Below are 115343 nucleotides of genomic sequence, written 5' to 3'. Positions count from 1 at the left end.
TCCAAGCAGTTCAGCCGCTCGTTCGCCGGCCGAGCCGCCTGAGTGCATCCGCTCCAGTGCCGCGGGCCTGCGGAGGTTCTCAGCCCGCGCGTGCGCGCAGCGGCACTCGACCGCAGCAAGGGCTTGCCGTTCAATCCGTCCCGGTTCTTCCCTAGACCCCAAGCACCACCAGTGCCAAAGGTGCCCCACCGAGAGCCCGCCACCTGACATGCAGAAACGCCCGGGCAAGACGGGCCCTTGGCCAACGCAACGCCTCTGACATGACAGCGGTATTCGTACACTGCGTGCCCGAGACCGCCGACGTGCGAGAAGGCGCGCGAGCTAGGTCCCGGCAGTCGATCGCGGTTGGCCTCCCGGGGTTCGGCACCGTCTGAATGTCGCTGACAGAATCTCCGACACGGGTTTCCACAAGCCGCCGAGAGTGACTACCTGGCTACTGCGACAGCCGCACAGTGAGATGTTGAGCGGGGGAATGATGGCGGATTCCAGCGACCGTCGCAACGTTGCTGGCGGTCTATAGTGCCAGCGCAGCGGTGAAGACATCGGCAGAGGGTGCGCCAGCCGAGGATCCTGCGGGGCCGGTGGTTGAGGCGATCCTCCACGTAACGAAGCTCGTCGGCGCTGCGGATGGACAGATCGATGCTTTTCGGAAAGTACTGGCACACAAGGTCATTCGTGATTTCGTTCGTGCCACCGCGGACTTCCTGCTCGACACCACCCGCACCGCGATCAGCCTGATCCTCTCCGGCGCGATGAACCGCTACCCGGGCATCAAGTTCATCCTCGCCCACGCCGGCGGATTCGCGCCCTACATCTCCTACCGGATCCTGCTGACCATGCTCAACACCAAGAACAAGGCCCAGCAGGCCTGGGCGATGCTCAACCAGGACCGCCAGGCCGACAAGGAACTGGCCGTGCTGCGGCAGTTCTACTACGACATCGCCCTGTCCTCCTCCCCCGCCGCACTGCCCAGCCTGCTCGAAGTCGCCGACCCCACCCACATCACCTACGGCAGCGACTACCCCTTCGCCCCCGCCCCCGCCCCCGCAGTCACCTTCCTCAACCGCACGTACCAGAAGTACTCGCTCGACGAGGAACTGCGCGCGGCCATCGACCGAGGAAACTCCGAAACCCTCTTCCCCCGACTGCGGTCGTGAGCCCTGCGCGAGCGGGACCGGACCCGCTCCCGCACACTGTTCTCAGCCGAACAGGATCGGATACAGCGAGACCGCGCCCGGGACGACTGCGGTGAGCACGGCCGACCAGATCAGCAGGCGCCGGAACACCGATTGCTGATCGTCGTGGGGTGTGTTGCCGATGACCAAGGCGCCGGCGATGTGCAGCGGGCTCATGACCACCACGGCCGCCGACATGACCACCGCGACCATGACCGCTACGACGCTGTCCGGTGACCCGCCGGCGACGCTCAGCGCGACCGGGATCATCACGCCCAGGACGGCGAGGGTGGAGGACTCCATGTTCGAGATCAAGCCGGTGATGTAGGAGACGACCAGGATCAGCAGTGCCGGGCTTCCGATTCCGCCGAGCGCGTGCTCGATGCTCGCCAGCGTCCCGATCGTGTTCAACAGATCCAGGTAGATCACCAGACCTGCGAGCAGGAGCACGACGTTCCACGGAACGCGCTTGATCAATTCTCCTTCGGGAGGCCGGAACGCGATCTGGAGCAGGAATGCCAGCGCGATCGCGGTCAGACCGACGTCCAGTTTGAACACCACGGTGATCACGACGAACAGCAGGAGCGAGGCGAGCGAGGCCGTCCTGTACCGAGGTGAGAACCGGGTTTGGGGGTCTTCCTGATCATCGTTTCCGACCGCCGGGTCGTGCCCCGGTTTGTCGGCACCGGTGGAGTGTCCGCCGCCGGCCGCCACCGCCACCGGTGTGCGTTGCTCGCTCAGCGCCGCCACAGCGCGGGTCGACCGGACACCGCCCTGCACGAGGAAGATTCCGGCCGCGACGACGACGTGCAGCGCCATCACGATCGCGTAGAGCTTCCACGGGTCGTAGGTCAACTTGGCGTTGCGCGCGAGGGTTTCCAGCAACGCCCCGGCGGGGCTGAGCGGGGAGAGCCCGGCCGCGTTGGATCCGAGTACGCAGATGACCGCCATCATGAGGTAGTTGAGCCGGTAGGTGCGCGCGATCCGCGCCAGCATCGGCAGCAGGAGGCTGATCGGCGCGGTCGGGAACGCGCCGATCGTGGACAACGCAGCGCCGAGCCCGAATCCGAGCCATGGGATGAGCCAATGCCTTGGCCCGATCGCCCGCAAGGCACGCTCCACCATCCAATTCACGGCCCCACTTCGCTCAGCGTGGGCGAACAGGAGCGTGACACCGACGATCAGGATCACCAGACTCGCCGGGAAGGCCTCCAACGTGTCCTTGACCGAGGTGTGGGTCACCGTGGCCAGGGCCAGGGTGGCGACCAAGGCGGCGATTCCGATGTTGACCTTGCGGAGGATCGAGACGGCGAGAATGGCGGCGAGCACCACAAAGGACGCGATCTGCGTGGGTGTCATGTGAGTCTTCCTTCGGTCCCCCGGGCGAATTCGACGCACACCGGACTGCCGGTGGCGATCACGGGCCCGGACTTCGCGAGGTCGCCGGAGGCAGGATCGATGGCGAAGGGAACGATCGAATCGCTGCGCTCGTTGGCGACCAGCAGGCGGCGGCCGGACGGGTCGAGCGTCATGAACCGGGGAAAATGCCCACCGCACGGAGTCCACCCGGCCGGTTCGAGCAGGCCGGTGCGCGGCTCGATGACGAACCGCGCCACGCTGTCGTGTCCCCGGTTCGAGACGTAGAGGAACCGCCCGTCCGGTGAGATGACGATCGCGGCCCCGCTCGTAGGCGGAGTCCGCGCCGGAACCGTCGGCACGGTCTGCTGCGGCTCCAGATCCCGTCCCGTGCGGTAGGTGGTCACCGAACTCGCCAGCTCGTTGACCACGTAGGCCATCGGCAGGTCGGGGTGTTCGACGAGGTGTCGCGGTCCCGCACCGGAAGCTGTCGCGGTGGCGGCCACGACAGCCGGCGCACTCCGGTCGAGGGAGACATCGAAGATCGTGTCCAGGCCCTTGTCAGGGATGTAGAGCCGATCACGTTCGCGGCTCATGAGCACCTGGTGCGGATGCGATCCCGTCTGCTCGGCGTGCGGACCCGGTGATCCGCGCAGTTCGACGGACGCCGTCACCTCGCCCAGCGCTCCCTCCGGGGTGATGGCGAGGAACGCGACTGTGCCGCTGGCGTAGTTGGCGACGGCGAGGGTGTTCTCGTCGACGACGGTGAGGTGGACCGGGTTGGCTCCGCCGCAGTCGACGGTGTTGACCAGCCGCGGAACGCCCTGCTCGTCCAGGACGAACGAGCTGGCCGTGGAGCCGTCACCGTGCACCGCGTAGAGGTGACGGCCCGTGGGTTCCGTGGTGAGGAAGGAGGGATTGGTGAGCGTGATCGTGTCGCGGTGGCGCCACGCACCGGATCGATCGATATCCCATGTGGACAGACCCGATCCGTGGCCACCACGCTCGGCGGTGGTCCGGCAGCCGACGAAGACTGTGGCGGTCATCGCACGCACACCACCGGCCGTTCGGAGTTGGTCAGGATGTACTGCACGTAGCTGCCGAGCAGCATCTTCATGGTCGCCGACCGGCGGCGCAGCCCGAGCACGATCAGCCGGGCGGATTCCCGGTCGGCGAGGTCCAGCACGAACTGCGCGGCGTCGTCGCCGGCTGAGTGGACGGTGCTCCGCGCACCCAGCTCGCGCGCCCGTTCCGTGAACCGCTCGGTGGTGGCCGACGAGACGTACGGGGGCCGGGCTGGGATATCGGAGGCACCGATGACGATGTGGAGCTGCTCGTCTTCATCGCTGTTGAGGGCCTCGATGGCCCAGTCCAGCGCGGCACCGCTTTGAGCGGATTCGATGGCGAACACCACGATGCTCATATGCCTGCTCCTGAGGTTCGTTGTTCTTTCACCGATCGGGAGGATCAGAAGAAGGGATAGGCACCGACCGCTGCGCCGACGAGCAGCATCACGAGTCCGGTGAGGCTGGCGCGCCAGATGGCTTTGCGCTGGTGGTCGCCGAGTTCGACCTTGGCGAGCCCGACGAGCAGGAGGAAGGAGGCCACCAGCGGGCTGGAGGTGTGCAGCGGCTGGCCGATGATCGCGGCACGGGCCATCTCCTCGGCGGTGATGCCGTAGTGCGAGGCGGTCTCGGTGAGCACCGGTAGTACGCCGAAGAAGAAGGCGTCGTTGGACATGAAGAACGTCAGCGGCAGGCTGAGCACGCCAGCGATTAGCGGGAGTGCGGGCCCGAGCGCGTCGGGGATGATGCTGACCAGCCACTGGGCCATCGCCTCGACCATGCCGGTACCCGAGAGCACTCCGGTGAGCACCGTGGCGGCGAAGACCAGCGAGACCACCGAGACGGCGCTGGAGGCGTGCGCCTTTACCTGGTCAGCCTGCTCGGCGACGCGCGGGAAGTTGATGACCAGACCGATCGCCGAGGCCACCATCAAGGTGACCACCGGCTCGACGACGTCGGCGACCAGCATCGTCATCATGGCCAGGGTCAGCGCGAAGTTGACCCAGATCAGCTTCGGACGCGCGTGGGGGCGTTCGAGGTGCTCGTCGATACCACTGCTGCCGGCACCACCGGCGGCCTTGGTGGACGTGGTCGTGGGTTCACCCGAGCCGACCGCGTGGACCGCGGCGGGCTGCTTGGCCTCGGCTTCCGCATCACTGAGCCCGACCAGGCCGAGTCGCTTTCGCTCCGAGCGGCCGAGGAAGTAGGCCAAGCCGACGACCACGACGATGCCGGCGGCGATCGCCGGGATCATGGGCACGAAGATGCTGACCGGCGAGACGCCCAGGGCAGCGGCGGCACGGACGGTCGAACCGCCCCACGGAACGGTGTTGAGCACCCCGTTGGCGGTCGCGGCGACCACCGTCAGCGTCACGGGGCTCATCCCCAGACGCAAATAGATCGGCAGGAACGCCGAGGTCACGATGATGAACGTGGTCGAACCGTCGCCGTCGAGCGAGACTACGCTTGTGAGCAGGGCCGTGCCGACGACCAGCTTCATCGGATCATGCCCGGCGAAACGAAGGATGGCCCGGATCAAGGGGTCGAACAGACCCACGTCGATCATCATCCCGAAGAAGATGATCGCGAAGAACAGCAGTCCGGCGTTCGGCGCGAGTTCCTCGAACGCCTCCATGATCATGTCGCCCATGCCGAGCCCGGCTCCGGCCAGCAGGCCGAAGGCCACCGGCACCAGGATCAGGGCCACGACAGGGGTCAGCCTCTTGCTCATGATCAGGTACATGAAGACCGTGATCATGGTGAAGCCGAGTACGACGAGCATCTTTGCTCCTCTGGTCGGTCACGCAACACGCGTGGCGCGGCGCGAGGTCGAACACCGCCGACGCACAAGCCGACGTACAGTGCTGTATACAGCGATGGCAGCAGAAGCTACACCGGGCCGGTCCGCGGGGCAAGACCCCACGGCGCTGCTAGGTTCGGAGCAACACCCACAGAGCGGAGAGAGGCTGACGTGACCAAGGGCAAGACCGAGGCGGTGTACACCCAGCTCAAGGAGCAGATCCAGGCCTGGGCGCTCGCCCCGGGAGCGAAGCTCAGCGAAGTCCTCATCGCCGAGCAGGTGGGCGCCTCCCGCACCCCCGTGCGCGAAGCGATCCGGCGTCTGGCTCGCGAAGGCCTCGTGAACTTCACCCCCGGCGAGGTCGCGCAGGTCGCACCGATCTCGTTGCGCGGCGTCCGCGCACTGTTCGAGTTCCGGATGATCCTCGAGCCGGCCGCCATCCGGATGGTGGCCCTCGACGGGCTCACCCGCCCTGACATCCTGGGCCCGTTCCGCACACTCGATCGCGAATTCGCCGACATCGCAGAGGATTTCAACGCGGATGAACCCGAGTTGGACACCGTCGCCACCCGCTTCTACGACCTCGCCGAACGGTTCGACCAGGCCGTGATCACCGCCTGCCACAACGAGCCCCTGGCCACGACCATCTCCGACCGGCGCGGGCAGTCCGCGCGACTCCGGGGTATCGCGCACAACGCTCGCGACCGCATGCGCCGGTCCCATTCCGAGCACCGCCGGATGTGCGAGGCGATCCTCGCCGGCGATCCGGACGCCGCGGCGCGCGAACTCTCGCACCACCTCGCCGAAACCCTCAGGACCATCATCGACGGCCTGACCAGCTCACTCGCCGGAACCGACGGCGTGGACATCGAAATCCTGCCATCGGCCTGATCACGCGGACCTAGCTCACAATCCCGAGTCTCTGGCGTCGCGCCCTCCGCTCTGTATACTGCCCGAAATACAGTTCTGAGGAGGAAGATGATGGTCTCGTGCACGGTCGAAGCGCCGGCGTTGACCGAGTTCGGCACGCGCGTCCTCAGGACGCTGGGCGTTCCTGAACACGACGCCCGGCTGCTTGCCGACAGCCTCGTCGTCGCCGAGCTGTGGGGCCATTCCTCACATGGCCTGCTGCGACTGCCCTGGTACGTCGCCCGCCTGCGCAGCGGTGCGATGCGCGCCGCCGGGGAACCGGAGATCGTTACCGACACCGGCCCGTTGGTCGTCCTCGACGGTCAGGACAGCATCGGCCAGGTCGTCACCGACCGCGCGGCGAGTCTGGGCGTCGACCGGGCGAAGGCGCACGGGATCGCCGGTATCGCAATTCGCGACTCCAACCACTTCGGCACGGCCGCGTACTTCACCCGCCGGATCGCCGACGCCGGGTGCCTCGCCCTGCTGGCCACCAACGCCAGCCCGGCGATGGCCCCGTGGGGCGGCCGGGAGAAGTCCGTCGGCACCAACCCGTGGTCAATCGCCGCGCCCGCCGGCTCCTACGGCACCGCCGTAATGGACATCGCCAACACCGCGGTCGCGCGCGGCAAGATCTACCTCGCGAAGGAGCGCGGCGAGCCGATTCCCGAAGGCTGGGCCGCAGACGCCGACGGCGTGCCGACCACGGATCCGCGCGAAGCGGTCGACGGCCTGATCCTGCCCATGGCGGGCCACAAGGGTTACGCGATCTCGTTCATGTTCGACATCCTGGCGGGTGTCCTGACCGGCAGCTCCTTCGGCGCCGACGTTGCCGGGCCATATGACCCCGAGCGCCGGTCCGGGTGCGGGCACTTCCTCATGGTCGTCGACATCGCCGCCGTGCAACCCGTGGAGGAGTTCACCTCCCGGATGGAATTCCTGGTCGCCGAGACGAAGGCCGTCCCCACCGCCTCGGGCGTTCCGGAGATCTTCGTGCCGGGCGAGATCGAGCAGCGCAACCTCGCCCGCAACTCCGCCGCCGGCATCACGCTCCCGGCCAAGACGTGGCAGGACCTCGGCGAACTCGCCGCCTCCACGGGCGTGGCCATGCCCGAAGCTAACTGACCGATCACCCGAGAGATCAAGGAGTCACCCATGCTCGCGCTCGTCGTCTCCCTGCGGGTCAAGCCCGGCCACCGGGACGCGTTCCTGGAGGCCATCAGCAAGAACGCCCATTCCACGTTCCACGACGAACCCGGCTGCCATTACTTCGACGTCAACGTCGACACCGCCGACGATCATCACTTCGTCTTCTACGAGCTCTACACCGATCAGGCCGCGGTGGAAGCGCACCGGACGACGCCGCACTTCGCCGAGTGGCGCAAGGCCGTCGCAGAGCACGTCGTGCCCGGAAGCCAGAACAACACCCTCGCCGAAACCCTGCGCCACCACGCGTGAAACCGATCCCTCCTCGTTGAGAGGCCTCATGAGCACCACGATCACCACCATCAACCCGGCCACCGGCGCCGAGATCGCCACCTACCCAGGTCACGACGCCGAGCACGTCGAGGCGGCCCTCGCCGCCACCCACGAAGCAGCGGCGAAGTGGGCAGCCACCCCGCTTCAGGACCGGCTTGCCCTGCTCGCGAAACTCGCCGACTCCCTGCGCGCGCACTCCGCGGAGTACGCGGACCTGATCACCCGTGAGATGGGTAAGCCGCTGGCCGAGGCCGCCGGCGAGATCGAGAAGTCCGCCGTCACCGCCGACTACTACGTCGGCACAGCCCCGGAGATCCTGGCCGACGAGCCGGTCGACATCGACGGAGCCCGGGCCTGGATCGGCTACGAGCCGATCGGCGTGGTCTACGCGGTCATGCCGTGGAACTTCCCGTTCTGGCAGGTCATGCGCTTCGCGATCCCGACGCTGGCCGCCGGGAACGCGGTGCTGCTCAAGCATTCCCCCAACGTCACCGGCAGCGCGATCGCCATCGAGCAGCTGCTCGTGCGCGCGGGCTTCCGGCCCAACCTGCTCACCACGCTCGTCATCCCGGAAACCGAAGTCGCCGCCGTCAGCGAGAAGCTCATCGCCGATCCGCGGATCGCCGCCGTCACGCTGACCGGCAGCAACCGGGCCGGTGCCGCCGTGGGTGCGCTGGCGGGGCGCGCGGTCAAGAAGTCCGTTCTGGAGCTCGGTGGTTCGGACGCGTTCGTGGTCCTCGACGACGCCGACATCGAGGCTGCATCCACCGCTGCGGTCAAGGCGCGCTTCACCAACTCCGGGCAGAGCTGCGTCTGCGCCAAGCGCTTCCTGGTCGCCGACAGCATCGCCGAGAATTTCACCCGGCAGTTCGTCGACAAAACCCGCGCACTCACCGTGGGAGACCCCACCAATCCCGGCACGCAGGTCGGCCCCATGGCACGAGCCGACCTGCGCGACCAGCTGCACCTCCAGGTGGAGAAGTCCATCGGCCAAGGCGCCCAGCTGCTCACCGGCGGAGAGCCGGTCGACGGCCCCGGAAACTGGTACCAGCCCACCGTTCTCGCAGGTGCAGGCCCCGGTGTCACCGCCTTCGAGGAGGAGACCTTCGGCCCGGTAGCCGCGATCGCCACCGCCACCGATGACGACGAGCTCGTCGCGCTCGCCAACTCCAGCGACTACGGCCTGGGCCTGAGCATCTGGAGCACCGACACTGACCGCGCGATCGCGGTCGCCCGCCGAATCACTTCCGGCGCCGCGTTCGTCAACACCGTCGTGGCCTCCGACCCGCGCGTCCCGTTCGGCGGAACCAAGCACAGCGGCCACGGCCGCGAACTCGCCACCGCCGGCATCCGCGAATTCACCAACGTCCGCACCTACTGGGTCGCGCACTGACCACCCCGGAACCAGACAGGAGCACCATGTCCACCGAAACCACCCCCAACTGCGGCACCTTCCCGCCGTGCGTCCTGCACACCGCCGGCCTGGAGTCCTTCTCACGCGGCGGCGGGGCCCGAACCATCCCGTTGGTCACCAAGGCGCGCGGAGCCGAGATCTTCCTCAACGGCCAGACCCTCTTCGAAGGTGGCGCCGGTATCCCGCTGCACACCCACAACTGCCCGGAAAGCGTCGTCATCCTCGAAGGTGACGCCGTCGTCGAAATCGACGGTGAGGAGCACGAACTCACCACCTTCGACACCACCTACGTCGCCGCCGGAGTCCCCCACCGCTTCCGCAACGCCTCCGACACCGCCCCGATGCGCATCCTCTGGACCTACGCCTCGGTCGAAGCCACCCGCACCATCGTCGAAACAGGCATCACCACCCGAGTGGACACAGAACACGCCAAGCGCTGATCTGCGGCCGGGTACCGCCGGGTTGCCGCCCGTACCGGCAACCCGGCGGCTACCAGGTACGTGCGATGTGCTGGAGGCGGTCGCGGACGCGGAGCACGTCGGGGTTGACCTCGGCGCCCGGACGTTGCACGAGGAACAGGGTGTTCAGCGGTGGTTCCTCGGGCTCGTGGAACTGGACAAGGCGTCCGGTATCGAGGTGTTCCTGGCACAGCGAGCGCGGCAGCACGCTGCACCCCGCACCGGAGTTGACCGCAGAGAGAACCGCGTAGAGGTTGGGCACGGTCAGCGCGGCTCGGGTGGTGAGCTGCTTTCCAAAGATCGTGCGCCAGTACCGGCGCACGATCGGCAGGTCCTCGGCATAGGTGACCAGCGGAACTTCCCGCAACGCCGCACACAGATCCGCGCCGTCGCCGATGCGCTCGGCCCAGGTTGGGGCGGCGACCAGGACGTATTCCTCGTCGGCCAGCGGAATCAATTCCAGGGCACGCCCGCGCGGGCGGCGGGTGGTGATGACCAGGTCGTGCCGGCCGGCGCGCAGCTCCTCCAGCAGCGGCTCGGGAAGACCGTGCGTCACCCGCAGCTGCACCCCATCGGTGACCAGCGGAGCGAGCGCGGGCAGCACCCGCACGCACAGCAGCTCCGACGGCCCCGCCAGATGCACCGGCTCAGCCTGTGCCGACGCCCCGTCCAGGGCGGCCAGGGAGTCCAGCGGTCCCGCGATCTGCCCGGCCAGCTCGTGCGCGAGCGGGGTCGGCTCCACACCACGCGGCGACCTCGTGAACAACTCCCGGCCCGTGTGCTGCTCCAACGTCCGGAAACCGTGCCAGAGCCTTGTCGGCTCTGTCCAAGGTTTCGTGATCGACTGTGGCGATCCGGGCCGGCCCTGAGGTTGAGCGGGTTTGATGTGATCATCTTCGCCGTGTGATCGAGTGGCTGGACGTTACCAATTGACAGTCCCTTCCCTTGCGGATTGAAGCGGTGGTGGCAACTCGCCTGATCACGACAGGGTTGTGACCATGACGAGGTTCCCGGATCGGTCACCGGGAACGGCAGCCGGGACACATGTTGTCGCCGGTAGTGCTGTGGCGGTGCCGGTCGGCTGGTGGTGCAACGTGTCCGTGTAGGTGCCAGTCGCGACCGTCGTAGGACCAGTGCAGCAGGTCTTCCTTCCAGGGCTGGAAGAGCAAGAACATTCGTTCGTGTAGTTCGGTTTGGATGGCGTAGAACGCATGGAGGCGTATCCATGCCCGCCGCCACAGGTCGAGTACCGAGCGGCGGCGGGGCGGCGAACGCCGTTCGCGCATGGCTTGCACACCTCGTCGCGTTGCCTGCTGGTGGCACCGGGCGGCATGTGCACCGTCACGGAAAGAAGCAGGCACACCGTGCTCTCTTGCGTTCTCGTGCATGCTTCCACGATCCGTAGCACTCTCACCGGGGTCTTGTACGTTTGATGCATGCTCGATTCGGTGCGGGCGTGGCACCCGCATGTGCCGGCAGTGCAGGAGGTCCTGCACGCGACGTTCGAGCAGCACGCCTACCCAGCACACACTCACGATTCCTGGACAGTCATGATCATCGATGTCGGCGCGGTCGCCTACGAGCTGGACCGCACCGCACATCACGCGACGCCGGCGTCGGTCACGCTCCTACCACCGCATGTGCCACATGATGGGCGTTCGGCCGTCGCCGGGAGGCCCTTCCGCAAACGTGTCCTCTACCTCGAGGAGGCTTGGCTGCCGGCTCGTGCCGCCGATGCCGCCGTTGCGAGTCCCACACTTCGCGGTTCCCAGGCAGTGTCCACCGTAGTCGGCATCCATGCCGCATTGCGCTCTCCGGAAGACGGGATGGCCGCGGAGTGCGGCGTTCTCGCGCTACGCGAGATCGTGCAGACCTACCTTGGCGCGCCGCCGCCGACGACACGGGATGCGCCGCTGGCCCGCCGGCTGCGCATGATGCTCGACGACCGGCTGGTGGAGTCGTTCACCATCGCCGAGGCCGCCCAGATCCTCGGGACGCACCCGAGCCACCTGATGCGGGCGTTCTCCCAGGCATACGGAATCGCTCCCCACCGTTACGTCACAGGACGCAGGGTGGATCGCGCTCGGCGGCTGCTACTGGCAGGGCGCCCGCCCGCTGAGGTCGCTGCCGAGGTCGGATTTCATGATCAGCCACATCTCACGCGTCACTTCCGCCGGGTCCTCGGCACTACCCCGGGTGCTTTCGCAGCCCAAGCAAAACCCATGTGCGGCAGGCTGCGCCGAAACGACTCCCACTGCAACGGTCGCCGCCAGGTCGTCGAATAACGTCACTCGGGGGCTGCTCGGTGGGATCCCGCCGGTCATTCCGCACGATGCCGAGACACCCCGCTGACATGACCGGATCACGGAGAGGTGCGACTCGGTCCCGTCGGGTCAAACGGTGGCGTGCAACGGCGCCCCGCAAGAGCCGCCCGCCGATCGTACGGGCAACACTGTGGGCTGGCCGCGGCATTGGACGTGGTCGGTGAGCGGTGGGCGATGTTGATGTGGTTGCTGGGCATGCCGCATGACCGACCCGCATCCGCTTCGAACACCCCCTGGGGACATCGACTGCCCGAACGTCCAGGTCTGCGCATCTTGCAGATGTTCGACGCCGCGATCACCGGAAACCTGCGAGCCCTCTCCGTCATCGGCGAAGACATCACGCAAAGCGGTCACGTCCGCGCCGAACTCGGCGCGTGCGAATTCGTCGTCTGCCACGACATGTTCCGCTCCCGCGCCACCGAGCAGGCCGACGTCATCTTCCCCGCCGCCGCCTCCCCCTGGAGAAGGACGGCACCTTCGTCAACTCCGACCGGCGCTTCCAACGCGTCCGCCCAGCCCTGACACCACCGGTCGAGTCGATCGCCGCCGATGGCACACCTCCCTTCTGGTATTTCTCGATGCGCTGGGGAAGGGCGATGCGCGTATCCCGGGGTAGCTGGAGTGGCTGTAGCTCTGGCAGATGCGTGAACATGTGCTCGTGCAGTCAGAGCATGAACCGCGGTTCCAGCCCGGAACCAAGCGTTGAGGTGGAGCGCCCGATGGCAGCTTGTGGCCGGACTTTGCCCGGGATCGGTGGAAGTTCCTCCGGCAGGGAGATCACCTCGAGGTCGCAGGCTTCCAGGCCTGGCGAACCCCGCGGTCCGGACAGCTCCGGGGATGATCAACTGCTTCGTCCCCTTGGTCAGCGGGCCTACCGAAAATTCGGTCTCCCCTGAGTGGGAGTCCTGTTTTCTTCGCTGACCGGCTGCCATCAGAGCACGCTTCACTGCCCGGAGGTGACACCGACGAACACCCCGGTGAAAAGATCGGGAAGCATGCGACCGTATTGCGAACACAACCGACCCAAAACCGAAACCGGCGAGTTCACCTTTCGGTGAACTCGCCGGCCGCAACGGCAGGCTGACAAGACTTGCTCCTGCAGCCCCTTGACCTCAGGTGATGCCCGAAGACGTGACCGTCCGCTGGAGCGGCCCCGAAGGTCGTCGGAAATAGGCGCGTCCTCGTCCGGCGCATCGCCCCACCACGCCGCCATCGGATGGGGATGGTCAGGTGTTGCTGGGGAATCCGAGGTCGATGCCGCCGTCGCTGGGGTCTGGCCAGCGGGTCGTCGTGACTTTGCCTCGGGTGTAGAAGCGGATTCCGTCGGTGCCGTAGATGTGGTGGTCACCGAACAGCGAGTCCTTCCAGCCGCCGAATGAGTGGTAGCCCACCGGAACGGGGATGGGCACGTTGATACCGACCATGCCGGCTTGGACTTCGAGTTGAAAGCGGCGTGCTGCGCCGCCGTCGCGGGTGAAGATCGCGGTGCCGTTGCCCCAGCGGGAGGAGTTGATCAGGGCGAGCCCTTCCTCGTAGGAGGAGACTCGGACGACGGACAGGACGGGGCCGAAGATCTCGTCGCGGTAGGCGTCCATGTCGGGGGTGACCTTGTCCAGCAGGCTCACGCCGACGAAGAACCCGTCCTCGTGCCCATCGACAACGAAGTCGGTGCCGTCGACGACCACGCCGGCACCCTGCTCGCGGGACTTCGGAACGTAGGAGGCGACCCGATCCCGGTGTTCGCGGGTGATCAGCGGGCCCATCTCCGAGGCAGGGTCTGCGCCCGGCCCGATGGTGAGGTTGCGAGCGCGTTCGGCGATCTTGTCGACGAGCTCGTCGCCGATCGGGTCGACCGCGACCACCACCGAAACCGCCATGCATCGCTCCCCAGCCGAGCCGTACGCCGCGGAGACTGCCGCGTCAGCGGCCTGGTCGAGGTTGGCGTCCGGCAGCACCAGCATGTGGTTCTTCGCCCCGCCCAGCGCCTGCACCCGCTTGCCCGCCGCACCAGCGGTGTCGTGGACGTGCTTGGCGATCGGGGTCGACCCGACGAAGCTGACCGCCGCAACATCCGGGTGGGTCAGCAGGCGGTCCACTGCGGTCTTGTCGCCGTTGACCAGGTTCAGCACGCCTTCGGGCAGCCCGGCCTCGGAAGCCAACTCGACCAGCCGCAACGTGGCCGAAGGGTCCTTCTCGCTGGGCTTGAGCACGAAAGTGTTGCCGCAGGCGATGGCCAGTGGGAACATCCACAGCGGCACCATCGCCGGGAAGTTGAACGGCGTGATGCCGGCGACCACCCCGAGCGATTGGCGGATCGATTCCACGTCGACCCTGGTGGAGACCTGGGTGGAGGTTTCACCCTTGAGCAGCTGCGGGATCCCGCAGGCCAGCTCCACGATCTCCAGCCCGCGGGCGACCTCACCCAGGGCGTCGGAGTGGACCTTGCCGTGCTCGGCGGTGATCAGCGACGCGATCTCGTCGCGGTGGGAGTTCAGCAGTTCGCGGTAGTTGAACAGCACCTGCGTACGCTTGGCCAATGACGCGGTGCCCCACGAGGCGAACGCCTTCGCCGCCGACTCCACCGCAGCGTCCACTTCGGACACATCAGCGAAGGCGACCTGCGCGGTCTGTTCCCCCTTCGCCGGGTTCGTCACGACCCCGAACCGACCCGACACACCCTCCGCGGGCTTGCCGTCGATGAAATGGTTGATGGTGTTCAAAGCAGTTTCCTCACGATCTGGAGATCACAGGTGGTGACGCTGGGCACGCGCCTGGTCCTCGTAGCGCTTGCGCGCCAGTTGCGTGCTCTCGCGGGTGGAGACCTCGGCCACCGGCACGTCCCACCACGCCTCCGGCGGCAGCTGTGCCTTGGCCGGGTCGGTCTCGACGTACACCGCCGTCGGGTGCTCCGCGGCCCGGGCGGCGCGCAGGGCGTTGCGCAGCTGGTCCACAGTGGATGCTCGCAGGACGTCCATGCCGAGGCTCTCGGCGTTGGCCGCCAGGTCCACTGGTAGTGGTTCGCCGGTGAAGGCGCCGGTCTTGTCGCGGTAGCGGTAGGCGGTGCCGAAGCGCTCGCCGCCGACCTTCTCGGATAGGCCGCCGATCGAGGCGTAGCCGTGGTTCTGCACCAGCACCACGTTGATCTTGATGTCTTCCTGCACGGCGGTGACCAGCTCGGTCGGCATCATCAGGTAGGTGCCGTCGCCGACCAGCGCGAACACCTCACGCGAGGGGTCGGCCAGCCGGGCACCGATCGCCGCCGGGATCTCGTAGCCCATGCACGAGAAGCCGTACTCGACGTGGTACTGCCGCGGTTCCTTGGCGCGCCACAGCTTGTTCAGGTCCTCTGGCAGCGACCCGGCCGCGTTGATCACCACGTCGCGGTCATCGAGGACCTCGTCGAGCACGCCGAGCACCTCGGCCTGCCCCGGCCGCTCGTCCCCGGCCGCGCTTCGCGTCGTCCGCTCGATCACCTGCGCCCAGCGCTGCGCGCCGGCACGGTACTCCTGCACGTAGTCCTTGGACACGCGATGCCCGGCCAGCACCTCGGTCAGCTGTTCCAGCGTCGCGCGCGCATCTCCGATCACCGGGGTCGCCGCCTGCTTGTGGGCGTCCAGCGAGGTGATGTTGACGTTGACGAACCGGACGTCCGGGTTGGCGAACAGGGTCCGGGAAGCGGTGGTGAAGTCCGAGTAGCGGGTGCCGACGCCGATGATCAGGTCCGCGGCGCGGGCGATATCGTCGGAGACCGCCGTGCCGGTGTGCCCGATGGACCCCAGCTCGCAGGGGTGGTCGAAGCCGAGCGAGCCGCGGCCCGCCTGCGTCTCGGACACCGGAATTCCGGTGCTCTCGGCGAAAGCCCGCAACGCTTCTTCCGCACCGCTGTGGTGCACCCCGCCACCGGCGATGACCAGCGGACGCTTCGACGCCCGGATCCGCTCGGCGGCCTCGACGACCGACCGCGCGTCCGGCGCCGGGCGGTGCACCCGCCACACCCGCTCGGCGAAGAACTCCTCCGGCCAGTCGTACGCCTCGGCTTGCACGTCTTGGGGCAGCGCCAGGGTCACCGCGCCGGTCTCCACCGGGTCGGTGAGCACCCGCATCGCGTCCAGCGCGGAGGGGATCAGCGCTTCCGGCCGCCAGATCCGGTCGAAGTAGCGCGACACCGGCCGCAGGCAGTCGTTGACCGAGATGTCCCGGGCATGTGGGACCTCGAGCTGCTGCAGCACCGGGTCCGCAGGCCGGGTCGCGAAGATGTCGCCCGGCAGCAGCAGCACCGGCAGGTGGTTGATGGTGGCCAGGGCGGCACCGGTGACCAGGTTCGTCGCGCCCGGCCCGATCGAGGTCGTGCACGCATAGGTCGACATCCGGTTGCTCTGGCGGGCGAAACCCACCGCCGCGTGCACCATCGCCTGCTCGTTACGCCCCTGCAGGTAGGGCATATCGCCTTCGGTCTCCAGCAGCGCCTGCCCGATTCCGGCGACATTGCCGTGGCCGAAGATGCCCCAGCAGCCGGCGATCAGTCGGCGCCGTTCGCCGTCGCGTTCGGTGTGCTGGTTGGCGAGGAACCGCACCAGCGCCTGCGCGACGGTCAACCGCCGGGTGGTCATCGTCCCTCCACTGTGGTCTCTTCAGGTGCGGTGTAGAGCGGCAGCCGCGGGTCCACCTGCTGCTCGGCCCAGATGTCGCGCACCCACGCGTGCGCGGGGTCGTCGCAGATCAGCCAGGCCCGGTCCGGTGACGGACCGGCCATCACGTTGAGGTAGTACATGTCGTAGCCGGGCACCGCCATCGACGGCCCGTGCCAGCCGTCCGGGATCAGCACCACGTCCCCGCTGCGCACCTCGGCGAGCACGTCAGTCGTGCGGTCCGGACCCGACGGGTAGACCCGCTGGTACCCGACGCCCGGGCTGCCGTGCGAGTCGGCGATCTCGAAGTAGTAGATCTCCTCCAGCTGCGACTCGCCCTCTCGCTCCACGTCGTGCTTGTGCGGCGGGAACGACGACCAGTTCCCCGACGGCGTGAGCACCTCGACAGCGATCAACCGATCCGCCTCGAACACGTGCGCCGCACCGAAGTTGTTGACCTGCCGGCTGGCCTGCCCCGCACCGCGCAGCTCGACCGGCACCCCGGAGGCCGGGCCGTAGCGCGCGGGCAGCCGGTTCTCGCACCGAGCACCGGTCAGGGCGAACCGACCGCCGGAACCGCTGCTGATCCGCACCTGCGCATCCCTTGGTGCATAAGCGAAATCCGTGACACCGTCGAAGACGCTCTTGCGCCCGGCCAGCTCGAACGTCTCGCCGTCGCAGACCACCGTGCAGCCGCCTGCCAGCGGCAGCACGATCCATTCGCTGTCACCGGTGGCCAGATCGTGGTGCGCACCGGCTTCGAGTTCGAGCACCCGCAGCGACGAGTAGCCCCATCCCGCGGACTCCGGGTCCACGCAGGTGCCGTACTCCCCGCGCGCCGTCGTACCCGCGGGACAGTAGAAACGCTTGTCAGTCAACGCTGGTCCTCCAAGCTCGGGGGGCGGGGCGTCCCCGCAGTTGCAGTCACAGCAGCCCGACCGCGGCGTCGACGGCGCCTGCGACGTCGTCGTCGTGCGGGTACAGCAGGGTCCGGCCGACGACGAGTCCGCGCACGTTCGGCAGTTGCAGCGCCTTGTGCCAACGCTCGTGGGTCGCCGCCGGGTCGGTCGACACCTCACCACCGAGCAGGACCGTCGGCAACGTGGTCGCCTCCAGGGCGCGACCGATCTGGTCGATGTCGTCGACCACCGGCACCTTCAGCCAGGTGTGTGCCGAGGTACCGCCGAGGCCTGAGGCGATGGCGATGGAGCGAGCGACCGCCTCCACGGACAGGTCGTTGCGCACCTTGCCGTCGACTCGGCGCGAGATGAACGGCTCGACCATGGCCATCAGTCCGTGCTCGGCGAGCTCGTTGATCGCGTTCGCCGCGCCGTGCATGGTGTTCAGCGATCCCGGATCGCTCATGTCCAGGCGCAGCAGCAGCTTTCCGGCGTCGAACCGCAGCCGCTCGATGTCCGCCGCGCGGTGTCCGGTGAACCGGTCGTCGAGCTCGAAGGCCGCCCCGGCCAGGCCACCGCGGTTCATCGATCCGATGACGACCTTGTTCTCCAGCGCCCCCAGCAGCAGGAGGTCTTCGAGGATGTCGGCCGTACCCAGCACGCCATCGACACCGGGTCGCTGCAGGGCGATGCAAAGCCGCTCCAGCAGGTCGGCGCGGTTGGCCATCGCCAGCGGGTTGGCACCGGCGCCCAGCGCGCCGCGTGCCGGGTGGTCGGCGGCCACGATCATCATGCGGCCGTTGTCGCCGAGCAGGGGTCGCCGGGATCGGGCCGCAGCCGCTTCCGCGATCGCCTCGGGCCGCGTCGCGCGCACCCAGGTGAGGTCGGTGATGCTCAGATCAGACACGGTGCTCACTTTCGTTGCCGCTCAAGCGCTTTGCGCTCGGCGATTGGGATTCGGGGACAGCATGGCCTCGACCTCGTCGGCATAGGGCATCGCTGACGAGCAGGCCAGGCGAGAAGCAACCAACGCGCCGGCGGCGTTGGCGAACCGCATGGTCCGCTCCAGTTCCCAGCCCTCGATCAGACCGTGGCACAGCCCCCCGCCGAAGGCGTCCCCGGCGCCAAGCCCGTTGACCACCTCGACCGGCACCGGAGGCGCGACCACCTCCGCGTCGCGAGTGCGGGCGAGCACGCCCTTCGGGCCCTGCTTGACGACTGCGAGTTCCACGCCGGCGTCCAGCAGCAGCTCCGCCGCCTTTTCCGGATCGCGGCTGCCAACGGCGCGCTCGACCTCGTCAAGGTTGCCGACCGCCACGGTGACGTGCGGCAGCGCCGCCTGGTACCAGCTGCGGGCCTCGTCGTGGTCCGGCCAGAACATCGGCCGCCAGTCCAGGTCGAACACCGTGGCGCCGCGCTTCGCCCGGTGCCGCAACGCCGCAAGCGTCGCAGAACGGCTGGGCTCCTCGGCCAACCCGGTGCCGGTCATCCAGAAGATGCGGGCCTCGACGATCGCGTCGAAGTCCAGTTCGTCGGCGTGGATCTCCAGGTCCGGCGCCTTGGGCTGGCGGTAGAAGTACAGCGGGAAGTCATCCGGCGGAAAGACTTCGCAGAAGGTCACCGGCGTCGGGTACTGCTCGACGGCGCTCACCCAGCGGTCGTCGACGCCGAAGCCCTGGAGCGCCTGGTGGACGTACTCGCCGAACGGGTCGGCCCCGGTGCGGCTGATCACCGCGCTGCGGTGGCCGAGCCGGGCGGCCGCGACCGCGACGTTGGTCGCGGTGCCGCCCAGGTACTTGCCGAAGGACTCCACCTGCGGCAGCGGCACACCGGTCTGCAGCGGATAGATGTCCACCCCGATGCGGCCCATCGTTATGACGTCGAAGGGGCTGCTCATGCCAGAGACCTCCGGAGGGGAATCGCGGGCCGTCGAGCGGCCGGAACGCGTGGTGACTCCTGTCTACTCGGCGCTCCGAACAACTGTCAAGACTTTGTCAGTACATACTTACTTAAACACGTCCGGTGGTCTTGATATCATGTGGGGGTGACCTCGACGCGCCGCCGATCCCCGGAGTCCCCATGGGATCCAGCCACCCAGATCTCCGTGGACCACCGCAGCCCGGTGCCGCTGTACTACCAGGTGGCCAGTCAGATCGAAGAAGCGATCGACTCCGGCGCACTACCCGTGGGCGCGCGACTGGACAACGAGATCGAGCTCGCCGCCCGACTCGGCCTGTCCCGCCCGACGATCCGGCAGGCGATCGGCTCCCTGGTCGACAAGGGGCTGGTGGTGCGCAAGCGCGGCGCGGGCACCCAGGTGGTGTTCAACCGGGTCAAGCGATCGCTGGAGCTGAGCAGCCTCTTCGACGACCTCGCCCGGATCGACCAGAAACCCACCACGAAGGTCCTCACCAACGAGGTGATCACACCCTCTCCCGAGATCGCGCACATCCTCGGGATCTCCGAGCAGGACAAAGCGCTGCACCTGGAACGGGTCCGCTACGCCCGCGGCGAGCCGATCGCCCGGATGCAGAACTACCTGCCCGCGGGCCTGATCGAGCCCGAGGACGACCTACTCGAAGAGCGCGGGCTCTACCAGCTGCTGCGCGCGGCCGGGGTGCACCTGCACGCCGCCCACCAGACGATCGGCGCGCGCGTGGTCGCCGAGGCCGACGCCGAACTGCTTGACGAACCCGTGGGCGCACCGCTTCTCACGATGGAACGCACCACCTACGACCAAGCGGGCAAGGTCGTCGAATACGGCTCGCACGTCTACCGCGCCTCGCGCTACTCCTTCGACCTCTCCCTGCGCGGCGACTCCTGAGGCCGCGAGTGCGCAACCGGCATGCCGCCGGTTGCGCACCCATCGGACGTTGCTCCGTACGTAAATATGTCAGGACTTTTTCTTGACAGGGTTGTCGCGGCGGTGAAAACTACCGACTACCGGACAGCGACGGATTCCTCGCCACTCCCATCGGCAGACGATCGGGTCGAGCACGCGAGCAGATCCCGCTCCGACAACACCATCTCCCCCACCTGAACACCCGGCCGGTACAGCATCGCCGCTCGCCGGGGGAAGGGCATCGATGAGCAACGGCAGCGCCGCCGGTAACCGCCTGCGAGTCGGTTCAGCACCGGACTCCTGGGGCGTCTGGTTCCCGGAGGACGACAAGCAGACCCCGTGGCACCGCTTCCTTGACGAGGTGTCCGAAGCCGGCTACGAGTGGATCGAACTCGGCCCCTACGGATACCTGCCCACCGACCCGGAGCAGCTGCGCGACGAGCTCGGCATCCGCAACCTGACCCTGTCGGCCGGTACCTGCTTCACCGGCTTCCACCGCGGCAATGCGTCTGGCGACCTGTGGAATGCAACCTGGGAGCACGTCAAGCAGGTCGCGGAGCTGACCAGCGCGCTCGGCGCCAAGCACATCGTCGTCATCCCGGACATGTGGCGCGACCCGGCTACCGGGGAGCAGCTGGAGGACCGCACGCTGAGCAACGAGGCGTGGACGGCCCTGGGCACGGGCACCAACCGCCTGGCCCAGGCGCTGCGCGAGGAGTTCGGCGTGCAACTGCAGTTCCACCCGCACGCCGACAGCCACGTCGACACCCAGGAGCACGTCGAGCGATTCCTGGAGATCACCGACCCCGACCTGGTGACGCTCTGCCTGGACACCGGGCACATCGCCTACTGCGGCGGCGACAACCTGGCGTTGATCGAAAAGCACCCCAGCCGCATCGGCTACCTGCACCTCAAGCAGGTCGACCCGGCAGTCCTCGCCGGCGTGCAGGCCGAGGACCTGCCGTTCGGGCCCGCCGTGCAGCGCGGCGTCATGTGCGAGCCACCTGCCGGAGTGCCGGACCTGGAGCCGATCATCAAGGCCACCGAAAACCTGGACGCCGATCTGTTCGCGATCGTCGAGCAGGACCTCTACCCGGTCGACCCGGACGTCCCGCTGCCGATCGCCCGCCGCACCCGCGACTACCTGACCCGCTGCGGCGCCGGCCGTTGAAGGATTGTTGTTGTGGTCATCTTGCGTAGGTGGTCACTGAGCGGAATCTCAGAACCCGCGGGTGGTCAACCTGCATACGTGGGCTAAGCGGCTGCGCCGCTTAAGAACAGCCCCTGCTCCCCAGTCGATAAACCTTTGCGGCACAGGAGGATTTCATGAGTGACCAGGACCTGCGGGTCGGTCTCATCGGCGCCGGGAAGATGGGCGCCGATCACGCCCTTCGCATCCACGAGCGAATCAGCAACGCCCGGCTGGTCGCCGTCGGGGATCCGGACATCGACCGCGCGACGCAGGCCGCAGAAAGCATCGGTGCTCGGGCCGAGCAGGATCCCTTCGAGGTGATCGACGCGTCCGACGTGGACGCTCTGGTGATCGCCTCGCCCGGGGTGGTACACGAGCCGCTGCTGCTGGCCGCGATCGACCGGGGTGTCCCGGTGCTGTGCGAGAAGCCGCTGACCCCGGACTCGAAATCCTCGCTGCGGGTGGTCGAAGCCGAGGAGGCGCGCGGCAAGCACTTGGTGCAGGTCGGGTTCATGCGCCGCTTCGACCCCGAGTACGCCGAACTGAAGCGAATGCTGGACGCCGGAGACCTCGGCCGCGCGCTGCTGCTGCACTGCGCGCACCGCAACGCCACGACGCCGCCCGGTTTCACCAGCGAGATGATGATCTACGACTCGGTGGTGCACGAGTTCGACACCACCCGTTGGCTGCTCGGCCAGGAGATCAGCGCCGTGTCGGTGCGGTGGCCGCACTCCTCTGCCGCTGCACCGGAAGGCCTGATCGACCCGCAGGTGGTCACCATCGAAACCACCGGAGGCGTGCTGGCCGACGTGGAGATCTTCGTCAACTGCGGGTTCGGCTACCAGGTGCGCTGCGAAGCCGTCGGCGAAAAGGGCACTGCGCTGATCGGTGCCAGCGGGGGCCCGCTCATCCACCAAAGCGGCCGCTGGGGCGGCAGCGTCACCGAGGACTTCCGAGGGCGCTTCGGCACCGCCTTCGACCAGGAGTTCCAGCGCTGGGCACGGGCCGCTCGCCAGGGCGGCGTCGACCCCGCCGCCGCGAGCGCATGGGACGGCTATGCCGCCGCAGCGGCGTGCGAGGCCGGAGTGCAGGCCCAGGCCACCGGCGAACGCGCCGCGGTCGAGCTCGTCGACCGCCCCAACTTCTACTCCTGACCCGTCATTCGAGGAGTCACCGTGAAAATCGCACTCGACCCGCACATGTTCCGGTTCACCCCGCTGCTCGAACTCCCCCGCCTGGTGGCCGAACTCGGCTACGAGTGGATCGAACTGTCCCCCCGCGAGGACTTCCTGCCGTTCTTCAAACACCCCCGCGTGGACGACACCACCGTCCGCAAGTTCCGCAAAGAACTCGATGCGGCCGGCGTCGGCGTCGCCTCGGTGCTGCCGCTCTACCGGTGGTCCGGCCCCGAAGACGAACAACGCGAAGCCGCCGTGCGCTACTGGAAACGCGCCATCCAGATCACCGGCGACCTCGGCGTCGACGTCATGGTCTCGGAGTTCAACGGCCGACCGGAATCACCCGACCGCAGCGAAGGGCAGTTCTGGCGCTCCATGGAAGAGCTGCTGCCGATCTTCGAACGCGAAGGCATCACCCTCAAGCTCGAACCGCACCCGGACGACTTCATCGAGGACGGCCACGTCGCCGTCGACATGGTGCGCGGCATCAACTCGCCGAACGTGCAGTTCCTCTACTGCGCCCCGCACACCTTCCACATGGGCAACGACGCTCCAGGCATCATGAAACGGGCGGGCGATCTGCTCACCCACGTGCACGTGGCGGACACCTTCGATCACACCGCCTCGTCCGGGCTGCGCTACATCGTCAACCCGCCCGGAGCCCCGGCTCGCATCCACCAGCACCTCGACATCGGGCAGGGCGAGGTCGACTGGGACGAGTTCTTCAGCTGCCTGCGCGACAACAACTTCGACGGAATCATGGTCGCCTGCGTGTTCGCCTGGGAAGACCGAGCCCGCGAATCCTCGACCTACATGCGCGAAAAGATCAACGAGTACGTCAAGGGCTGGTGACGACGCGCTGGCCGTGATTCTTCCGGGCCGCCATCGCAGCCCGGAAGAATCACGGCGGCGGGCCGGTCGTACCCCGCACGACGAGCTTGGGATCCACGACGATCTCCCGCGGATCGTCGCCCGGGTTCTCCAACCGGTGAACAGCGGCCTGCACTGCGTGCTGCGCCATCTGGTCGGCATCCTGGTGCACCGTGGTGAGATCGATGTGGGAGAGGTGCGCAAGGCGGCTGTCGTCGTAGCCCACGATGGACAGGTCGCGCGGCATCTCCACCCCGGCCCCCCGCAGCACGTGCATCAGGCCCATCGCGCAGCGGTCGTTCCCGGCGAGCAACGCGGTGGGCAGCCGACCCTGGTCGAGCAACGACCGCCCAGCCACCATGCCGGCATCTTCGTTGTGCGCACCCGCGATCACCCGGATCTCGCCCTGGAGCCCCTGGCGCCGCATAGCGTTCCGGTAACCGCGACGCCGGTCCGCGGAGCCGGGATCCTTGCCGCCGTCGACGTGCACGATGCGCCGGTGCCCGAGCTCGACCAAGTGGTCAACGGCCTGCCGCATCCCCTTGGCATCGGCAGTGTGCACGCTGTCCGCACGCGCTTCCGCGACGCGACATCCGACCGTGACGACGACGGCGCTCTCCCCCAGGTCTCGCAGGTACCGCGCATCCGCATTCGGTCCGAGCAAGATCAACGCCTCGCAGCGGTGACTGAGCAACGCGTCGACGGCCTTGCGCCCGTCGCGCGTCGGCCCGCTGGCCGACAGCAGGACGTCATAGCCGAGCCGTTCTGCCTCCGGGTACATCTCGTTGACGAGTTCGGCGTGGAACGGCTGCTCCATGTTCACCACCACGCCGATGGTCCGGCTCCGCCCCCGGGCCAACAGCCGTGCCGCGGTGTCGGGGCGGTAGCCGAGCTCGTCGGCCGCGCGCAGCACACGTTCGCGCGTCTGCGGCCCGGCACCTGGCTGGTTGCGGAAGATCAACGACACCAAGGTGCGCGACACCCCGGCCCGCACGGCGACGTCCCCCATCGTCGGGCGGCGCATCCGCGGCTCTCGATCGGCCAACGCGCTCCTCCCCCTTCCCGGAACGAAGTCCATGTAGCTATGTCTTGACAAATTCATGTGACCGGCAGCATAGTACGAGGCACTGTTGCGTAACAGTAGCGCGCGACAGGCAGGGACAGCCGAGGGCGCATCGACATCGTGACCCGAACGATGCGGCCACATCCGACACCAGGGCGTCCCGCGATCCGCTGACGCCACGCCGCGCACGAGACCGGCACCTTCCTCGCTGGGAAGCACTGCCGGCCACACCGAAGGACCTCCACATGCCTTTCACCCGAAACGAGACGACAAAGCCGTCCGTCCCACCGGATGCCAAAGGCCCGCACACGCGCCGACTGCGTACAGTCACCGTGATCGCGACCTTCGGCGGCCTCCTCTTCGGATACGACACCGGCGTCATCAACGGGGCCCTTCCGTTCATGACCGAAGACCTCAGCCTGACCCCGGCTACCGAAGGCCTGGTCACCAGTTCGCTGCTGTTCGGCGCGGCGCTGGGCGCGATCGTCGGCGGCCGCCTCTCCGACCAGCGCGGACGACGCCGCAACATCCTGATGCTGGCCGTCATCTTCCTGCTCGGCACGCTTGGCTGCACCTTCGCCCCCACCACCGCGATCATGGTCGCGTCCCGGTTCGTGCTGGGCCTGGCGGTCGGTGGCGCCTCGGTCACGGTGCCCACCTACCTTGCGGAGATCTCACCTGCCGAACGACGCGGACGGCTGGTCACGCAGAACGAGCTGATGATCGTCTTCGGGCAGCTGCTCGCGTTCACCTTCAACGCCGGGATCGCCGCCGCGCTCGGCGACAACGCGCACGTGTGGCGTTGGATGCTCGTGGTGGCAACGCTGCCAGCGGTGGTGCTGTGGTTCGGGATGCTGGTGATGCCGGAAAGCCCGCGCTGGCTGGCCTCCAAAGACCGCTTCGACGAAGCGCTCGACGTGCTCCGCCAAGTGCGCCCGGCGCAGCGGGCCGAAGCCGAGCTCGCCGAGGTTGAGCAACTGGCCATCGAGGACAGGCAGTCGCAGACCGGCGGCTGGCGGGACCTGGCCACACCGTGGATCCGGAAGCTGGTGCTCGTCGGGCTCGGCATCGCGATCGTGCAGCAGATCAGCGGCGTCAACACGATCATGTACTACGGCACGCAGATCCTGCAGAACTCCGGCTTCTCAGCCGACGGCGCGCTGCTGGCCAACATCGCCAACGGCGTGATCTCCGTGCTCGCGACCTTCGTCGGGATCTACCTACTAGGCAAGGTGAACCGGCGCCCGATGCTGCTGGCCGGCCAGATCGGCACGACCTGCGCACTGCTGCTGGTGGGCGTGGTCTCGCTGGCGCTACCAGAAGGCATCATTCGCGCGTTCATCGTCCTCGGCCTCACGGTGACCTTCCTGGCCTTCCAACAGGGCGCCACCTCTCCGGTCACCTGGCTGATGCTCTCTGAGATCTTCCCGCTGAAACTGCGCGGTTTCGGCTTCGGTGTCGCCGGATTGACCTTGTGGCTGACGAACTTCCTGGTGGGCCTCACCTTCCCGATGCTCGTCGCCGCGCTCAACATCTCGAACACGTTCTTCATCTTCGTCGGGCTCGGGATCGTCGCGATCACGTTCGTGGCCAAGTGGGTGCCCGAAACGCGCGGCCGCTCCCTCGAAGGCCTGGAAGAGGAACTGCGCACCAAGTACACCCAAACAGCCGTGCAAGGGAGTGGACGATGACTGTTCTCGTCGCGGTCACGGATTCCACCGAAGGCGACGTCGCACTGCGCACCGCCACCAACGAAGCCGCCCTGCGCGGCACCGGCCTGCTGGTGGCCAACCTCCGGCTCAACCCCATCGTCAGCCTGCCAACCGACGTCGACGTGCAGGTGGTCGACCGCGAACCCGGTGTCGACGTCGCCGACCACGTGCTCAACCTCCTGGATGAACACCACGAAGACGTGCACCTGCTCGTCATCGGCATGAAGAAGCGCTCCCCCGTCGGCAAGCTGGTCCTCGGCAGCCTCGCTCAACGACTCCTGCTGAACGCCGATGTGCCAGTGCTCGCAGTCAAAGCACCAGCCGAGCACCCCTGAACCGCGACTCCTCCCGCAAGGATCGACGCAGCGGTCAACCTCGAAACGATCTCGACCGCCCTGCAGATCATGCGCACAGCATTGTCCAGAGGTCGGTCGGGCCATCGCCGAGATGCCGACCGGACAGGGCGAGCGGCGCGGAATTTCGAAGCGCCGGCACACGAGTTGCGCAGCGAGATCGGCCTATGAGCATGGTCGCGGGGCATGTCCCCGCGACCAGCTGCCGGCGCGGGACGAACGTGGCTACCCGGAGGTTTCCCGGACAACGAGCTGGGCGGGCGTGACGATTTCGGCTGCCTCGACCGGATTTTCGGCGCGCATGATGGCGCGTTCCACGGCCGCTTCCGCCAAGCGGGCGGCGCCCTGGCTGGCCGAGGTGAGCTGGATCGTGGCCAGTGCCGCCATCCTGTGCCACCAACGTGGGCGCCGAGATGGATCCCTCGCACCTGATGTGGCAGGGCATGGACGTCGTCGCCTGCATCCGCCACCTCGGCCCGCTGGTCTTCCACGCCGCGGCCAAGGACGCGACGATCTGCCCCGGCGTCGACGTGCGCGGCGTGCTCGACACCTCCTTCGCGCGGGTGCCCGCTGACGCCCCCGGCAAGGTCCCAACCGGCTTCGGCTTCTGGTGCAACTCCTGGCCGGAGAACCCCGCTTGGAAATTCGTCGCGGTCGGCATCGGCCACGACATCGCCTACTGGACCGAATTCCTGACCGCGCTCGCGGAAGTCGACCCGGAGATGGCCGTCAACATCGAGCACGAAGACGCCGCCTACTCCCAAACCGAGGGTCTTGCCCTGGCCGCCAAGAACCTGCTCGCCGCAGCCGCGGAGCTGTGAACCCTTCCGTGGACGGGTGAAACCGATGCCCCCAAAGGGAATCCACCACGTGTCGTTGATTGTCCGGGACCTCGTCGACGCGCTGAACTTCTACGTCGGTGCTCTCGGCATGCGCCAGCGCACCGACCGGCCCGACTCGGCCGTGCGCGGCGCCTGGCTGGATGTCGGCGACCACCAACTCCACCTCATCGAGGGCGATACACCACCGGCCACCGGCCAGCACTTCGCGATGCACGTATCCGACTTGGAAGCAACGCGGAAGCTGCTCCGCAGCCGCGGAGTAGCAGTCAGTGAAGCGATTCCCATCGGAACGGCGAAACAGGCCTTCCTCCAGGACCCGTCGGGCAACGCCATCGAACTGCACGAAGCCAGCCCGGTCCCCACCAGCCGGGCCACAAAGCCAAGCACTGAAGCGCCGCAGCATCCACCCGGAGAAACATCGACCTGCGCGCGCGACAAGTCCGGCCAACAAGTCGATGAGCACTTGTAGATCCACTTTGGACAGAACCGTCGACCTCTTGCCCCACCACAGGCATATCGAAACCCCCAACGACGGAGGGTCGCCCTGATGAGCAGCACTCGAACGCATCACAGACATCCGGCACCCCAGCCGACCGCACCGGCCCGCACACCAAACGCTTGGCGATGGCGGCCGTCGTAGCCACCTTCGGGGGACTGCTGTTCGGCTACGACACGGGCGTCATCAACGGTGCTCTGGAACCGATGAAGGCCGATCTGGGACTCACACCCGTCACCGAGGGCTTCGTGGTGAGCATCCTGATCTTCGGCGCCGCGCTCGGTGCGGCGATCGGTGGGAAGTTCGCCGATCGGCAGGGTCGCCGGCACAACATACTCCTACTCGCCGGCATCTTCATCGTCGGCACTCTCGGGTGCGCCCTGGCGCCGACGTGGCAGGTGCTCGCGGTGTTCCGCTTCGTCCTCGGCTTCGCCGTCGGCGGCGCGTCCACCACCGTCCCCGTCTACCTTGCCGAGGTGTCCCCAGTGGAGCGCCGTGGCAGCCTGGTGTCCCGCAACGAGGTCGTGATCGTGTCAGGCCAGTTCGCGGCCTTCCTCGTCAACGCGTTGATCATCAACGTCTGGGGTGAGCACGCGTCGGTGTGGCGCTACATGCTGGCGGTGGCCGTACTCCCGGCGATCGCACTGCTCATCGGCATGCTGCGCCTGCCGGAAAGCCCACGCTGGCTCGCCGCCCAAGGACGCGACGCCGATGCGCTGGCAGTGCTCAAGGAGGTTCGGTCCCCGCAGCGCGCAGAGGCCGAGATGGCCGAGGTCCGCGCGCTGGCGGAGGAAGAACGGCAATCGCAGACCGGGGGCTGGTTCGACCTCGTGGATGGCAAACGCCGGTGTCACCTTCGGCTTCCCCCCAACAGTTGCCGCGCTGGGCATCGCCCCGACGTTCTTCGTCTTCGCCGGAATCGGCGTGCTGGGCATCGTCTTCGTCGCCACCCAGGTCCCCGAGACTCGCGGCAAGACCCTCTCGGAAAACCGTTGCCGGGCAACCGTAACGACTGCCGGGCGTACACCGAATCCGGTGTCGACCAGCACTGCACGGGCGCGAAAGTGATGACTGATGGCGGCTACCAAGGCTACCGTGAGGCAACCATGCCGTACCGCAAACCCGTCGACGGCACCGAACTTCCCGCATGGAAGGAAGAACTCAACACCGTTCACAAGCGCGTCCGAGCCCGCGTTGAGCATGCCCTGGCGCACATGAAGTCCTGGAACATCCGTCGCAACTGACGACGCGCGGTCGAGCCTGGTCACCTGCTGGTGGCCCGTTTGCTCGGCGCCAGCCGCAGCGAGGTGCTGACGACCGTTGTCCTCCCCGCAACCCGCGGGCACATCCTCACCGGGCTGCGAGTGACGCTCGGAGTCGCCTGGGGCGTCCTGGTGCCGGCGGAAATGCTCGGTGTGGACTCGGGCCTCGGCTACCAGGTCCTCAACGCCCGCAACCAACTCGCCTACGACCAGATGATGGCCGTGATCCTGGTCATCGGCGTGCTCGGCTACCTCCTCGACAGCGCCGCACGAGGCGCACTCGTCCCGCGGCGATGACTCCAACGGCAAGACGTCGTCGATAGCTGCCAGCCGGTTCGGCGAGGCAGGACCTTCCTGCAACCAGAATTGCGATGTACATTGTCGCAACCGCGCTTGCAGCGCGCTCCGCCTCGCATCGGAAGCAAGGGCCATGTCCACAGCACAGAACGACGAGATCCTCGGCGACGCCGACGCCCAGTGGCTGGGTGACGTCTTGCCCGACGTACCGCTTTCCAAGGCGCAGTCACGGGTGGTCGACGTGATCGCCCGCAATCCGCAACTGGCGTCCTACGCGGACATCGCCGAGATCGCGCAGCGGGCCGACGTCAACAACTCCACCGTGGTCCGCGCCGCCCAGACGCTGGGCTACCGGGGCTGGCCGGACCTGCAGCGCGAGCTGCGCTCCCGCTACCTGGTGCTGATCTCCTCCGAAGACACGCTCGTCGAGCACGGTGAGCACCGCAGCCCGCTGCACGACGCCCTGACGCACGACATCGACAACCTGCGCCAGACGCTGGACACCAACACCGCCGCCGACGCGGAGGCCGCCATCGCGGCGCTGGCCGCGGCGAAGTCGATCCTCGTGGTCGGCGTCGGCTCCTTCGCCGGGCCGGCCAGCGTCATGGCCCACCTGGGTTCCACCATGGGCTACCCGATCTCCCTGGAGAACCGGGCCGGCGTGCACCTGGCCACCGCCATCAACAGCCTTGGACCGGGCGACGTCCTGGTGGTCATCAACATGTGGCGGTCCATGAAGCAGCTCATCGCCACCACCGAGGCGGCCCGCGCCGCCGGCGCGACGATCATCGCGATCACCGACATGCGCCGAGGCCGGCTGGCCACGACCGTGGCCGACCACCTGCTGATCGTGCCATCGGAAGGCATCTCCTTCTTCCAGTCCGTCACCGCGGCGACCTCGGTCGTCTACGGGCTGCTCGCCGGGATGCAGGCGGCCCAACCGGAGCGCAGCCGCGCCGCGATCCGCCGCACCCAGCAGCTGTGGAAGGACCTGGACATCTACCTCGACTAGGACGAATCGGAACGTCCTCCGCGAAACGGAGCTCTGATGAACAAGCAAATCGCCGTCGTCGGCCTGGGGTCGATGGGCGGTGCCATGGCCTCCGCTCTGCACCAGGCGGGCTGGCAGGTGTCCGGCTTCGACCCCTCTCCCGACGCGCGTTCCGCTGCGGAAAGTGACGGCATCCGCACCGTGGACGATGTCGGATCACTGGCCGGAACGCCCTACGTCGTCCTGTCGCTGCCCTCCGCCCGGACCGTCGAGGCGACGGTCCCCCGGCTGCTGGAGAGCGCGGGCACGATCGCGATCGTCGACACGACGACGTCGGAGCCGGCCACCAGCGCCGAGCTCGCCGCCCTCGCCGCCGAACGTGGCACGGCCTTCGTCGACGCACCCGTCTCGGGCGGGCGCGACGGGGCCTCGACCGGCCGGTTGACCGCCTTCGTCGGGGCCACGGCGGAAGCCCTCGACGCGGCCCGGCCCGTACTGGAGACCCTGACCGGCGGTCAGTACCAGCACCTCGGCGGTCCCGGCTCCGGCAACGTCGTCAAGCTGCTCAACAACGTCCTGGCCGCGGCCAACCTGGTGTCCGTCGGTGAGGCCCTCGCCGTCGCGAAGGCCTACGGCGTGGATCCCGCCGTCGCGGCGGCGGGAATCAGCGGGGCCTCCGGTGGCAGCAAGGTCTCCGCCGCGATGTACCCGAACTGGGTGTTGTCCGGCAGCCACGACTCCGGTTTCTCCCTCGGGCTGATGGCCCGGGACGCCGCGCTGGCCATCGAGATCGCCGGCCAGCGCGGCGAGCAGCCAGACCTGCTGGCCGCCGCGAGCCAGCGCTGGCAGGACGCCCTCGCCCGCCTCGGCCCGAGCGCCGACTTCACCGAGATCGCGCGAACCGTCGCGCCCTCCCTCACTCCCGAAGGATCCCCTGAAGCATGAGCACCACCCCGACCACTTCTTCGGCCACCACTGCACGCCAGGCCTTGGATGCCGTCTTCCCGCAGGGCGTCGGAGCCTTCGTCGACGGCGCCATCGTCACTGGTGGCGGCGAGCGCATCACCCTCACCTCCCCCGCCACCGGCGAGGACTACGCCGACTTCGACGATCCCGGCCGGGAAGGCGCCGACGCCATCCTGACCAGCGCGGTCCGCGGGGCCGCGAAGTGGGCCGCGATGGACGCCTTCGAACGGGCCGCGATCCTGCGCGAGGTCTCCCGCACCGTCGCCGAGCACGCCGAGGAACTGGCCGTGCTGGAGTCCGCCACCACCGGAAAGCCGCTCCGGGACACCCGGGGCGAGGCGGCCAAGGTCGCCGAGATGTTCGGCTACTACGCGGGCTGGGCCGACAAGCTGATGGGCCGGACCATCCCCGTCCCCGGCAACTGGCACACCTACACCGAACGCGTCCCCTGGGGCGTCGTCGTGGCCATCACCCCGTGGAACGCGCCGCTGTTCACGGCCGGCTGGAACTCGGCAGCCCCGCTGGCCGCCGGCAACGCCGTCGTCGTCAAACCCAGCGAGTTCACCCCGGCGTCCACCCTCAGTCTGGCCCGGCTGGCGCACCAGGCCGGTCTGCCGGAAGGCGTCTTCAACGTCGCCGTCGGCCTTGGAGACACCGTCGGCGCCGCGCTCACCAGCGATCCGCGCGTCGGGAAGGTCTCGTTCATCGGCTCGGTGGCCACCGGCCGCCGGGTGGCGGTCGCGGCAGCCCAAGCCGGCATCCCGACCGTGCTCGAACTCGGCGGCAAGAGCGCCAACATCGTCTTCGCCGACGCGGACCTAGACCGCGCGGCCGACGGTGCCATCGCGGCCGTGTTCTCCGGCGCCGGGCAGTCCTGCGTGGCCGGCTCGCGGCTGCTGGTGCAGCGCAGCGTCCACGCCGAGTTCGTCGAGCGCGTTGCGGAGCGGGCGGCGCGATTGCGCCTCGGCGATCCACTCGACCCCGACACGGAGGTCGGCCCGATCATCACGGCACCGCAGTTCGCCACCGTGACCTCCCTGATCGAGGCGGGGTTGCAGGACGGCGGCCGCCGGGTCACCGGCGCGGAGCTACCCTCCGCGCTGACCGGCTCCGCGCTGGCGGCCGGCCACTGGGTCGTGCCCACTCTGCTGGACGGGGTCACCCCCGCCAACCGGCTGGAGACCAGCGAGGTGTTCGGTCCGGTGGTCGGCGCCGACGCCTTCGACACCGAGGCGGAAGCGATCGACCGGGCCAACGGCACGAACTTCGGCCTGGCGGGCGCCGTGTGGACCGGCGACGTGTCCCGCGCCCACCATGTGGCACGCTCGGTCAAGGCTGGCACCTTCTGGATCAACTCCTACAAGACGATCCACGTCGCCGTCCCCTTCGGCGGCTTCGGCGACTCCGGCCACGGCCGCTCCTCGGGCCCGGGCGTGCTCGACGAGTACACCCAGACCAAGGCCGTCTGGGTGCCCACCCGCGCCGCAGGCGCACCATTCCCGTCGCTCCGCTACTAGGAGGCGTGATGGAACCGACCCAGCAGAAAAAACGGTTCATCGCGGCGGCCCACCGCCGGAACCCCTCGCAGGAAGCAGCAGTCCGATGATCACTTCCGCCGCCCCGGCCAAGGCCGGAACGAAACAAACGCTGCCGATCGCCGCCCTGGCACTGATCATCGCGCTGTTCGTCCAGTTCGTCGGCCAACTCGAAGTCAACCTGGGCATCGGGTCCGTCATCATCTTCCCGATGGTGTGGGGGCTGGTCCTCGGCCTGCTGGTGTCAATGCAGCGGTTCAAGCCGCTCGGCCTGGACCTGCAGAAAGCGGCCTCGGCCTTGGTCGGCGTGGCGGTGATGCTGCTGGTGGCCCGGCTCGCCTTCAACATCGGCCCGAGCCTGCCGGCCCTGGTCAAAGCGGGGCCCGCCCTGCTGATGCAGGAGATCGGCCACCTGCTCGGGACGATCGCCCTCGCCCTGCCGCTGGCCGTACTGCTGCGCATGGGCAAGGCCACGGTCGGCGCCACCTTCTCCCTGGACCGCGAGCCGTCGTTCGCGATGGTCTCCGAGAAGTACGGGCCGGACTCGGACCAGTACCGCGGGGTGCTGGCGATGTACGTGTTCGGCACACTCTTCGGCGCGGTGTTCATCACGCTCCTGACGTCCCTCGTGGCGAACTGGCGGATCTTCGATCCGCTGGCGCTGGCCATGGGGGCGGGCGTCGGGTCCGGATCGATGATGGCGGCGTCCACGGCGAGCATCGTGGACGCGTATCCGGCCGAAGAAGAGGCCATCCTGGGCATGGCCGCCGTGTCGAACCTGATCACCACGATCCTGGGCGTGTACGTCGGGATCTACATCGCGCTGCCGCTGGCCGACCGGTTCTACCGGCTGCTCACCCGCAGCCGGGACACCGCCGCAGCTGAGTCGAGCGCGTCGGCGGCTTCCGCCGGTGCCGGGACGGACGAGGTCGCGGACAACCGCGCGTTCCGGGAGCAGGTCGCCGCGGCCTCCGCCCAGGTCACCCTGCCGCTGTGGCTGTCGCTCGGGTTGCTGACGGTGCTGGGCATCGGCACCGCCTCCATCGCGGCTGGCGCCTTGAGCTGGAAGGTCGTCGGCGGTTACGCGGTGCTCCTGGTCCTGGTCCTGCTCGGACTCCTCCTCGCGAAGGTGTCCCGGAAGATCTCGGCGATCGTGTGGATCACCACCGTGGGCGCCTATATCTCGAGCCCCTGGTTCCCCGGCGCCGAGGTGCTGAACCCGCTGGTAAAGTCGGTGGACTTCCTCTCGATCGCCACCATCATGCTGACCCTGGCAGGGCTGTCTCTGGGCAAGGACATCCCGCTGCTGCGGCGCATCGGCTGGAAGATCATCCCAGTCGGCCTGGTCGCGATCACGGCTTCGTTCCTCCTGTCGGCCGTGATCGCCGAGTTCGCCCTCGGCCTGTGGGGCTGAGCGATCCGCTGGGATCGATAGCCTGAACGCAGCGCGGTGGCACAGAACAGCAAGTCACCGGGTTGCGTGGCTGTGAGGATGAGGCCGTGCGGGAGAACGATCCGTTGATGGCGGGGCTGGTCCCCGAACCGGACCGGCACGTCCGGGTGCTGCTGGAATCCGGCCGCCCGAACGCCGCCGGCCTCGCCTTCGCACGGCTGATCGCCGACGGGGCGAACCACGTCGACGGCCCGTGGGACTCCGCCGTCGTGCTCGTGCACCGGGCCTACCTGGCGTGGCGGCTGGATCGGATTCCGCTCGCCCTCGACCTCGTCGCCGAGGGGTGGACCGGGCTCGACGTCGACCGGCCGCAGGGTGGCGCCGCCGCCCAAACCATGGGCATGCTCGGGGATCTGCTGCAGGCCGTCGGGCACCACGATGCCGCGTGCGAGCTCATCGCCCGGTCGGTTCAGGTCGCCCGGGGCTGCGGGGAGCCGGAGGTCCTCGCGCACTGCCTGGAACGGGATGCCAACTGCTGGCAGCTGCGGGCCATGGGGGCCAACGGCACCGCCGATAAGTGCTTCCGCACGGCGCTGGAACTCTTCGACGAGGCGCTGTCGCTGGCCTCCCCGGGACAGGTCCGCAACCGCGCGCAGGCCGGCAGCGCTCGGGCCCTGGCCGCCCTCGGGCAGGTCGCCGAAGCGGAGAGCCGCGCGGTGCAGGCTCTGACTGCGAGCGAGGAAGCGGAGGACCGCTACACCTCGGCGATCGCGAACTGGGTGCTCGCCGAGATCCGCCGGCACCAGCATCGCCTGGTCGAAGCCCGGACCTTCGCCGGCCGAGCCGTCGAAACAGCGGAATGGATCCGGGACACCAGGCTGCGGATGCGGTTCTCGCTGGCCCTGACCACGATCTGCCAAGCGCTGGACGACCCGGTCGGCGAGGCCGCCGCGTTGCGCAGCATGGTCGCCGCCAGCAGAACCGCGATGCGCGTGCTGCAGGTCGGGCTCGGTCAAGCCCTGGAGCAACGCCGCGTCGCCATCCAGGCGCAGCGCCAGGAGTCCGCTGCGCAGCAGGACGCGTGCCGGGACCCGCTGACCGGTCTGCTCAACCGGCGCGGTGTGGAGCACCGGGCCTCGACTGCCGATCAGGTCGCGGCGCGGTGGCTGGTCGTGATGGACATCGACAACTTCAAGGAGATCAACGACGCCGCGGGCCACACCGCAGGCGACGCCGTCTTGCAGGAGGTAGCCCAGCTGCTGCGGCGCGAGTGCCGATCCGACGACCTCGTCTGCCGGTGGGCGGGCGACGAGTTCGTGGTGCTGCTCGCCGACCGGGAACCGGATCCCAGCCCCGCCGGCCCCGAGCTGGCAGAGCGCATCCGCACGGCGGTGGAGACCCACGACTGGACGCCGCAGGTGGGCCCGAGAACCCGCCCACCGACCGTCAGCGTCGGCGTCGCCGCCGGGTCCACCCATTTCGATCCCCTCTTCGCCACCGCCGACCGCGCCCTCTACCGGGCGAAGCGCGCCGGCCGCAACCGGGTCGAGATCGACAGCACCCCGCCCCTTCCTCCAGCGCAGACCTGACCGCAGAACCGCGGTTCCCATGCCCTTGCCGACAGCCTCATCCGTCCTGGTGAGAAGCGGCGGGCGCGGCGTAGAGGCAGGTCGACCATAGTCGCTAGAACGGACGCTTTCGCTGCTATCGAGCGCCACGGCATGGTCATCGACTGTGATGTTTCTACTCGCCTATCTGGGTGTGACGAATGTGTTCGCCATGCTGCGCTGTTCCCGATGAGTGACCGGGACAAGGACGTCGAGATCCTCGCCCAGATCACGGTGCTAGAGCGTCAACAGCACCTGCTCCACGCGCTCTGGGAGTTCGAACGGTTCTACAACTCCCACTCCCATCAGGGCATCGCGAACGCTCGCCCGCTGCACCCATGCCCACACCCATGACCGACCCGCACACGATCACCCGCCTCGACACCCGACGACACGATCGCCTCGGCGGCATTCTCCACGAGTACGAGCACGCCGCATGACCTGCGCGGACGAGGTTTTCGACAAGGTCAGTACCGATGGCCAACAACCTGATGATCCGGCTCGCCCGGTCGATGGTCATCGCGGGCCAGACCCACATCTCCGCGTGATCAGCGCCAAGCGTCCAGCGCACACCGAAACCACCCACGCGGGTGAACAGCGGCGCCTCCCACAACGCGACCCCATTTCGCACCCGCGAAACCGGTCCTCGTCGGGTGGCCCGGGGGAATTGCACCCCCGGGCTCCCACCGAACGGAGCGTGACAGTCTCCCGTCACTCCGCTCTTCTCATCGTAATCCGGCGAACGTGCGCACCCATCGCCAGTGAGCGAACAGCTCGGGATCTCGATCGACGATCCCGAACCACCATCGCTTGAACCGCTTATAGGAGCGCAACCGCTTGTACTTCTGCCCTGCCCACCGCATCAAGTAGGTCCACTCGATCCTCCACAGTGGGCACCCCGAGCATCCTCGTGCCTCCCACTTTGGGGATCTCCACCGCCATCACCGGAGGCGGAAAGTAGCTCCCCGACGACATCCGATTCCAGATCTTGAAGAGACTATTCCTCAGATCTTCCTCGAAGTCCTCAATGGACTTCCTATCCACCCCGGCGGCACCTTTGTTGGCCTTGACCCGTCTGTACGCCTCCCACACCAGTTGCTTCGGTATCGCAAACGGCTTGCCCAACGGACCTGACCTGCTCACTCGTCTCCTCCCGGGACCAATCCCGGTTGCTCGTGCGAACAAACCATCAATGAGCCGGCCCCTTCGCTCCACCCCGATTACCAGGGCTTCGGTTCTATACGGCAGTCGTCGCACCTGTCGCACAGATGCACGCCGCCCATCACCCTGTCCACAGAGGACTTCTTGGCACTTCCGGCCCGTGCCGTGGGGCATCTCAGCTCTGACCGCCGCCACCGTCGGCCGGATCTCGGGCATCGACGATCTGCAGCTCGAACCCCCGCCCCCGGCGGTGCCATCACGATCTCGGGAAACGTGAACGTAGCGGGGTTCCCGGCCCGGGCAGCCGTCACCGTGACGGTCGCCGCCAGGAACGGCAGCGTCCGGATCGAACCGCAGGCGCTAGACCTGCGCCTGAGCAGATTGCCGAACCTCCCCATCGCCGTCGACGACCGGGGCTTGCTCTCGCACTTCGCCGTGAGCCTCGACTCGCCGGAGCTGCCGATGGGCTTCCGGCCCACCTCGGTGTCCGCCGAGCACGGCGCTCTGCTGGTCGACGCCACCGCCGATCACGTCAACCTGGGAGATCGGTGACCTCGTAGCGGCATCACGGGACCGACGCTCCGCATAAGAGCTCCAACGCGCGATCAGCGCCCCGTGGCTCCCCCTGCGCGGTGGTCAGTTCTGCGAGGGTTGTCCGGTGAAGTGCAGGCGGTACGAAGTGGGCGATTCGCCGAACTCGGCCTTGAACAGGCGGCTGAAGTGCGCGGCGTCGGTCAGGCCCCACCGGTCGGCGATCCACGAGACCGGGCGGTCGGCGTAGAGCGGGTCGACCAGATCGCGGCGGATGCGCTCCAGCCGGCGCGAACGGATCCACGCGGAGACGGGCTCGCCCTGCCCGGAGAAGATCGTGTAGAGGTGCCTGGTCGAGATGTGGTTGGCGCGCGCGATGGACGATGGGGTCAGCGCGGGATCGCCGAGGTGGTCGAGGATGTACTCGCGCACCTCCCGGGCGAGGCTGCGCGTCGGATCGTTCACCGTGCCGTGCCGGCGGTACAGCTCCTGCGTCAACATCGTCACGAGCAGGTCCAGCGCCGAGCCCACCAGCCGCGAGGCGCTGGTGCCGGCCAGCTGGTCCAGGTTCCGCCCGAGCTCGACGAAGAACGGGTTGATCACCTTTCCCAGGCCCGAGTCGCTCGGAAACCGGACTGCGGTGACCCGGTCGACCTCGTCCCGCGGCAGGTCCACCAGCTCGTGGGGGAACATGATGACCATCGCGTGGTTGTCCCTCGGGAACGAGAGCTCGTAGGGGTGGTGGGTGTCGTAGATGGCTAGGTCGCCGGGGCGCAGTTCCGCTCTCCGGCCGTCCTGTTCCAGCACGGCCGTCCCCTGCAGCTGCAGGCTCAGCTTGTAGAAGCGGCGGTCGCCCGGCCCGATCAGCTCCGGTGTCCGGCGCACGACGTGCGGCGTCGCAGTGATGTCGAACAGCGAGACATCCCCGACAACGGTCCGGTCCAACCGGCCCAAGAAGGGAACACCGCCCGCTTCCTCGATCTCCAGGGGCACGACCGCGCTGGTGACGGCCGACCGCCACAGGTCGAGGCCGGCCGGGGACCGCATGGCATCCGCCGCAGCAAGGGCTGACATCCCACCTCCATCGTTGGAGGGCTCCGAAACACGCCGATCCTAACCGACCACGCCCCACTTGCGGACTGTTGTCGTTGGCTGCACAACGTTTGACTGGTGCTGCCGGAATCGCGCGACGCAGCTGAGCACGTCCTCCTGCCTGACTAGCGTGAGCCGATCCCCCCGGACAGGAGGCCATGGTTGACTTCCTCCCGGCCCTAAGGACCGGGATTCCCATCGAGCTCGCGCTCGATAGTTCCTGCTCCGTCGCCGGTTGCCCAATCCGGGAGGTTTTCCCGTTGAGGTCTTACACCAGCTCCACAGGCCGACACCGCCAGCCCGGCGGCCACGATGTTCTGAGCGGCGTTGACGTCCCGATCATGCCGCGCACCGCAACCATCACACGTCCATTCACGAACGTGCAGCGGAATACTCTCGGCGAGTTTGCCGCAGCTGGAGCACGTTTTCGAGCTGGGAAACCAGCGGTCAACAACGACCAGGTTCCGCCCATACCACTCACACTTGTACTCCAGCATCGAGTTCACCTGCCGCTGGTCGGTGAACCACGCACGAGTCCTCGCATCCAGAGCCAGGTTGTAGACCTTCCGGACACAACCGAACGTGCGCAGCAACTCCTGCCGCTGCGCCTCAGTCGGATAGAAGCGGTACTTATACGCCCGCTTCACCCGCGTCCTCGTCATGTCTCACAAACCATCCATGTCACATTGTGAGTTTCGATCTCGGGTCACCGAAGAACACTCGAGATCGACTCCTCCCCTGCCTGAAGACCAGGGTTACCGCCGATTGGAGATCGAATGAGCACTGGCAGCGCAGACCTCGTCGTGACGGGTGGTCCCGTCCACACCGGGATCCCTGGTGTGCGGGCGGAGGGATTCGCGGTCCAAAACGGACGAATCGTCGCGGTTGGCGCGGTCGACGAGGTCAACGCCTGGCGCGGGCCTCGAACACGCCGCCTGGACCTCGCCGGAAGGCTGGCCATGCCCGGTCTCATCGACGGACACATCCACCTCGGGATCGGCGGAACCCAGCTGGCGCTGGAGCTGCCGTTGCTGCCCACCGACGGTCCCGACGAGGTGCTGGCCAAGGTCCGGGACTGGGCCGTGCGGCTCGAACCGGGCGAGTGGATCGTCGGCGGCATCCTCGGCAGCGGCACCTATGCCGCGCTGAACTCGAGGGAGATGTTGCGGCGGCTCGACGAAGCGTCGCTCGGCCGCCCGGTGCTGCTGCGCGACGACACGATGCACAACCGCCAGGTGAACTCCGCCGCGCTAGCAGCCATGGACGTGGACGACAGCACCCCGGACCCGCCTGGCGGGACCTACGCGCGCGACGCCGACGGCAGGTTGACCGGTGCGCTCTGGGAGCTGACCAGCACGAAGGCGGAGGAGGCGGCCAAGTCCGCCCAGCACGACCCGCACGGTCGGCTCATGACAGCCCTGCGAGCAGCGCTCGAGCGGACGCGGCGGATCGGGTACACCTCGCTGCAGGACGCCGCGACGATGGCGCACCACTTGGCCGCGCTGCAGGACCTGGAGCGCTCCGGCGACCTCACCGCGTGGATCGTCGGCTCAATGCCGGCCCGCGACTTCCTCGAGGCCGGCCCGGTGGGAGAAGACCTGTTCGCGCAGGCCCCGCAGTACCGGAGCGAGCAGATCCGACCGGACTTCGCGAAGTTCGTGATCGACGGCGTACCGACCACGCGCACCACCGCCCTGCTCCACCCCTACCGGTGCCACCACGACAGCGACGATGCCGAATTCCGCGGGACGCCGTACTGGAGCCTCGACGAACTCACCGCCGGGCTGCGGCGCTGCGCCGAACTCGGCCTCGGCGCGAAGATCCACGCCACCGGTGACGCATCGGTCCGCTTGGCGCTCGACGCCGCAGCGGTGGTGCGGCAGGAATCTGGTCCCCAACCGATCATCCAGATCGCCCACATGTCGTTCATCGCGCCGGAGGATCTGCCGCGCTTCGCCGAACTGGACGTCTGCGCTGACGCGTGCCCGTTCCTGTGGCATCCCAGCCCGCTGTTCGACGCCGTGGCGCACCAGGTGCCCGCCGAGACGATGGACCGGATCTGGCCGTTCAAGGATCTGCTGGCCACCGGCGCGCTGGTCGCCGGCGGATCCGACTGGCCGGTGGGGCTTCCGGAGCTGAACCCCTGGTTGGGGATCGAAACCATGGTGACCCGCGGTGCGCCGGAGGAGCAGGGGGATCCGCGCCGCATCAACCCCGAGCAAGCGATCACCCGGGAACAGGCCGTCGCGGCGTTCACCTCCGCCTCGGCCAGGGCACTGGACATCGACGATCGCACGGGAACGCTGCGGCCGGGGTTGTCGGCCGACTTCCTGGTCTTGGACAGCAACATCTTCGAGGTGCCGGTGGCGGAGATCCACCGCACCGGCGTCGACGAGACGTACTTCCGGGGCGAGTGCGTCCACTCCCGCGGCTGAACGCACGAACGGGCCCTCCGCCCAGCAGGATGGAGGGCCCGTTCACGTTCGCGTCAGGCGCTGATGACCTGCGGCACCGCGACCGCCTTGAGCCCTTCCTGCCCGAACTCGAGGCCGTATCCGGATCCCTTCACACCGCCGAACGGCACCAGCGGGTGCACGTTGCCGTGCTTGTTGATCCAGATCGTGCCCGCGTGGATGCGGGAAGCGACCTCCTTCGCGCGCTCCGGATCCGCCGACCACACCGACGAGCCGAGCCCGGTGTCGAGGGCGTTGGCCTGAGCGAGAGCGTCCTCGAGATCCGAGTACGGCAGGATCGGCAGCACAGGACCGAACTGCTCCTCGACCACCAGTGCGGCGTCCGGCGCGATACCCGCGACGAGCGTGGCCGGGTAGAAGTTGCCCGGTGCGTCCCGGTCCGGATCACCGCCCACGACGATCCGGGCGCCCGACGCCTTCGCTTTCTCCACCAGGGTGTCCACGATCCGGAACTGCTCTTCCGTGGTCAGCGGACCGAGGAGATTGCCTTCGTCAGTGCCGGGGCCCATGGGGGTGCGCTCGACGACGGCGCGCAGCGCGGCCACCACGTCGTCGTGGATGCTCTCGTGGACGTAAAGCCGCTTCAGCGCCGCGCAAGTCTGCCCGGTGTTGATCAACGCTCCCCAGAACAGATCTTCGGCGATGGCCTCGGGGTCGGCGTCGGGCAGGACGATTCCCGGGTCGTTGCCGCCGAGTTCGAGGGTGAGCCGGGGCAGGTTGCGCGCGCTGGCCGCCACGATCGCTTGCCCGGTGCGGGTCGACCCGGTGAACATGAGCTTGCCGAAGGCCGGGTGCGCCGTCAGCGCCGCGCCCATCTCGCGGTCTCCCGCCAGCACTGTGAGGACCCCGTCCGGCAGCACCTGGTTCACGATGGCGGCGACGGCCAGCACCGACAACGGCGTGTGCTCGGACGGCTTCATCACGACCGCGTTGCCCATCCGCAGCGCGGCCGCGAACTGCCACGACGCAATCAGGGCCGGCCAGTTCCACGGGCCGATCGCGCCTACGACACCGGTCGCGCGGTAGGTGAGCGTTGCGGTGCCGGACTCGTCGTCGAGGACTTGCTCCGCCTCCAGCGGCGTGTCCGCCGCAGCCCGCAGCCAGGCCGCCACGCCGCCGGCCTCGAAGCGGCTGCCGGGGCCGTTGAGCGGTTTGCCCTGTTCTCGCGAGATCAGCTCGGCGAGCGCACCGGCCGACTGGTCGACGGCGTCGGCCGCGGCGTGCAGGAGTCGGCGACGCTCCTCGTGCCCCAGCGCTTCCCAGGCCGGTTGGGCGGCCTGGGCGGCAGCGACCGCCCGGTCGAGATCCTCGACCCCGTGCGCGGGCGCGTGCCCGATCACGGCGTCCGTCGCCGGGTCCGTGACCGGGCGACCGCCGTCAGCGACGACCGCGGCCAGCAACGCCTCGTAGGTCTGCATGTCCTTACCTCTCTGCCGAACTCGGATGTCGGCGATTCTCCCGGCGCGCGCCGTCGTTCCGCTTGTCTCAGCGTGCACACGACCTCGGAAACCGTGCACGATTCAGGCAGCCGACCGGGCAGAACACCCGAAATCGGCCGTCAGGCTCGTGCCGTATATGCCTGCGGCCAGGAACGGCGAAACGCGGGGTCGGTTCCGGCCAACGCAGTCCGTCCATTGTCGACACTCCGATGATTCGAAGCGACGTCGGCCGCAATGGGTTCGAAGAGGTCGAACTGTGCGCCGTCGAGGATCGAAGCCCGGACCAACCGCGGTTGCCCGGTGGGCGGTCACCGGCGACGGTCACGCTCCCCGACAACAACCGCGCGCTGTGCGACAAGGACCAGCGCACGGTTGGTCACCACACTGGGTCCACCCGCAACGGTGCGGGCAGGTGCTCCCCTAGGAGACTTCATGGCAGACAGTGCGACCACCACGTTTTCCGGCCAACGCGATCGCAGCGGTCACATCTACCTCTTCGTCGGTGTCTTCTCCGCGGTCCTGTACTCGGTGCTGCTGATCGCTCCCGTGATCGCGGGGCCGCTCGTGGCCAAGTACGGCACCAGTCCCAGCGAAACGGGTTTGCTGTTCTCGTGCGAACTCGGCGCGTTCAGCCTCGCGACCGTGCCGGCCTACTTCTGGCTCACGCGATTCCGGCTGACGTCCTCGGTCACCGCGTGCACGCTGGTCGTGGTGGCCGGGCAGGTGGCTTCCGGGTTCGCGGCGGACTTCTGGCTGTTGCTCGTCGTGCGGATCGTCACTTCGCTCGCGGCGGGATCCATCACCGTGGTGCTGTTGTCGTTGAGCTCCCGGACCCGCAACCCCGGGCGGGCATTCGGCATCTTCGTGGTCGCGCAGCTCGTCATGGGCGCCCTCATCCTCGCGGTGTTCCCCTCCCTCTACGCGAATTCCGATGTCTCGGCCGTGTACTGGACCCTGGCCGGGCTCATGGTCCTTTGTCTGCCGTTCATCGGACTGCTGCGCGGGATCGTTCTGTCCACAACGGATGGTGATGCCCACCAGGAGCGGCGCTCCCCCGCTCGCTTCGCCGCCGGACTTGCCGCGCTCCTGCTGTTCTACCTGGCCTTGAGCGGCGTGTGGTCGTTCATGGGCGAGATCGCTACCACCGCGGGCACCGCCGCGGGACCGACGAGCATCGTGCTGTCCGTCGCGACGGTCGCGGGCATCGTCTCGGCGCTTCTCGCGACCGCGCTGGGTGAGAGCCGCCGTCGCGGGCTCTACCTCGTGCTGGGCCTCACCGGTATGGCGATCTCGGTGCTGATGCTGCTCGGCGGGCCGGCGCTAGCGCAGTTCGCCATCGCGGCCGTGCTGTTCAAGTTCGGCTGGACGTTCGTGCTGCCGTACCTGCTGTCCAGCATCGCCGCGCTCGGCGGGGCGCACACGATGAACACCACAAACCTGATGATCGGCGGCGGGTTCGCCATCGGCCCGGTGCTGGGCGGGTTCCTGACCGAGCTCACGGGTGGTTTTTCGGCGATGCTCTGGTCCTCGGCGGGCTGCCTGGCCGTCGGGTTGTGCTTCGTCCTCGTCCTCACCGGGGGCCGGCTGTTGGAGCGGCCGCAAGCGCCGGCCTCGGTGGGGACACCGGTCAGCTGAAGGCCAGCGTGGGGACGTCGACGACGTGCGCGCCACCGTCCACGACGATCGTCGCCCCGTGCACGTAGCCGGCGTCGGGTCCCAGCAGGAAGGCCACGACTCCCGCGATCTCCGCGGCCTGTGCGGGGCGGCCCAGCGGCACGTCCCGGGTTACGGTGGCGTAGGCGGATTCGACGTCGGTTGCACCGCCTTCGGACACGAGCACCTGCATCTCCTCATCGGCCATCGGAGTGCGCACCCAGCCCGGGCACACGGCGTTGGCCCGCACTCCGCGGCGGCCGTAGTCGCGCGCGACCGATCGCATCAGCCCCAGCAGCGCGTGCTTGCCGACCGTGTACCCGGCGGTTTCCGGTGCCGCGCGAATCCCCGCGAGCGACGAGACGAGCACCACGCTGCCGCCGGATTCCTCCAGCAGCGCAAGCGATTCCCGCACGGTCACGAACGCGGTCGTGAGGTTCGCGTCGAGGCTGCTGCGCCACGTCTCGTCGCTCGTGTCGCCCACCGTGTCGTAGCCGTGCCCACCTGCGTTCGCCACCACACCGTCGAGCGAGCCGTACCGCTCGCGTACTTCCGCGACGAGGTCCCGCATCGCGGCGCTCTCGGTGGCGTCCGCGGGCATCGAGACGATCCGGGGGTGCGTCGCCGCGATCTCCTCCAGCGGTTCGCGGCGGCGGCCGGAGACGACGACATCGGCGCCGTCTCCGGCCAGTCGAGTCGCGATGGCCGCACCGATGCCGGTGCCGCCGCCCGTGACGATGTAGGTGCTCACTGAGGTGCCCTCTCCCCTGCCGCCCGCAGCGCGACCCTGTCGAGGTCCTGCTCGAGCGAGTTCCAGATGTGCTTCTTGGCCACGCTGAACACGACGGCCACCACGATCGCGAGCACCGCGGCGACCGGCAGCAGCCACGGTAACAACGCGATCACCGGGCTGTCGCTGCCCGCGAGTTGCGGGAAGTTGACGAACGCCAACGCCGTCACGGTCCACAACCCGATGGCGCCGAGCAGCGGCAGCGCGAACGTCGTGCCCCACCGGGGATCCCGCGTCCGCCGGAAGTGCACGACGATGCTGGTCGCGGCGATCGCTTGCAGCGCGATCAGCCCGAGCGTGCCGATCCCGGTGAACGAGGCGACGAGCGAAGTCACCGGATCGGCACCTGCCACGGCGTAGGCCATGGCGACCACGCTCGCGAGCACGAGCTGAACGGTCGACGCGACGACGGGTGAACCGTTGCCCTGCCGGGTGCGCGCGAGCTGTTTCGGGAACACCCGGACCCGACCGAGCGCGAACAGGTAACGAGCCGCGGAGTTGTGCAGTGCGAGCAGCGCGGCGAACAGGCTCACCACCAGCAGCAGCTGCATCACGCCGGTCAGCGCCGTGCCGAGGTAGTCCGCCGACACCGTGAAGACCAGGTCGCCCGCGTCCAGGTGGTCGGCCGCGATCCGGCCCGCATCCCGGACCCCGAGCGCTGAGACGATCGCCCACGTCGTCACCGCCGCGAAAGCACCGATGAACGTGATCGCCAGGTACGTCGCGCGCGGGATCGTGCGCTTCGGGTCGCGCGCCTCCTCGCCGAACAGCCCGGTCGCCTCGAATCCGACGAAGGCGTTCGCGGCGAACAGCAGGCCCAGGCCTAGCGAACCGGACAGGAACACCCCGGGCTGGAACACCTCGAACGAGAAGCCGGTGCGAACGAGGATGGCGACGTCGAGCACGAGCAGGATCGCCACCTCGCACACGAGGGCGACCCCGAGGACCTTCGCCGAGAAGTCGATCCCGGCCCGGGTCAGCAACCAAACGCCTACCACGGAGATAAGGCTCCACACCCACCACGGAGCGTGCAGCCCGAACACGCTGCCGACGACCTCGGAGGTGAAGAACCCGCTGGTGCCGACCGCACCGGCGACGAAGCAGTTGTAGCCGACGACCGCGACGAACGCCGCGACCAGCCCGGCGGTGCGGCCGAGCCCGCGCACCACGTAGGCGTAGAACCCGCCGGCGTTGACCAGTTTCTTCGCCATCTGCGCGTAACCGACGGCGAAGAGCAGGAACACCGCGGTGGCGATCAGGAACATCACGGGGGTGCCGCCGCCGACACCCACCGCGATGCAGATCCCGCCGATCACGATGATCCCGGTCAACGGTGCCACAGCGGCCAGCACCAGGAAGACGACGCCGCTGACCCCGAGCTGCCCCCGGAGCTCGGTTTCCCCATCCGGAGCGGACACCGCGGTCACCCCTGGTCCGGCCCGGACACCGCGGGGGCGGGGTGGGTGGTCCGGTTGAGGATTTCGGCCCGAGCCCCGACCGGGAAGTTCACCAGCGACGAGGTGTCGAAGCCGTCGTTGCCGAAGAGCTTGCCGTCGGTGCGCATGCCATCGAGATCGATGAGGACCAGCCCGAGGGTCGGCACGATCTTCTCCCGCCACACGAAAAGCGTCAGGCCGTCCCGGATGCCGATGTAGTGGCAGCGGTCGGTGTCGGCGAGCCCCTGCTCCACGCCCTGCAGGCAGTGCCAGGTGTAGCGGTCGGGCGTGAGGTAGATGTGCTCGTAGACCTCGTTCGGCGAATAGGTGTAGCGGTTGCGCAATCCCACGAGTGCATCCGTCGGCGCGTGCCGGGACGCCGACGAACCGTCGATCGCGCCGTGCACGATGCGCGCGGTCACGCCGGTGGGGTCCGCACCGCGCTGCACTCGCGTGTAGGCGGCCTCGGTGCGCACCTCCGGGCCGGGCAGCCCGCCTTCGACGAGCGTCACCAGACCCGCGTCGGTGTCGAGCACGAACGTCGTCGAGATCTCCCCGACGACACCGTCGACGAGGTAGATACCGCTGCGGACCGACGTGACCCGCACCGGAACGTCGGTGTGGGCATCCCACGACGCGACGCCGTCGCGGATCGCGAGGCTGCGCGGCCCGTCGAGTTCCAGCGCGAAGTGCGCCCCCGAAAGGTCCTCGGTCGGTTCGAGGATGTCGGCTTCCGGCGCAAAACCTTCGCCGAGCGCACCGACCGGAATGAAAGCCTCGCTCATTCTTCCTCCAGGTGGAGCGGTTCGTTTCGCCGAAACTCTAGGAACCACCACGAGAACCGCCTAGGACACGCGCGCAGACACCTTGTCGAACACCGCCCTCCAGCCACTCGGCGACCAAAGCCCCCGGCGCGCCCCGCCAGCCCGCCGTCGGCTATCTGCGCTCCATCACGACCCGATAAGGCAGTGCTGGAACGCCTTGCGCACAGCCGAGCACGGAGCGTTCAAGATCTCTCACAGCCGGTGGGGAGCTCAGCCTGGTCGGCCGCAGCCAGATGGTATGCCAGATGGAGGCGAGCCCGGTTGGACCGCGGATTCGCGAAACCACTTGCGCAAAACGGTCTTATCCCCTACCGCATCGCGCAGTCCTGGATCCGCGCGGCAGATTAGTATGCGTCTCGCGGGAGGCGTAGCCGACTCAGTCAGTCGTGGGTGGCTGTTCTGCACACCTCGAGCACGGTTCTCAGGGTTTCCACTGCTCTTTCGGTTCGGGTGGTGGTGCCGAAGGCCGTTTGGTGGAAGACCAGGCCGTCGAGAGTGACGAACACCAACTCCGCCAGGTCCGGGTCGTTCAGGCCGTGGCGTTCGAGCTCCCGCCGGACCGCTGCGCGGTACTGGTCGTTCGCCGCTTCCATGAGCTGGCGGAGTTCCGGGCGTCGTCGGGCTTCCATGTACAGCTCGTACTGGAAGGCCTGGACGTCCGGGTCCGCTGTGACCAGGGCGACCAGGCCGGAGCCGAACTTCTCGAAGCCCTCGCCGGGCGACGACAGGACCGCCCCTTCGACGCTGCGCGCCACGCAGTGCGCGAGCGCCTCCTCGACCAGCGTGTCCCAGTCGCCGAAGTGGTAGCGCACCGAGCCATGGGTGACCCCTGCCTCCGCCGCGACTGAGCGGTAGGTCAGCCCGCGCAGGCCTTGTGCCGCGACGACTCGCACCGCGGCTTCCAGCAGTGCTTGCCGCCCGGTGCCGTACACCACCCCCGCCATTTGTTCCCTTCCCGTCCGGTTCTGCCGTCCAGGGTAATGCGCGGTGGGACGTCAGGGCGGTTCTCCCGCGCACAGCACGACGGTGCCGGTCCTGACCTCCCTCGTAGCCGAGCTCGCTTTGCACGATCCTGGTGCTCTTCGGCGTCCCGTTCGACGAGTTCGGTCAGGCCGTTGCGCGACGCGCCCTCCTGCGATGGCGGAGTCGTCGCTCAGCCGCCCTTGAGCTCCCGGGTCGCCGCGGCGGTGTGGGTCACGCTGGTCTCCTCGGCTGGGGCGAACGGCGCGCGGTGTACCACGCGCCCGCGGCGACGCCGCATTCGACGACGGTGAGAACGGCCATCACCCGGGAGCCTGTGTGGTGGCCACCGCTGGTGGCGGCCAGCACCAGGTGGGCGGCGACCATGCCCACGGCGTTGACGGCGACCAGCCGCAACGCTGTCGGGCTGCTGTCGCACAGCAGGTGCACCGCGCACGGCAGGCACAGCAGCGCCATCGCCGCGAAGACCACCGTGAGAGCCCACCCGTGCTGACCGACGAGCGCGGCTCCCACGTGTCCGGCTGCACCGACCACCGCCGATCCCGCGATCCACCGGCACCTGGATCGGTGCTCGTCCAGCGGAATGCTAGGCATGGCAGTCGCATTCGCCTCCGCCGCAGCAGCCGTGCTTCGCGCTGAGGTCGGGCACGTCGAGCGTGGGGTTTCGGTCGAAGAAGCCGTCCGGCTTGAGCTTGAACCCGGTGTAGTCCACGGGCATGACCGGCCAGTCCTCGGTGCGGACGTAGTGGGTCAGCCCGAAGGTGTGCCAGAGCACCAGGTCTTCACCGTCGATCGGTCGGTCCTCGGCCGCGTAGGCAGGCAGGCCGTCATCGCCCGGGTTCTGGTTGACGGTGTAGCCCGAAGGCCACAGCTGGTCGCGGTCGTAGCGGGTCACCCAGAGGTGCTTGCGCGCGAAGGTCGCGCGGTGCGCGATCGACGAGTTCTCGTCTGCGAGCAAGGCCGGTTGGCCCTCCGGGTGCAGCACGTACGAGGTCGGCTTGCCGAACCGGTTCGTGCGCTCGGAGCTGGCGACCGCCCACACCCGGTTGACGTGGTTCGCGGCGAGGCGCTGGGCCTCGTGCTCGGTGCGCAGGCGGGTGCGGCGGCGGCCGATCGCGTTGCCCCAGGGGTTGTTCTCCCCCGGCGGCATCGGGGCGACCTCAAGCTCGTCGACGTGGTTGCGCACCCCGTCCACGGTCAGGTCGAGACGCGCGGAGAACAGGTGCTGGTGGACCGGTGCCCCGAGACCGGGTGCGAGCTCACCGAAGTACGGGTCTGTCCCGTCGTATCCCGAGGGGAACGGGATACCGGTGGCCTTGGCCTCCAGCTCGATCGTTCCGTCGAGGTAGAAGTACCAGTAGAACCCGTAGTCGTAGTTGCCGACGGTGCCGAAGAACGACACCACCAGCCGCCGCTGCCGCCGGGTCTCCGAAGTGCCGGTGAAGATGTCGTTGTGCTTCCACAGGACGCCGAAGTCCTCCTCGTGGATGCAGATGGCGTTGCGGATGACGTGCGGGCGCAGGTGGTCGTCGGACACCACCGCGTCGACGTAGGTGATCTCGCCCAGGCAGTCGCAGCCCAGCTCCAGCGAGTTCGCCAGCCGCCCGAACTGGTACTCGCCGAGGTCGAAGTAGTTCTGCCAGCCGTGCGTCGGGCCAGGGTCGCCGTAGTTGACGACCATCTCCGCGACCGACGCCCGGTAGAGGACGGGGCGCTGAACCCCGCCGTCGGTGTAGGAGACCTGGTGCAGGGTAAGGCCTTCGCGACCGTTGAACCCGATCCGCACCTCCCAGTTCTGCCACGACAGCACGCCGTCGTCGTAGCTGAACGAGACGCCTTCGGGCTGGGTGATGGAGATCGGCTTCAGATCAGTGCGCGGTGTCTCGCGAAGGTAGTCGCCGGACTCCTCCGGAACGTGCTCCACATGCGTCTCCACCACGCGGAGCACGCGGTGGTTGCTCACGTCGACGTGGGCGATCACCCCGCCCACCGGGTGCGCCCACGGCGGCTCGTCCGGGTGCGGCTGGTAGAACGACAGAACCCGGTACACCCGGCTGCCGACCTCGTCCGGGTAGCCGAAAACACCTGCCGTCAAAGGGACCGGGCGTACCTTGCTCACATCGGTGATCCCGCGCTTGGCGACTGCGGCCAGCCAACCCTCGTCGCTCTTGACGATCTCGTCGACGAGGCCGTAATCGTCGTCCAGGCAGGGACCGAAGCCGACCTCAGCGGGGTCGAGAACGGTGCGCGAGACGAGCTCACCGGCCGTCAGATCCACCACCACGCCGCTCAGACCGAGCGGTTCGAGTTCGGTGACCAGCACGGAGACCTCGCGCGGAAGCGGGCTGCTCCTGTCCCACGCCAGCACGTCCTGCTTGTCCGGCTCACGGAGCATGACGTAGGAGAACCGAGTGGACGCGGAAACCAGACCGGCCTTCGTCAGGATTTCCCGCGTAGCCTCGATCTCCGCGGAAGTGAGCGCGGCCAGCGGATGCGGCGCACTGTCGCCGCCTTCAGTGGACCTGACGGGCAGTTCCATAGTGGACATAGGATCTCCTTTGTCTAGTGCGAAGAAATCAGACTGGTTCGGCGACCGGGACCGGTCGCGGGAGGACCTGACCGGAGCGCAGCAGTCCAGCGGCGAACGACTCGTTCACCGGATCCATCCCGGCAAGGGCGAACGACAGCACGACCACCGCGGCCGGCAAGGACTGCACCAGGGGCGCCGGCACCGTTGCCCAGTGCCACGGCGAGAGCGGCCACGCCGACGATGCTCGTCAGCGGAGCCTGGGCGGACAAGACGAAGAAGAGAATTCCGGTAACGCCGAAGGCGTTCTGCTTGACGCTGGCATGGTCGGGGACTTCCGCGTTCGACATTGAGCGCCTCCACCAGATGACTGCCATGACGTCGTCTCGTCCGAGGCGGCCGCCGTTCATCGCCCATCACCATCAGCGACGGAGCACAACTTGTCAATCGGATAGTTTCAATCGGTTAATACCCGCCCGCGATGAATCCGGCGGCAGGGCTGCGCACAACGTCCTTCAAGAGCGGAAGTCAGCACGAGCCGGCAGCGGTGGCCTACCCGATCGCGACCGGCACGCGGCCGCCGGTAGCGTGCAGGATGCGGCCCACACGCTCCTCGGCATTCCTTTCACCGGCACCGACCACGTCTTCCGGCTGAACAGGACCCGTGTCGAGGCCTTCTCCGGAGTAGCGGACGACCTGCTCCACCTCCTGGCCGAAGGGCGGGTGGAGCAGTACCGCCGCGAGATCTACGAGCGCCGCTCCGCCTGGCCCAGCAATTCCTCGGACGACTCGTGGAACGGCCCGGTGTCGGTCCACCCGGATGGAACCGTGCTCGCCATGCGCCTGCTCCCCTGACCGGACGATTCGATCTGAAGCCGCATACCCGGACCGCTGACCTGCAAGCACAGCAATCTTCCCGGACGTCAGGTCCACCCGCTGCTGATCATCTGCGGCACCTCGTCGCTGCCGCCTGGACACATCGCGACCGATCGTTCGCGCCCAACCACCTGCCGAACTCACGTTGTGCGCGCTTTATCACTCAGCGAACCAGCTTCACGTACCGGCTAAACGGCCTGGCGGCCAAGAGCTTTGAAGACATCGGCCAGCCACACCAACGCATACGGCGGGACCTGGCCACCGCTCTCGCTCAGCCGAACGAGGTTGCTCCAGGATTCCGAGACCTGCCCGACGGTCAACTGGTCTGGCTGCGGCTGCGTGTAGACGTCATAGGCCAGCTCCGGCCGCCGCTTCAGTGGCATGCTGTTGTCCCTTCGCCTTTCGGCTCCAGGTAAGCCATCGGACCCAAGAACCTCCCTCCAAGTTCATCCCGGCTGAGCCGGGGGCACAACCAGGCGCCTCATGGCGCACTGCCACCTGTCGGCCACCTGCAGCGCGTCCGGCGCGCCTTCGCGGGCCCGCTGGGCGTAGGTGCCGGCTCTGTCCCTCGGTTCGGGTCCTTCAGCGCAGCCAGCAGCCGTTCGGCCTCGCGGCGTCGCTCCCACGGCACCGAACGCGACTGACCGACGTCGAAGTACTCGGCAACGATGCTTCCGCCGAGCAACGCGACGAACTTCGTCGCGTTACCGAACTGCCAGCCGTGCGAGGTTTCCGGGTCCTGGCTGTCCTCAGTGGAACAGCGGCCGTAGAAGGCGACCGGCCCGGTGCCGACATCGATGGTGTCCACCATCCAGACACGCCCCACCATCGTGGGATCCGCGCGACACTTATCGTTGTGGAGCCAACACCCGACAACCGCAACGAGATCAGTGGCAGGATCGACGGGCATTCCGTACAGGCTCGCACCGTGCATGGCGATGTCATCCAAGGCGGAGTACATGTTCACGGGGAGCGTCCGGAGCAAGTGACCCCGCGACAACTCCCTGCACCACCCCGAGCATTTACCGGTCGGACCAACGAGTTCGCCGCGCTGACGGACGTGCGCGATGGCGAGGATGAGCTGCACAGCACCGTTATGATCTCGGCAATTAGCGGGGCCGGTGGGATCGGTAAGACATCAGCTTGACCGCCGTTTCAGTCCTTACCGGTCTGCCCATTGGCAAGGCAGCCGAAAGGCGTGCGCCGTTCCGGGATGGATGCCGAACAGGTCTGCGATCACGATCGGCGGCAGTTCACTGACAGCCCCGATCATCGCCGTTGGGGTTCCCTCAGGGGTGTCCACACCCCAGGGGGACGCCCAAGGTGTCGGTCTCGGAGGTCTCAGTGTCGTGTTCAGAGGTGGGTGCCGGGTTCTTGGGCCCGCGGGTGAGGATGTAGACGAAGAGGGCTGCCATGAGGGCGACTCCTGCCCACATGGCGGTTTGCCAGCCGTCGACGAAGGATTCCTGTGCGGCTCGGACCAGCGCCTGCGCGCGGGCGCTGGCGTCGTGGGCGGCTTCGAGGGCATTGGCGATGCCTTCGCGTGCGGTGTCGGCGGTGTCGTGGGGGACACCTTCGAGCTTGGGGGCGATGGCACTGCGGTAGCCGGCCGACAGCAGCGCTCCGAGCAGCGCGACGCCGAGCGCGGTGCCGAATTCCCGGGTGACGTCGTTGAGCGCGGAGGCCACGCTTTGGCGTTCCCGCGGCAGAGCATTGGTGATGGCCTCGGTGGCAGGCGGCATCGACAAGCCCATTCCAACTCCATTGGCGATCATGCCGGGCAGGATCGCGAGGTAGCCGCCGTCGACGGAGACGAGAGTCGCCATGAGGGCCAGGCCTGCGCCGGCCAGGAAGATTCCCGTTGCCATCGTCGCGCGCGTTCCGACCCGTTCGGCCAAGCGGGGGCGAGACCGGAGGTGATCATCATCAGCCCGGCCATGGGCAGGAGCGCCGCGGTGGACAGGAGGCCGGACCAGCCGAAGACGGTCTGGAAGAACGGGTAAAGGACGACGGAGACTCCCGCCTGGACCCCGAAGACCGCCAGGAGCGCCACGGAACCACTTGCCAGGCCGCGCTCGCGGAAGAGGCGGACATCCAGCAGCTGGGAGCGGTGGCGAAGCTCCCAGGTCACGAAGCCGACGGCGCCGATGACACCGATGAGCAGGCTGATGACGGTGCCGGGCGCCGCCCAGCCTTTCTCGGGTCCTTCATGCAGGAAGTAGATGAGCCCGACCACGGCGAGGAGGGACGTCAGCGAGCCGACCGTATCGAAGGAGTGCTGCGGCGCCTCGCGAGAGTCGGGGACCGAGCGTCGCACCATGATGAGCGCGACGATGACGAGCGCGATGGGAAGCGCGAACAGATAGCGCCAGTTCGCGACATCGACGAGTACGGCCGAGAGGAACATGCCCAGGAGGCCACCGCCGCCGGCGACGCCGGTCCACACGCCGATCGCCCGGCCGCGCTCTTTCTCCGGGAAGGTCGAGGTGATGACGGCGAGCGTGACGGGCATGATCATCGCAGCGCCCACCCCGCTGAGAACGCGCGCCGCGAGTATGACTTCAGCCGAGGGGGCAAGACCTGCGACCGCGTTCGCGACACCGAAGACGGTCAGACCCGCGAGGAGCACGGGCTTGCGCCTCCAGCGGTCGCCGACCGCGCCGAGCGGCAGCAGCAGCGCGGCCAGGCCGAGGACGTAGACGTTGATGATCCACAGGACCGTGCTCTGTGAGGCGCCGAAGTCGGTGGCGAGGTCCGGCTGGGCGACATTCAGCCCGGTTACCGAGGAGATAACGGCCATCAACGCGATGGAGACCGCGACCAGGGTCGAGCGACGCTGGCGGGCGTCTGAGACCGTCGCGCCAGCGGCGCCGCTCGGGTCAGCATGCATCTGTGCTGGCCGGTTCGTGTTCATGATGTCCTCTCAGGAAGGCATGGGAGATCCACGCCGGAGCGGGTGTGCTGGGCGGTGGGCGGCTAGGGCACGACCTCATGACCGTCGTGGCACGCATGGAGTTGCCGTGGGGCGCGGATGCTCAGGCGTGAGTGATGCTGGACGGGCCGGCGAGGGCCGCGTTGGTGTCCGCGGTGGCGAGGTGGGCGTTCATGTGGGCGCCGGCGAGGGCGCCGGCCGCAGCGGAGGCGCCGACTTGCGCGGTCAGGTCGGTGGCGTTGCCCGCCACCCACACACCCGGCACTTCGGTGGTGCCCGCCATGCCGGTGACGAAGCGGCGGCCCATGCCGCCCGGCAGGTCCTCCATCGGCAACCGCAGGCCGTCGAGCCCGTCTGCACGAGCCTGCGTCGTGGTGACGACGGCGACGACGCGGCGTGACACGACTTGCCCGTCGGTCAGCAGCACGCCGGTGATGCCGTTCCCGTCGGACTGGACCCCGGCGACCGGGGTGTCGATGACGCGGATGCCGCGGGCGGCGAATCGGGCGCGGGTGTCCTCGTCCGGATCGGTGCCGCCGGTGAAGTACAGCAGGTCTTCGGTCAGCTGGCGGAACAGCAGCGCGTGGTGGATCGAGGCTGGGCCCACGGCCAGGATGCCGATGGGTTCGTCGCGGACCTCCCAGCCGTGGCAGTACGGGCAGTGGACCACGCCGCGGCCCCAGTGCTGGGCCAGGCCGCGGATGTCGGGGAGCACGTCGCGCAGTCCGGTGGCGACCAGTACCCGGCGCGCCTGGACAAGGCTGCCGTCGGCCAGTGTGATGGCGAAGCGCGGGTCTCCGTCGGCCGAAGGCGCGGCAGGCGCGGCGGAGACCACCTCGCCACCGGTCACAAGCCGCCCGCCATAGCGGCGCACCTCCTCCCGGCCGCGGCGCAGCAGCTCTGCGGGCGGTGTGCCGTCCAGGCCGAGCAGGCCGTGCACCCCCTCGGCCGGGGCGTTGCGGGGCGTCCCGCTGTCGATCACGACGACCGAGCGGCGTGAGCGGGCCAGCACCAGTGCGCCGTTCAAGCCCGCGGCGCCACCGCCGATCACCACGGCGTCGACGGTTTCCTCCGATAGCGTGTCCGTCCTGGTCTCGGGCATGGCGGTGCCTCCTTCTTCACGTGCGTGGGGCTGCGCCACGACGGTAAGCACGGGTTGCGGCTTCGGCATAAGATCGTGCTCATGACGCAAGACGATGGCGAGTTGGACGGCCTGGTACGCAAACGCATTCGCGCTCTGCGGGTGGCGCAGGGCTGGTCGCTGGAGGAGTTGGCCACCCGTGCCCGGCTGAGTCCGTCGTCGCTCAGCCGGATCGAGAACGGCCAGCGCCGACTCGCTCTGGACCAGCTCGTCACCCTCGGTCGAGCCCTGGACACCTCTCTTGATCAGCTGGTCGAGACGGACACCGACGACGTGATCGCCAATCCGATGATCGACGGCACCCATGGCTTGATGCGGTGGCCGATCAAAGCGGAGCCCGGGATGACCGTCATGCGCCAGCGCATCACGAGCCCGCCACCGGACAATCCCGCCAGCATGCGCGCACACCCGGGCCGAGAGTGGCTCGTCGTCCTCTCCGGCACAGCCGTCCTCCTGCTGGGTCACCGCCGCTTCCGCGTGGAGGCCAACCAAGCCGCCGAGTTTCCGACCATGCTCCCGCACGCGATCGGCACCGCGGGCGGACCGTGCGAAATCCTGGGCATCTTCGACCGCGAGGCCCGCCGCGGGCACCAAACCGGCAAGAAGGCTCGGCCGGAAACGGACCGATCATGATGACCGGCTGACGCCCCGGGTCTCCGTGGTCACTTGCGCGGTCAGCAGCCCGAGCAGCCATCGTCTTGCCTCACGGGCAAGACTCCGTGCATCTAGCGCATGAGCGGCCTACGGTCGCTGCCATGACGCCCACTGCGCAGGACCATGACGGCCCCCCGGTCCACCATCACGGACACGGACACCAGAGCGACGTGGACGGCCAGGCGGAAATCCTGGAGCTCGACGCGGAGGTCCTCGCCGAGCACACCGCGTCCATCACCGCGTGGCTGCCCCTCGCGGCGAGCCCCCGCCAGATCGTGGACCTGGGGTGCGGGACCGGCGCCGGGACATTCGCGCTGCTCGCCCGTTTCCCCGAGGCGCATGTCACCGCCGTCGACTCGTCGGCCGACCATCTGCGTCGCCTGCAGGAAAAGGCCCACGGGCACGGGGTGGCCGACCGCGTACGCACCGTCCAGGCCGACCTCGACTCGACGTGGCCGGAACTCGGCGAGCCCGACCTGGTGTGGGCTTCGGCATCCCTGCACCACATGGCCGATCCCGACCGCACCCTGCGCCAGGTGCGCGACACGCTCGCCCCTGGCGGACTGTTCGCTGTCGTCGAACTCGCCGGCTTCCCCCGGTTCCTGCCCGACGACGCCCCGGAGGACCGCCCTGGCCTGGAGAAGCGCTGCCAGGCCGCGGGCGATCGCCGCCACGCCGAGCACGTACCCCACCGAGGCGCCGACTGGGGCGCCAAGCTGACCGCCGCCGGCTTCACCCTCGAAGGCGAACGGACGATCACCGTCGACATCGAACACTCCCGCTCCACGGCGGTCGGCCGCTACGCGCTCAGCGGCCTGCGACGCATGCGCGACGCCGTAGCCGACGTGCTCACGACCGAGGATCTCACTGCGCTGGATCAGCTGCTCGACACGGGCAGCCCGCACAGCATCCTGCGCCGCGACGACCTCGCAGTGCGCACCGAACGCACCGTGTGGGCCGCACGCCGCGTCTGAGTTCCACCACATAGCCACGCCGAGACAGCGTCGCGATTGCCCGACGGGCAGTCCCACGCCCAACTCCTTGCGTTACAGGCAATTACTTTGGCCTCTAGCGCATGGCAGCCATAAGTTGATCCCAGGCGGACAGCGTTCGCACCACGGCAGAAGGAAAGCAGGACATCTCATGGATCCGGATCACGTTCCCTCGCACCAGCAGACAGCGAACAGCGTGCCCGCCGACTACGAGGCGTGGCGCAAGGCCAGGTGGGACGAGATCGCCGGCCCGAACGGCAAGGCGAAGGTCGTCGCCAACGGCAGGGTGACCGGCCGGGATACCCACGTCATCCCGGGCGTGCCCGGGCAGTGGCGCATCACCGAGGCGGGCGCCTTGACGCTGTCGGCCGCTGCCGCCGACAGCGTGACGGTCAACGGCGAGGCGGTGAACGGAACGGCTGAAGTGCCTTCCGGCAGCTCTCTCGAGTTCTCCGGGGGGCGTGTGGGTTTCGCGGGAGGCGCGGGCGGGTTCTACGGCGTGGTCGTCATGGACCACGAGGCTCTCGCCCGGTCGGGCCTCAGCGGGATCGACACCTACCCCTACGACTCGGCCTGGGTCTTCGAAGGCGAATATCGAGCAGCTCCGGAGGGTCGCCGGATCGAAGTGGGCCGCCTGACGACCCCCCACAGCACGCAAGCCATCTCGGCACCCGTCGACCTCGCCGTCTCCATCAACGGCGCTGAATACGTGCTGTCCGTCCTCGAAGACATGCCGGGCCAGCGACTCGCGGTCTTCACCGACGAGACCAACGGAACGGATACACCCGAAATCGGCCGCTGGCTGGTCCTGCCCCTCCTGGAACCCGGCAGCACCCTGACAGTCGACTTCAACCAGGCAACGCTCTCGCACCACCACCTGGCCCCGACCGTCTTCACCTGTCCCCTCTCGCCTCCCGGCAACCACCTGCCCATGCGAGTCGAGGCAGGTGAACGCGCTCTCGTCTACGCCAAGAACTGAGCGCCACCGATTCCCGACAGGTCACACCACGCACAGAAGGAAGCAACGCCATGGGCCAGGACCTCAAAGACAAGGCGATCACCTACCTCCGCCACCTGGAGAACCGGGAATGGGCCGATGCGCAAGCGATGTGCTCCGAGAAGGCCACCGTCTGGCACAGCGACGGAAAGGGCGACTCGCCGATCCAGGAGAACATCGCAGGCATGGAAGCCCAGATCGAGCCCATCCAGTCGATGCGCTACGACATCACACGGCAGTTCTCCCAGCCCGACGAAGTCCTCCAGCAGCACGTCGTGAACGTGGTCATGAAGGACGGAGCGCTCTTCCGGGTCGACGCCGCCGTGTACTTCCGCTTCGAAGACGGCCTCATCAGCCGCATCGAGGAATACGCCAGCCTGCCCAGCAACGACGCCACCTGAACGAGCGGTACCCCAGGCGTCACAGCGCTTCATCCGGCAGGGCTTGGATCTGCTTGAGTGTCAACGCATCCGGCCGCTGCCGGGCCGGGGCGTGCACGAAACGATGCCAGCCTTCCTTGCGGGCCAGAGTGAGATCGTCGAGGCCGGGCAGGCTAGCAATGGCCACTTCTGCTGATCGCGTGGTCCGCCTTGGGTTCCTCTCAGCGAACCCGAGGGTCCGTTCCCACCAGGACCAGGGCTCGAGCGGCGGGTTCGAGGTCAACTCCGTGGCTCCTCAAGCGAGTTCGCGAGCAGTTGCTTCGCCGAGAGCGCGAAGCAGAATCTCCCGTTCGGTCTCGAGCTTGGTCCTCTCCGCCCGCAACGCTTTATTCTCGGCCTCCTACCGGGCCAGACGCTGCTCGGGAGTCTCCTCGCGGCCCGGTGCGCGGCGCGCAGCTGTGTCCGGTCACGGGTCGATAGTGGGGCGCGAGTGGCCGAGCCGTCCGGGGCGGTGCGGGTGCCGGTGCCGAACCGGTCGAGCCACAACCTCAGCGTGTTGCGCTCAACCCCCAAGTCCGCAGCGATGCCCTTCACCGTCGCACCCGGAATGGACTCGTACAGCTCGACGGCCTGCCGACGGAACTCGTTGGAGTAGTCCTTGCGGGCCATGGTCAGACATCATCTCGCTTCCCCCGACCGTGCGGGGATCAGCGTGTCCACGAACTGGGTTCAAGGCCCGAGCACCCAGCCAGTCTCGCCCAGCACCGCGGTCATCAGGGCATCCCGGCAGAGACCAGGGGCCCCACCTGCGAGAGTCACAGCGCGCGGATGCGACGACGACGACGTCCTCCACCGCGGATGAACCTCGCCCGTGACTCCCTGCGTCGCGGCACGCATTCCATCTGCCGGTGCCGCATGGCCGCTATACCTCTGCCCGTTCGGACGCTTCGGCTACCACCTGGGCGGCGGTGAACAGCGCGTTGACGGCGGCGCGGACCTGTTCAGCAACCACCTCGGGCGTGGTGGCGTCGAGCTTGCCGTCAAGATGCAGGAACGCCAGGCCGTGCACGACCGCCCACACCGCGTTCGACAGTGCGTCCGAATCGGCGCCAGGGAAGACGCCGTGGACGATACTGCCGACGCAGTCCCAGATGGCGGCGGTCGCGGCGACCCGTTCCTCATTGTTCGGATCGCAGGGCTCCGCGAACATCACCCGGAACATGGCCGGATGATCGAGCGCGTAGCGGACGTAGGCGACGGCGATCTCAGCCAGGTCCTCGGGGGTCGCAGGCGAAGGATGAGCCGCGGCCAGATACCCGGCGAGTTCGCGGTAACCCTCCGCGGCGACCGCGGAAACCAGCGCGTCGCGGTCCGGGTAGTGACGGTAGGGCGCCGTCGCCGATACGCCTGCCCGCCGCGCCACCGCCCGCAGCGACAACCCGGCGCTGCCGGCCTCCTCCAGCAGTTCCCGCGCGGCGCGCAGGCAGGCGGCGCGCAGATCGCCGTGATGGTACGAGCCACTCGCTTGCGGCACAGGTCACGCTCCCTGATGTTTACGGCGCTCACATTTCTCGCCTAATGTAAGCGATGTACACATCATAGGCGATCGAACCTTGAGAGGTGAACTCGATGGCTAGCGAGCTGTTCTCGCCGCTGCACCTGCGCTCCGGGGCGACACTGGTCAACCGGGTCGCGAAGGCGGCCATGGAGGAGAACATGGCCGGCGACGGCCAGTTGCCCGACGAGCAGCTGCTGACGCTGTACCGGCGGTGGGCAGGCGGCGGCACTGGACTGCTGATCACCGGCAACGTCATGGTCCACGCCGAGGCGCTGACCGGTCCCGCCGGCGTCGTGCTCGACGATGCCGCGCCGCTGGAGCCGTTCATCAAGTGGGCCGAAGCCGGTAAAGCCGGCGGCGGATCGATCTGGATGCAGATCAACCACCCCGGCCGCCAGGTCGCGTCCGACATGCCGGGCGTCGTGTGGGGCCCGTCGGCGGTAGGCGTCAATCTGGGCAAGCACAGCAGCCGCTTCGGAAGTCCCGTCGCCATGACTCCGGAGCAGATCGAGGCCACCGTGAACCGGTTCGCCGTCACGGCCGTGCGCGCCGAACGGGCCGGATTCGACGGCGTGGAGGTCCACGCCGCGCATGGCTATCTGCTGTCGCAGTTCCTGTCCCCCTTGTCCAACCAGCGCACCGACGCCTGGGGAGGGACGCTGGAGAACCGCGCCCGGATGCTGCTGGACGTCGTGCGCGCCGTCCGAGCCTCCGTCTCGCCGTCCTTCGCGGTCGCGGTGAAGCTCAACTCCGCCGACTTCCAGCGCGGCGGGTTCGACGCCGACGACGCCCGGCAAGTGATCGCGATGCTCGAACCTCTCGGCGTCGATCTGGTCGAACTGTCCGGCGGCAGCTACGAAAGCCCGGCGATGACGGGCAACTCCACCGATTCGCGCACCCAGGCCCGCGAGGCCTACTTCCTGGAGCTGGCGAAGGACCTGGTCACGACCAGCCCCCTCCCGCTGATGCTCACCGGTGGCATCACCCGGCGGGAAACCGCCGAAAAGGTGCTCGACAGCGGTGTGGCGCTCATCGGGATGGGCACCGCTCTCGCCGTCACCCCGGACCTACCCGACCGCTGGCGGCACGGCCGCGAGGCCGACCGGAAGCTGCGGCCGGTGACCTGGTCCGACAAGGCGCTCGCCTCGGCCGCCGGCATGGCGCAGGTCCGCCACCAGCTGCGCCGCCTCGCCCGCGGAAGCGAACCCACACCCGGCACCCACCCGGCATATGCGTTGCTCTCCGAGCAACGCCGGCAGCGACGCGCCCTGCGCCGCTACCGCGCCTGGCTGCCCACGGCGCAGGGCACCGTGCCTGCGGGCCGGCCCGCGTAGGCGGTTCCGCACGGCTGAACCCGTGCACGGCAGGCCAGCACCGGCATGCCGGGTACCGACACCCCAAAAGCCCGTTGAACTGCGGGAAAGCGCAGATCAACGGGCTCTTTGGTGTTCCGGACGCCGGTCCGGGACCAGTGCGCGAGGGCACCTACTCCGGTGAGCAGACGGGCCTCCATCTCCGCGTACCTCGACCGCGCCAACCGGTTGTTCCCGCAGCCGCAGCACGAAATCGGCTCCGCATAGCGATGGCGCTCAAGGCACTGCGTGCTTGCAACCGGGGCCGCTGCTCGGCCGGGTGGTCCCCTCGTTTCCGGCCAGTTCCAGCCGGACGGTGATGCCTTCGCGAGCAACGGGGAGGGTTCCGGCCGGAACCCTCCCCTGGCTTGGTAATCGCGGTATCCCGAAGAACACCGATCCCGGCTCGGGCGCACCATTGTGGATGGTTCAGCTCGGCCGGAACCGGTGCGCCCTCAGCGGGAACCGATTCCTTTCAGGACTTTCAGCGCGCTGGTCAGGACAACGGACCAGGTCTCGTGCGAGACGCCGGCGGGCGGGTTGAATCCCTGGATTCGTTGGTGTGCAACGGTTTGGGGCTCGGTGTACTTGAGGATTCCGTCGGCACCGTGACGACGGCCGAGACCGGAGTCGCCCATCCCGCCCATCGGCGCGTCGATGCTCCCCCACGCGGCGGCGAAAGCCTCGTTGACGTTGACCGTCCCGGCATGCAGCCGGGCGGCAACGGCCCGGCCCCGCGCCCCGTTGCGGGTCCAGACGCTGGCGTTGAGGCCGTACGGGGTGGCGTTGGCCCGTGCGATCGCGTCGTCGACGTCGCTGAAGCGGTAGATCGAGACGACGGGGCCGAAGGTCTCGTCGTCGTACAGCGTCATGTCGGGGGTGACGTCGGTGAGGATGGTCGGTTCGTAGAACAGCGGCCCGAGATCCGGTCGGGCTTTGCCTCCGGCGAGGACCGTCGCACCCTTGGCGACGGCGTCGTCGACGTGTGCGGTGACCGTCTCCAGCTGGGCCGGGTTGGTGAGGCAGCCGACGTCCCGGCTGTAGTCGTATGCGGCACCTATCCGGAGATTCCTGGTGCGAGCGGCGAACTCGGCGACGAACCGGTCGTAGACGGCATCGGCCACGTACATGCGCTCGATGGAGACGCAGAGCTGGCCGGTCGACGGGAAGCACGCGGCGATCGCGCCGTTGGCGGCGCGGTCGATGTCGGCGTCGTCTAGGACGAGCATGGCGTTCTTGCCACCGAGTTCGAGGGACGAGCCGATGAGTCGTTCACCGGCGTCACGCGCGATCTGGCGTCCGCTGGCGGTGGAGCCGGTGAACATCATGTAGTCGGCGCCTGCCATCAGCGCGCCGCCGATGGAGCTGCCCCGGCCGACCACCATCTGCCACACGCCGGGCGGCAAACCGGCTTCGTGCGCCAGGTCGAGTGCCCACAAGGCGGTGACGGCGGTCTGGGTGTCGGGCTTCTGGACGACGGCGTTGCCCGCCATGAGCGCCGGAATGGCGTCGCCGGCGGCCATGCTCAGCGGGTAGTTCCACGGTGAGACGACGGCGACGACGCCCTTGGGGTGGCGCAGTTCCGTGGTGTGGGTCAGCAGCGGGATCGCACCCCGGCGGCGCTGGGGCGCGAGAAGCCTGGCGGCGTTGCGCGCGTAGTACCGGGCCGTGATCGCGATGTCGGTGACTTCGAGGAACGCGTCCCGCCGGGTTTTGCCGCTTTCGGCCTGCATCAGGTCCAGCACCTCGTTCTGGCGTCCGAGAACGAGGTCGTGGAAGCGCAGCATGATCTTCTTGCGTTCCCGCACCGGCATGGCGGCCCAAGCCGTCTGAGCGGCGCGGGCGCGCACGAACGCGTCCTCGACGTCGGTGGGCGTCGAGACCGGCAGGTCGGCCAGCGGGGCGCCGCTGTAGGGGGCGTTGGTGGTGACCTTCGCGGCGTCTGCCGCAGCAGTGACTCGTGCGGTCAGCCGCTTGAGCAGAGCCAGGTTCAGCGTTGAAGGCAGACCGGGACCGCGGGCGGGCGCCGAGAGAGGGTTGTCGTCAGTGATCATGGCAAGCTCCGTGGTTTTCGCGGGCAGGAAGGGGATCGGTGGCCCGCGGGGCTCGGTGCAGCGCCGCCCGCAGGGTCTCCTTCTGCTCTTGCAGTACCTAGTTCCGGGTCGGGACCGAGGTGGGGACGGGCATGTGCAGGGCGAGTTGACCTTCGGTCACGACGTCGAGCTGAACGGTCTTGATCGGTTTGAGCGACCGCAGGTCGTCGGACATGCGGCCCTCGCCGGTCTGGAGGCCGACGTTGCGCGGGAAGCTCGCGGTTCCGGCCGACAGCACGTTGGTCTGGCTCGAGGTCGAGTGCCACGCACCGTTGATCGACGTGTACGAGGTGAGTGACGAGACGCGCTCGCCGCTCGGATAGGCGGTCTGGGCGGGTGTGGCCGCCGAGAGCGACAGGTCTGTCCCGCCCGCGTCGTTGGCCACCCGCGCGGTGGTCCGGTCGGCGTCGATGCCGACGTCGAGACCGGTGACCCACTTGGGGAAGCCGTAGCCGTCGTGACCGCGAACCTGGGCGATATCGGTGCTCACCGGCAGGGACAGCACGTAGGAATCGAGGTGCTCGTTCTTGAGTGCGGCGACGAGATCGACGAATCCGAGCTTGCCGTGCCGCGCCGGCCGGACCGCGACCCCGACGGCGGCCTCGGTGTAGAAGTCGATGTCGCACACGTCGTAACGGAAGAACATCACCGAGATCAGCCCGAGACCCGGCGCGACCTCCAGCGGCGCCAGCTCCCCGGGCAGGCGGCTGCGGATCGAGCTGGACCGGGCGAGCATCGTGAGCCGGGCGGTCGAGATCCGGTAGTAGAAGTTCGGGGTGAGCGTGGCTCCGATCGGCGAATCGACCTTGGTCTTGGGCAGCCCCCGGAAGAAGTCCACGCTGCCGACGCGGGGATCGCGGGCGATCTCGTCGAGATCGGTGTTCATCCGGTACCGGTCGTACAGCCCACCCTTCGGGACGGTGACCTTGCGCCCACCCAGATCGACTTCGACGGTGTCCTGCCCGGTCGATGACCCGCCCTGTTTCGTCGACGACATCGGCGCAACTCCCTCACTCGGATGTGTACGGTGCTCACATCACCTTAAGGCAGGATGTAAGCACCGTCAACTTTGCGGCGAGGTTCACTCCCCGATGCGCTCGGCCGACCGGGAATGCGGAGCGGATGTGGTTCGGGCCCGCCCTCGCGACACGAAGGCGCAGGCGGGCCCGGCTATCCATGCGCCGAGGTGCACGCAGGGGCGCGGCCGCCTCAGCTGCCGTGCAACGCCGTCCGCAGGGCGTCGACAGCGAGCGTGCGGGCGACATTGGCGGCGCGCGTGTCGCGCAGGCTGTCCAGGAGGAGGAAGTCATGGACCATCCCGGCCACCCGGACCGAGGTGACGTCCACACCGGCCTCGCGCAGCCTGTTGGCGTACTGCTCCCCCTCGTCACGCAGCACATCTGCCTCGTCGGTGATGACCAGAGTGGTGGGCAGCCCCCTGAGCTGGTCCAGGGACGCCTGAAGCGGCGACGCGTACACCTCGGCGCGTTGGGCGGGATCGGTGGTGTAGGCGTCCCAGAACCACTTCATGCCCTCGCGGGTGAGGTAGTAGCCCTCGGCGAACTGCACATAGGAGGGGGTGTCGAAGTCGGCGTTGGTCACCGGGTAGAGCAGCACCTGGGCCTTGAGGTCGATCCCGCCGCGCTCCTTGTTCATCAGCGCGAACACCGCCGACATGCAGCCGCCGACCGACTCGCCGGTGACGGCGATGCGCGAGGTGTCCAGGCCGTGTTCCGCGCCGTGCCGCATGACCCACTGGCCCACGGCGTAGTTCTGCTCCACCTGGGTGGGATATTTCGCCTCGGGTGCCCGGTCGTAGACGGGGAAAACGCCCGCGGCGCCCGCGCCGACGGCCAGTTCGCGGAAGAGCCGGTCGTGGGTCGTGTCGTCGCCGAAGACCCAGCCGGCGCCGTGGATGTAGAACACCACCGGCAGCGGCCCGCTCGCACCCTTGGGCCGGATGATCCGGGTGCGGACGGTGCCCCACTGGCCGGCGTCCACGTCGACCCACTCCTCGTCGACATCCGGACGGGGCACGCTCTTGTCGCTTTGCAGGCCGACCAGGATCTCACGGCCCTTCTCCGGCGGGACCTCGTAGATCCGCGGGTGCGGGTCGGTCGCTTCGGCCAGTTCCTTCGCTGCGGGTTCGAGGTAGGGAGTGATCGGTGGCGGAATCCCAGGCATGTCGACTCCATGTCACGCGTGTCGTGCGGCCTCGGCGGCCGCGGCTGATGTTCGCCCCCAAACAGGCAAGCCCGCGTCAATCGTGGAACGCCATCCGCAAAGCGCAACTTGCATGAGGTCTCCTCAGTCTTCCGACGACGGACGCTCAACGAAATAGCCGCTCACCGGTGCGGCGCGGGTGTTTCGAAGCCGCCGCGCAGGATGTTCAGGAGCCGGTGGGCGTGGCTGGCGTCGGTGGCGGTGATCGCAGCCGCGCTGGTCAGCGCGAGGAGATCGCCGACGGTGAGGTCCGTTCGGACGGCTCGGGCTTGCCGGGCTCGGTCGAGCAGCTGATCGGCGGTGGATCTCATCGATTCGTGCCAGCGGTCGAACAGCTCGGTGCGGCGGCCGCGGGGACTTTCGGTGATCGCGGTTGCCAGTGCGCGTTTGGTTGCGACGTGGGTCAGGAAGTCCGCTAGCCAGTCGAACAGCGCCTGGCCCGCCGAGGGGTGTTCGAGCAGGGCGGCGCCGTGCTGGCACAGCTCGGCCACTTCGTCGGAGTAGGCGGCGATGAGGAGGTCGCTGCGGGTGGGGAAATGCCGGTAGAGGGTCGCGTTGCCCACCCCGGCCCAGCGTGCGACGTCATCGAGCGCGATGTCGGGACCTCGTTCGGCGAAGAGTTCCCTCGCGGCCGCCAGCAGCAGGTCCGCATTGCGTGCGGCATCTGCCCTGCGCGACCTCGCGTTTCCGGCGTGTGGCATCGGCACCTCCTCCCGGCCGAACGGGGACCTCCCCGGTTATCCTACCCGGCGAAACGGGGAAGTCCCCGGTTGTGTTCCGAGAGGGTGCTGATGATGCTGACCTTTGCCGATCGCACGGCTATCGCGGAGTTGATCTCCCTGCACGGGCACTACGTCGACGCCGGCGAGCTTGATCGACTGGGTGAGCTCTTCACCTCCGACGTGGTCTATGACGTCACGGATCTGGGCGGGCCGCCGCTGGTCGGGCTGGCCGCCATTCACGATGCGGCGATGGCGTTGGGCGAGGCGAACCCGGTCGCGCATCACGTCACGAACATCGTGCTCGACGAGGTCGCCGAGGGGCGGGTTCACGCGCGTTCCAAGGGGATCGGAGTCAATGCCGACGGCTCGTGCGGGAGCGTGACGTACGAGGACACGGTCCTGCGCGATGCCGGCGGCGGTTGGCGGATCAGCCATCGCCGGGTGCTCGCGAGGCGCGCGCCCCTGGGCGCCGGCTGAGCCTGGACACCGCGTCCGGATTCGGTCGCCGCAGAGGCGCAACCTGGCTCAACGCGATCAACGACCAGGTCGCCGGGATCGGCGCCACGGTCGTGCCGGGCACGCAGCGGGACTCGCGTCATCGAGTGCTTCGGCCTCACGTGCTTCACCATCCCAGGCTGCGGCCCCCAGCCCGTCGGTCGCCACTCGCCCGCTTCGCCGCGCGCGGATGGCCGGGCCGGCGCCTGCGTCGCCGGAATGCGTTGCCACGACGGCGGTGGCGAGGAACAGCTCAGCCCTTCACCGCGCCCATGGTGAACCCCGCGACGAACTTGTCCAGGAACAGGTTGAACACGATCGCTATCGGCACCGCGACCAGCACGGTGGCCGCCTGCAGCGACTGCCAGAAGAACACGTCGCCCCGGACCAGCTGGGTCGGCACGCCGGTGCCCACCGGCATCTGGTCGGTCGGCGCCACGAACGCCAGGGCGTAGATGAACTCGCTTGCGGCAAGGGTGAAGGCGAACACCACCACCGCCACGATGCCGGGGAACAGCAGTGGCAGCACCGCCCGCACGAATCCACCCACCCGGCTGTAGCCATCGACCATCGCCTGCTCCTCGATGTCCTTCGGGATCGCCTTGAGGAATCCCATCAGCAGCCACACCGACACGGGGATCGTGATCGTCGGGTAGACGAGCACCAGCGACCAAGTGGAGTCCTGCAGGCCGAAGGCCACCACGACCCGCCCCAGCGACAGGAAGAGCAAGCTCGGCGGAACCAAGTAGACGAGGAAGATTCCGATTGCCATCGGGGTTGCCCAGCGCAGGCCGAAGCGGGCCAGCGCATACGCCGCGGGCAGGCTCAACGCCAGCGTGATCGCCACCACCAGCAGGCCGGACCACAGCGTGTTCCAGGCGAAAGTGACGAAGGCGGTGTCAGTGAACAGATATCCGACGTGGTCGGCCGTGGACGGACGGTTGAACAGGAACGGGTTGTTCTGCGGGTTGTAGAGGTCGCGGTTCTGCTTGAACGCCGTTACCACGCTCCACAGGAAGGGTCCGGCACACACCAATGCGCCGAGGATCGCCGCGGCGTAGACGCCGATCCGGGACGCGAGGCGCCGACGCGCATAGCGGCGGCGCAGCCCGGCTGCTCCGGCGGTCATCACAGCACCTCCAATCTGCGCACCGCCCGCAGAATCGCGATCGCCGCAGCCAGCAGCAGCGGGAAGAGGAACAGCGCGATCGCCGCACCCTGTGCAACGTCGCCGCCCTCGATACCCCGGTAGAAAGCCCAGCTGGCCAGCACCTGAGTGGAGTCGTTCGGTCCGCCGCGGGTGAGCACCCGGACCACCGCCATGTCCGTGAAGGTGAAAATGGCGCCGAACAGCGCCGCCACCGCGACGATCGGCAGCACCAGCGGAACCGTCACCTCGAACATCCGCCGCCAGAAGCCCGCTCCGTCGACGCGCGCGGCCTCCTCGATTTCCCTCGGGATCGCCAGCAGGCCGACCATCGTGATGACGGCGGCCAGCGGCGTGAGCCGCCACACGTGCACCGCGATCACCGACAGCATGGCCAGCCCAGGCTGGCCGAGCCAGTACATGTTCTGCGCGGGACCGAGAGCGCCGAACTGCCGCAGCACCCAGTCGATCGGCGAGTAGATGGAGTCGAGCAGCCACAGCCAGGAGATCGACGACAGTGCCACCGGTGTCGTCCAGGGCAGCAGGATCAGCAGACGCACCAGCCACTTGCCGCGGAAATCGGCCACGAGGATGTTGGCCAGCACCTTGCCGAGCACGACGATGAGGACCATCGACACCGCGGTGAACACCACGGTGTTGGTCAACGAGCGCCAGAACACCGGATCGGCGAAGGTGCGTTCGAAGTTGCGGGCGCCGGCGAAGTCGAACGACGTGTCGCCGGTGGTCACATCGGATACGGCGAGCGCGATGGCCAGGACGAACGGAAGGCCGATGAGGGCGACGATGTAGACCACGCTGGGCAGCAGGAACAGCCACGCCAGCAGCCCTTCCCGGTCTGCGAGGCGACGTGCGGAGCGTGCGGCGACCACCTCAACCTCCCAGCCGCAGCGGCGACCGCCGCAGCCCGCTGTCCGCGTCGAAGAACCGCACTCGAGCGGTGTCCACGGCGAAATCGTGGGTCCGGCCGGGCACCAGTTCGATGTCCACAGTGGCGGGTAGGCGGGCGACCACGCGGGTCGGCTCACCGATTCGCGCCACCGTGCCGTAGACGTGCCGATCGCCGGAGAGGTGCTCGATCCGCTCGACGGTCAGCGGGACGTTCATCCGGTCGACCGCCCGGACCTCCCCCGCCGGCAGCAGGTGTTCCGGGCGGAAGCCGATCAGCACCCCGTCGCGTGGCACGAGGTTCATCGGCGGAGAGCCGATGAACGTGGCCACGAAAGTCGACGCCGGATCGTCGTACACCTCCACCGGCGGACCGACCTGGCAAACCGTGCCGTTGTCCAGCACGACGATGCGGTCGCCCAGTCCCATCGCCTCAGCCTGGTCGTGGGTGACGTAGATCGTGGTGGTGCCGATCTCCTGCTGGAACCGCCGGAGCTCTTCGCGTGCACTGGCGCGCAGCTTGGCGTCCAAGTTCGACAGCGGCTCGTCGAGCAGGAACACGTGCGGTTCCCGCACCAGCGCCCGAGCGAGTGCGACGCGTTGTCGCTCACCACCGGAGAGCTGGCGGGGCTTGCGGCCGAGCAGCCCCTGGATGCCGAGCAGTTCGGCCGCCCACCGAGCCTTGGCCTCCCGTTCCGCGCTGCCCATCCCGACCGCCTTGAGCGGGAAGACGATGTTGGCGAGCACGCTCTTGTGCGGGTAGAGCGCGTAGCTCTGGAACACCATGGCGATCTTCCGGGCGCGCGGCGGCAAGCCGGTGACGACCTCGTTCTCGATCAGCACGTCACCACTGGTGGGCTGTTCCAACCCCGCGATCATGCGCAGCAGCGTCGTCTTTCCGCACCCCGACGGGCCAAGCAGCACCAGGTACTCGCCGTCGGTGGCCGCCAGGTCGACGCCGTCGATGGCGTGCACCCGGCCGGCGTCGAAGTGCTTGACCAGTTTCCGGACCTCCACGACGGCCACGGCTCAACCTCCGACCAGGCCTGCGCGCCGCCACTTCTCGAAGATCGCCCTGACCTGGGTGTCCGCCTCCGCCACCGACTGCTGGGGGCTTGCGTCGCCGCGCGCCGCACGCGCGAACATGTTCGGGATCACGAAGGTGCTGAACGTCTCCCCGACGGCTGTGCTCGACGGGCCGGGGTGGCCGATGTTGGTGCTCCAATCGGTGGCGTGGGACAAGAACTTCAGCTTGTCCGGCGGCCGGGCGCCGAACGGGTCGGCCGCTAGCCAGCCGTCCAGGTTCGGGGTCAGCCGCGGCCACGCGCACAGGTCGTACATCTGGGAGTGGTACGTCGCCGACGCGAAGTTCGCGGTGTAGTGCAGGAGGAACTCCTTCGCCGCGTCCGCGCCGGGGCCGTACTGCGGGATCACCCAGTTGTACATGACGTGTTGCGCCGCGAGCGCAGTCCGCGGGCCCCGAAGCGCGGGCACGAAGAAGGTGTCGTCGAACACCGCTGGGTTCGCTCCCTGGGCGGTGCGCCAAGCCGAAATCGAGTTGACGATGTAGGACAGCTTCCCCGCGACCAGACCCTGGTTGTTGCTCGCCGCGTTCCAGGAGAACACCTCGGGCGTCATCGCTTGCCGGTAGAGACGGCTCATGTACTCCACGGCCGCGACGGTCTCGGGGCTGTTGAGCACGACCCGCTGCTGCGCGTCCTGCTCCGAAGCGCCGTAGGACCACATCAGAGCCCGCAGGACCATGTTGGAGTCGATCTCCTGCGAAAGGCCGAGACCGAGCTGGATCCCGGCCCGCCGTTTGATCTCAGCGGCGCCCGTGAGCAAGCCGTCCCAGGTCGAGGGACCCTGCGGCATGCCGACCTGCTGCCACAGCGACCGGCGGTAGTTTCCGGGATCGAGTGCCCATCCCGGCGAGTAGGCGAAGAACCGCCCGGTAGTCGGGTTGAACGTCGACTTGCGGCACAGCTCCAGCTGCGGGCCCCAGCGCCGCACCGCCTCGTCGGTGAGGTCGCGGAGATCGAGCATGCTCGGTTCGAACTGGGACAGTGGTGCGATGTACTGGATGAGGTCGTGGCCCTGCCGGGCCTGCACCTCTGCTGCGATGCGCGTCGGAATCTGCGCCTGGTCGATGTGGTCGACGGTGACGTTGACGCCGACCCTGCCACCCCAGTTCCGGGCGAAGGCGTCGAACCATCGGTCATGGCTGGGGATGAAGTGGCTCCACAGCAGGACCCGAAGATCACCGGACAACCGGCGGGAGGGCTCGGTGAACGTCTCCTGCGGAGCCGCGCGTGCGTCCGTCGGCCCCGTCGCCTCTTCGCGTGCGCACGCGCCCGCCAACGCCAGGACCGCGGCGGCCCGGAGCACGTCGCGCCGCCCGTACGTTCCGGAGGAAAGTCCAGATGACTCAGTGGTCATCGCTGGCTCCTCCCCTCAAGGAGTCCCATGCACAGTAAACTCCCGCGCGACGGATCCCACTACCGATGCCAATCCCCGTGCCGATCGACTGGGACACCGGCAGAGGCGCGCACGACGGCGCCTGCCGAAGCGGCGCGAGGTGCTCGCGGTGCACGGGTGACCTGGCGAGGCGACCACGGCGGGTTCGAAGCTCCGAACCGGCGCGGTGCGCCACGGCAGCGGGACTCGACAACCCTGCTATGCCACGAGAAACCTGCTGGTTCGGTCCCGACTGGGCTGAGCTCAAGGCCGGCATGATCGTTGAACGCGTCTTCCCCTTCACCTCACATGACCGCTGATGGCACTGGGGTTGCCTCGGAACAGGGGTCCTCGACCAGCGACCGCGCCCACGCCACGTCGGCTTGCGTGGGTCCGGCGTCGTTCGCGTAGTCGACCAGATCCAGTGGGTTCTGCGTGATCATCCGGGTCACGTCGGCCTCGGCGACCCCCTTCTCGAACACGGTCTGCGCGAAGATCCGCAACGCTTCCGAGGGCAACGGGTTGTGCCGCTGGCCGGTGTCGGACACCAGCAGACACCGCGACGCCCCGATGCGCTTGATGCTGTGCGCGATCTTCTCGGGCACGGCGTAATGCCAGGCCGGTGACACCGTGCAGTAGCCGAATTCCGGCATGGCCCCGAGCCGCGCGATCTCCTCGAGCGTGTCCAGGTCGAGATTGGGCACCTTGAAGTAGGGATGGGTGACGACGATCTTCTCCACCCCGACGTCCCGGGCCTCCTTGACCAGCGAGACGATCTCGCGCGGGGACAGATGGCAGGTGCCGAGGATGGCGCCGTACTCCGCGACCAGTTCCAGCACCTCCTTGATCTCCGGCTTGAGCCTGCCGTCGGCATCGGCGACCCAGATGCCCTCCGCCCGGCTGCGACCACCGGTCTGCGAGTCGTATCCGCCGGTGCCGCCGTGCATCTGGGCGTGGTACCCGGCATCGACGGTCGGCATCCACACCTCCTTGCCGCCGAGCCGGAGCGATGCCTCGACCGCGGCCGCGTTGATGCCGCCGACGTAGTAGTTGAGGACGATGCCCCCGTACACCCGGATGTTCGGGATGACCCGCTGCACCAGGTAGGCGCGTGAAACGGTGTTCTCGTGGTGGCATTTGAGCACGATGGCCTTCATGCCCGCGTCCCGGGCGGCACGCACGATGTCGAAATCGTCGGCCAGTCGCGGGAACAGGTCCGGGTACGGGTGGCAATGCAGGTCGACGGCCCCGGTCATGTCGATGAGCGGACCGCCGTAGGTGCGAGTGTTCACAGGATTTCCTCCTCTGCGAGCGAATCACGCGTCGCCGGAAGTGATCCGGGCGTACGACTGCGGGTCGGTGGCGCCCTCGGTGACCACGACGAGCACCGACGCAGCGGGCGAAAGTCCACTCGCGACACGGGCTTGCCCCGCCTCATCGCGCAACTCGGCGAGTGCACCGATCCCCGCCGCGCCGGTTTCGCCGGCGACGATGCCGACACCGGCGAGCCGGCGCACGGCCGCACACGCGCGGGTGTCATCGATCGCCGCGACGACGTCCATCCCGTCCCGCAGCAAGGGCCAGGCCAGCTGCGACGGTGTGCCGCAGTTCAAGCCGGCCATGATCGAGTCGTGCGGGCCCGGGATGGTCACCGGGCGGCCGGCGCGCAGCGACGCGAGGACGCAGTCGGCCGAGAGCGGTTCGACGCCGACCAGCCGCGGCCTGGCGCTCGCCTCGGGGCGACGGTAGTGGCGAACTGTCGCCGCTGCGAGCGCGCCCACGCCCATCGGCACCACGACGACGTCGGGTGGGCCCGCGCCACGTTCGTGGAGCGCATCGTCGACCTCCCAGAAGATCGTCGAGTACCCCTCGATCACCCACCACGGAATGCGCCGGTAGCCCGGCCACGAGGTGTCGGACACCACGATGCAGCCGTCCGAGGCGTCCTCCGCCGAGCGCCGGACTGCATCGTCGTAATCGCCGTCGACCACGGTGACCGCCGCGCCCTCCGATTCGATGGCCTCGATTCGCGCGGCGATCATCGTGGCCGGCACGTACACGCGCGCCGCCAGGCCGAGAAGGCGGGCCATGCGGGCGACGGCGAGCCCGTGGTTGCCGTCGGTGGCCGCCGCCAGCGTCATCGGCGCCAGGGCGCTCACCCGGTGCCGGAGCTCGTCGATGTCGCTCCACGACGGCTCGGCACCCAGCCGGTCGCACAGCGCGCGGTAGACCGCGTAGGAGGCACCGAGGATCTTGAACGACTGCAAACCCAGCCGCGAGCTTTCGTCCTTCACCCACAGGCGGCCAACTCCGAGACGCTCGGCGAGCGACGGGACCTCCAACAGCGGCGTGCGAGCGTAACCCGGGAGCCGCCGATGCAGCCGCAGCGGACCCCGGTCGGCGGCGATGCCCTCGATGACAGGAACCGAGCGGTGATTGATCAGCAGCTCACCCGCGTCGGTCTTCACGTCGACACCTCCCCCGCCGGTTTCCCCGCGCGGTCGCAGAGCTCGAGCACGCGTTCCGGGGTCATCGGCAGGCACGTCGGTCGTTCGCCGATCGCCGCGGTGATCGCATTGGCGATCGCGGCGGCGCACGGCCCGATCGGCGGCTCGCCGATGCCACGCGAGTTGAGCGGCCCCTTGCCCTCACCGCTTTCGACGATGTCCACTTCGACATCGGGCATGTCCAGCGAGCTGGGGATGAGGTAGCCGGCGAACAACGTCGACGCGCAGTTTCCCTCCTCCAGCACCACGTCTTCCATGAGGGCGTACCCGAGTCCCTGCATCGCACCACCCTGGATCTGCCCCTCCACTCGCAGCGGGTTGATCGCACGCCCCACGTCGTGCGAGGCGGTGTAGCGCAAGACCGCCACCTCGCCGGTCTCCACGTCGACTTCGACGTCGGTGGCGTGGCACCCGTAGGTGTAGTCGGGGAAGCTGTCGCCCTGCCCCGCGATGGGGTCGAACGCGCCCCGGTCGGCTCGCCACCGCGACAACAGCGAGGTGTCCACTCCGCGCTCCTCGCAGCCGGCGACGAGCTCCGCGAGCGTCAGCCCGGTGCTCGCCGGACCGCGCACCAGCCCGTCCTCGAACGTCAGGTCGGCCGTGTGGCACCCGAGCATCTCCGCCGCGACGGGAGCGATCTCGTCCCGCAGTCGACGAGCCGCATGCAGCACCGCGTTCCCGGACATGTACAGCTGCCGGGTGCCGAACGTGCCTCCCGCCTGCGGGTTCAACGCGGTGTCTCCGATGTAGACGCTGATCTCGTCCAGCGGTACTCCGAGCACCTCGGAGGCGATCTGGCACAGACTTGCCGCCTGCCCGGCGCCGAGGTCGGTGATGCCCGCTCGCAGCAGCAGAGTGCCGTCCGATTGCAGGCTCAGCCAGGTGGAAGCGTGGTCGTGGAACCACACCGTGCGCCCGTAAGGCTGCATGTTGCAGGCGAATCCGCGACCAACGCGCCTGGACGGGCCGCTGGGCTGCGGGGGCTCGCCGAGCCGCGCCAGCGCGCGTTCCATCGTCTCGCTGCCGGCCACGCACGTCGCCAGCGACTCCCCGGTCGGGATGATGTCGGTCTTGCTGAGGAAGTTGCGCCGTCGCACCTCGACCGCCGACAGTCCCAGGACGTCGGCGAGACGGTCCATTTGCGACTCGTACCCGAAGACCACCTGCATCGCGCCGAAACCGCGGAACGCACTGGTCGGCACGTTGTTCGTGAACACCGCGCGCGAGCGCAGCGAGGCGTTCGGCGTTCGGTACGGACCGCACGACACCGCCGCGCCGGCGAACATGACGCGAGCGCTCAAGTACGGGTACGCGCCGGCGTCGCCGGTGATGTCGATGTCCTGGGCGACGATCGTCCCGTCATACCGCGCACCGGTGCGGTAACGCATGACGAACGGATGCCGTTTCGTGCTCGCCATCATCGATTCCTGCCGGTCCCAGACCATCCGCACCGGGCGCTGGGTCCGCCACACCAGCAGCGCCAGGTAGGGCTCCACGGTCATGTCCTCCTTGCCGCCGAAGCCGCCACCCAGGTAGGCGCCGATCACCCGCACCTTGTTCGCCGGTAGACCGAGGATGTCCGCGATCTCCACGGCGTGCTCGATGACCTGGGTGGACACCCGGAGGGTGAGCACACCGCCGTCCATCCAGCCGACACCGGCCTCGGGCTCGAGATAGGCGTGTTCGACCCGCTGACTGCGGTACTCCCCTTCGACGACCACGTCGGCCGCGGCCAACGCCGCCGCCACGTCGCCTCGCCGGATGTGCCAGTTGATCAGCACATTGCCCTCGTCGTGCACACGCGGCGCGTCGTCGGCCAGAGCGGCCTCGGGGTCGAAGACACCGGGCAGCTCCTCGTAGCCGACATCGACCATTTCCGCCGCCTCGTCCGCGATCTGCTGGCTCGTCGCGGCGACGAGGGCGATCGGTTCTCCGGCATAGCGGACCCGATCGTCGGCGAGCACGGGCATCGCCACGGTGAGTTCACCGAGTCCTCCGGTGGCGTGTTCCACGAGCCGGTTGCGGGGCACATCCCGCGCGGTGAGCACCGTGACGACACCAGGCAGAGCACGTGCCGCCGCGACGTCGACGGACTTGATCCGCGCCGACGGAAAGGCCGAGCGGACCACGCGGGCGTAGAGCATTCCCGGAAGCGTCCAATCCGCTGCGTAGAGCAGAGATCCCTTGACCTTGTCGACGAAATCGTGGTGCGCCAGCCTGCGGCCCACCACCCGCATCGGCGCGGAGGGCGGCGCCGCAGGCGGCGTCGGGGCGGTGCTGACGTCGCTGCTCATGGCTGCTCGGCCTTCGCCGCGGAGACCTGTTCGACGTAGTCCTCGATCGCGTCGAGGATCTTCGTGTATCCGGTGCAGCGGCACAGGTTGCCGACGAGCTCGTACCGGATTTCCTCCCGGCTCGGACGTCCCCCGCGCCGGGCCATGCTGTGCGCGGTGAGCACCATTCCGGGCGTGCAGAAGCCGCACTGCGAACCACCATGCACGAGGAACTGCTGCTGCAGCGGATGCAGGGCGCCGTCCTCGTCGAGCAACCCGCGCACGGTCGTCACTTCGTGTCCCTCCGCCTGCACGGCGAACATCAGGCAGGCGCTGACCGGCTCGCCGTCGAACTCGACGGTGCACGTCCCGCACACGCCTTCTCCGCACCCGTAGCGCACATCTGACAGGCCGATCTCGTCGTGCAGCACGTCGAGCAGCAGATCGCTCGGCGTGACCCACACGTCGTACCGGTGGCCGTTGACCGACAGGCCGACGAGTCGCTTGTTCATGAGGTAACCGCTCCGTTCTGCCGTGCGCGCTCCGCCGCCTCGGTGAAGGCGTGCCGGCTCAGCACCTCCACGAGCCGCTTCCGGTAAGCACCGGAGGCGTGCACATCGCTGTCCGGGGAGGTCGTCTCAGCGACCGCCGCGGCCGCGGTGGCCACCTCGCCCGGAGCGCAGGTCGATCCGACCAGTCCGGCAACGGCCTTCCGGTCGGCCAGCATCGGGCGGTCGGCCACCCCGGCCAGGGCGAGCTCCACCGAACGCACCGTCGTGGCGTCGGGCTCGAGCTCGACCACGGCGGCCGTGGCGACCACGGCGAAGTCCGATGCGCGGCGCACCAGCTCGTGGAAGCTCCAACCCTGCCTGGCGCGCAGGACGGGGAACCGGACTTCCTGGATCACCTCGGTCGGTTCCAGCACCGTGGTCAGGTAGGTGACGAAGAAGTCGCGGGCGGGGATCGTGCGTTCGACGTCCGGGCCTCGCACGACGACGTCGGCGCCGAGAGCGAGTGATGCGCAGGGGATTTCCGCGGTGGGGTCGGCGTGCGCCAGGCTGCCGCCGATGGTGCCGCGGTTGCGGACTCGTACGTTTCCCACCCTGGACGTGCACGCTGCGAGCATCGGCGTGTGCCGGCGGATCAAGGCGGAGTCGACGACGGCGCGGTGCCGGGTGAGCGCCGGTATGCGCAGGATCTCGCCGTCCACGGCGGGTTCTCCGTCGTCGATGTCGTTGATGTCGATGAGCGCTGTGGGACGCGCGAGCCGGAGCGCGAGCATCGGGCCCAGGCTTTGACCACCGGCCAGCAGCTTGGCGTCCTCCCCGCCCTCGGCCAAGGCGCGCACGGCGTCGTCGTAGCTGGCGACCCGCGTGTACTCGAAGGGGACGCTGACCACGAGAACCTCCTCCCGCTCGCCTCAGGCGGCGAGGTCCTGCTCGATCCGTGCGATCGTGGCTGCCAGCACCGCCTGATTGCTGGTGATGACGGGGTGCCCGAGCCGATCACGGATGCCCTCCATCGCCGACATGGCCCCGAAGTTGGTGCAGGACGCGAAAACGAGATCGATGTCCACGTCGGCGAGGGCGGTGGCGGTGAACTCGACGATGGTCTCTCGCGGCACCTGCGCGATCGCGAAGTTCTCCGTCATGCCCAGGCCGGCGATGCGCACGACCTCGACCCCGTCGTCCTCGATGCTGGCTTTGACCTTCGCGTTGAGCTCGTCCACGTAGGGCGTCACGACCCCGACCCGCCGTGCGCCGCTCGAGTTGATCGCGGAACGCACCGACTGGATCGTGCTGATCGCGGGCGCTCCTGCCACCTCGCTGATCCGGGCGCACAGTCCGGCGTCGTAGTCGTTGCCGCGCAACGCACCCGCGCTGGTGCAGCCGAACACGATGACGCTCGGGTAGGCGGTCCCCAGCTCTCGCGCTGCCGGGATCGCGAACTCGTCGAGCATGCGCTCTTCGCCCTCCCGGGTGGTGTCGCGCATGAACATCCGCGCCGTGTGCAGCGTCATCCCGTCAGGGAGGCCTCGCACGAAGTCGGCTTCCATCATGGTGTTCGACGAGGGGATCATCAGCCCCACCCGTCGAGGCCCGCCCGTCGTCATCGCCGTCCTCCCTCCGTCGTCATCGGCGCTCACGCCGCACCGACCGCAGCGCCGTTGAGGTCGCGCAGGATGGCCAGTTCCGCCGGGTTCACCGGCGGGAGTTCGTCGAGCGGCTCATGCACCAGCAGCTCGAATCCCGTCGCCTCACGCACCTGATCGACCGGCACCCCGTGTTGCACGGCGCGCAACCGCATGCGCCGCGACTCCGGATCGAAGTCGAGCACCGCGAGGTCGGTCACCACCGTGCTGACGTTCCCGAACACCAGGCCGGACTCCGCGCGCGTGTTCGCGCCCCGGAGGTGGCCGGGGCTGGTGATGAAGTCGACCTGCTCGACGAACCGCCGCGGCTCGTGCGCGGTCACGATGAAGATCTCGTTGCACAGCGAGATGATGTCGTTGGCACCACCGCTTCCCGGCAGGCGCACCTTCGGTGCGTCCGGCGTTCCGATGTAGCTCGTGTTGATGTTGCCGTACATGTCCACCTGCGCAGCGCCGAGGATCCCGAAGTCGAAGAATCCCCGCTGCGCGAAGAGGAAGATGTCGGTGATGTCGGTGAGCATCGGCGCTCCGAACGCCGCGCGCATCTCGTTGGTGGAAATCGGCAGCCGCCCGGGAACCAGATGCGTGCCGACGATCCCGCCCTCCAGCACGATCGTCAGGTTCGGCGCCTGCCGCCGGCGCGCCAGAGCCGAGGCGAGCAGGGGGATTCCGACACCGGCGAACACCACCGCGTCGTCGTCGAGGAGACGACTCGCGGTCACCGTCATGATCTCCGTGGGTGTCGGCCTCATCCGTACATCAACTCCTTCGCCCGTCGCTGCTGCCGGTCGAGCCGAGCCGCGCCGACGTCCCCGAGGAAGCCGGCGAAGTCGGGGTGCCCCAGCACGTGCTCGTCGATGTAGTGCCGGACGCCGTCCAGCCCGTGGTCACGGATGGCCTGCACGTACGTGTCGAAGTGCTCGGTGTCCGCCTCGTAGCGGCCGTAGCATTCGTGCGGGTAGCAGCCGTACGGTGCTTCGACGACCGCATCCACCGCGAAGTGCGGGAGCATCGTGCTGAAGGGGCTCGCCCGGATCACATCCGGGTCGACGATCTCCTCGGCGCTGACCACGACGCGGCGCGCGGCGCGCGCCATGTCGACGTCCATGTGCCGGTACCCGTCGACCTGCGCGTTCCCGTACACATCGGCACGATGCACGTGGATGAGCGCCACATCCGGGTGCAGCGCGGGCACTGCGAGCAGGCGCTGCCCGGTGTACGGGCATTCCACGGTCCGCGTTCCGTCCATGCGCGCGAGGTCCGACCCGAGCATCGTCAGCGTCGGCAGGTACGGCACCCCCATCGCCCCGGCCTTGTACCGCAGCCCGATGCCGAGATGGCTCCACTCCTCGTAGGCGGCCAGCCCGCGCTCGACGTAGTGCCGCAGGACCTGGGAGAGACCCCAGTTCAGCCCGATGCCCATCCAACTGGTCACGATGCGGTCAGCCGCGCCGGTCACGAGCAGCAGTTCGGCCTCGTAGCAGGTCAGCGGGCGCGACAGGGTGAGCCCTCGGTGCGGCTGGCGCAGGAGCTCGAAGACCAGCGCCATCGGGGTACGGGAGTAGAGGGTTCCTCCGATCCCCACGTGGTGGCCGTCCTCGACGAGCCGCAGCGCCTCGGCGGCAGTGCACGTCTTGTCGCGCACCGGCCGCGCATGGCGCTCCAGATCGGCGCGTGCGTCGCGGAACGTCGTGGCTGTCATCGCACACTCCCCGCCGGCGCGGCCTGCAACAACGGCCACACCTCGGCTGCGAAGCGCTCCATCTGCTCGAGCCGGTACTCGAAGGGCGCGAAGACCAGGTGCTGCACGCCGGCCTCGACATGCGCGGAGAGCTGTTCGGCGCACTGTTCGGGTGTGCCCCTGATCGCGCTGTCCGGGGTCGATTCGCTCCAGGCGGCCATGTCGAAGTAGTCATCGACGTATCGCCGCACCAGTGCATCGCCCTCCTCGTAGGAATCGGCGATGCACAGCGGCAACTGCGCCACATTGGACAATTGGCCGGGATCTCGGCCCGCTTCCTCGGCGAAGCCGCGGATCTTCGTCCACGCCCGGGAGAAGCTGTCGGCCGTGTAGAAGTAGGTGAGCCAGCCATCGCCGCGGGTGGCCACCCGCTTGAGCACCCGGTCGACGTAGCCTCCGATGAGCACTTTCGGCCGGGGCCGCGGCAGCGGCAGCATGCGCACGTTGCGCAACCGGACGTGGTCGTACTCCCCTGTCACACCGTCCTCTCCCCACAGCCGGTAGAGGATTTCCAGATTGCGCTCGAAGGTGCGCCCACGTCCCTTGAACTGCACACCGGTCGCGTCGAACTCCCGCTCGTACCAGCCGGCGGCCATGCCGAGAACGAGCCTCCCGCCCGAGGCGATCTGCAGCGTCCCGGTGACCTTCGCCAGCACTGCGGGCTCCCTGATCGGCAGCACCAGCACGCCGGTGCCGAGCAGAACATCCCTGGTGTGCGCGGAAAGCACGGTCAGCGTCGTCAGCGCCTCGTGGAACGGGAAGGGTCGGCGGGCGCCGAGGAACAGGTGGTCCCACGCCCACAGCGACCGGAACCCGAGTTGCTCGGCCCGCCTCGCATAGGCGGCCATCCCCTCCGTGCTCGGCTCGCGCGAGTGGGGTGTGAAGTTCTCCACCGCTAGTCCGAATGAGACGGACATCCTGCACCTCCTGCTTCCGGTCAGTACGGCGGTTGCCCGGTGCCGACGAGTTCGACCTTGCCGCCGACCGTGCGCACCAGGTAGACCGGGGGCACCGTTTGGTTGACCAGGTTGCGCCAGGTCTGGAACTTGATGTCGCCGTAGATCGCCCCGGGTAGGGCCACTCCGGCCAACGCGTCGCGAACCGAGGCGGGGTCCTCCGGGTTCTGCGCGGCGCCCATCGCCGCGGCGATGACCTTGATCCCCTGATAGCCGCGCACTCCCTCAGGAGCCTCGCCCGGGTTGTACCCCTTGGCGTTCCACGTGGCCAGGAACCGCTCTGCCTCCTGCGGCGCGGCGGCCTTGGCAGGATCGAAGCTCGCGAAGAACATCGTCGCGTAGCTGCCTTCTGCGGCTTGCGGACCGGCCAGCTGGATCACTTGCACGGGACTGTTCGAGCCACCGGTGGTGATGATCCGCGCCGTGGCGCCCTGCCCCCTGGCTTCCTTGAGCAGGAGTGCGATCTGGCTGGCGTCCGTCGTGACGATCCACGTGTCGGCGCCGGAGGCGATCGCCTGCGTGACGAAGGTCGAGAAGCTCTGTTCGGTCTGTTCGAACTTCGCCCCGCCGACGACGTTCGCCCCGGCGCGGGTGAGGGTGTCGCCGAAGTGCTTGGCCGCACCGAGCCCGAAGTCGTTGTTGACCGACAGGGTGAACGCCGACTTGATCCCCATTCCCCTGAGCACCGGTTCCAGCGCGACCGCCTCCATGGACGACGTCGGCGACAGGCGGAACGTCCATTCGCCGCCGGACTGGTCCTTGTCGGTGACCTTGTCCGAACTGGACGTCTCCACCAGCAACGGCACCCGGGCGCGTTCGAGGATCGGCTGCATCGCCAGCGTGCACGACGATCCCCAGCCGCCCATCACGACCGGGACCTGCGCCTCGTTGACCAGCTTCTGCGCGACGTTGACGCAGGTCGCCGGGTCGTTGGCATCGTCCTCCACGCGAAGCACGACCCGTTTGCCGTTGATCCCACCGCCCGCGTTGATCTCCTCCGCGGCGATTTCGGCGCCATGCGCAACAGCTTGGCCGGAGCTGGCCACCGGACCGCTCAACGGCTGGGCAACGCCGATGGTGACCTCGTCCGGGCCATCGCCGCCTCCACCGGCGCAGGCAGTGGCCGCGAACAACACCGACGCCGCGAGTGCGGCGAGATGACACCGACGCATGAGAGGCCCTCCCTCCCCGATTCATCCGCCGAGGTACGCCTCGCGGACGGTACGACTGCCGGCGAGCTCGCCGGCCACGCCCGACTCGGTGATCCGGCCACGTTCCAGCACGTACGCGCGGTCGGCCACCTGCAGGGCGAGCTCTGCGTTCTGCTCGACGAGCAGAACCGTGCGGCCGCTGTCCCGGATCCGGCCGGCGACCTGCAGCACCTGCTCCACCAGCAGCGGGGCCAGTCCCAGCGAAGGCTCGTCGAGCATGACCAGCTTGGGAGCGGCCATCAGACTGCGGCCGATGGCCAGCATTTGCTGCTCCCCGCCCGACAAGCTCCCGGCCGACTGAGAAAGCCGCTCCCCGAGCCTGGGGAACAAGGCGAGCACTTCTCCGAGGCGCTCGCGTTCATGGGATCGGCCGCGACGCATCGCGATCCGCAAGTTCTCCCGCACGGTCAGCATCGGGAACACGTGCCTGCCCTCGGGGCAGTGCACGAGCCCAGCCTTGACGATCCGGTGCGGGGAGAGGTTGGTGATGTCCGCGCCGTCGAACCGCACGGTCCCCGAAGTGGCCCGGATCAACCCGGAAAGTGCCCGCAGCAGCGTCGACTTGCCGGCGCCGTTGCTGCCGATGATGGTGACGAGTTCGCCTGCCGCCACCTCGATCGTGACGTCCACGATGGCCGCGACGCGGCCGTACCCGGCGGTGAGACCCTGAACGCTCAACATGGCGCCGCCTTCTCCCCCAGGTACGCCGCACGCACGTGCGGATCGGCCTGGATCTGTGCCGGGGTTCCGTCGGCGATCTTCTCGCCGGCGTTGAGCACGGCCACGTGGTGGGAGATCCCCAACAGGAACTTCATGTCGTGCTCGACCAGGACCACGCCGACACCGGCGCGCCGAACCTGCTCCAGCAAACCGGCCATGACCGTGGTCTCGGTCCGGTTGAGCCCTGCCGACGGCTCGTCCAGCAGCAGGAACAACGGCCGCGCCGCCAGTGCGATGGCCACCGCGAGCATGCGTTGCCGCCCGTAGGGGAGGGTGCGCGCCTCGCGCTGCAGCTCTTGCTCGATCCCTGCGAAACGGGCCAGCTCGCGAACCGTGGCGTGGAGCTCGCGTTGCGCGCGGCGATACCGCGGCATGCCGAGCATCGCGCCGAACACGGACTTCGGCTCGGTCGTGTGCAGTCCGATGCGGAGGTTGTCGAACACCGTCAGTCGCGGGAACAGGCTCCGCTTCTGGAACGTCCGCACCACACCGCGCTTGGAAATGACGTGCGGCCGCAGTCCGGTCAACTCTTCGTCGCCCAGCCGGACGCTGCCTTCCGCGGCCGGGACGAACCCGGTGATCGCGTTGAACACGGTCGACTTCCCCGCACCGTTGGGCCCGATCAGAGCCGTGATCTCGGCGGGAGCGGCTTCCAGCGCGAGGCTCGACACCGCGCACAGCGCACCGAAGCGCACGGTCAGCCGGTCCACCACAAGTGAGTCCGATGTGGACACCTGTCCGTTCAGGACGAGGTCACGACGCGCCATGGTCCGCCCCCTTCCGATCAGCTGCGGCAGGAGTGGTCGTCGCCGAGCCCTCGTCCGCGGAGCGCGAACTCGGCGCTGCCGTCGTGAGGCCGCGCTGCCGCATCACGTGCACCGCAGTGCCCCACAAGCCGCGCGGCATGAACCGCACCAGCAGGATCAGCACCAGCCCGTAGATCACCAGCCGCCATTCGTCGCTGAACCGCAGCATCTCCGGGAGCTGGGTGAACAGCACGGCTCCGATCACCGGTCCCAGCACGGTGCCCATGCCGCCACCGATCACCATCAGCAATGTGTTGATCATGATCGCGAATCCGAAGACCTCGGGCGAGACGAATCCGACCGTGTGCGCGTACAGCGAGCCGGCCACGGCCGCCATGGCTCCGCTCAGGCTGAACGCGATCGTCGCGTGCCGGCTGGTGTCGATCCCGACCGCTCGCGCGAGGTTCTCGTTCTCCGCGAGCCCGCGCAGGCTGTAGCCGAGACCGGACGATGCCAGCCGCGCCACGGCGATGACGATCAGCAACGCCACCGCGAAGACGACGGGGAAGACCTCCTTCGGCCGGACGAGTTCGTACCCGAACAGGCCGATCGGCGGGATGTCCGAGTAACCCATCGGGCCCCCGGTCAACGCCACCCAGTTCAACGCCACCTGGCGGAAGATCTCCGCGACGGCGAATGTCGCGATGACGAAGAACGCCGCCCTCAGCCGCAGCGTGACCCGCCCGATCATCCAGGCGACGACCAGCGCAACAGCCGCGCTGGCCACCACCGCCGGCACCATCGGCACCCCGAGCGCGGTCGAGGCGATGGCCGACACATAGGCACCGAGACCGAAGTACGCCTGATGTCCCAGGCTCAGCAACCCCGAGTACCCGAGCACGAGGTTCAGACTGCTGGCCAGGATCACGTAGATCGCGGCGAGCACGGCGATCTGCGTCTGGTACGGCCCGGACACCATGCCACCCGTGAAAAGCAGGGCGACCACCGCCACGGAGACCGCGGCGCGCCAGGAACGCGAGCTGAGCAGGGTGGTCATTCCTGCACCACCTTGCGCGCGCCGAACAGGCCCTGCGGGCGGAGCAGGAGCACGGCGAGGAGAACCAGCAGCCCGAACGCGTCCTTGTACCCCGCCGACACGTACCCGGCGCCCAGGCTTTCGACCAGCCCGAGCAACAGCCCGCCGACGATCGCCCCGGGGAAGGACCCCAGCCCGCCGAGGATGACCACGACGAACGACTTCGGCGTCGCCAGCACCCCCATCGTCGGCGTGATCTGGAAGATCGTCGCGATGAGCACACCGGAAAGCGCCGCCATCGCCGCTCCCAGCGCGAAGGTCATCGCGTACACCCGCCGCACGTTCACGCCCATCAGCCAGCTGGCCGTCGAATCCTGGAACGTGGCGCGCATGTCCAGACCGATGCGGGTGCGGGTCATGAGCAGGTGCGCGGCCAGGATCGTCAGGGCGACAACGATGATGATGAAGATGTTGCGCGGCGTCGTGCGCGTCACGAGCAGATCGATGCTGTCGCTGGAGAACGGTGACCCGGCGGTCTGCGGGACCGGGCTCCACACGAGCATCGCCCCGTTCTGCAACAGGATCGAGATCCCGATGGTGGCCAGGATCGGCATGGCGATGTCGTCGTGCTCCCGCAGCTTGCGCAGAACCCCCCAGTCGATCAGCACTCCGAGCACTATCGCGCCCAGCACCGCCGCGGCCAGCCCCGTGACGAACGGCAGGCCCATCATGCCCGCGACGGTGTAGGAAAGGTACGCGCCGATCATGTAGAACTCGCCGTGCGCGAAGTTGACCACGTTCATGTAGCCGAAGACGAGTGTGAGCCCAACGGCCATGAGCGCGTAGATCGCTCCCAGCGTCAGGCCATTGCCGAGGTACTGTCCGAACTCTGCCACAGTCCCCCTCCGCGCTTTTCGGGGGCGATCGACGGCGGACCGAGACCTACCGCAACAGCGACTTCCCCGCGCTCGGGCGCGTGGTGCGGCGCCTCGTCGATCCGCGGTAACCAGGATAGGAGTACCGCCGAGCGCAGCCATTGGCGTGAGTTGCCGAACGATGGGCTTCCGCAACGGCAACTTCTGCCATCGGCCCGAGCATCCGTCCGGCGGATTCGTCAGCGCGCCACATCCGGCATCTCACGGACCTGCAACGCCACGGACAGGTGCAGGCACAATCGACTGTCCACCATGAACGGTCCCACGAGCTGCTCCAGCTTCGCGATCCGGTGACGCATGGTGTTGTAGTGCACGTGCAGGGCGCGGGAGGCGACTGCGACGTTGAGGTGACTGCTCAACAGGACGTCAAGGGTCTTCAGCAATTCGGCGCGTTCCCGTTCTTCCAGGCCCAGCAGCGGACCGAGCGTGTCGTCGACGAACCGTCGGAGTTCGCCGACGTCGTCGACGAGGCTGAGCAGGCGGAACAGGCCCAGATCCGCGAACGAGGTGACCTTGCCCGGCCCTCGGGCCCGCCGCCCCATGTGCAGCGCCTTGCGGGCCTGCTCGTAGCCGACCGAGATCAACCGCGGGTCGTCCACCGGGGAGCTGACCCCCATGGAGAACTCGTGCCGGGTCGTCGCCTTCAGGCCCGACCACATCTCGCGCGGCACCGCGGCCGGATCGTCCTCGGCCGCGCCGACCACCGCCACCAGGTTGGTCGCGAACCCCGCCGATGCACCCCGCGGGTCCTGGTTGCGGACCTCCGAGCACCACAGGTCCAGGTAGCGCTGCTGCGCCAGGTCCGGGTCGGTGTGCCCGGCCCGCTCGCGCGACGACACCCATTCGGCCCGGCTCACGACGACCACGAGCCGCCGATGCAGGTCCCAGCCGAAGGTCGCGCACTGCCCCAACGCGTCGTCGATGTCCGCCCCCTGGCCGGTCACGAGATCGTGCAGCACGTTGGCGGCGAACTGCCTTTCCACGGCATCCACGGCCAGCTGCCGCGTCACGTCCAGCGCCGCTACCACCGCAGCCTGGTCGACGGCCACCGTCACCTCGGGCCCCATCCGGTCGGACGGGCCGACGACCACCAGCCGGCCGCACCGGAGCTCACCGGCCGAGACCGGGGCGATGATCACGGTCAGGTCCGCCGCCAGCTGCTGCGCACCCGGTCCGAGATGAGCGGTGCGCAACCTCCCCCGCCCATCGAGGACGCCGACATCGACGAGCCGGTCGCGCTGTTCAGCGTTGTACACCGAGGCCCGGGCCCGCCCGTCCTCGTCGGCCACGAACACGGCAACCCCGCCCAGCAGCTCGGACAGCTTGGCCGCGATCTCGGGCAGCTGCCCGCCGGCGAGCACGATGTGCAAGAACGAACTGTGGATCTCCTGGGCCCGGGCGATGGTCGCCGCCTGCCGGTTCACGATGTCGGAGAAGACGCGGCTGAGGATGTCGTCGAAGGCGACATCCTCGGGGATCCGCACGATCGGCAATGCCAACTCGTCCGCTGTGTCGAGCACCCGTTGCGGCAGGGCTCGGGTGTAGCGGCCGAACTTGATCCCGAACACGGCGACGCCTCGATGGGCGAACTGCCGGACCAGCTCGGCCAGCTCCTCCCCGGACTGCGGCAACGGGTAGCCGGTGCTGAGCATGAACTCGTGTTCCTTCGTCCAAGGAAGGATGTTGGGCACCGTCATGACGTTCAGCCGCTGGATCTGGCGATCCAGGCCACCGGCCCCCGCCAGCACCTCGGCGTCGGCGAGGAGCTCCATCCCGAGCACGTCGCGGACCGTGAGCCCGGCGGCAGCAGGGCCCGTGCGGTCGGCGTCACCAGGTTCGATCACGACTGTTCCTGGGCGAATCTTGCCGGCGGAAAGCGGCCGACAAGTCGAATGTTGCCACCCGGCGGAGGCGGAAACCAGGTGGTATCGCGTCGAGCTGCTCAGCCGAACAGCTGGCTGAACTCGTCGTAGATCGTGAACAGCGAGAATCCTCCGTAGAACAGCACGGCCCAGCACAGCGCGACGAGTCGGACGCCCTTGAGTCCGATCGCCCGCGGGAGGACGCCCCGGTTCAACCTGATCAGCAGCACCGAGTACACGAACATGACGATGCCGTTGAGCGACGACGCGATGATCAGCAGGATCAGCGGCTCGTCGAGCCCGGAGAACAGGATCGCAGAGCCGAAGACGATCTCCGCCCACACCACGATGAAGTAGATGCGGCTCTCGCTCAGGGCCCTGCTGTTGCGCAGCGGCCCCGTCTTGAGCATGTCCGCGGTCACCCGGCCGACCATGTCCAGCACGGCGAGGTTGGTCGAGTAGAGCACGACCGTGCCGATGAGGAAGAAGATCGTGCCCGTCGCGCCGCTGAGCCCGTCTCCTACCAGCCGGATGAACTCGAAGTCCTCCGCCTCGCTGCCGATCCCGATGGTGGCGTACGTCAGGCCCATCAGGATGAGCAGCGCGAACAGGCCGATCACGAAGAACGTGATGAACTGCTCCCGGTCGGCGACCCGCCACCAGCCTCGCCACCGGCGAAGGTTCTCCTCGTCCTGCGGGAAGAAGTAGCCCGTGGTCGCAACGGTCTGTTCCTCCCCGGTGAACGGCGACACCACCTTCGGCAGCCGGCTCCCCATGCCCAGTCCCTTGTCCCTGATCCAGTTCGACTGGACCAGGTTGAGCGCGCCGCCCGCCCCGGCGAACGCGATCGCGCCGAGCAGCGTCGCCGCCGGGATCGCGGCCACCGCCCCGGGGATCTGGTCGATGGAAACGAAGCCCTTGCCGATCGCCAGCCAGCCGTCCAGCCCGAGCAGCACCAGCGCGGCGTAGATCAGGAAGAGCACGATCAGGCCGACCAGGAAGAACTGGATCTTCTCGACGGTCCGGTAGACCACCGGCGAGACGGTGAGCACCAGGCCGATCAGCAGCAGCACTCCGATGGTCATGTAGGGAACGGCGTCCTCGGCGAAGCCGAACGCGAAGGCCAACGTGGTCGTGCCGCCGGTCGCCCACCCCGGCCATGCCCAGGGCACGATGGTCATGATGACGAACAGCCACCCCCAGTGCCACCACAGTCGGCTGAACCCGGTGACCGCGGTCTCCCCGGTGGCCAGCGAGTAGCGCTCGATCTCCATGTTGAGGAAGTACTGGGTGAGGATTCCGATCAGGGCCAGCCACACGAGGGCGAGACCGACCTGGGACGAGATGTACGGCCACAGCACGTATTCTCCGGAGCCGATCGCGCCCGCCAGCAGGAGCACGCTCGGACCGAGCACCTTCCGCAACGGCCGCACTTCCGGAAGGTCGGCGTAGGGAACGCCGGGGAGATTTCTACTCGGGATCTCGGTCGCGGTGGTCTCCGGACCGGGCCTGCCCTCGTCCGGTTGGGACATGGGTGCTCCTCGTCGCCGCGCATGCACAACCCAGCAGCGCTTTCCGTGACACCCACAAAGATAGGCCAACCTGCGGTTTTCGACGGGCCCGAACAGGGGCAGCGGCAGATATCCGCTGCCTGCGGCACACCACCGACGCGAGCTCACCGCCCAGCGTCCGTTGCCTGCGACCGGTGCAGCCGATTCGTTGGAGGCAGACGACGGCTCAGGATCGTCGGACCACGTCCGCCGCTCCTGCGGATGTCAGGCAGCGGACGTGGTCCGGCTCCGATCAGGCAGGCTGCATCGCTTGCGGCGTCATCTGCCGGCAGAAGTTCCGCTAACCGCTGGCACTTTCGCAACGCCTGCACCACCGCTCCCTCGCGTTTCCGGACGGGTGCGGGTTGCCACCAGGTACGCAGCGGTCGCACCATCGAAGGCGGAGCCGCCACGCGGGAGGCGCGATGCGCAACGGGGACGCCAACAGCCAGGTGCCGGACCGGTTCGGCCGGTGGTTGCGGGACTTGCGGATCTCCGTCACGGATCGGTGCAACTTCCGCTGCCGGTACTGCATGCCCCGGGAGGTCTTCGGGGCGGACCACCTGTTCCTGGACCGTTCGGAGCTGCTCACCTTCGAGGAGATCACCAGGCTGGCGCGTGTCTTCGCCCGCCAGGGCGTGCGCAAGATCCGGCTGACCGGCGGGGAACCGCTGCTGCGCCGGCAGCTCGACCTCCTCGTCGGAATGCTGGCGGAGGTCGACGGCATCGACGACATCGCGCTGACCACGAACGGTTCGTTGCTGGCGGCGCAAGCACGAGGCCTGCGCGATGCGGGCCTGTCGAGGGTGACGGTCAGCCTCGATTCGCTGGACGCGGAGCGGTTCGCGCGGATCAGCGACACCCGGGTGCCGCTTTCCCAGGTACTGCGCGGCATCGCCGCCGCCGAGGAGGCGGGGCTGGCCCCGATCAAGGTCAACACCGTGGTCAAGCGCGGTATGAACGACGGCTCGGACATCCTCGACCTGGCCAGGTTCGGCCGCGAGCACGGTTACGTCGTGCGGTTCATCGAGTACATGGATGTGGGCACCACCAACGGCTGGCGGATGACCGACGTCGTACCCGCCCGCGAGATCGTCGACCGTCTGCACGCCGCGTGGCCCCTCGAGCCCGCGGACCCCGGCTACACCGGCGAAGTGGCCCGGCGCTACCGCTACCTCGACGGCGGCGAGGTCGGCATCATCGCCTCGGTGACCGAGCCGTTCTGCCGCACCTGCACCCGGGCCCGCCTGTCCGCGCAGGGCGAGCTGTTCACCTGCCTCTTCGCGTCCAGCGGCCACGATCTGCGCGCGTTGCTGCGCGGCGGGGCCGACGACGCCGAACTCGAAAGCCGCATTCAGGCGCTCTGGGGACGACGCACCGACAGGTACTCCGAGCTTCGCACGACCGAAAGCACCCGCGCCCGCAAGGTCGAGATGTCCTACATCGGCGGCTGAGCTCCCTTCCTCGGCACCGGCGCGGGGCGCTTGGCAGTCGCGGTGAACCCTGGCGTGCGGTCAACGGGCCAGCGCGGAGGCGAACAGAGAGCCAGGAGGTGTCTGGTCAGCCTGGGGAGCTCGCTGAACCTGGGTTGAGGAGCCGTCGGTCGGGCTGACGCTGGATTGAGCGCTTTGCTGTGTCTGTCTTGGTGAGCGATCCGTCCTGCCCGTTCCGCTGGAAGGGGTTGGTTCAGGAGAGCCAGTCGGTGTAGCGGGTGGGGGCGATGCGGGCATCGTTCGGAGCGGTGAGGACGTCGCCGTGGGCGGCGGCGAACATGCCGGCGGTGTCATCGGTGACGACGGAGCGCCCGTCGCTCTTGGCGGTCAGGGTGAGCCGGCCGAGTTCGTCGAGGGGGTAGACGTCGGGACCTGCGATGTTGATGACGCCGTTCAGAGGGCTGCCTGCGGCGATTTCGGCGACGATGCTGGAGACGTCCGCAGCGGCGATCGGCTGGATCAGCGTGCGTGGCAGGCGGACGGTGTCGCCTTCAGCGGTCATGGACAGGGTCGCGTCCATGAACTCCATGAACTGCGTGGCGCGAACTATGGAATACGGGATCGGTCCGGCCTTGAGGATGTTCTCCTGAAGCACCTTCGCCCGGTAGTAGTCCAGATCGGGCACTTGGTCCACGCCGACGATCGAGAGGATGACGAAGTGCCCGACCCCGCCCTTCTCACTCGCGGCAAGAAGGTTGTCCATCGAAGTCTGGAAGAAGGCGAGCGAGGCGTCGTCGAAGGTGGGGGAATTCGTCAGGTTGATGACGACGTCGGCGCCTGCCACGGCCGCCTCCAGTCCCTGGCCAGTGATGATGTTCACGCCTGTGGACAGGGAGTGCGGTACGGCTTGGTGCCCGGCCGCGCTCAGGTTCTCCACGACCCGTGACCCGATCAGCCCGGTTCCGCCGATGACTGCGAACTTCATGGCATGCACCTTCTTTCGATGATTGGTGTCCGTTATGCGGCTCTGATTGCGGCTGGGTTCTAGTCCTCGACGAACGTGACGGTCTCGTCGAGCGGCGCCCGCCCCGTACGGGTGTAACCATCCGCAACGTCCTCGAACCCGATCGACATGCCGCAGAAGAGGATCGACTCGTCCGGCGGTGACACGATCTCCGCAACGGTCTTGCGGTACTTCGCCCATGCCATCTGCGGGCAGCTGTGCAGCCCTTCGGCGCGCAGCAGCAGCATGACGGTCTGCAGGTACATGCCGACGTCGGACCACTGGGCCGGGCCCATGTCGCGGTCGATGTAGCAGAACAGGGCGGCGGGCGCGCCGAAGCAGTCCCAGTTCGCGACCGCGGCCCGCTGGCGCGCCTCCAGGTCCTCGCGCGGGATGCCGAGGGCGCCGTAGCGCTGCTCGCCGAAGGCGGATCGGCGTTCGCGGTACGGGGACTTCAGCTCGGGCGGGTACTGCTGGTACTCCGGCTCGTCCCAGGGGTCGCCCACCGCTATGCGCTCGCCGGTGCGCTTCTTGAGTTCGGCCAGCGGCGCGCCGGTCAGCACGTAGACGTGCCACGGCTGGAGGTTCGATCCGGACGGCGCCCAAGCCGCGGCGGACAGCACGCGCTCCAGCACCTCCCTCGGCACTGGCCGGTCGGTGAATCCGCGAACTGCCCGTCGGCTCGTGACCGCCTCATAGACGTCCATGAACGCGCATCTCCCTGCTCAACACGGCTGACTTGGTTACACCCGTGATGGTATCATTCAATACCATCTCGTGTTTGACTATCTCGAGTACGACTCATCACAGCCCGTGGCTCCCCGCCTCGGGCACCGCTCATTGGAGAAAGACCATGGCCACGCTGCTGCACATCGACTCGTCCGTGTTCCCAGGCGAGACGTCCTCGTCCCGCTCGGTCGCGGACGCCTTCCGCAAGGCCTGGGAGGAACAGCACCCGGAGGGCACGGTGATCTACCGCGACGTCGCCGCCAGCCCTGTCCCGCACATCACCGCCGACGCCCACACCGCCGGTTTCACCGCCCCGTCCGAGCACACCCCGGAGCAGTCCGCCGCGTTCGCCGCGCGCGTGGAGCTCATCGAGGAGCTGGAGCGGGCGGACACCGTCCTGATCGGCGCCCCCATGTACAACTTCTCGATCCCGTCGACCCTCAAGGCGTGGCTGGACAACGTGATCCTGCTCGGCCGCACCGCGGGCGAGACCCCCTCCGCCCAGGGCACCCCGGTCACCGTCGTCGCCAGCCGCGGCGGATCCTACGCACCGGGCACCCCGCGCGAGGGCAACGAGTTCGTGCAGAACTACCTGGAGGCCGTCCTCAAGGGCACACTCGGTCTGGATCTCGACTTCATCGTCCCGGAACTGACCATGGCCCCCCGCAACCCGGCCATGTCCGAACTGATCCCCCTCTACGAGGCCTCCCGCGAGCGCGCCTTCCAGGACGCGATCACGAAGGCAAAAGAACTCGCGGAGCGCCTCGCCGCGTAACTCCCGGGCCATGGGCGCCGTGTGACGCCTCAACCCAGGACGTCACACGGCACCTTCGCCACCTGCGCCCTCTCTGACGGTGACGGTGGCGCTCTGCCCCCGGGGGCTGGTGGCCCGACGCGGGGCGGCCGGGGCGTTCGGCCTGCCGACGGGCCGCGCATCGAGGCGACGGCGAGGGTGACGAGCACGCCGCCGGCCAGGTGTGCGGCATGGTAGCCGTGCGGACAGGTCGGCCCGGGTCGGCGACGAAGCCCTGACCGCCGCCCGCAGCCAGGGCCGGCGCGTAGCGACGATGGCCGCACCTCTCAAGGCCGGGTTCGCCGCGAAAGCCGCAGGAGACGAAGTGCGCCCACGCGGCAGGCAAATTGCGCGGGCGAGCTCACGCCTCACTGTCTGCGGGATAGGCGAACTTGGTCAGCAGATCAATCAGCCGCTCGGGCTCGCCGCGCCCCAGTTCGGCAACCAAGCGCTCGGCCAGCGGCTCCGCCGCCACATGGGCTGCATCGAAAAGCTCGAGGCCATGAGGCGTGATCTCCACTGCCCGCGCCCGCCGGTCCCCGGGAACGGTCTTGCGCACGGCCAGCCCCTTGCGCTCCAGGTCGTCCACGACCCGCATGATTCCCGCCTTGTCCGACCCCGTCGCCGCCGCCAGGTCCCGCTGCACCGTGGGCCCGCGGTTGACCAGCACGATCAGCACGGCAAAATGCCGCAACTCGATGCCGAGCGGCCGAAGCGCCTCCGCCATCACCGTGGCCGCGCGCCAGTGGGCCTGGCGCAGCAGCAAGCCGAGAGCGAAAGGCGATTCATCCCCGGGGCGGTCGGTCGCACGCGCGGCGGCGGTTCTGCGAGGAACGTCGGCGGTCATGAGGGCATATTACCGTCATCCGTTCATTCGATACCGTATCACTTGAAACTAAATGCGGGTGGGTATCTGCTTCGTACGCCGACGGCTCGGCAGTCGCCGCAGCAGCAGGGGCCCGGTGCACGCCCACCGTCCGCGCCGACCGGCGAAGCGGGCGCCTGATCCCACCTTCCGCCGGCCCGCGATGAGGGCAGGCGGATTTCAGCGCAGATACCCTGCGTTGATCCAGCTCTGGAATAGCTGCACCCGTTCGGCAGGCCAGGCTTCGTCGCAGGGCATACTGCCGTTCGAGAGCTTTTCGCAGATTCCATCGGCGTTGGACCGCACGTCCTGGTAGGAAGAAAGGTCGAAAAGCCCCGACATCGCCTCGATGTCCTTTGCCCGGAACAGGGGACGGATGTCGTGTTCGAAACTCGGTTCCTGCCGGCTCACTGATTCGCCTTCTTCCGAAGCTCCTGCTGCTGGGCCTCCCCCTCACCGGGCCGGACCCTGCCGACCAGTTTCCGGTCAGACCACGGGCTCTGCCACCGCAACGCCCGCTCGGTGCTTCAGACAGACCTCGCCGCCGCCCGGACCAGTCCTCAGAGGATGATCCGCACCTAGGCACCAGAGCAAATGTGTGCCGCCGGGTTGAGCCAGCACAGCACCGCCTGACCGCTGATACTGCGCCTGAAGAAGAAATCCCAGTTCAGGCGGCCCTACGCGGTGTTCAGGGAGGTCTTTTCATGTCGGAGTTCGAGTCGACGAACGACAGGCAGAAGCCACGATCGAACGCGTGGCAGTCGGCGGTCACCGTGGTGCAGGAGGCGGAGCCTCCCTTCATCCCGGCGGGTGCGCACGTGACGACCATCGTCGTCGAGTTCCCACCGGGCGACCCAGGCACCCCTGCGCATCGGCACCCCGGGCCGGCCTTCGGCTACGTGCTGGACGGCGAGATGGTGTTCGAGCTCGAAGGTCAGCCGGCGCGTGTCGTCCGGGCCGGCGAGGCGTTCTGGGAGCCAGGCGGCGACGTCATCCACTACCAGGACGGCAACAACCGCGACGACGTCCCGGTGCGCTTCACCGTCACCATGTTCTGCGAACCGGGCAAACCCATGCTCACCTTGGTGGACGAGGAAGAGCTCGACCAGCGCAAGAGCCGCCGGGCCCCGCGCACGAGCTGACCGCGAGCCCCGTCGTGTTCAACGCTCGGACATCTCTTCTCCGAGAACACGGAGGTCAAAAGAATTCAAGATGGCTGTCATCGGTGGGACCGCTCGACGAGCTGGGCGCCGGCATGTTCGCCGCCGCCCCGCGCGACGTCCTCATCGCCAAGACCACCTATCGGGAGTGGCTCGCGCGCTGACCCGGCTCGGCGACGACACAGACGCCGCGCACGCTCAGTCGTCGGCCGCGGCGGCCAGGGAGGCGCTGCGGTGGCGGCACTCCACATTGGACAAGGCGCGCACTCGGGCGGCGCAGCTCGGCCAGGCCGGGGCGGCGTTCGCGTGGCGGACCATCAACGGCGACGAATGCTCCGGCTACTGGCCGGCCGGCACCGCGGCGTTCCACATCAACGCCACCGTCGCCGATGCCACCGCCCGCTACCTCGCCGCCACCGACGACAAGGACTTCGAGGCCGAGTGCGGGCTGGAGCTGCTCGTGGCCACCGCGCGGCTGTGGACGTCGCTGGGCCACCACGACGCGCACGGCCGATTCCGCATCGACGGCGTTACTGGCCCCGACGAGTACTCCGCGATCGTCGACAACAACACCCGACCGGGTACGCCGGGTCCTCAACGCATCACAGGCCGTCGCCTGCCGTTCATCCACTGCTCCCCCGCACCCGCTAGCGTGGCGGTGCCGAGGGAGGTCGAACGTGGAGCTGCGGCATCTTGTCTCATTTCTCGCAATCGCCGAGGAACTGCACTTCGGCCGGGCGGCGGCCCGGCTGCACCTGGCGCAGCCGTCGCTGAGCCAGCACCTGCAACGGTTGGAACGCTCGGTCGGCGTGACGCTGGTCGCCCGCAACTCGCACGAGGTCCGGCTCACCCCGGCCGGGGAGACCCTCCGCGGACTGGCCGAGGAGATCGTCGCGCGGGTGGAACGGGCGGGGCGGGCCGCCCGCGCGGCCGCCGCCGGGCGGTCCGGCACCGTCCGGGTGGGCTACAACTTCCCGGCCGGACAACGGATCCTGCCCGCCGCGCTGGCCGCGCTGAACGCCCGCCACCCCGCCATCGACGTGACCATGTTCGAGATGCGCACCGGTCCGCAGCTGGCCGCTCTCGGAGACGGGCGCCTCGACATCGCGATGGTGTACGGCAAACCCGCCGCCACCAACGTCGACAGCCGCCTGCTGCTCCGCGTGCCGCTGGTCGCCGTCGTCGGCCAGGGGCACCGCTGGGCCGGTCTGGACCGGGTGCCCTTCGGCGAACTCGACGGGGAGCCCTGCGTGCTGTTCAGCCGTGCGCAGTCCTCGGCCATGTACGACACCATCTTCTCCGCGGCGCGGGCCAGCGGGATCCGGCTCACCGTCACCGAAGAGGTCGACGACCCGGGGGCGACGGCGATCCTGGCCGCCGTCAAACCCGTGGTCGGTTTCGCCTCGGCGCTGCGGGGTCGGCTCACCGACATCCGTGCCGTCGGCCCGCGGACCACCGCGGTCGGCCTGGTCGACCCGGTCCCCATCCTCGACCTCTACGCCGTCTGGCCGATCGACCACGGAGCCCTCGTCTCCGCCTTCCTCGACTGCCTCCCGACCAGCGTCCAGGAATAGCAGGGCTCAGCAGTGCGGGGCGCCGGCGCACCCCGCACTGCTCACGAGCCCTACTTCAAGCCCGAGCGGACGAAGGCGTTCACGATGTGGCGCTGCAGGACCAGGTACAGGACGAACACCGGCAGGCAGGTCAGTCCTGCCGTGGCCATCAGCGGACCCCACTCGTTGCCCTCGGTGCCGAGGAAGCTGCGCAGGCCCAGCTGCACCACCGCGTTGCTGCGCTGCAGCACCATCGCGGGCCAGAAGTACTCGTTCCACGCCGTGATCGCCAGCAGGATGCCCAACGCCGCGAGGACCGGCCGCAGCGCAGGCACCACGACCGTCCACAGAGCACTCCACGACGACCGGCCGTCCATCCGGGCTGCGTCGAGCAACTCCTTGGGGAAGCTCTTGAGGTGCTCGCGCAGCAGCAGCACGCCCAGTGCCGAGCACAGGGTCGGGATGATCACGCCGGCGAGCGTCTCCAGCAGTCCCAGCCGGGCCAGCAGCACGTAGTTCGGCAGCATGGTCGCCTGGAACGGCACCAGCCAGGTGCCCACGAACATCAGGTACAGCACCCGTTGGAACGGAAACGTCCATGCCGCGAAGGCGTACGCCGCGAGCAGCGCGATCAGCAGCTGCCCGACCGCGCTGAGCACCGCCACGATCCCGGTGTTCAGCAGCATCCCGGCCAAGTCGATCTTGCCCAGCGCGTCGACGTAGTTGCCGGTGGACAGCGGCCACGGCAACACCGACATCTCGTAGACGTCGCCGGGCGCCCGCAACGACGTGGCGTACAGCCAGTAGATCGGGAACACGCAGAACAGGCTGAGCACGCCCAGCACGAGATGCCCGATGATGCGCTGCACCGGACTGCGCGCGCCGACCGGTTCGTCAATGCGCTCAGTCGTCATGATGGCTCAACCGATCTGCCAGGCCCGCCAGCACCGCGGCGAGCACGATGAACCCCACGAAGAAGATGACCCCGGCCGCCGCGGCCAACCCGGCGTCGTGGCTGCGGAACCCGTACTCCCACAGCAGGTAGTACAGGTTCGTGGTGGCGCCGACCGGACCGCCCTGCGTGAGGGTGTCGATCAACGGGAACGTCCACTGCGCGGACAGCAGCACCGTCATCAGCACCAGGAACGCCAGCGTGGGCGACAGCAGCGGCAGCGTCACCCACCGCGTGATCTGACCCCGCGACGCCCCGTCCACCTGTGCCGCCGCCCCGTAGTCCGGGTTGATGCCGGTCAGCCCGGCCGACACCACCAGCGTGGCGAACCCGATCACGTGCCACCCGGTGATCACGATGATCACCAGCTGCGCGGTGCCGGTGGTGTTGATCCAGTTCACCTGGGTCCCCAGCGTCCGGTTGACCAGCCCCGCGGTCGGGTCCAGCAGCCACTGCCAGACCGCTGCACCCGCGACCGGCGCGACGAGCATCGGCGCGAACACCAGACCGCGGTAGACCGCCGCCGACCGGCCGCGCACCCGGCGGGTCAGCAGGCCCACGACGACCGGCAGCAGCACCGTGAACGGCAGCATGCCGCCGATCACCACGAGCGTGCGCAGGACGGATTCGCCCAGCTCAGGTGTGGTCAGCAGGCGGGCGTAGTTGGCGAAACCGACCTCCCGCATGGGCGAGGTCGGCACCAGGTTCCAGGAGTGGAACGACAGGTAGAAGGTCTGCGCCAGCGGCTGGTACGTCCACACCACCAGCAGCACGAGCGCCGGCAGCAGGTAGAGGTACGGCGGCGTGATCCGCCGCACCCGGTGCCACCGCGACCGCCGAGCGGCGGGCACGCTCGGCGTGCCCGCCACCGGTGCCGCGACCTCGACGAAAGTCCCGGTCACCAGTCCCCCACCGCCTCGTGCACCATCCGCAACCGCTCCGCCGCGTCCACGTCGTACACGCGGTCCGCGGTCGACAGCGGGACCGCGGTGGCCACGATCTGCTCGCCGAACACATCGATCCGGCTGAACGCGGCATCCGCCCCGGCTCGCAACCGCCCCCGAGGCGGGACCGCGGCCACTTCGTAGGCCAGCGCCGGGCCCACCCAGACCGGAATTCCCGCCAGGGCACCGCATCCGGCGTGGTGCGCGTGCCCGCTGACGATCAGCCGCACATCGGTGCCCTTGAGCACATCGGCCAGCCGGTCCGCGCCGCGCAGCCTCAACAGGTGCACCGTCGGCACCGGCGACGGCAGCGGCGGGTGGTGGCTGACCAGCACCGTGCCACGCGGGGACGTGGTGGCCAGCTCGTCGGCCAGCCACTCCAGCTGGGCTTCCGACAGATGCCCGTCGTGCTGACCGGGCTCGCTGCTGTCCAACGCCACCACCCGCAGACCGTCCACGGTGAACACCGAATCGCACGGACCGGTCCCGGACGGATCGTCGAGCAGCTCGGCGCGGAACGCCACGCGCTCGTCGTGGTTGCCCATCGCGTAGCTGACCTCGGCACCGAGGCGCCGCGCGGCAGGCTCCACGACGCCGCGCAGCCGCCGGTAGGCGGCCGGGGCGCCGTTGTCTGCGAGATCGCCGGTGAGCAGCAGCGCCGCCACGTCGGTCTCGGAGTTCTCGATCATCTGCACCGCGGTGATGAGGTTCGCGGTGGTGTCGACGACGCCGTGCATGAGACCGTCCGCCGGCCTCAGGTGCGTGTCGCTGAGCTGGATCAGAGTGAGATCGGGACGAGTCACTGGCCGTCACCCAGCAGCTTGGACACCTCGTCCTGCTTCGCGCGCAGCGTGGCCGCCGCGTCCGCGCCCTGGAACACCGAGCTCTCGACGGCCTCCATCATGCCGTCCCGGATCTGCAGGTAGCTCCTGCCGGGCATGGACACCCACGGCTCCAGGTTCGCCAACTGGTCCAGATTCGGCTTCAGGTAGGGGTTCTTCGCCGCCCAGCTCTGCAGGCCGTTCGGGTCCTCGACGAGGCCGGTGCGCAGCGGGAGGTATCCGATCTTGCTGGAGATCTTGGTGTATGCCTGCTCGCTGGTCAGGAACTTCATCAGCTCCCAGCCGGCCCGCTGCTTGTCCGGCGCCTGCGAGAACACGAACAGCGCGGCACCGGAGTTGGTCGCCACCGTGGGCTTGCCCGCGAAGCTCGGCATCGCGGCCGCCCCCAAGCGCCACTTCCCGTTGGAGCCCTTGAGGAAGTTGCCCTGCATCGCGCTGGATTCCAAGATCATGCCCAGCTCACCGCGGGCGAAGGCCTCCACCGCCTGCGTCTGGGTGCGGTTGGGCATCGCCCCGCTGCGCGCCATGTTCTGCATGCTCTGCACGGCCTCGACCGCCGGCGGCTCGGCGAAGGTCAGCGACTTGCGGTCCGCGGAGATCACCCGGCCGCCGTTGGACCGCACCAACGCCTGGAAGCACCAGTCCTTGGCCGCCTTGGTCAGGCAGTCCACGTAGGCGCCGTCCTTGCCGGTGCGGTCCTTGATCGCCTGCGCGGCCCGAGCCACCTCGTCCCAGGTCGCCGGCGGCTTGGCCGCGTCCAGCCCGGCGGCGGCCAGCAGGTCGGCGTTGAAGTACAGCGTCGGGGTGGAGAAGACGAACGGCACGCCGTAGGTCTTGCCGTTCCAGTCGCCGAGGGTCCGCGCGGTGGGGGCGAACGCGTGCTGCGCGCCGTCGAAGTTGCGCTGCACCTCGTCCTTGCCGACCAGGTCGTCCAGCGGAACCGCACCGAGCTGGTTGACCGTGAAGTCGAGGTCGCTGAAGCCCAGCTGAACCACGTCGGGCGGGTTGCCCGCGGTGAGCTGGCTCTGCAGGCTGGGGATCGTGTCCGTGGCCGGGTTCGAGCTGTTGCCCTGCGGTTTCTGCGCGGTGACGTCGATGTTCGGGTGCGTCTTCTCGAACTCGGCGATCAGCTCGTTGAACGTGTCGGTCCAGGCACCGGCCTGGCCGAAGTTGTAGCTCTCGAAGACGATCGAGACCTTCTGATCGGGGGCCAGCTCCGGAACCCTGCTCACCGCCGTCTGGCTGTCCGTGGCGCCGAGGCCACAACTCGTGGCGGCCAGCACCACGGCCGTCGCCGCGCTCGCCGCGGCCAAGGACCTTCTCATTTCAATTTCTCCTTGCTCTGATGGGAAATCACACGACAGCGGGAACGGGCTCGGCGGCCTGCCAGGCCAGCCTGCGGCCGCTGCCAGGATCGAAAACGTGCAGGTGCTCGGCGCGAGCGGCCAGATTCACCCGGTCCCCGGGGTGCAGGCCGAGCGGGCGGGGACCGCGCACGCAGATGGTGGAAGCTCCGACCTCGCAGTAGGCCACTTCCTCGTTGCCGAGGTTCTCCACGGTGGTCACCACTGCGCGGATGTCGGCGTCCTCCGGCGCGACCGGCCGCAGGTGCTCGGGGCGCACGCCGACGACCACGTCGCGGTCCGGCAGCTCAGCCTCGATGCCCAGGTCGAGCTCGACGTCGGAGGCCCGGGCGGTGAGTGCGCCTTCGTCGCTGCACACCGTCGCGTCCAGCAGGTTCATCGCCGGGGAACCCAGGAACCGTGCGACGAACATCGAGGCGGGTGCGTCGTAGACCTCGGCCGGGGTGCCGACCTGCTCCAGCCGCCCCTCGTTGAGCAGGGCGATGCGGGTGGCCATGGTCATCGCCTCGACCTGGTCGTGGGTGACGTAGATCGTCGTCGCGCCCAACTTGCGGTGCAGCGCGGAAATCTCCGCCCGCGTCCCGGCCCGAAGCTTGGCGTCCAAGTTGGACAGCGGCTCGTCCATGAGAAACGCGCCGGGATCGCGCACCAGCGCCCGACCCAACGCCACCCGCTGCCGCTGACCGCCGGACAGCTCGCGCGGCTTGCGGTCCAGCAGCTCCACCAGGTCGAGCTGGGCGGCCACGTCGGCGACCTTCGCGCGGATGTCGGCGCGCGACCAGCGCCGTGCCCGCAGCGGGAAACCGATGTTGCGGGCCACCGACAGGTGGGGGTAGAGCGCGTAGCTCTGGAAGACCATGGCGAGGTCGCGCTGCTGCGGCGGGGTGTCGGTGATGTCGACGCCGCCGAGCCGCAGCCGACCGCCGGAGGGCGGCAGCAGCCCCGCGATCATCCGCAGCAAGGTGGACTTGCCGCAGCCGCTCGGCCCCAGCAGCACCAGGAACTCCCCGTCCGCGACGTCCAACCAGACATCGTCCACGGCGGTGACCGAACCGAATCGACGGCTCACCCCCTGCAGTTCAATACCGCTCACTGCGCACCTCTCGCCTCTCCCGACGGGTTCCCGCCGAACGGGGCTCAGTGCAACAGCGGTTCGTGGCCGCCAGGTGAACGGCAGGAGCACCCAACGGCTGCCCGATCCCCGGGAACACCTCGCCGACCAGTGGAAAGCACTACTGCCAGCGGGCCAGCGCAATCGATGGCGATCGGAAAACCCAATCAACCGAGAGCGTCCGCCTCTAGACGTGTTGAGCTGCGAACCAACGCAGCTCCTTCTCGTCCCCCTCGATGACCTGCGGTCGCCGACCTGCCGGGGCTGGCCGAACCGATCCAACTGCGCTGGGACGAGTTCCCGCGCACGGCCACCTGGAAGATCCGCCGCGCAGCACTGCGCGAGCAGCTGTTCTCCGGCGCCGGGCCATCGGCATCGGCCGCTGGACCTGACGCCTCGCCGGCGGCATCCTCCACGAATACCGGCATGCCGCATGACCAGCGCGGATGAGGTTTCCGGCAAGGGCAAGTCACGCGCATGGCCGTCGGTTTCGCTAGGCGCTGATCAGCACGTACGCTGCGGCGATCGAGCCCAGGGCGGCCGCGCCGTAGCAGAACGCGGTGATCGGTCGGCCGAACCGCTTGAGCTGGAGGCCGTCGTAGAGGGTGTAGCGGAAGCGGTGCGCCCAGTGGAACAGCAACGCCACGCACAGGCCGAGCAGCACGACCTTCGTGGCCGGATGCCGCAGCACCGCGAGCAGGTGGGCGTGGTCCGGCGCCGGCAGCAAGCCCGTCGGGAAGGCGATCCCGAACAGCACCAGCAGCACCGGGACCAGCAGTGCGGCAACCGTCCCGCCGATGCTGAAAAGCAGCCACGCCAGCGGTTCCGGTGATCTCCGGTCAGCCATTCAGCACCACCCAGGCCACGGCGGCGGACACCGCCAGCAACAGCAGATAGTGCAACCCGAGCACCGGCCCGGGCCCCACCCGCCGGCCGCGGAACCGAACGACAACGGCCTTCGGCGTCAGGCCGAACCACGTCACGGTGTGCAGCAGGACGAACACCAGCGCCACCAGGTTCAGCGCCAGCACCCGTCCGCCGCTCCACGCGAGGAACTGCGCGTACCGGTCACCACCTGAGCCGATGGCGTGGACCAGCAACAACAGGTACACCACGAACCAGGCCACGAAGACGCTGCTGATCTCGCGCAGCACGAACAAGAAGTACGAGCGCCGCTGCAACCACCAGAACAAGGACACCGGCCGCCGGTACGCGGTGCTCATCGCGACCCCCTCGGCCACAGGAAGTCCTTGAGCGACTGCATCGCCGCCGTCAGCTTGTAGCGCTGGATCGCGCCCGCCGGGTCAACCCCCTTGGGGCAAGCGGTGGTGCACTCGCCGACGAAGGTGCACGCCCACACGCCTTCGGCCGCGGCGAGGACGTCGCGGCGCGCCTCGGCGCCCTGATCGCGGGAGTCGAGGTTGTAGCGCTGGGCCAGCGCGATGGCCGCCGGGCCGAGGAAGTCCGGATCGAGCGCGTACACCGGGCAGGCCGAGTAGCAGAGCATGCAGTTGATGCACATGCTGTACCGCTTGTACTCGTCCAGCTCCGCCGGTGTCTGCACGAACTCGTCCACCGGCGGCGGGTCGTCGCGGACGAGCCACGGCTTGACCTGCGTCAGCTTCCGCATGAAATCGCCGATCTCGACGACGAGGTCGCGGATCACCGGGAAGTTGCGCAGCGGTTCGACCCGCACCGGGCCGGGCGCGTAGTCGGTCAGGAACGTCGCGCAGGTCAGCTTCGGGTCGCCGTTGACCGTCATGCCGCAGCTGCCGCACACCCCCATCCGGCACGACCAGCGGTAGGACAGCGTGCCGTCCACCTGGTCCTTGATGTGGTTGAGGCCGTCGAGGACCACCCACTCCTGGCGCAGCGGCACCTCGTAGGACTGCACGGTCGGTGCGGCGTCCCGTTCCGGGCGGTAGCGCGTGACCTGCAGCGTGATCCGGTCCGCCATGGCTAGTCCTTCCCGTACACGCGTTCGGCGGGCGGCCAACGCGTGATCGTCACCGGCAGGTACTCGACGCGGCCGCTGCCGTCGGGCTGCCGGTGGATCAGCGTGTGGGCGAGGAAGCGCTGGTCGTCACGGGCCGGGAAGTCGGTGCGCTGATGCGCGCCGCGCGACTCCTCCCGCCGCAGTGCGCAGTGCACGATGGTTTCGGCGACGTCGAGCATGCCGGACAGTTCGAGCGTGGCGATCAACTCGGTGTTGAACGTCCGGCTGTGGTCGTCGATGCCCGCGGCGCCGAAGCGCTCCCGGAGCCGGTGGAGGTTGTCCGCCGCCTTCGACAGCGACCCTTCGTCCCGGTAGATCCCCGCGCCGTTCTCCATGGTTTCCTGCATTTCGAGGCGGATGTCCGCGATGCGTTCGCCGCCCTCGGAATGCCGCGCCAGTTCCCGTTCCAACCGGCGGTGCTCGTCGCGGCCCTGCGCCAGGACGGCCGGGGGCGGTCCGCTGCCCGCGGCGGCGAACTCGGCCGCGGCCCGGCCCGCACGTGCGCCGAACACCAGCAGCTCCGGCAGCGAGTTGGAGCCCAGGCGGTTGGCGCCGTTGATGCTCACGCAAGCGACCTCGCCTGCCGCGTAGAGCCCCGCGAGCCCGGCCGCACCGCGGACGTCGGTGTGCACGCCGCCCATCATGTAGTGGATCACCGGCCGCACCGGGATGAGTTCCCGGACCGGGTCGATGTGCTGGTACTGCAGGCAGAGTTCCCGCACGAAGGGCAGTTTGGCGTCGATGACGTCCGCACCCAGGTGCCGCAGGTCCAGGTGGACGACCGGGCCGTGCGCGGTGTCGATCGTGCGGCCCTTGTCCAGTTCGTGCACGAAGGCCTGGGACAACCGATCGCGCGGCCCCAGCTCCATACTGCGCAGTTTCGGCTCCGGCTCGGGCTTTCCCAGGTCGTAGTCCTGCAGGTAGCGGTAGCCGTCCTTGTTGAGCAGCCAACCGCCTTCGGCCCGCGCCGCCTCGGTGATCAGGATGCCGGTGAAGGGCAGGCCGGTCGGGTGGTACTGGACGAACTCCATGTCCTTCAGCGGCGCCCCTGCCCGGTAGGCCAGAGCCATGCCGTCGCCGGTCTTGATGTTCGCGTTGGTGGTGAACGGGTAGACCCGGCCGCAGCCGCCGGTGCACAGGATGACGGCACGGGCGGTGATCGTCTCGATCCGGCCGGTGGCCAGCTCGATCGCCACCACGCCGCACGCCCGTCCGTCGTCGACCAGCAGCGCCGTGGTGAACCACTCGTCGTAGCGGATGATGTCCGAATAGGACAGTGCGGTTTGAAAGAGCGTGTGCAGCAGGTGGAAGCCGGTCTTGTCCGCCGCGAACCAGGTCCGCTTCTTCTTCATCCCGCCGAACGCCCGCACCGCGATGTGCCCGTCCGGCAGCCGGCTCCACGGACATCCCCAGTGCTCCAGCCGAAGCAGCTCGTCGCGCGCCTCCGGGACGAAGACCTCGACGGCGTCCTGGTCGCACAGCCAGTCGCTGCCGGACACCGTGTCGTAGGCATGCTCGTCGAAGGTGTCGTCCGCACCGGCGACCGCTGCGGCACCGCCCTCGGCGGAAACCGTGTGGCTGCGCATCGGATAGACCTTGGAAACCACGGCAACGCTCAACCGCGGATCGGTTTCAGCGACCGCGATGGCCGCCCGCAGACCGGCCCCGCCGCCGCCCACGATCACGATGTCATGCGAAGCCACCATCCTGGCCCGCCTCACGCCTCGTGATCGGCGCTATGCTCGTCGACCAGGATCTTGCCGTCGTGGCGGACCTTCCGGATCCGCACGCTGCCGTCGTGGAACTGGTGCCGCATCGCGCGGCAACCGCATTCGTACGCCACGTCGTCGACGAGCAGCCCCGCGGCGTCACCCTCGCGATGCCGAACGCCGTTCACGAGCCACCCGCAAGGGGCCCACTCCCTGCAATGAGTGCTGGTGCCGACCACGACGCCACCCCCATGGGACGGTGACTCGGACTCAACACGAGGATACGGCCGCGCCCGCACCCCCACAAAGCTCATGCGCGGTTGCTCCGCCTAGTTCCGGAACAACCGCTCACGAAGCATTTCAGGTGAGTTCCACGTCCTTCATCTCACGCATCCGGTGCACCACGAACAACGCCAGCAACAACAGACGCCGAATGGCTCATCAGCCATCCGCCCAGCTAACACTGCTGACCTCGCCCCCTACGGAGAGCGTGCTGCGGGTCTACGGGCGGACCGAGCAGGTCGCGCAGATCGACCGGCTCAAAAGAACCCGCACACTGCATCCATTACCGGCGACGATCTCCACACCGGGCTTAGTGACACCTGGCCATTGAGCCGGGGGCCAACCGCACAGGCGTTGATCGAGCCAGTTCACGCCGACCGCTGCGCAGCTCCGCCCAACGCTTGTCCATTGTGGACCAAGTCGGCAGTGGGGGTGACGGAGTGGCAGGTAACTGCCACCCCTCCGGAGGGCCGTTCGGCGACACGCGCAGCGGTGGCAACTTGCTGTCCAAGGCTTGTGTCCAAGATCGCGATCTACCTACATTCTTGGAAGATCGATCCAAGGGCTGCGATGGTCGGTGTGCATGATCCCGATCGCGGGTGGAGTTCGGGGAGTTGGCCGGGTTCCGCCAGGACCCTACGAGTGTCCGGCTGCTCGGGCGGATGCCGACGATGCTCGCGGGCCCACGGCCGACCCGGCGTGCGGCCCGAGGCGACCACTACGGGCCGCTGCCGATCACCGAAGGCGCAGTGATCCTGCTGACCGGCCATCACCTGCCCAGCGGCGGAAATCGATCCGCGCGGATTTGGTAGTCCAAAGTAGACGCTGCCGCGGATGGTCCCGACCGCTGGACCGCCACCCGCACCAACTCCGACACGCCCGGTCCCTGACCGCGGACCTGCGGCGGACGTGGGAAAAGCCTGCCCCACCCGAGCGGCTCACCCCCTCCCGCAACCGACACGGGTTCCGGAACCTCCGTGCGAAGTCCCAACCCTGTCGCACTTCCCATTCACATCGACCCACCGGGAAGGCGCCAAGTCCCCGCACACGACAGACCATTTCCGATTCCGGAGATCGCTGGAGAAAACAGTGACCGAAGCCGATTTCACATCCACCTTCCCCGAAGCGCGCACCTGCCCCTACCAGCCGCCGAGCTCGTACCGCGAATTTCAGCAGCGCGGCCCGCTGTGCCGGGTCGAGCAGTACGACGGCGCGATGGCGTGGGTCGTCACGCGTTACGACACGGCCCGCCGACTGCTGGCCGACCACCGCCTTTCCGCCGACCGGACCCATCCGGGCTTTCCGCTCCTATCCGCCCGCTTCGAAGCGGTTCGCGAGCAACGACCGCGGCTGCCGCTCGTGGCGATGGACCCGCCGGAGCACGGCGTGTACCGCCGGATGGTGCTCAAGGAATTCACCGTGAAGCGAGTCCGCGAATTGCGCCCTGCCCTGGAGCGGATCGCGCGTCGATTCGCCGACGACCTGGTCGACGCCGGACCGCCTGCCGACCTGGTGCCGACGTTCGCCTTGCCAGTGCCATCGATGGTCATCTGCGAGGTGCTCGGCGTGCCGTTCGACGACCACGACTTCTTCCGGGACGTCGGCCAGCGCATGGCGGAAAGCGCCGACCCGGAGGACATCGCCGCCGCGCGCGGCGAACTGGTCGAGTACCTCGACGGGCTGGTCACCGCACGGCAGGGCGAGCCGGGCCCCGGCCTGATCAGCCGACTGGTCACCGAGCGCCTCGCCAGGGGCGAGCTGGACCGCGAAGACGTCGTGGCGATGGCCGAGTTCCTGCTGGTCGCCGGACACGAGACCACGGCGTCGATGATCTCGCTGAGCGTCCTCACCCTGCTGGAGCACCCCGAGCAGCTCGCCATCCTGCGGTCCGATCCGAGCGCGATGCCGTCCGCGGTGGAGGAGCTGCTGCGCTACCTCTCGGTCGCGGACCTCGCCGGTGTGCGAGTCGCCGTCGACGACATCGAGGTCGACGGCCGGCTGATCAGGGCCGGTGACGGCGTGATCGTGCCGAACGCGCTGGCCAACCGGGATCCGCTCGCCTTCGCCGACCCGGACACCTTCGACATCCGGCGGCAAGCGCGGCACCACGTCGGGTTCGGCTTCGGCGTGCACCAGTGCCTCGGCCAGAACCTGGCTCGGGCGGAGCTGGAGATCGCGCTGTCCGTCCTGCTGGAACGGCTGCCCACGCTGTCGCTCGCCGTCGACGACGTACGGGAGTTGCCGGTGCGGGCTGCGACCACGATCCAGGGGATCAACAAGCTGCCGATCACTTGGTGATCAGGTCGATCAGGTCGGCCTCTTGCCGAACAACCCATCGAGTCGACTCGCCACGACCGGCCCGATTTGGGACAGCGCCTCGGGTTTCATCAGGTAGTCGTGCTCGCTGCCGATCTCGTGAACCTCGATCTGACCGTCGACGCACGGGATCCACGCTTGCCGAGCACGCCACGGCTCGGGCGCACCGCCTCCCCGTTCGCCGACGGCGATGAACAACAACAGGTCACCGTGGAACCGGCCGGGACGGTACTGCCTGATGGCTCGCTCGTGCCGCGCGTGGTTCCGGCAAAGGCGGTCGAGGATCTGTTCGTCGAGGACGAACCCGGCCGATTCGCCGGCGTCCGCGCCGATGACATCGATGAACATGGCGCGGACATCGCGGTCCACTGCGGGTGGCGGCAGTTCTCGCTGGTCGGTCGGCGCCGGGAACGAATCGACCAACGCGAGCAGTTCGACCTCGCCGCCTTCGTCCTGGATCATCGTGGCGACGGCGTGCGCGATGATGCCGCCGAACGACCAGCCGAGCAACCGGTACGGTCCGGTCGGCTGCACGGCCCGGATTTGCGCCAGGTAATCGGACGCCATTTCCTCGACGCCGATCGGGCCGGAACGATCTTCGGTCAGATCCCGGGCTTGCAGGCCGTACACCGGTTGTTCGGGGTCGAGGTGCGGAAGCAGCCCGGCGTACGGCCAGCTGATCCCGCCGGCCGGGTGGACGCAGAACAGCGGCCGGCGGCTGCCGGTCGTGCGCAGCGGCAGGAGAACGTCCAGGCCGCTACCGATGTCTCCCGAATCCAGCCGGCGGCTCAGGTCCGCCGCTGTCGGCGCCTCGAAGAGCGCCCCCACGCCCAAAGCCACGTCGAAGTCCTTGCGGATGCGGGACACCAGCCGGGTGGCGAGCAGGGAATGCCCGCCCAGGTCGAAGAAGTTGTCGTCGACGCCGACACGCTCGACGCCCAGTACTTGGGCGAACAGGTCGCACAGGAGCACTTCGGTGCGGGTGCGCGGCGGCCTCGACCGGCCACCGCCGGTGAACGTGGGTGCCGGCAGCGCTTTGCGGTCCAACTTGCCGTTCGCCGTGACCGGCATCTCCGCCAACGCCACCACGGCGGCCGGCACCATGTACTCCGGCAAGAACTCGCGCGCGAACCGCCGGACCTCGTCACCGTCGACCTGGGCCCCCGCGGCGGGCACCACGAACGCCACCAGTCGTTTGTCGCCCGGCCGATCCTCGCGGACGACCGCTGCGGCCCGGGCGATTCCGGGATGCGCGGCAAGGGTGTTCTCGATTTCACCGGGCTCGATGCGGAAGCCCCGCACCTTCACCTGGTCATCGGCCCGCACCATGTACTCCAGTTCGCCGTCATGGTTCCACCGCACGAGGTCCCCGGTCCGGTACATCCGGCTGCCCACCGGATCTCCCGGCTTGGCGAAGGGGTTCGCCACGAACCGTTCCGCGGTGAGTCCCGGGCTGGCCCAGTAACCGCGCGCCAATCCCGCGCCGCCCACGTAAAGCTCCCCGACCACGCCCGGCGGGGTCGGCCGCAACCAGCGATCCAGCACATACACCCGCGTGTTGGCGATCGGGCCACCGATCGATGGCGGTCGCGTGTCGTCGCACCAGGCCAACGTCGACCAGATGGTCGTCTCCGTCGGGCCGTAGACGTTCACGACTCGACCGCCGGTCGCATGCATTTCGGCGACGAGCTCGGCGGGCAGTGGTTCGCCGCCGGACAACATCGTGAGGTTCCCGAAATTCGCGCCGCAGAAACCGATCAGTCCTTGCCACAACGAGGGCGTGGCCTGCACGATCGAGACTTCTTCCTGCTCGATCAAGGTGGTCAGCAGCGCCGGATCGCGAACCGTCCCGTCGTCGGCGACCACGACGGTGGCGCCGGCCAGGAGCGGGCCGAGCAGTTCCAGGGCGGCGATGTCGAACGCGAGCGTTGTGACCGCCAGCCAGCGGTCCGACTCGTCGAGCCGCAACGCCTCGCCCATGCCGAGCAGCAGGTTCCGCAGGGCCAGCTCGGGGACGACCACGCCCTTGGGCTTCCCGCTGGACCCGGACGTGTAGATGACGTACGCGGGGTGCAGCGGATGTGGGGCAGCCGGGCGGTCCGCGTCGGTGAGGTCCGTTGCCGGTAGCCGGTGGAGCGAGTCCCGTACCTCGCCGTCATCCAGCACGACCAGCGGTCGGGAAACCCCGGGCAGTCGTCGGGCCGTGTCAGCGGTGGTCAACACGATCGCCGGGTCGGCGTTGCCGAGCACGTGCCCGATGCGTTCCCCAGGATGGGCCGGGTCGATCGGCAGGTAGGCGCCACCGGTCTTCAGCACGGCCAGCAGGGCGACCACCATCTCCGCCGAGCGCGGCATCGCCAGGGCGACCACGCGCTCCGGGCCCGCACCCAGGCCGATGAGGTGGCGGGCGAGCCGATTCGCGCGCGAGTTCAGCTCCGCGTAGGTCAGCCTCGCCATGCCGGACACGACCGCCTCGGCGCTCGCGGACTTGCCGGCCTGGGCCTCGAACAACGCGAACACCGACGACTCCGGTTGCAGGTCCGCCTCGGTGGCGTTGCACTCGACCAACAACCGTTCCCTTTCGGCCGCGGTGACCGCATCGATGTCCGCAACGTCCCGATCCGGGTCGTCGGCCATCATCCGCAACAGCGCGTGGAGCCGGTCCAGCAAGACCTCGATCGCCGGTCGGTCGAAGACGTCCGACCGGTAGTCCAAGCGCAGTTCCAAGCGCCGCCCCTGCACGACGAGGCTGAGCGGGTAGTGCGTGGTGGTGTGACTGTGCGCGTCAGCAACCCGCAACCCACCCACCGAGTCGAGCATGGCCGGATCGACCGGGAAGTTCTCGAACAGGACCAGGCTGTCGAAGAGTCCGCTGTGTCCGGTCAGCCGCTGGATGTCGCTGAGTCCCAGGTGTTCGTGCTGCGTCATCCGCAGCTGGTCTTCCTGCATCCTGGAGAGCAGCGCGGAAACGGATTCGCCCGCCTTGATGCGGACGCGGACCGGCAGGGTGTTGACGAACAGGCCGACCATGCCCTCGATGCCCGGCAACTCCGGTGGCCGTCCGGCGACGGTGGCACCGAAGACCACGTCGTCGCTGCCGGTCAACTGCCCCAACAGCAGTGCCCACGCGCCGCGGACGAACGTGTTGAGCGTCCAGCCGCGGCGCCGTGCGAGGGCCGCCATCGATTCGGTCAGCTCCGGCGGTGGTTCGAACGTGACCTGGTGACGTCGCGGCTGCGCTCGGACGACCTCCGCGTTCGGCGCGATGCGGGTCGGCGCCTCCAGTCCGCGCAGCATCTGCCGCCACGCGGCTGCCGCCGCCGGCCTGTCCTGCGCGGCGTGCCACGCCAGGAAATCCCGGTACGGGGTGGCCGGCGGAAGCCCGTCCTCTTCGCCGTGCTCGTAGAGGTGGAACAGATCGCGCAGCAGCACGGGCATCGACCAGCCGTCCAGCAGGAGGTGGTGGTTGGTGAGCGCCAGGAGGTGGGACTGTTCGCCGAGGCGGATCAGCGTGAACCGCAGGAGCGGGGGCGCGGCCGGGTCGAACCGGTGCGACCGCTCCGCATCCAGGAGCCGCGCCGACTCGGCCCGCCGCTCGTCGGCAGCGACGTGCCGGAGGTCGATTTCCTGCCAGGGCAACGCCACGGAACCAGGCACGACCTGGACCGGGCGTTCGACGTCGTCGCACCAGAAGGCGGCGCGGAGATTCGGATGGCGCCGCAGCAGTGCTTCCGCGGCATTGCGCAGTGCCTCGGGATCCAACGACCCGGCCAGCTCCAGGGACAGCTGGACCACGTAGTCGTCGGAGTTGTGCTCGTCGTACAGCGCGTGGAAGAGCAACCCTTCCTGCAGCGGTGTGACCGGCAGGATCTGGGCTGCCCCGCGCTCGCCGGGCCGCGAGTACTCGGCCTGCACCCGGGCGATCTCGTCCGCGGTCAGGTCGACCAGGAGCGGTTGCGGTTCCGCTGCCGGGGGCACCGACTGCTCCTGCGGCGCGGCTGCCCGAGCCAACGCGGCCACGGATTTGTGCTGGAACACGTCTTGCACGGTCATCGGTATCCCGGCCGCCTTGGCCCGGCTGACCAGTTGTACGGAGGAGATGCTGTCGCCGCCCAGGTCGAAGAAGTTGTCGTCCACCCCGACCGTTGCCGCGTCGAGCACCTGGCCGAACAGACCGCACAGTTCCGCTTCGAGCGGTGTCCGCGGGCCGCGCCCCGCAGCGGACTTCGCGAAGTCCGGTTTCGGCAGTGATTTCCGGTTCAGCTTTCCGCTCGCCGTCATCGGCAACCGGACCAACGCGACCACGGCGGCCGGGACCATGAACTCCGGCAGCTTCGCGCGGACGAAATCCCGTACCTGGCCGACGTCCGGCCCATCGCCCGAACTGGGCACGACGTACGCGACCAGCCGCCTGTCGCCCGGCCGGTCCTCCCGCACCACGACCGCGGCTTCGGCGATCCCCGCGTGCTCGGTGAGCCTGTTCTCGATCTCGCCGGGTTCGATCCGGAAGCCCCGCACCTTCACCTGGTCGTCTGCGCGCCCCAGGTACTCCAGTTCACCCTGGCGGTTCCACCGGACCAAGTCCCCGGTCCGGAACATCCGGGACCCGGCCGGGCCGAACGGGTCCGCCACGAACCGGTCGGCGGTCAGCCCCGCACGACCCCGGTACCCCCGCGCCAAGCCCACGCCCGCGACGTACAGCTCCCCCACCACGCCCGGTGGCACCAGGCGCATGCGGCCGTCCAGCACGTAGACCCGGCTGTTCGCGACCGGGCGGCCGACCCGGACCGGACCGTCCCCGGCTTCCCAGAACAAGCTGTCCGCGCTGGCCTCGGAGGAGCCGTACAGGTTGAGCAGCAGCGAATCCGGCAGGACTTCCGCATGGCGCTCGACGAGAGCGCGGGGCAGGGCTTCACCGCTGGTCACCCAACATCGGACGGACGCCAACGACCTGGAGTAGGCGTCGTCCAGCAGCACCCGCAGCAAGCTCGGCACCACCGTCACCCGCTCGACCCCGTGCTCCGCGACCAGGCGCACCAGGCCGCTGGGATCCCGCAGGACGTCGTCCCCGGCCAGCACGACCTTGCCCCCGTGCAACATCGTGCCGAGCAGTTCGGTGGCGCTGTCCAGGAAACTCAGCGAGCTCCGCGCCAGGACCGTTGACGACCGCCACTGCGGATACCGCTCGCTGAACCACTGCCAGCGGTTCGCAAGACCCGCGTGCAGTCCGACGACTCCCTTCGGCACGCCGGTCGAACCGGACGTGTAGATCACGTAGGCGGGGTGCAGCGGCAGCAGCGGCGCCGGTCGCTCGGAGTCCGCGACGTTCTCCATCGAACGCCCCTGGCCCACCAGGTCGTCGACCAGCAGGCAAGTCGCGTCGGTCCTCGGCAGCGCGGCGCGCACCGCCGAGGACGTCAACACCACCGCCGGCCGGGCGTCGGCGAGCATGAACTCGATCCGACTGGCCGGATATGCCGGGTCGATCGGCAGATAGGCGCCACCGGCCTTCAACACGGCGAGGACCGCGACCACCATCTCCACCGAGCGGGGTATGGCCAGCCCCACCACCTGTTCAGGTCCCACGCCCAGCTCGACCAGGTGCCGGGCGAGCTGGTTCGAGCGCGCATTCAGGTCCCGATAGGTCAACTCCGCACCTTCGAACACCAGCGCCACCGCGTCCGGCGTTCGCGCCACCTGCTGCTCGAACAGGTCCGGCAGCACCAGCGACGACGGCAGTGGGATCGCCGCGTCGTTCCACGAGGTCAACAGTCGGCGCCGTTCGGCGGCATCCACCACGTCGAAGCTGCCGATGCTCCGATCGAGCTCATCGACCGCGGTCTCCAGCTGCCTGCGGAACCGGGACAGCAGGGACTCCACAGTGGATCGGTCGAAGATGTCGGTGTTGTACTCGACCGTCAGCGCGAGACCCGTCGGGCTGCTTTCGAAGTGCACGCCTTCGTCGACGCTGACGAGCAAATCCACCCGGGCCGCGCCGACATTCACCGGCAACAGCCGACCGCGCGCGCCGGGGAGGCTCAACTCGGTGCGCGGCGCGTTCTGCTGCGTGAGCATCACCTGGAACAGCGGGTGGTGGGTCAATGTCCTGGTCGGCTTGAGCACGTCGACGAGATGCTCGAAGGGAACGTCCTGGTTCTCGTAGGCCGCCAGGTCGGTGTCCCGGACGCGGCGGACGAGTTCGCGGAAGGTGGGATCGCCGGAGGTGTCCACCCGGAGCACGAGGGTGTTGACGAAGAATCCGACGAGATCGTCCAGCGCCTCGTCGGTACGGCCTGCGACGACGGAGCCGATCACCACGTCCTCGCCGACGTTGAGCCTGGTCAGCAGTGCAGCCAATCCGGCGTGCAGCACCATGAACAAGCTTGCGTCGCAAGCCCTCGCCACGTGGAGCAATCGGGCGTGGAGGTCTGGTGACCATTCGACGACGAATGTCTCGCCACGGTGCGATGCAACCGTCGGATGCGGTCGGTCGGTGGGCAATTGGAGCTGTTCCGGAGCACCCGCCAATTCCTGCTGCCAAAAGCCGAGTTGCCGGGAAACAAGACTTTCCGGATCATCCTCATCCCCGAGAAGATCCCGCTGCCAAAGAGTGTAATCCGCATACTGCACCGGCAACGACCCCCACACCGGCACACCACCACC

General features: G+C 68.5%; 106 protein-coding genes and 6 pseudogenes (1 of these 112 running past the window's edge). 42 read left to right on the top strand and 70 right to left on the bottom strand.

Annotated elements, in window-relative coordinates:
- Together AC07EQ_RS27525 and AC07EQ_RS27520 are read left to right on the top strand one after the other, a co-directional pair.
- Nucleotides 1-2: pseudogene (locus AC07EQ_RS27525) on the top strand (hypothetical protein); its annotated part reaches 823 nt to the left of the window's first position; the annotation flags it as partial.
- A 501-nt stretch (nt 3-503) separates the two neighbouring features.
- On the top strand, nt 504-1157 hold the full coding sequence (locus tag AC07EQ_RS27520; protein ID WP_478390761.1) for an amidohydrolase family protein: 654 nt from the start codon (nt 504-506) through the stop codon (nt 1155-1157).
- A gap of 42 nt (nt 1158-1199) precedes the next feature.
- Here the strand turns inward: AC07EQ_RS27520 and AC07EQ_RS27515 are convergent, their stop codons facing one another.
- From AC07EQ_RS27515 to AC07EQ_RS27500, 4 genes are read right to left on the bottom strand one after another with little or no spacing between them, the layout of a single operon-like run.
- Entirely contained in the window at nt 1200-2534 is a 1335-nt protein-coding gene (locus tag AC07EQ_RS27515) for an SLC13 family permease (protein WP_478390760.1), read from the bottom strand.
- Nucleotides 2531-3577 (bottom strand): lactonase family protein, encoded by a 1047-nt coding sequence (locus AC07EQ_RS27510; protein WP_478390759.1) that lies wholly within the window; start codon nt 3575-3577, stop codon nt 2531-2533. The genes AC07EQ_RS27515 and AC07EQ_RS27510 overlap by 4 nt, the downstream gene beginning before the upstream one ends.
- Nucleotides 3574-3954, bottom strand: a complete 381-nt coding sequence (locus tag AC07EQ_RS27505) for a universal stress protein (RefSeq protein ID WP_478390758.1) — start codon at nt 3952-3954, stop codon at nt 3574-3576. Before AC07EQ_RS27505 ends, AC07EQ_RS27510 begins: the two co-directional genes overlap by 4 nt.
- A 44-nt stretch (nt 3955-3998) precedes the next feature.
- Nucleotides 3999-5378 (bottom strand): CitMHS family transporter, encoded by a 1380-nt coding sequence (locus AC07EQ_RS27500; RefSeq protein WP_478390757.1) that lies wholly within the window; start codon nt 5376-5378, stop codon nt 3999-4001.
- A gap of 189 nt (nt 5379-5567) precedes the next feature.
- Between AC07EQ_RS27500 and AC07EQ_RS27495 the strand changes: the two genes are divergently transcribed.
- From AC07EQ_RS27495 to AC07EQ_RS27475, 5 genes are all read left to right on the top strand, one after another.
- The gene (locus AC07EQ_RS27495) at nt 5568-6287 is read left to right on the top strand and encodes a GntR family transcriptional regulator (RefSeq protein WP_478390756.1); all 720 of its coding nucleotides are present in this window, start codon (nt 5568-5570) and stop codon (nt 6285-6287) included.
- Between the two features lie 90 nt (nt 6288-6377).
- A complete protein-coding gene (locus tag AC07EQ_RS27490) occupies nt 6378-7430 on the top strand; it encodes an Ldh family oxidoreductase (RefSeq protein WP_478390755.1) in 1053 nt (350 codons plus the stop codon).
- 30 nt (nt 7431-7460) lie between these two features.
- A complete protein-coding gene (locus tag AC07EQ_RS27485) occupies nt 7461-7763 on the top strand; it encodes a putative quinol monooxygenase (RefSeq protein WP_478390754.1) in 303 nt (100 codons plus the stop codon).
- A gap of 28 nt (nt 7764-7791) precedes the next feature.
- Nucleotides 7792-9177: an NAD-dependent succinate-semialdehyde dehydrogenase gene (locus AC07EQ_RS27480; RefSeq protein WP_478390753.1), complete on the top strand. Its 1386-nt coding sequence runs from the start codon at nt 7792-7794 to the stop codon at nt 9175-9177.
- Between the two features lie 26 nt (nt 9178-9203).
- Entirely contained in the window at nt 9204-9638 is a 435-nt protein-coding gene (locus AC07EQ_RS27475) for a cupin domain-containing protein (RefSeq protein ID WP_478390752.1), read from the top strand.
- Between the two features lie 49 nt (nt 9639-9687).
- On the opposite strand, the gene AC07EQ_RS27470 is transcribed toward AC07EQ_RS27475, so the two are convergent.
- Nucleotides 9688-10398, bottom strand: coding sequence for a substrate-binding domain-containing protein (locus AC07EQ_RS27470; RefSeq protein WP_478390751.1), 711 nt, complete (start codon nt 10396-10398; stop codon nt 9688-9690).
- Nucleotides 10399-11092: 694 nt separating this feature from the next.
- Here AC07EQ_RS27470 and AC07EQ_RS27465 point away from each other — a divergent pair.
- Complete coding sequence (locus AC07EQ_RS27465) at nt 11093-11941, top strand: helix-turn-helix transcriptional regulator (RefSeq protein WP_478390750.1); 849 nt, start codon at nt 11093-11095, stop codon at nt 11939-11941.
- Nucleotides 11942-12259: 318 nt separating this feature from the next.
- On the top strand, nt 12260-12502 hold the full coding sequence (locus AC07EQ_RS27460; protein ID WP_478390749.1) for a hypothetical protein: 243 nt from the start codon (nt 12260-12262) through the stop codon (nt 12500-12502).
- 704 nt (nt 12503-13206) lie between these two features.
- On the opposite strand, the gene AC07EQ_RS27455 is transcribed toward AC07EQ_RS27460, so the two are convergent.
- From AC07EQ_RS27455 to iolC, 5 genes are read right to left on the bottom strand one after another with little or no spacing between them, the layout of a single operon-like run.
- Nucleotides 13207-14700, bottom strand: a complete 1494-nt coding sequence (locus AC07EQ_RS27455) for a CoA-acylating methylmalonate-semialdehyde dehydrogenase (protein WP_478390748.1) — start codon at nt 14698-14700, stop codon at nt 13207-13209.
- Nucleotides 14701-14724: 24 nt separating this feature from the next.
- The gene (iolD, locus tag AC07EQ_RS27450; protein WP_478390747.1) at nt 14725-16590 is read right to left on the bottom strand and encodes a 3D-(3,5/4)-trihydroxycyclohexane-1,2-dione acylhydrolase (decyclizing); all 1866 of its coding nucleotides are present in this window, start codon (nt 16588-16590) and stop codon (nt 14725-14727) included.
- Nucleotides 16587-17486 carry a 5-deoxy-glucuronate isomerase gene (iolB, locus tag AC07EQ_RS27445; protein WP_478390746.1) on the bottom strand — a complete coding sequence of 300 codons (900 nt, stop codon included), beginning with the start codon at nt 17484-17486 and terminating at the stop codon, nt 16587-16589. Before iolB ends, iolD begins: the two co-directional genes overlap by 4 nt.
- Before the next feature lie 46 nt (nt 17487-17532).
- Entirely contained in the window at nt 17533-18414 is an 882-nt protein-coding gene (locus tag AC07EQ_RS27440) for a Cgl0159 family (beta/alpha)8-fold protein (RefSeq protein ID WP_478390745.1), read from the bottom strand.
- A 21-nt stretch (nt 18415-18435) separates the two neighbouring features.
- Nucleotides 18436-19404, bottom strand: a complete 969-nt coding sequence (gene iolC / locus AC07EQ_RS27435) for a 5-dehydro-2-deoxygluconokinase (RefSeq protein WP_478390744.1) — start codon at nt 19402-19404, stop codon at nt 18436-18438.
- A gap of 147 nt (nt 19405-19551) precedes the next feature.
- Between iolC and AC07EQ_RS27430 the strand changes: the two genes are divergently transcribed.
- The 4 genes from AC07EQ_RS27430 (at nt 19552) to AC07EQ_RS27415 (ending at nt 23571) form a co-directional block, all read left to right on the top strand.
- Entirely contained in the window at nt 19552-20331 is a 780-nt protein-coding gene (locus AC07EQ_RS27430) for a GntR family transcriptional regulator (RefSeq protein WP_478390743.1), read from the top strand.
- A gap of 262 nt (nt 20332-20593) precedes the next feature.
- Nucleotides 20594-21520 carry a sugar phosphate isomerase/epimerase family protein gene (locus AC07EQ_RS27425; protein ID WP_478390742.1) on the top strand — a complete coding sequence of 309 codons (927 nt, stop codon included), beginning with the start codon at nt 20594-20596 and terminating at the stop codon, nt 21518-21520.
- A 155-nt stretch (nt 21521-21675) separates the two neighbouring features.
- Nucleotides 21676-22695, top strand: a complete 1020-nt coding sequence (locus tag AC07EQ_RS27420) for a Gfo/Idh/MocA family protein (protein WP_478390741.1) — start codon at nt 21676-21678, stop codon at nt 22693-22695.
- 21 nt (nt 22696-22716) lie between these two features.
- Entirely contained in the window at nt 22717-23571 is an 855-nt protein-coding gene (locus AC07EQ_RS27415; RefSeq protein ID WP_478390740.1) for a sugar phosphate isomerase/epimerase family protein, read from the top strand.
- A 49-nt stretch (nt 23572-23620) separates the two neighbouring features.
- Here the strand turns inward: AC07EQ_RS27415 and AC07EQ_RS27410 are convergent, their stop codons facing one another.
- A complete protein-coding gene (locus tag AC07EQ_RS27410) occupies nt 23621-24634 on the bottom strand; it encodes a LacI family DNA-binding transcriptional regulator (RefSeq protein ID WP_478390739.1) in 1014 nt (337 codons plus the stop codon).
- 263 nt (nt 24635-24897) lie between these two features.
- On the opposite strand from AC07EQ_RS27410, the gene AC07EQ_RS27405 reads away from it, so the two are divergent.
- Both AC07EQ_RS27405 and AC07EQ_RS27400 read left to right on the top strand, forming a co-directional pair.
- Entirely contained in the window at nt 24898-26343 is a 1446-nt protein-coding gene (locus AC07EQ_RS27405) for a sugar porter family MFS transporter (protein ID WP_478390738.1), read from the top strand.
- Entirely contained in the window at nt 26340-26699 is a 360-nt protein-coding gene (locus tag AC07EQ_RS27400; protein ID WP_478390737.1) for a universal stress protein, read from the top strand. The genes AC07EQ_RS27405 and AC07EQ_RS27400 overlap by 4 nt, the downstream gene beginning before the upstream one ends.
- Before the next feature lie 243 nt (nt 26700-26942).
- On the opposite strand, the gene AC07EQ_RS27395 is transcribed toward AC07EQ_RS27400, so the two are convergent.
- Nucleotides 26943-27104, bottom strand: a complete 162-nt coding sequence (locus AC07EQ_RS27395) for a hypothetical protein (RefSeq protein ID WP_478390736.1) — start codon at nt 27102-27104, stop codon at nt 26943-26945.
- A 26-nt stretch (nt 27105-27130) separates the two neighbouring features.
- Here AC07EQ_RS27395 and AC07EQ_RS27390 point away from each other — a divergent pair, with 26 nt between their 5' ends.
- From AC07EQ_RS27390 to AC07EQ_RS27340, 11 genes and pseudogenes are all read left to right on the top strand, one after another.
- Nucleotides 27131-27538: a hypothetical protein gene (locus AC07EQ_RS27390; protein ID WP_478390735.1), complete on the top strand. Its 408-nt coding sequence runs from the start codon at nt 27131-27133 to the stop codon at nt 27536-27538.
- Between the two features lie 49 nt (nt 27539-27587).
- Nucleotides 27588-28028, top strand: a complete 441-nt coding sequence (locus AC07EQ_RS27385; protein WP_478390734.1) for a VOC family protein — start codon at nt 27588-27590, stop codon at nt 28026-28028.
- A gap of 155 nt (nt 28029-28183) precedes the next feature.
- Nucleotides 28184-28837, top strand: a pseudogene (locus AC07EQ_RS27380) (MFS transporter); the annotation flags it as partial.
- Nucleotides 28767-29123 carry an MFS transporter gene (locus tag AC07EQ_RS27375; protein ID WP_478390796.1) on the top strand — a complete coding sequence of 119 codons (357 nt, stop codon included), beginning with the start codon at nt 28767-28769 and terminating at the stop codon, nt 29121-29123. The pseudogene AC07EQ_RS27380 and the gene AC07EQ_RS27375, both read left to right, overlap by 71 nt.
- Nucleotides 29036-29299: pseudogene (locus tag AC07EQ_RS27370) on the top strand (transposase family protein); the annotation flags it as partial. The gene AC07EQ_RS27375 and the pseudogene AC07EQ_RS27370, both read left to right, overlap by 88 nt.
- A 15-nt stretch (nt 29300-29314) precedes the next feature.
- Nucleotides 29315-29614, top strand: a pseudogene (locus AC07EQ_RS27365) (ABC transporter permease); the annotation flags it as partial.
- Between the two features lie 133 nt (nt 29615-29747).
- Nucleotides 29748-30626, top strand: a complete 879-nt coding sequence (locus AC07EQ_RS27360; protein ID WP_478390733.1) for a MurR/RpiR family transcriptional regulator — start codon at nt 29748-29750, stop codon at nt 30624-30626.
- A 36-nt stretch (nt 30627-30662) separates the two neighbouring features.
- Nucleotides 30663-31550 carry an NAD(P)-dependent oxidoreductase gene (locus AC07EQ_RS27355; RefSeq protein ID WP_478390732.1) on the top strand — a complete coding sequence of 296 codons (888 nt, stop codon included), beginning with the start codon at nt 30663-30665 and terminating at the stop codon, nt 31548-31550.
- On the top strand, nt 31547-33088 hold the full coding sequence (locus AC07EQ_RS27350) for an aldehyde dehydrogenase family protein (protein WP_478390731.1): 1542 nt from the start codon (nt 31547-31549) through the stop codon (nt 33086-33088). The genes AC07EQ_RS27355 and AC07EQ_RS27350 overlap by 4 nt, the downstream gene beginning before the upstream one ends.
- 85 nt (nt 33089-33173) lie before the next feature.
- The gene (locus AC07EQ_RS27345; RefSeq protein ID WP_478390730.1) at nt 33174-34520 is read left to right on the top strand and encodes a DUF3100 domain-containing protein; all 1347 of its coding nucleotides are present in this window, start codon (nt 33174-33176) and stop codon (nt 34518-34520) included.
- 86 nt (nt 34521-34606) lie between these two features.
- Nucleotides 34607-36088: a GGDEF domain-containing protein gene (locus tag AC07EQ_RS27340; protein ID WP_478390729.1), complete on the top strand. Its 1482-nt coding sequence runs from the start codon at nt 34607-34609 to the stop codon at nt 36086-36088.
- A gap of 837 nt (nt 36089-36925) precedes the next feature.
- Here AC07EQ_RS27340 and AC07EQ_RS27335 read toward each other — a convergent pair.
- Nucleotides 36926-37249, bottom strand: coding sequence for a reverse transcriptase (locus AC07EQ_RS27335; RefSeq protein WP_478390728.1), 324 nt, complete (start codon nt 37247-37249; stop codon nt 36926-36928).
- Between the two features lie 183 nt (nt 37250-37432).
- Between AC07EQ_RS27335 and AC07EQ_RS27330 the strand changes: the two genes are divergently transcribed.
- Complete coding sequence (locus AC07EQ_RS27330) at nt 37433-37819, top strand: LmeA family phospholipid-binding protein (protein ID WP_478390795.1); 387 nt, start codon at nt 37433-37435, stop codon at nt 37817-37819.
- 84 nt (nt 37820-37903) lie between these two features.
- On the opposite strand, the gene AC07EQ_RS27325 is transcribed toward AC07EQ_RS27330, so the two are convergent.
- The gene (locus AC07EQ_RS27325) at nt 37904-38872 is read right to left on the bottom strand and encodes an AraC-like ligand-binding domain-containing protein (RefSeq protein WP_478390727.1); all 969 of its coding nucleotides are present in this window, start codon (nt 38870-38872) and stop codon (nt 37904-37906) included.
- 197 nt (nt 38873-39069) lie between these two features.
- Nucleotides 39070-39537 (bottom strand): transposase, encoded by a 468-nt coding sequence (locus AC07EQ_RS27320; RefSeq protein WP_478390726.1) that lies wholly within the window; start codon nt 39535-39537, stop codon nt 39070-39072.
- A 129-nt stretch (nt 39538-39666) separates the two neighbouring features.
- On the opposite strand from AC07EQ_RS27320, the gene AC07EQ_RS27315 reads away from it, so the two are divergent.
- Nucleotides 39667-41325 (top strand): amidohydrolase, encoded by a 1659-nt coding sequence (locus tag AC07EQ_RS27315; RefSeq protein WP_478390725.1) that lies wholly within the window; start codon nt 39667-39669, stop codon nt 41323-41325.
- 53 nt (nt 41326-41378) lie between these two features.
- Here AC07EQ_RS27315 and AC07EQ_RS27310 read toward each other — a convergent pair whose 3' ends face one another.
- Nucleotides 41379-42782 carry an aldehyde dehydrogenase family protein gene (locus AC07EQ_RS27310; RefSeq protein WP_478390724.1) on the bottom strand — a complete coding sequence of 468 codons (1404 nt, stop codon included), beginning with the start codon at nt 42780-42782 and terminating at the stop codon, nt 41379-41381.
- A gap of 453 nt (nt 42783-43235) precedes the next feature.
- Between AC07EQ_RS27310 and AC07EQ_RS27305 the strand changes: the two genes are divergently transcribed.
- The gene (locus AC07EQ_RS27305; RefSeq protein ID WP_478390723.1) at nt 43236-44438 is read left to right on the top strand and encodes an MFS transporter; all 1203 of its coding nucleotides are present in this window, start codon (nt 43236-43238) and stop codon (nt 44436-44438) included.
- Here AC07EQ_RS27305 and AC07EQ_RS27300 read toward each other — a convergent pair.
- The 7 genes from AC07EQ_RS27300 to AC07EQ_RS27270 form a co-directional block, all read right to left on the bottom strand.
- On the bottom strand, nt 44431-45207 hold the full coding sequence (locus AC07EQ_RS27300) for an SDR family NAD(P)-dependent oxidoreductase (protein WP_478390722.1): 777 nt from the start codon (nt 45205-45207) through the stop codon (nt 44431-44433). The genes AC07EQ_RS27305 and AC07EQ_RS27300 overlap by 8 nt on opposite strands.
- Nucleotides 45204-46664 carry an APC family permease gene (locus AC07EQ_RS27295; RefSeq protein WP_478390721.1) on the bottom strand — a complete coding sequence of 487 codons (1461 nt, stop codon included), beginning with the start codon at nt 46662-46664 and terminating at the stop codon, nt 45204-45206. Before AC07EQ_RS27295 ends, AC07EQ_RS27300 begins: the two co-directional genes overlap by 4 nt.
- A gap of 5 nt (nt 46665-46669) precedes the next feature.
- On the bottom strand, nt 46670-47467 hold the full coding sequence (locus AC07EQ_RS27290) for a MoaF C-terminal domain-containing protein (RefSeq protein WP_478390720.1): 798 nt from the start codon (nt 47465-47467) through the stop codon (nt 46670-46672).
- Between the two features lie 419 nt (nt 47468-47886).
- A complete protein-coding gene (locus tag AC07EQ_RS27285; RefSeq protein ID WP_478390719.1) occupies nt 47887-48450 on the bottom strand; it encodes a TetR/AcrR family transcriptional regulator in 564 nt (187 codons plus the stop codon).
- 250 nt (nt 48451-48700) lie between these two features.
- Nucleotides 48701-49021 (bottom strand): hypothetical protein, encoded by a 321-nt coding sequence (locus AC07EQ_RS27280; RefSeq protein ID WP_478390718.1) that lies wholly within the window; start codon nt 49019-49021, stop codon nt 48701-48703.
- Between the two features lie 52 nt (nt 49022-49073).
- Nucleotides 49074-51035 carry a primary-amine oxidase gene (locus tag AC07EQ_RS27275; protein WP_478390717.1) on the bottom strand — a complete coding sequence of 654 codons (1962 nt, stop codon included), beginning with the start codon at nt 51033-51035 and terminating at the stop codon, nt 49074-49076.
- A gap of 28 nt (nt 51036-51063) precedes the next feature.
- Nucleotides 51064-51204: a hypothetical protein gene (locus tag AC07EQ_RS27270; RefSeq protein WP_478390716.1), complete on the bottom strand. Its 141-nt coding sequence runs from the start codon at nt 51202-51204 to the stop codon at nt 51064-51066.
- A 398-nt stretch (nt 51205-51602) separates the two neighbouring features.
- Between AC07EQ_RS27270 and AC07EQ_RS27265 the strand changes: the two genes are divergently transcribed.
- Nucleotides 51603-51869, top strand: coding sequence for a hypothetical protein (locus AC07EQ_RS27265; protein ID WP_478390715.1), 267 nt, complete (start codon nt 51603-51605; stop codon nt 51867-51869).
- Nucleotides 51870-52078: 209 nt separating this feature from the next.
- Here the strand turns inward: AC07EQ_RS27265 and AC07EQ_RS27260 are convergent, their stop codons facing one another.
- From AC07EQ_RS27260 to AC07EQ_RS27240, 5 genes are all read right to left on the bottom strand, one after another.
- Nucleotides 52079-52273 (bottom strand): hypothetical protein, encoded by a 195-nt coding sequence (locus tag AC07EQ_RS27260; protein ID WP_478390714.1) that lies wholly within the window; start codon nt 52271-52273, stop codon nt 52079-52081.
- 98 nt (nt 52274-52371) lie between these two features.
- Nucleotides 52372-52857, bottom strand: a complete 486-nt coding sequence (locus AC07EQ_RS27255) for a hypothetical protein (protein ID WP_478390713.1) — start codon at nt 52855-52857, stop codon at nt 52372-52374.
- A gap of 322 nt (nt 52858-53179) precedes the next feature.
- Nucleotides 53180-53758 carry a hypothetical protein gene (locus AC07EQ_RS27250; RefSeq protein WP_478390712.1) on the bottom strand — a complete coding sequence of 193 codons (579 nt, stop codon included), beginning with the start codon at nt 53756-53758 and terminating at the stop codon, nt 53180-53182.
- Nucleotides 53662-54804, bottom strand: coding sequence for an MFS transporter (locus AC07EQ_RS27245; protein ID WP_478390711.1), 1143 nt, complete (start codon nt 54802-54804; stop codon nt 53662-53664). Before AC07EQ_RS27245 ends, AC07EQ_RS27250 begins: the two co-directional genes overlap by 97 nt.
- A 121-nt stretch (nt 54805-54925) precedes the next feature.
- Nucleotides 54926-55924, bottom strand: coding sequence for an NAD(P)/FAD-dependent oxidoreductase (locus tag AC07EQ_RS27240; protein ID WP_478390710.1), 999 nt, complete (start codon nt 55922-55924; stop codon nt 54926-54928).
- A 24-nt stretch (nt 55925-55948) separates the two neighbouring features.
- Between AC07EQ_RS27240 and AC07EQ_RS27235 the strand changes: the two genes are divergently transcribed.
- The 4 genes from AC07EQ_RS27235 (at nt 55949) to AC07EQ_RS27220 (ending at nt 59007) form a co-directional block, all read left to right on the top strand.
- Nucleotides 55949-56596, top strand: coding sequence for a helix-turn-helix domain-containing protein (locus tag AC07EQ_RS27235; RefSeq protein WP_478390709.1), 648 nt, complete (start codon nt 55949-55951; stop codon nt 56594-56596).
- 122 nt (nt 56597-56718) lie between these two features.
- A complete protein-coding gene (locus AC07EQ_RS27230; RefSeq protein WP_478390708.1) occupies nt 56719-57591 on the top strand; it encodes a class I SAM-dependent methyltransferase in 873 nt (290 codons plus the stop codon).
- A 214-nt stretch (nt 57592-57805) separates the two neighbouring features.
- Nucleotides 57806-58588 (top strand): DUF1684 domain-containing protein, encoded by a 783-nt coding sequence (locus AC07EQ_RS27225; RefSeq protein ID WP_478390707.1) that lies wholly within the window; start codon nt 57806-57808, stop codon nt 58586-58588.
- A gap of 50 nt (nt 58589-58638) precedes the next feature.
- Nucleotides 58639-59007 (top strand): nuclear transport factor 2 family protein, encoded by a 369-nt coding sequence (locus AC07EQ_RS27220; protein ID WP_478390706.1) that lies wholly within the window; start codon nt 58639-58641, stop codon nt 59005-59007.
- 19 nt (nt 59008-59026) lie between these two features.
- On the opposite strand, the gene AC07EQ_RS27215 is transcribed toward AC07EQ_RS27220, so the two are convergent.
- From AC07EQ_RS27215 to AC07EQ_RS27205, 3 genes and pseudogenes are all read right to left on the bottom strand, one after another.
- The gene (locus AC07EQ_RS27215) at nt 59027-59269 is read right to left on the bottom strand and encodes a hypothetical protein (protein WP_478390705.1); all 243 of its coding nucleotides are present in this window, start codon (nt 59267-59269) and stop codon (nt 59027-59029) included.
- A 45-nt stretch (nt 59270-59314) separates the two neighbouring features.
- A pseudogene (locus AC07EQ_RS27210) lies at nt 59315-59655 on the bottom strand (transposase); the annotation flags it as partial.
- Nucleotides 59656-59908: 253 nt separating this feature from the next.
- On the bottom strand, nt 59909-60520 hold the full coding sequence (locus AC07EQ_RS27205) for a TetR/AcrR family transcriptional regulator (protein ID WP_478390704.1): 612 nt from the start codon (nt 60518-60520) through the stop codon (nt 59909-59911).
- 95 nt (nt 60521-60615) lie between these two features.
- Between AC07EQ_RS27205 and AC07EQ_RS27200 the strand changes: the two genes are divergently transcribed.
- Complete coding sequence (locus AC07EQ_RS27200) at nt 60616-61878, top strand: NADH:flavin oxidoreductase/NADH oxidase family protein (RefSeq protein ID WP_478390703.1); 1263 nt, start codon at nt 60616-60618, stop codon at nt 61876-61878.
- Nucleotides 61879-62351: 473 nt separating this feature from the next.
- On the opposite strand, the gene AC07EQ_RS27195 is transcribed toward AC07EQ_RS27200, so the two are convergent.
- The 4 genes from AC07EQ_RS27195 to AC07EQ_RS27180 form a co-directional block, all read right to left on the bottom strand.
- Nucleotides 62352-63950, bottom strand: coding sequence for a succinic semialdehyde dehydrogenase (locus AC07EQ_RS27195; RefSeq protein ID WP_478390702.1), 1599 nt, complete (start codon nt 63948-63950; stop codon nt 62352-62354).
- Between the two features lie 97 nt (nt 63951-64047).
- Complete coding sequence (locus AC07EQ_RS27190) at nt 64048-64986, bottom strand: acetoacetate decarboxylase family protein (protein WP_478390701.1); 939 nt, start codon at nt 64984-64986, stop codon at nt 64048-64050.
- Nucleotides 64987-65198: 212 nt separating this feature from the next.
- Entirely contained in the window at nt 65199-66173 is a 975-nt protein-coding gene (locus AC07EQ_RS27185) for an alpha/beta hydrolase (protein WP_478390700.1), read from the bottom strand.
- A 161-nt stretch (nt 66174-66334) separates the two neighbouring features.
- The gene (locus AC07EQ_RS27180) at nt 66335-66913 is read right to left on the bottom strand and encodes a TetR/AcrR family transcriptional regulator (RefSeq protein ID WP_478390699.1); all 579 of its coding nucleotides are present in this window, start codon (nt 66911-66913) and stop codon (nt 66335-66337) included.
- Nucleotides 66914-67003: 90 nt separating this feature from the next.
- Here AC07EQ_RS27180 and AC07EQ_RS27175 point away from each other — a divergent pair, with 90 nt between their 5' ends.
- On the top strand, nt 67004-67411 hold the full coding sequence (locus AC07EQ_RS27175; RefSeq protein WP_478390794.1) for a nuclear transport factor 2 family protein: 408 nt from the start codon (nt 67004-67006) through the stop codon (nt 67409-67411).
- Nucleotides 67412-67682: 271 nt separating this feature from the next.
- On the opposite strand, the gene AC07EQ_RS27170 is transcribed toward AC07EQ_RS27175, so the two are convergent.
- From AC07EQ_RS27170 to AC07EQ_RS27075, 20 genes are all read right to left on the bottom strand, one after another.
- The gene (locus AC07EQ_RS27170) at nt 67683-68558 is read right to left on the bottom strand and encodes a carbohydrate ABC transporter permease (RefSeq protein WP_478390698.1); all 876 of its coding nucleotides are present in this window, start codon (nt 68556-68558) and stop codon (nt 67683-67685) included.
- A complete protein-coding gene (locus tag AC07EQ_RS27165; RefSeq protein WP_478390697.1) occupies nt 68558-69466 on the bottom strand; it encodes a carbohydrate ABC transporter permease in 909 nt (302 codons plus the stop codon). The genes AC07EQ_RS27170 and AC07EQ_RS27165 overlap by 1 nt, the downstream gene beginning before the upstream one ends.
- Nucleotide 69467: 1 nt before the next feature.
- Complete coding sequence (locus AC07EQ_RS27160; protein ID WP_478390696.1) at nt 69468-70508, bottom strand: ABC transporter ATP-binding protein; 1041 nt, start codon at nt 70506-70508, stop codon at nt 69468-69470.
- Nucleotides 70509-70511: 3 nt separating this feature from the next.
- Nucleotides 70512-71921 carry an ABC transporter substrate-binding protein gene (locus AC07EQ_RS27155; protein WP_478390695.1) on the bottom strand — a complete coding sequence of 470 codons (1410 nt, stop codon included), beginning with the start codon at nt 71919-71921 and terminating at the stop codon, nt 70512-70514.
- A 323-nt stretch (nt 71922-72244) separates the two neighbouring features.
- Nucleotides 72245-73231 (bottom strand): DUF6282 family protein, encoded by a 987-nt coding sequence (locus AC07EQ_RS27150; protein ID WP_478390694.1) that lies wholly within the window; start codon nt 73229-73231, stop codon nt 72245-72247.
- 24 nt (nt 73232-73255) lie between these two features.
- On the bottom strand, nt 73256-74407 hold the full coding sequence (locus AC07EQ_RS27145; RefSeq protein ID WP_478390693.1) for a diaminopropionate ammonia-lyase: 1152 nt from the start codon (nt 74405-74407) through the stop codon (nt 73256-73258).
- Nucleotides 74404-76740 (bottom strand): xanthine dehydrogenase family protein molybdopterin-binding subunit, encoded by a 2337-nt coding sequence (locus AC07EQ_RS27140; RefSeq protein ID WP_478390692.1) that lies wholly within the window; start codon nt 76738-76740, stop codon nt 74404-74406. Before AC07EQ_RS27140 ends, AC07EQ_RS27145 begins: the two co-directional genes overlap by 4 nt.
- Complete coding sequence (locus tag AC07EQ_RS27135; RefSeq protein ID WP_478390691.1) at nt 76737-77231, bottom strand: (2Fe-2S)-binding protein; 495 nt, start codon at nt 77229-77231, stop codon at nt 76737-76739. The genes AC07EQ_RS27140 and AC07EQ_RS27135 overlap by 4 nt, the downstream gene beginning before the upstream one ends.
- The gene (locus tag AC07EQ_RS27130) at nt 77228-78118 is read right to left on the bottom strand and encodes an FAD binding domain-containing protein (protein WP_478390690.1); all 891 of its coding nucleotides are present in this window, start codon (nt 78116-78118) and stop codon (nt 77228-77230) included. The genes AC07EQ_RS27135 and AC07EQ_RS27130 overlap by 4 nt, the downstream gene beginning before the upstream one ends.
- A gap of 21 nt (nt 78119-78139) precedes the next feature.
- On the bottom strand, nt 78140-78832 hold the full coding sequence (locus tag AC07EQ_RS27125) for a maleate cis-trans isomerase family protein (RefSeq protein ID WP_478390689.1): 693 nt from the start codon (nt 78830-78832) through the stop codon (nt 78140-78142).
- A gap of 29 nt (nt 78833-78861) precedes the next feature.
- Nucleotides 78862-79623: a CoA-transferase subunit beta gene (locus tag AC07EQ_RS27120; RefSeq protein WP_478390688.1), complete on the bottom strand. Its 762-nt coding sequence runs from the start codon at nt 79621-79623 to the stop codon at nt 78862-78864.
- A complete protein-coding gene (locus AC07EQ_RS27115; protein ID WP_478390687.1) occupies nt 79620-80573 on the bottom strand; it encodes a CoA transferase subunit A in 954 nt (317 codons plus the stop codon). The genes AC07EQ_RS27120 and AC07EQ_RS27115 overlap by 4 nt, the downstream gene beginning before the upstream one ends.
- Nucleotides 80570-81529: an LLM class flavin-dependent oxidoreductase gene (locus AC07EQ_RS27110; protein WP_478390686.1), complete on the bottom strand. Its 960-nt coding sequence runs from the start codon at nt 81527-81529 to the stop codon at nt 80570-80572. The genes AC07EQ_RS27115 and AC07EQ_RS27110 overlap by 4 nt, the downstream gene beginning before the upstream one ends.
- 20 nt (nt 81530-81549) lie before the next feature.
- On the bottom strand, nt 81550-82740 hold the full coding sequence (locus AC07EQ_RS27105) for an ABC transporter substrate-binding protein (protein ID WP_478390685.1): 1191 nt from the start codon (nt 82738-82740) through the stop codon (nt 81550-81552).
- Between the two features lie 21 nt (nt 82741-82761).
- Nucleotides 82762-83460, bottom strand: coding sequence for an ABC transporter ATP-binding protein (locus AC07EQ_RS27100; protein ID WP_478390684.1), 699 nt, complete (start codon nt 83458-83460; stop codon nt 82762-82764).
- On the bottom strand, nt 83454-84266 hold the full coding sequence (locus AC07EQ_RS27095) for an ABC transporter ATP-binding protein (protein ID WP_478390683.1): 813 nt from the start codon (nt 84264-84266) through the stop codon (nt 83454-83456). Before AC07EQ_RS27095 ends, AC07EQ_RS27100 begins: the two co-directional genes overlap by 7 nt.
- Complete coding sequence (locus tag AC07EQ_RS27090; RefSeq protein WP_478390682.1) at nt 84253-85302, bottom strand: branched-chain amino acid ABC transporter permease; 1050 nt, start codon at nt 85300-85302, stop codon at nt 84253-84255. Before AC07EQ_RS27090 ends, AC07EQ_RS27095 begins: the two co-directional genes overlap by 14 nt.
- Entirely contained in the window at nt 85299-86177 is an 879-nt protein-coding gene (locus AC07EQ_RS27085) for a branched-chain amino acid ABC transporter permease (protein ID WP_478390681.1), read from the bottom strand. Before AC07EQ_RS27085 ends, AC07EQ_RS27090 begins: the two co-directional genes overlap by 4 nt.
- A gap of 218 nt (nt 86178-86395) precedes the next feature.
- Nucleotides 86396-88060, bottom strand: a complete 1665-nt coding sequence (locus tag AC07EQ_RS27080; RefSeq protein ID WP_478390680.1) for a PucR family transcriptional regulator — start codon at nt 88058-88060, stop codon at nt 86396-86398.
- A 98-nt stretch (nt 88061-88158) separates the two neighbouring features.
- Complete coding sequence (locus tag AC07EQ_RS27075) at nt 88159-89610, bottom strand: Nramp family divalent metal transporter (protein WP_478390679.1); 1452 nt, start codon at nt 89608-89610, stop codon at nt 88159-88161.
- A gap of 443 nt (nt 89611-90053) precedes the next feature.
- Between AC07EQ_RS27075 and moaA the strand changes: the two genes are divergently transcribed.
- Nucleotides 90054-91082, top strand: a complete 1029-nt coding sequence (gene moaA, locus AC07EQ_RS27070; RefSeq protein ID WP_478390678.1) for a GTP 3',8-cyclase MoaA — start codon at nt 90054-90056, stop codon at nt 91080-91082.
- Between the two features lie 232 nt (nt 91083-91314).
- Here moaA and AC07EQ_RS27065 read toward each other — a convergent pair whose 3' ends face one another.
- Nucleotides 91315-92046 (bottom strand): SDR family oxidoreductase, encoded by a 732-nt coding sequence (locus AC07EQ_RS27065; protein ID WP_478390793.1) that lies wholly within the window; start codon nt 92044-92046, stop codon nt 91315-91317.
- 59 nt (nt 92047-92105) lie between these two features.
- Nucleotides 92106-92771, bottom strand: a complete 666-nt coding sequence (locus tag AC07EQ_RS27060) for a nitroreductase (RefSeq protein ID WP_478390677.1) — start codon at nt 92769-92771, stop codon at nt 92106-92108.
- A gap of 146 nt (nt 92772-92917) precedes the next feature.
- Between AC07EQ_RS27060 and AC07EQ_RS27055 the strand changes: the two genes are divergently transcribed.
- Nucleotides 92918-93568, top strand: a complete 651-nt coding sequence (locus tag AC07EQ_RS27055; protein WP_478390676.1) for an FMN-dependent NADH-azoreductase — start codon at nt 92918-92920, stop codon at nt 93566-93568.
- Nucleotides 93569-93947: 379 nt separating this feature from the next.
- On the opposite strand, the gene AC07EQ_RS27050 is transcribed toward AC07EQ_RS27055, so the two are convergent.
- Complete coding sequence (locus tag AC07EQ_RS27050) at nt 93948-94433, bottom strand: MarR family winged helix-turn-helix transcriptional regulator (protein WP_478390675.1); 486 nt, start codon at nt 94431-94433, stop codon at nt 93948-93950.
- Between the two features lie 198 nt (nt 94434-94631).
- On the bottom strand, nt 94632-94862 hold the full coding sequence (locus AC07EQ_RS27045; RefSeq protein ID WP_478390674.1) for a hypothetical protein: 231 nt from the start codon (nt 94860-94862) through the stop codon (nt 94632-94634).
- Nucleotides 94863-95155: 293 nt separating this feature from the next.
- On the opposite strand from AC07EQ_RS27045, the gene AC07EQ_RS27040 reads away from it, so the two are divergent.
- The 3 genes and pseudogenes from AC07EQ_RS27040 (at nt 95156) to AC07EQ_RS27030 (ending at nt 97185) form a co-directional block, all read left to right on the top strand.
- Nucleotides 95156-95593 carry a cupin domain-containing protein gene (locus AC07EQ_RS27040; RefSeq protein ID WP_478390673.1) on the top strand — a complete coding sequence of 146 codons (438 nt, stop codon included), beginning with the start codon at nt 95156-95158 and terminating at the stop codon, nt 95591-95593.
- A 232-nt stretch (nt 95594-95825) separates the two neighbouring features.
- Nucleotides 95826-96182: pseudogene (locus AC07EQ_RS27035) on the top strand (family 65 glycosyl hydrolase); the annotation flags it as partial.
- A gap of 106 nt (nt 96183-96288) precedes the next feature.
- Entirely contained in the window at nt 96289-97185 is an 897-nt protein-coding gene (locus tag AC07EQ_RS27030; protein ID WP_478390672.1) for a LysR family transcriptional regulator, read from the top strand.
- 50 nt (nt 97186-97235) lie between these two features.
- On the opposite strand, the gene AC07EQ_RS27025 is transcribed toward AC07EQ_RS27030, so the two are convergent.
- The 10 genes from AC07EQ_RS27025 to AC07EQ_RS26980 form a co-directional block, all read right to left on the bottom strand.
- Nucleotides 97236-98078: a carbohydrate ABC transporter permease gene (locus AC07EQ_RS27025; RefSeq protein ID WP_478390671.1), complete on the bottom strand. Its 843-nt coding sequence runs from the start codon at nt 98076-98078 to the stop codon at nt 97236-97238.
- On the bottom strand, nt 98068-99018 hold the full coding sequence (locus tag AC07EQ_RS27020; protein ID WP_478390670.1) for a carbohydrate ABC transporter permease: 951 nt from the start codon (nt 99016-99018) through the stop codon (nt 98068-98070). Before AC07EQ_RS27020 ends, AC07EQ_RS27025 begins: the two co-directional genes overlap by 11 nt.
- Nucleotides 99015-99863 carry a metallophosphoesterase gene (locus AC07EQ_RS27015; protein WP_478390669.1) on the bottom strand — a complete coding sequence of 283 codons (849 nt, stop codon included), beginning with the start codon at nt 99861-99863 and terminating at the stop codon, nt 99015-99017. Before AC07EQ_RS27015 ends, AC07EQ_RS27020 begins: the two co-directional genes overlap by 4 nt.
- A complete protein-coding gene (locus AC07EQ_RS27010; RefSeq protein WP_478390668.1) occupies nt 99860-101227 on the bottom strand; it encodes an ABC transporter substrate-binding protein in 1368 nt (455 codons plus the stop codon). The genes AC07EQ_RS27015 and AC07EQ_RS27010 overlap by 4 nt, the downstream gene beginning before the upstream one ends.
- A 28-nt stretch (nt 101228-101255) precedes the next feature.
- On the bottom strand, nt 101256-102359 hold the full coding sequence (locus tag AC07EQ_RS27005; RefSeq protein ID WP_478390667.1) for an ABC transporter ATP-binding protein: 1104 nt from the start codon (nt 102357-102359) through the stop codon (nt 101256-101258).
- A 511-nt stretch (nt 102360-102870) separates the two neighbouring features.
- A complete protein-coding gene (frdD, locus tag AC07EQ_RS27000) occupies nt 102871-103224 on the bottom strand; it encodes a fumarate reductase subunit FrdD (protein ID WP_478390666.1) in 354 nt (117 codons plus the stop codon).
- Nucleotides 103217-103600 carry a hypothetical protein gene (locus tag AC07EQ_RS26995; protein WP_478390665.1) on the bottom strand — a complete coding sequence of 128 codons (384 nt, stop codon included), beginning with the start codon at nt 103598-103600 and terminating at the stop codon, nt 103217-103219. Before AC07EQ_RS26995 ends, frdD begins: the two co-directional genes overlap by 8 nt.
- A complete protein-coding gene (gene sdhB, locus AC07EQ_RS26990) occupies nt 103597-104334 on the bottom strand; it encodes a succinate dehydrogenase iron-sulfur subunit (RefSeq protein ID WP_478390664.1) in 738 nt (245 codons plus the stop codon). Before sdhB ends, AC07EQ_RS26995 begins: the two co-directional genes overlap by 4 nt.
- Before the next feature lie 2 nt (nt 104335-104336).
- On the bottom strand, nt 104337-106079 hold the full coding sequence (frdA, locus tag AC07EQ_RS26985) for a fumarate reductase (quinol) flavoprotein subunit (RefSeq protein WP_478390663.1): 1743 nt from the start codon (nt 106077-106079) through the stop codon (nt 104337-104339).
- Between the two features lie 11 nt (nt 106080-106090).
- Entirely contained in the window at nt 106091-106270 is a 180-nt protein-coding gene (locus AC07EQ_RS26980) for a hypothetical protein (protein ID WP_478390662.1), read from the bottom strand.
- A 1183-nt stretch (nt 106271-107453) separates the two neighbouring features.
- On the opposite strand from AC07EQ_RS26980, the gene AC07EQ_RS26975 reads away from it, so the two are divergent.
- Entirely contained in the window at nt 107454-108662 is a 1209-nt protein-coding gene (locus AC07EQ_RS26975) for a cytochrome P450 (RefSeq protein ID WP_478390661.1), read from the top strand.
- Between the two features lie 9 nt (nt 108663-108671).
- Here AC07EQ_RS26975 and AC07EQ_RS26970 read toward each other — a convergent pair whose 3' ends face one another.
- A complete protein-coding gene (locus AC07EQ_RS26970) occupies nt 108672-115310 on the bottom strand; it encodes an amino acid adenylation domain-containing protein (protein WP_478390660.1) in 6639 nt (2212 codons plus the stop codon).
- Nucleotides 115311-115343: the final 33 nt, after the last annotated feature.

Source organism: Saccharopolyspora sp. NPDC045839 (assembly GCF_056431645.1).
This window is presented reverse-complemented; position numbering and strand designations above follow the sequence as displayed.

Coding starts and splice junctions, on each gene's coding strand:
- AC07EQ_RS27200 (WP_478390703.1), top strand. CDS start 60,616: ATGGCTAGCGAGCTGTTCTCGCCGCTGCACCTGCGCTCCGGGGCGACA.
- AC07EQ_RS27290 (WP_478390720.1), bottom strand. CDS start 47,467: ATGAGCGAGGCTTTCATTCCGGTCGGTGCGCTCGGCGAAGGTTTTGCG.
- AC07EQ_RS27095 (WP_478390683.1), bottom strand. CDS start 84,266: ATGGCGCGTCGTGACCTCGTCCTGAACGGACAGGTGTCCACATCGGAC.
- AC07EQ_RS27140 (WP_478390692.1), bottom strand. CDS start 76,740: ATGAGCAGCGACGTCAGCACCGCCCCGACGCCGCCTGCGGCGCCGCCC.
- AC07EQ_RS27170 (WP_478390698.1), bottom strand. CDS start 68,558: ATGACCGCCGGAGCAGCCGGGCTGCGCCGCCGCTATGCGCGTCGGCGC.
- AC07EQ_RS27425 (WP_478390742.1), top strand. CDS start 20,594: ATGAGCAACGGCAGCGCCGCCGGTAACCGCCTGCGAGTCGGTTCAGCA.
- AC07EQ_RS27220 (WP_478390706.1), top strand. CDS start 58,639: ATGGGCCAGGACCTCAAAGACAAGGCGATCACCTACCTCCGCCACCTG.
- AC07EQ_RS27305 (WP_478390723.1), top strand. CDS start 43,236: ATGGCAGACAGTGCGACCACCACGTTTTCCGGCCAACGCGATCGCAGC.
- iolC (WP_478390744.1), bottom strand. CDS start 19,404: ATGAGCAGCCCCTTCGACGTCATAACGATGGGCCGCATCGGGGTGGAC.
- AC07EQ_RS27125 (WP_478390689.1), bottom strand. CDS start 78,832: ATGACGACGGGCGGGCCTCGACGGGTGGGGCTGATGATCCCCTCGTCG.
- AC07EQ_RS27195 (WP_478390702.1), bottom strand. CDS start 63,950: ATGATCACTGACGACAACCCTCTCTCGGCGCCCGCCCGCGGTCCCGGT.
- iolD (WP_478390747.1), bottom strand. CDS start 16,590: ATGACCACCCGGCGGTTGACCGTCGCGCAGGCGCTGGTGCGGTTCCTC.
- AC07EQ_RS27065 (WP_478390793.1), bottom strand. CDS start 92,046: ATGAAGTTCGCAGTCATCGGCGGAACCGGGCTGATCGGGTCACGGGTC.
- AC07EQ_RS27040 (WP_478390673.1), top strand. CDS start 95,156: ATGTCGGAGTTCGAGTCGACGAACGACAGGCAGAAGCCACGATCGAAC.
- AC07EQ_RS27250 (WP_478390712.1), bottom strand. CDS start 53,758: ATGGCAACGGGAATCTTCCTGGCCGGCGCAGGCCTGGCCCTCATGGCG.
- AC07EQ_RS27325 (WP_478390727.1), bottom strand. CDS start 38,872: ATGTCAGCCCTTGCTGCGGCGGATGCCATGCGGTCCCCGGCCGGCCTC.
- AC07EQ_RS27050 (WP_478390675.1), bottom strand. CDS start 94,433: ATGACCGCCGACGTTCCTCGCAGAACCGCCGCCGCGCGTGCGACCGAC.
- AC07EQ_RS27025 (WP_478390671.1), bottom strand. CDS start 98,078: ATGACGACTGAGCGCATTGACGAACCGGTCGGCGCGCGCAGTCCGGTG.
- AC07EQ_RS27060 (WP_478390677.1), bottom strand. CDS start 92,771: ATGGACGTCTATGAGGCGGTCACGAGCCGACGGGCAGTTCGCGGATTC.
- AC07EQ_RS27120 (WP_478390688.1), bottom strand. CDS start 79,623: ATGAGGCCGACACCCACGGAGATCATGACGGTGACCGCGAGTCGTCTC.
- AC07EQ_RS27105 (WP_478390685.1), bottom strand. CDS start 82,740: ATGCGTCGGTGTCATCTCGCCGCACTCGCGGCGTCGGTGTTGTTCGCG.
- AC07EQ_RS27375 (WP_478390796.1), top strand. CDS start 28,767: ATGCGCTGGCAGTGCTCAAGGAGGTTCGGTCCCCGCAGCGCGCAGAGG.
- AC07EQ_RS27180 (WP_478390699.1), bottom strand. CDS start 66,913: ATGCCACACGCCGGAAACGCGAGGTCGCGCAGGGCAGATGCCGCACGC.
- AC07EQ_RS27400 (WP_478390737.1), top strand. CDS start 26,340: ATGACTGTTCTCGTCGCGGTCACGGATTCCACCGAAGGCGACGTCGCA.
- AC07EQ_RS27115 (WP_478390687.1), bottom strand. CDS start 80,573: ATGACAGCCACGACGTTCCGCGACGCACGCGCCGATCTGGAGCGCCAT.
- sdhB (WP_478390664.1), bottom strand. CDS start 104,334: ATGGCGGACCGGATCACGCTGCAGGTCACGCGCTACCGCCCGGAACGG.
- AC07EQ_RS27420 (WP_478390741.1), top strand. CDS start 21,676: ATGAGTGACCAGGACCTGCGGGTCGGTCTCATCGGCGCCGGGAAGATG.
- AC07EQ_RS27090 (WP_478390682.1), bottom strand. CDS start 85,302: ATGACCACCCTGCTCAGCTCGCGTTCCTGGCGCGCCGCGGTCTCCGTG.
- AC07EQ_RS27480 (WP_478390753.1), top strand. CDS start 7,792: ATGAGCACCACGATCACCACCATCAACCCGGCCACCGGCGCCGAGATC.
- AC07EQ_RS27405 (WP_478390738.1), top strand. CDS start 24,898: ATGCCTTTCACCCGAAACGAGACGACAAAGCCGTCCGTCCCACCGGAT.
- AC07EQ_RS27395 (WP_478390736.1), bottom strand. CDS start 27,104: ATGGCGGCACTGGCCACGATCCAGCTCACCTCGGCCAGCCAGGGCGCC.
- AC07EQ_RS27505 (WP_478390758.1), bottom strand. CDS start 3,954: ATGAGCATCGTGGTGTTCGCCATCGAATCCGCTCAAAGCGGTGCCGCG.
- AC07EQ_RS27100 (WP_478390684.1), bottom strand. CDS start 83,460: ATGTTGAGCGTTCAGGGTCTCACCGCCGGGTACGGCCGCGTCGCGGCC.
- AC07EQ_RS27490 (WP_478390755.1), top strand. CDS start 6,378: ATGGTCTCGTGCACGGTCGAAGCGCCGGCGTTGACCGAGTTCGGCACG.
- AC07EQ_RS27155 (WP_478390695.1), bottom strand. CDS start 71,921: ATGACCACTGAGTCATCTGGACTTTCCTCCGGAACGTACGGGCGGCGC.
- AC07EQ_RS27460 (WP_478390749.1), top strand. CDS start 12,260: ATGTTCGACGCCGCGATCACCGGAAACCTGCGAGCCCTCTCCGTCATC.
- AC07EQ_RS27500 (WP_478390757.1), bottom strand. CDS start 5,378: ATGCTCGTCGTACTCGGCTTCACCATGATCACGGTCTTCATGTACCTG.
- AC07EQ_RS27390 (WP_478390735.1), top strand. CDS start 27,131: ATGGATCCCTCGCACCTGATGTGGCAGGGCATGGACGTCGTCGCCTGC.
- AC07EQ_RS27475 (WP_478390752.1), top strand. CDS start 9,204: ATGTCCACCGAAACCACCCCCAACTGCGGCACCTTCCCGCCGTGCGTC.
- AC07EQ_RS27345 (WP_478390730.1), top strand. CDS start 33,174: ATGATCACTTCCGCCGCCCCGGCCAAGGCCGGAACGAAACAAACGCTG.
- AC07EQ_RS27310 (WP_478390724.1), bottom strand. CDS start 42,782: ATGCAGACCTACGAGGCGTTGCTGGCCGCGGTCGTCGCTGACGGCGGT.
- AC07EQ_RS27245 (WP_478390711.1), bottom strand. CDS start 54,804: ATGAACACGAACCGGCCAGCACAGATGCATGCTGACCCGAGCGGCGCC.
- frdD (WP_478390666.1), bottom strand. CDS start 103,224: ATGGCTGACCGGAGATCACCGGAACCGCTGGCGTGGCTGCTTTTCAGC.
- AC07EQ_RS27510 (WP_478390759.1), bottom strand. CDS start 3,577: ATGACCGCCACAGTCTTCGTCGGCTGCCGGACCACCGCCGAGCGTGGT.
- AC07EQ_RS27275 (WP_478390717.1), bottom strand. CDS start 51,035: ATGTCCACTATGGAACTGCCCGTCAGGTCCACTGAAGGCGGCGACAGT.
- AC07EQ_RS27465 (WP_478390750.1), top strand. CDS start 11,093: ATGCTCGATTCGGTGCGGGCGTGGCACCCGCATGTGCCGGCAGTGCAG.
- AC07EQ_RS27185 (WP_478390700.1), bottom strand. CDS start 66,173: ATGCCTGGGATTCCGCCACCGATCACTCCCTACCTCGAACCCGCAGCG.
- AC07EQ_RS27010 (WP_478390668.1), bottom strand. CDS start 101,227: ATGAGAAGGTCCTTGGCCGCGGCGAGCGCGGCGACGGCCGTGGTGCTG.
- frdA (WP_478390663.1), bottom strand. CDS start 106,079: ATGGTGGCTTCGCATGACATCGTGATCGTGGGCGGCGGCGGGGCCGGT.
- AC07EQ_RS26995 (WP_478390665.1), bottom strand. CDS start 103,600: ATGAGCACCGCGTACCGGCGGCCGGTGTCCTTGTTCTGGTGGTTGCAG.
- AC07EQ_RS27315 (WP_478390725.1), top strand. CDS start 39,667: ATGAGCACTGGCAGCGCAGACCTCGTCGTGACGGGTGGTCCCGTCCAC.
- AC07EQ_RS27110 (WP_478390686.1), bottom strand. CDS start 81,529: ATGTCCGTCTCATTCGGACTAGCGGTGGAGAACTTCACACCCCACTCG.
- AC07EQ_RS27135 (WP_478390691.1), bottom strand. CDS start 77,231: ATGAACAAGCGACTCGTCGGCCTGTCGGTCAACGGCCACCGGTACGAC.
- AC07EQ_RS27055 (WP_478390676.1), top strand. CDS start 92,918: ATGGCCACGCTGCTGCACATCGACTCGTCCGTGTTCCCAGGCGAGACG.
- AC07EQ_RS27260 (WP_478390714.1), bottom strand. CDS start 52,273: ATGCCACTGAAGCGGCGGCCGGAGCTGGCCTATGACGTCTACACGCAG.
- AC07EQ_RS27075 (WP_478390679.1), bottom strand. CDS start 89,610: ATGTCCCAACCGGACGAGGGCAGGCCCGGTCCGGAGACCACCGCGACC.
- AC07EQ_RS27515 (WP_478390760.1), bottom strand. CDS start 2,534: ATGACACCCACGCAGATCGCGTCCTTTGTGGTGCTCGCCGCCATTCTC.
- AC07EQ_RS27190 (WP_478390701.1), bottom strand. CDS start 64,986: ATGTCGTCGACGAAACAGGGCGGGTCATCGACCGGGCAGGACACCGTC.
- AC07EQ_RS27360 (WP_478390733.1), top strand. CDS start 29,748: ATGTCCACAGCACAGAACGACGAGATCCTCGGCGACGCCGACGCCCAG.
- AC07EQ_RS27230 (WP_478390708.1), top strand. CDS start 56,719: ATGACGCCCACTGCGCAGGACCATGACGGCCCCCCGGTCCACCATCAC.
- AC07EQ_RS27350 (WP_478390731.1), top strand. CDS start 31,547: ATGAGCACCACCCCGACCACTTCTTCGGCCACCACTGCACGCCAGGCC.
- AC07EQ_RS27240 (WP_478390710.1), bottom strand. CDS start 55,924: ATGCCCGAGACCAGGACGGACACGCTATCGGAGGAAACCGTCGACGCC.
- AC07EQ_RS27285 (WP_478390719.1), bottom strand. CDS start 48,450: ATGGCGGGGGTGGTGTACGGCACCGGGCGGCAAGCACTGCTGGAAGCC.
- moaA (WP_478390678.1), top strand. CDS start 90,054: ATGCGCAACGGGGACGCCAACAGCCAGGTGCCGGACCGGTTCGGCCGG.
- AC07EQ_RS27485 (WP_478390754.1), top strand. CDS start 7,461: ATGCTCGCGCTCGTCGTCTCCCTGCGGGTCAAGCCCGGCCACCGGGAC.
- AC07EQ_RS27355 (WP_478390732.1), top strand. CDS start 30,663: ATGAACAAGCAAATCGCCGTCGTCGGCCTGGGGTCGATGGGCGGTGCC.
- AC07EQ_RS27175 (WP_478390794.1), top strand. CDS start 67,004: ATGATGCTGACCTTTGCCGATCGCACGGCTATCGCGGAGTTGATCTCC.